The 115,343-nt window shown below is 38.0% G+C and carries 92 protein-coding genes, 1 tRNA gene, 2 pseudogenes and 1 riboswitch (1 of these 96 running past the window's edge); of the genes and pseudogenes, 50 read left to right on the top strand and 45 right to left on the bottom strand.

What is annotated here, in order from left to right:
* Together DSM02_RS07745 and DSM02_RS07750 are read left to right on the top strand one after the other, a co-directional pair.
* Positions 1 to 588 (top strand): DUF4861 family protein (locus tag DSM02_RS07745; protein ID WP_128765087.1); only part of this gene is annotated, 588 nt, incomplete at its 5' end.
* 284 nt (positions 589 to 872) lie between these two features.
* Positions 873 to 1,025 (top strand): annotated as a pseudogene (locus DSM02_RS07750) (2-deoxy-D-gluconate 3-dehydrogenase); the annotation flags it as partial.
* Between the two features lie 169 nt (positions 1,026 to 1,194).
* Here DSM02_RS07750 and DSM02_RS20780 read toward each other — a convergent pair.
* On the bottom strand, positions 1,195 to 1,317 hold the full coding sequence (locus DSM02_RS20780; RefSeq protein ID WP_164918270.1) for a hypothetical protein: 123 nt from the start codon (positions 1,315 to 1,317) through the stop codon (positions 1,195 to 1,197).
* Between the two features lie 358 nt (positions 1,318 to 1,675).
* Here DSM02_RS20780 and DSM02_RS07755 point away from each other — a divergent pair, with 358 nt between their 5' ends.
* Complete coding sequence (locus tag DSM02_RS07755; protein WP_128765088.1) at positions 1,676 to 1,900, top strand: hypothetical protein; 225 nt, start codon at positions 1,676 to 1,678, stop codon at positions 1,898 to 1,900.
* Here the strand turns inward: DSM02_RS07755 and DSM02_RS07760 are convergent.
* Entirely contained in the window at positions 1,887 to 2,471 is a 585-nt protein-coding gene (locus tag DSM02_RS07760) for a riboflavin synthase (RefSeq protein WP_128765089.1), read from the bottom strand. The genes DSM02_RS07755 and DSM02_RS07760 overlap by 14 nt on opposite strands.
* A 63-nt stretch (positions 2,472 to 2,534) precedes the next feature.
* Between DSM02_RS07760 and pdxA the strand changes: the two genes are divergently transcribed.
* From pdxA to accC, 6 genes are all read left to right on the top strand, one after another.
* Entirely contained in the window at positions 2,535 to 3,605 is a 1,071-nt protein-coding gene (pdxA, locus tag DSM02_RS07765) for a 4-hydroxythreonine-4-phosphate dehydrogenase PdxA (RefSeq protein WP_128765090.1), read from the top strand.
* Between the two features lie 104 nt (positions 3,606 to 3,709).
* On the top strand, positions 3,710 to 4,264 hold the full coding sequence (locus DSM02_RS07770; protein ID WP_128765091.1) for a YceD family protein: 555 nt from the start codon (positions 3,710 to 3,712) through the stop codon (positions 4,262 to 4,264).
* A 9-nt stretch (positions 4,265 to 4,273) separates the two neighbouring features.
* The gene (gene rpmF, locus DSM02_RS07775; RefSeq protein WP_073095856.1) at positions 4,274 to 4,474 is read left to right on the top strand and encodes a 50S ribosomal protein L32; all 201 of its coding nucleotides are present in this window, start codon (positions 4,274 to 4,276) and stop codon (positions 4,472 to 4,474) included.
* A 162-nt stretch (positions 4,475 to 4,636) separates the two neighbouring features.
* Positions 4,637 to 5,632, top strand: a complete 996-nt coding sequence (locus DSM02_RS07780) for a beta-ketoacyl-ACP synthase III (RefSeq protein ID WP_128765092.1) — start codon at positions 4,637 to 4,639, stop codon at positions 5,630 to 5,632.
* 27 nt (positions 5,633 to 5,659) lie between these two features.
* Positions 5,660 to 6,154, top strand: coding sequence for an acetyl-CoA carboxylase biotin carboxyl carrier protein (gene accB / locus DSM02_RS07785; protein WP_128765093.1), 495 nt, complete (start codon positions 5,660 to 5,662; stop codon positions 6,152 to 6,154).
* A 171-nt stretch (positions 6,155 to 6,325) separates the two neighbouring features.
* On the top strand, positions 6,326 to 7,681 hold the full coding sequence (gene accC / locus DSM02_RS07790; protein WP_128765094.1) for an acetyl-CoA carboxylase biotin carboxylase subunit: 1,356 nt from the start codon (positions 6,326 to 6,328) through the stop codon (positions 7,679 to 7,681).
* A gap of 123 nt (positions 7,682 to 7,804) precedes the next feature.
* On the opposite strand, the gene DSM02_RS07795 is transcribed toward accC, so the two are convergent.
* Positions 7,805 to 8,728, bottom strand: a complete 924-nt coding sequence (locus DSM02_RS07795) for an ABC transporter ATP-binding protein (protein WP_128765095.1) — start codon at positions 8,726 to 8,728, stop codon at positions 7,805 to 7,807.
* A gap of 90 nt (positions 8,729 to 8,818) precedes the next feature.
* Here DSM02_RS07795 and DSM02_RS20785 point away from each other — a divergent pair, with 90 nt between their 5' ends.
* Positions 8,819 to 9,025: a PLDc N-terminal domain-containing protein gene (locus DSM02_RS20785; protein ID WP_128765096.1), complete on the top strand. Its 207-nt coding sequence runs from the start codon at positions 8,819 to 8,821 to the stop codon at positions 9,023 to 9,025.
* 186 nt (positions 9,026 to 9,211) lie between these two features.
* On the opposite strand, the gene DSM02_RS07805 is transcribed toward DSM02_RS20785, so the two are convergent.
* The 5 genes from DSM02_RS07805 to DSM02_RS07825 form a co-directional block, all read right to left on the bottom strand.
* Entirely contained in the window at positions 9,212 to 11,377 is a 2,166-nt protein-coding gene (locus DSM02_RS07805; protein WP_128765097.1) for a prolyl oligopeptidase family serine peptidase, read from the bottom strand.
* 94 nt (positions 11,378 to 11,471) lie between these two features.
* Positions 11,472 to 12,461: an aspartate-semialdehyde dehydrogenase gene (locus DSM02_RS07810; RefSeq protein WP_128765098.1), complete on the bottom strand. Its 990-nt coding sequence runs from the start codon at positions 12,459 to 12,461 to the stop codon at positions 11,472 to 11,474.
* Between the two features lie 413 nt (positions 12,462 to 12,874).
* Positions 12,875 to 13,294 carry a large conductance mechanosensitive channel protein MscL gene (gene mscL, locus DSM02_RS07815; protein ID WP_128765099.1) on the bottom strand — a complete coding sequence of 140 codons (420 nt, stop codon included), beginning with the start codon at positions 13,292 to 13,294 and terminating at the stop codon, positions 12,875 to 12,877.
* A 77-nt stretch (positions 13,295 to 13,371) separates the two neighbouring features.
* Positions 13,372 to 14,469 carry an alanine racemase gene (gene alr, locus DSM02_RS07820; RefSeq protein ID WP_128765100.1) on the bottom strand — a complete coding sequence of 366 codons (1,098 nt, stop codon included), beginning with the start codon at positions 14,467 to 14,469 and terminating at the stop codon, positions 13,372 to 13,374.
* A complete protein-coding gene (locus DSM02_RS07825; protein ID WP_128765101.1) occupies positions 14,470 to 15,111 on the bottom strand; it encodes a thymidine kinase in 642 nt (213 codons plus the stop codon).
* 101 nt (positions 15,112 to 15,212) lie between these two features.
* Here DSM02_RS07825 and DSM02_RS07830 point away from each other — a divergent pair, with 101 nt between their 5' ends.
* Complete coding sequence (locus tag DSM02_RS07830) at positions 15,213 to 16,100, top strand: hypothetical protein (protein WP_128765102.1); 888 nt, start codon at positions 15,213 to 15,215, stop codon at positions 16,098 to 16,100.
* A gap of 54 nt (positions 16,101 to 16,154) precedes the next feature.
* Positions 16,155 to 16,832 (top strand): 16S rRNA (cytidine(1402)-2'-O)-methyltransferase, encoded by a 678-nt coding sequence (rsmI, locus tag DSM02_RS07835; protein WP_128765103.1) that lies wholly within the window; start codon positions 16,155 to 16,157, stop codon positions 16,830 to 16,832.
* On the opposite strand, the gene DSM02_RS07840 is transcribed toward rsmI, so the two are convergent.
* Positions 16,829 to 17,068 (bottom strand): hypothetical protein, encoded by a 240-nt coding sequence (locus DSM02_RS07840; protein ID WP_128765104.1) that lies wholly within the window; start codon positions 17,066 to 17,068, stop codon positions 16,829 to 16,831. The two genes, rsmI and DSM02_RS07840, sit on opposite strands and share 4 nt — an antisense overlap.
* Positions 17,069 to 17,328: 260 nt before the next feature.
* Here DSM02_RS07840 and DSM02_RS07845 point away from each other — a divergent pair, with 260 nt between their 5' ends.
* The 3 genes from DSM02_RS07845 to DSM02_RS07855 all read left to right on the top strand — a co-directional run bounded on the left by DSM02_RS07845 (position 17,329) and on the right by DSM02_RS07855 (position 20,976).
* On the top strand, positions 17,329 to 18,873 hold the full coding sequence (locus DSM02_RS07845) for a hypothetical protein (RefSeq protein WP_128765105.1): 1,545 nt from the start codon (positions 17,329 to 17,331) through the stop codon (positions 18,871 to 18,873).
* Positions 18,873 to 20,567, top strand: coding sequence for a single-stranded-DNA-specific exonuclease RecJ (gene recJ, locus DSM02_RS07850; RefSeq protein WP_128765106.1), 1,695 nt, complete (start codon positions 18,873 to 18,875; stop codon positions 20,565 to 20,567). The genes DSM02_RS07845 and recJ overlap by 1 nt, the downstream gene beginning before the upstream one ends.
* 61 nt (positions 20,568 to 20,628) lie before the next feature.
* Positions 20,629 to 20,976: a hypothetical protein gene (locus DSM02_RS07855; RefSeq protein ID WP_128759606.1), complete on the top strand. Its 348-nt coding sequence runs from the start codon at positions 20,629 to 20,631 to the stop codon at positions 20,974 to 20,976.
* On the opposite strand, the gene DSM02_RS07860 is transcribed toward DSM02_RS07855, so the two are convergent.
* Positions 20,973 to 21,752 (bottom strand): UDP-2,3-diacylglucosamine diphosphatase, encoded by a 780-nt coding sequence (locus DSM02_RS07860; RefSeq protein ID WP_128765107.1) that lies wholly within the window; start codon positions 21,750 to 21,752, stop codon positions 20,973 to 20,975. The two genes, DSM02_RS07855 and DSM02_RS07860, sit on opposite strands and share 4 nt — an antisense overlap.
* A gap of 9 nt (positions 21,753 to 21,761) precedes the next feature.
* On the bottom strand, positions 21,762 to 22,214 hold the full coding sequence (locus DSM02_RS07865; RefSeq protein ID WP_128765108.1) for a 6-pyruvoyl trahydropterin synthase family protein: 453 nt from the start codon (positions 22,212 to 22,214) through the stop codon (positions 21,762 to 21,764).
* Between the two features lie 215 nt (positions 22,215 to 22,429).
* On the opposite strand from DSM02_RS07865, the gene DSM02_RS07870 reads away from it, so the two are divergent.
* A complete protein-coding gene (locus DSM02_RS07870) occupies positions 22,430 to 23,077 on the top strand; it encodes a 2OG-Fe(II) oxygenase (RefSeq protein WP_128765109.1) in 648 nt (215 codons plus the stop codon).
* 41 nt (positions 23,078 to 23,118) lie between these two features.
* Here DSM02_RS07870 and DSM02_RS07875 read toward each other — a convergent pair whose 3' ends face one another.
* The gene (locus DSM02_RS07875; protein ID WP_128765110.1) at positions 23,119 to 24,459 is read right to left on the bottom strand and encodes an MATE family efflux transporter; all 1,341 of its coding nucleotides are present in this window, start codon (positions 24,457 to 24,459) and stop codon (positions 23,119 to 23,121) included.
* 42 nt (positions 24,460 to 24,501) lie between these two features.
* The gene (locus DSM02_RS07880; protein WP_128765111.1) at positions 24,502 to 25,005 is read right to left on the bottom strand and encodes a GNAT family N-acetyltransferase; all 504 of its coding nucleotides are present in this window, start codon (positions 25,003 to 25,005) and stop codon (positions 24,502 to 24,504) included.
* A gap of 45 nt (positions 25,006 to 25,050) precedes the next feature.
* Between DSM02_RS07880 and DSM02_RS07885 the strand changes: the two genes are divergently transcribed.
* The 5 genes and pseudogenes from DSM02_RS07885 (at position 25,051) to DSM02_RS07905 (ending at position 28,803) form a co-directional block, all read left to right on the top strand.
* Positions 25,051 to 25,851, top strand: a complete 801-nt coding sequence (locus tag DSM02_RS07885) for a universal stress protein (protein WP_164918260.1) — start codon at positions 25,051 to 25,053, stop codon at positions 25,849 to 25,851.
* Positions 25,852 to 25,970: 119 nt separating this feature from the next.
* The gene (locus DSM02_RS07890; RefSeq protein ID WP_128765113.1) at positions 25,971 to 26,210 is read left to right on the top strand and encodes a GIY-YIG nuclease family protein; all 240 of its coding nucleotides are present in this window, start codon (positions 25,971 to 25,973) and stop codon (positions 26,208 to 26,210) included.
* Positions 26,201 to 26,274: transfer RNA gene (locus DSM02_RS07895), tRNA-Ala, on the top strand. The genes DSM02_RS07890 and DSM02_RS07895 overlap by 10 nt, the downstream gene beginning before the upstream one ends.
* A 335-nt stretch (positions 26,275 to 26,609) precedes the next feature.
* Positions 26,610 to 27,464: pseudogene (locus DSM02_RS07900) on the top strand (DUF2254 family protein); the annotation flags it as partial.
* A gap of 679 nt (positions 27,465 to 28,143) precedes the next feature.
* Complete coding sequence (locus tag DSM02_RS07905) at positions 28,144 to 28,803, top strand: sugar-binding protein (RefSeq protein WP_164918261.1); 660 nt, start codon at positions 28,144 to 28,146, stop codon at positions 28,801 to 28,803.
* On the opposite strand, the gene DSM02_RS07910 is transcribed toward DSM02_RS07905, so the two are convergent.
* A complete protein-coding gene (locus tag DSM02_RS07910) occupies positions 28,800 to 29,849 on the bottom strand; it encodes a LacI family DNA-binding transcriptional regulator (RefSeq protein WP_128765116.1) in 1,050 nt (349 codons plus the stop codon). The two genes, DSM02_RS07905 and DSM02_RS07910, sit on opposite strands and share 4 nt — an antisense overlap.
* A 198-nt stretch (positions 29,850 to 30,047) precedes the next feature.
* Between DSM02_RS07910 and DSM02_RS07915 the strand changes: the two genes are divergently transcribed.
* From DSM02_RS07915 to DSM02_RS07960, 10 genes are all read left to right on the top strand, one after another.
* Positions 30,048 to 30,974, top strand: a complete 927-nt coding sequence (locus DSM02_RS07915) for a sugar phosphate nucleotidyltransferase (RefSeq protein WP_128765117.1) — start codon at positions 30,048 to 30,050, stop codon at positions 30,972 to 30,974.
* Positions 30,965 to 32,080 carry a phosphotransferase enzyme family protein gene (locus DSM02_RS07920; protein ID WP_128765118.1) on the top strand — a complete coding sequence of 372 codons (1,116 nt, stop codon included), beginning with the start codon at positions 30,965 to 30,967 and terminating at the stop codon, positions 32,078 to 32,080. Before DSM02_RS07915 ends, DSM02_RS07920 begins: the two co-directional genes overlap by 10 nt.
* A complete protein-coding gene (locus DSM02_RS07925; RefSeq protein WP_128765119.1) occupies positions 32,077 to 33,018 on the top strand; it encodes an SDR family NAD(P)-dependent oxidoreductase in 942 nt (313 codons plus the stop codon). Before DSM02_RS07920 ends, DSM02_RS07925 begins: the two co-directional genes overlap by 4 nt.
* Before the next feature lies 1 nt (position 33,019).
* A complete protein-coding gene (locus DSM02_RS07930; protein ID WP_128765120.1) occupies positions 33,020 to 34,348 on the top strand; it encodes a sugar MFS transporter in 1,329 nt (442 codons plus the stop codon).
* Positions 34,349 to 34,367: 19 nt separating this feature from the next.
* Positions 34,368 to 36,296 (top strand): glucosamine-6-phosphate deaminase, encoded by a 1,929-nt coding sequence (gene nagB / locus DSM02_RS07935; RefSeq protein WP_128765121.1) that lies wholly within the window; start codon positions 34,368 to 34,370, stop codon positions 36,294 to 36,296.
* 13 nt (positions 36,297 to 36,309) lie between these two features.
* A complete protein-coding gene (glmM, locus tag DSM02_RS07940; protein ID WP_128765122.1) occupies positions 36,310 to 37,701 on the top strand; it encodes a phosphoglucosamine mutase in 1,392 nt (463 codons plus the stop codon).
* 507 nt (positions 37,702 to 38,208) lie between these two features.
* Positions 38,209 to 41,136 (top strand): SusC/RagA family TonB-linked outer membrane protein, encoded by a 2,928-nt coding sequence (locus DSM02_RS07945; protein ID WP_128765123.1) that lies wholly within the window; start codon positions 38,209 to 38,211, stop codon positions 41,134 to 41,136.
* Positions 41,137 to 41,152: 16 nt separating this feature from the next.
* On the top strand, positions 41,153 to 42,802 hold the full coding sequence (locus tag DSM02_RS07950; protein WP_128765124.1) for a RagB/SusD family nutrient uptake outer membrane protein: 1,650 nt from the start codon (positions 41,153 to 41,155) through the stop codon (positions 42,800 to 42,802).
* Positions 42,803 to 42,822: 20 nt separating this feature from the next.
* Entirely contained in the window at positions 42,823 to 44,130 is a 1,308-nt protein-coding gene (locus DSM02_RS07955; RefSeq protein ID WP_240674006.1) for a DUF3472 domain-containing protein, read from the top strand.
* Positions 44,131 to 44,323: 193 nt separating this feature from the next.
* Positions 44,324 to 45,688: a Gfo/Idh/MocA family oxidoreductase gene (locus tag DSM02_RS07960; RefSeq protein ID WP_128765125.1), complete on the top strand. Its 1,365-nt coding sequence runs from the start codon at positions 44,324 to 44,326 to the stop codon at positions 45,686 to 45,688.
* A gap of 77 nt (positions 45,689 to 45,765) precedes the next feature.
* Here DSM02_RS07960 and DSM02_RS07965 read toward each other — a convergent pair whose 3' ends face one another.
* Positions 45,766 to 48,627, bottom strand: coding sequence for a helix-turn-helix and ligand-binding sensor domain-containing protein (locus DSM02_RS07965; protein WP_164918262.1), 2,862 nt, complete (start codon positions 48,625 to 48,627; stop codon positions 45,766 to 45,768).
* Positions 48,628 to 48,962: 335 nt separating this feature from the next.
* On the opposite strand from DSM02_RS07965, the gene DSM02_RS07970 reads away from it, so the two are divergent.
* The 7 genes from DSM02_RS07970 to DSM02_RS08000 are packed head-to-tail and all read left to right on the top strand — an operon-like array spanning position 48,963 to position 60,655.
* Positions 48,963 to 52,079: a SusC/RagA family TonB-linked outer membrane protein gene (locus DSM02_RS07970; RefSeq protein ID WP_128765127.1), complete on the top strand. Its 3,117-nt coding sequence runs from the start codon at positions 48,963 to 48,965 to the stop codon at positions 52,077 to 52,079.
* Positions 52,080 to 52,091: 12 nt separating this feature from the next.
* Positions 52,092 to 53,606: a RagB/SusD family nutrient uptake outer membrane protein gene (locus DSM02_RS07975; protein WP_128765128.1), complete on the top strand. Its 1,515-nt coding sequence runs from the start codon at positions 52,092 to 52,094 to the stop codon at positions 53,604 to 53,606.
* Positions 53,607 to 53,622: 16 nt separating this feature from the next.
* Positions 53,623 to 54,489 (top strand): hypothetical protein, encoded by an 867-nt coding sequence (locus tag DSM02_RS07980; protein WP_128765129.1) that lies wholly within the window; start codon positions 53,623 to 53,625, stop codon positions 54,487 to 54,489.
* Positions 54,490 to 54,549: 60 nt separating this feature from the next.
* The gene (locus tag DSM02_RS07985; protein ID WP_240674007.1) at positions 54,550 to 56,034 is read left to right on the top strand and encodes a glycoside hydrolase family 30 protein; all 1,485 of its coding nucleotides are present in this window, start codon (positions 54,550 to 54,552) and stop codon (positions 56,032 to 56,034) included.
* 9 nt (positions 56,035 to 56,043) lie between these two features.
* Positions 56,044 to 57,774, top strand: a complete 1,731-nt coding sequence (locus tag DSM02_RS07990; protein ID WP_128765130.1) for a cellulase family glycosylhydrolase — start codon at positions 56,044 to 56,046, stop codon at positions 57,772 to 57,774.
* Positions 57,775 to 57,791: 17 nt separating this feature from the next.
* Positions 57,792 to 59,195 (top strand): glycoside hydrolase family 30 protein, encoded by a 1,404-nt coding sequence (locus DSM02_RS07995; RefSeq protein WP_128765131.1) that lies wholly within the window; start codon positions 57,792 to 57,794, stop codon positions 59,193 to 59,195.
* A 14-nt stretch (positions 59,196 to 59,209) separates the two neighbouring features.
* Entirely contained in the window at positions 59,210 to 60,655 is a 1,446-nt protein-coding gene (locus DSM02_RS08000; RefSeq protein ID WP_128765132.1) for a glycoside hydrolase family 30 protein, read from the top strand.
* A gap of 72 nt (positions 60,656 to 60,727) precedes the next feature.
* Here the strand turns inward: DSM02_RS08000 and DSM02_RS08005 are convergent, their stop codons facing one another.
* From DSM02_RS08005 to DSM02_RS08055, 11 genes are all read right to left on the bottom strand, one after another.
* The gene (locus tag DSM02_RS08005; RefSeq protein WP_128765133.1) at positions 60,728 to 62,038 is read right to left on the bottom strand and encodes a voltage-gated chloride channel family protein; all 1,311 of its coding nucleotides are present in this window, start codon (positions 62,036 to 62,038) and stop codon (positions 60,728 to 60,730) included.
* Between the two features lie 45 nt (positions 62,039 to 62,083).
* A riboswitch (Fluoride riboswitch) is annotated at positions 62,084 to 62,148 on the bottom strand.
* A 140-nt stretch (positions 62,149 to 62,288) separates the two neighbouring features.
* The gene (locus DSM02_RS08010; RefSeq protein ID WP_128765134.1) at positions 62,289 to 62,678 is read right to left on the bottom strand and encodes a hypothetical protein; all 390 of its coding nucleotides are present in this window, start codon (positions 62,676 to 62,678) and stop codon (positions 62,289 to 62,291) included.
* 123 nt (positions 62,679 to 62,801) lie between these two features.
* Positions 62,802 to 64,745, bottom strand: coding sequence for a M1 family metallopeptidase (locus tag DSM02_RS08015; RefSeq protein WP_128765135.1), 1,944 nt, complete (start codon positions 64,743 to 64,745; stop codon positions 62,802 to 62,804).
* A 149-nt stretch (positions 64,746 to 64,894) separates the two neighbouring features.
* Positions 64,895 to 66,169, bottom strand: a complete 1,275-nt coding sequence (locus DSM02_RS08020) for a DUF3570 domain-containing protein (RefSeq protein WP_128765136.1) — start codon at positions 66,167 to 66,169, stop codon at positions 64,895 to 64,897.
* Positions 66,170 to 66,180: 11 nt separating this feature from the next.
* A complete protein-coding gene (locus DSM02_RS08025; protein WP_128759625.1) occupies positions 66,181 to 66,393 on the bottom strand; it encodes a DUF4266 domain-containing protein in 213 nt (70 codons plus the stop codon).
* Complete coding sequence (locus DSM02_RS08030; protein ID WP_128765137.1) at positions 66,390 to 67,373, bottom strand: FAD:protein FMN transferase; 984 nt, start codon at positions 67,371 to 67,373, stop codon at positions 66,390 to 66,392. Before DSM02_RS08030 ends, DSM02_RS08025 begins: the two co-directional genes overlap by 4 nt.
* A gap of 4 nt (positions 67,374 to 67,377) precedes the next feature.
* On the bottom strand, positions 67,378 to 67,815 hold the full coding sequence (locus DSM02_RS08035; RefSeq protein WP_128765138.1) for a thioredoxin family protein: 438 nt from the start codon (positions 67,813 to 67,815) through the stop codon (positions 67,378 to 67,380).
* Between the two features lie 131 nt (positions 67,816 to 67,946).
* Positions 67,947 to 70,646, bottom strand: a complete 2,700-nt coding sequence (locus tag DSM02_RS08040) for a PD-(D/E)XK nuclease family protein (protein WP_128765139.1) — start codon at positions 70,644 to 70,646, stop codon at positions 67,947 to 67,949.
* Positions 70,647 to 70,724: 78 nt separating this feature from the next.
* Entirely contained in the window at positions 70,725 to 72,110 is a 1,386-nt protein-coding gene (locus DSM02_RS08045) for an OmpA family protein (protein WP_128765140.1), read from the bottom strand.
* A gap of 149 nt (positions 72,111 to 72,259) precedes the next feature.
* Entirely contained in the window at positions 72,260 to 73,633 is a 1,374-nt protein-coding gene (locus DSM02_RS08050; RefSeq protein WP_449405354.1) for an OmpA family protein, read from the bottom strand.
* Positions 73,634 to 73,884: 251 nt separating this feature from the next.
* Complete coding sequence (locus DSM02_RS08055; protein ID WP_128765142.1) at positions 73,885 to 77,028, bottom strand: UvrD-helicase domain-containing protein; 3,144 nt, start codon at positions 77,026 to 77,028, stop codon at positions 73,885 to 73,887.
* A gap of 187 nt (positions 77,029 to 77,215) precedes the next feature.
* Between DSM02_RS08055 and DSM02_RS08060 the strand changes: the two genes are divergently transcribed.
* The gene (locus tag DSM02_RS08060) at positions 77,216 to 77,824 is read left to right on the top strand and encodes a superoxide dismutase (RefSeq protein WP_128765143.1); all 609 of its coding nucleotides are present in this window, start codon (positions 77,216 to 77,218) and stop codon (positions 77,822 to 77,824) included.
* Positions 77,825 to 78,744: 920 nt separating this feature from the next.
* On the opposite strand, the gene DSM02_RS08065 is transcribed toward DSM02_RS08060, so the two are convergent.
* From DSM02_RS08065 to purN, 4 genes are all read right to left on the bottom strand, one after another.
* The gene (locus DSM02_RS08065) at positions 78,745 to 80,643 is read right to left on the bottom strand and encodes an amidophosphoribosyltransferase (protein WP_128765144.1); all 1,899 of its coding nucleotides are present in this window, start codon (positions 80,641 to 80,643) and stop codon (positions 78,745 to 78,747) included.
* A gap of 53 nt (positions 80,644 to 80,696) precedes the next feature.
* Positions 80,697 to 81,620, bottom strand: a complete 924-nt coding sequence (locus tag DSM02_RS08070; RefSeq protein ID WP_128765145.1) for a PfkB family carbohydrate kinase — start codon at positions 81,618 to 81,620, stop codon at positions 80,697 to 80,699.
* Positions 81,621 to 81,791: 171 nt separating this feature from the next.
* The gene (locus DSM02_RS08075) at positions 81,792 to 82,427 is read right to left on the bottom strand and encodes a ribonuclease H1 domain-containing protein (protein WP_128765146.1); all 636 of its coding nucleotides are present in this window, start codon (positions 82,425 to 82,427) and stop codon (positions 81,792 to 81,794) included.
* A gap of 46 nt (positions 82,428 to 82,473) precedes the next feature.
* Entirely contained in the window at positions 82,474 to 83,043 is a 570-nt protein-coding gene (purN, locus tag DSM02_RS08080; RefSeq protein WP_128765147.1) for a phosphoribosylglycinamide formyltransferase, read from the bottom strand.
* 177 nt (positions 83,044 to 83,220) lie between these two features.
* Here purN and DSM02_RS08085 point away from each other — a divergent pair, with 177 nt between their 5' ends.
* The 5 genes from DSM02_RS08085 to pyk all read left to right on the top strand — a co-directional run bounded on the left by DSM02_RS08085 (position 83,221) and on the right by pyk (position 87,499).
* Complete coding sequence (locus DSM02_RS08085) at positions 83,221 to 83,454, top strand: acyl carrier protein (protein WP_009778413.1); 234 nt, start codon at positions 83,221 to 83,223, stop codon at positions 83,452 to 83,454.
* A gap of 19 nt (positions 83,455 to 83,473) precedes the next feature.
* On the top strand, positions 83,474 to 84,727 hold the full coding sequence (gene fabF / locus DSM02_RS08090) for a beta-ketoacyl-ACP synthase II (protein WP_128765148.1): 1,254 nt from the start codon (positions 83,474 to 83,476) through the stop codon (positions 84,725 to 84,727).
* Positions 84,728 to 84,733: 6 nt separating this feature from the next.
* Positions 84,734 to 85,480: a ribonuclease III gene (gene rnc / locus DSM02_RS08095; protein ID WP_128765149.1), complete on the top strand. Its 747-nt coding sequence runs from the start codon at positions 84,734 to 84,736 to the stop codon at positions 85,478 to 85,480.
* Positions 85,481 to 85,574: 94 nt separating this feature from the next.
* The gene (locus DSM02_RS08100) at positions 85,575 to 86,063 is read left to right on the top strand and encodes an IPExxxVDY family protein (protein WP_128765150.1); all 489 of its coding nucleotides are present in this window, start codon (positions 85,575 to 85,577) and stop codon (positions 86,061 to 86,063) included.
* Positions 86,063 to 87,499, top strand: a complete 1,437-nt coding sequence (gene pyk, locus DSM02_RS08105; protein WP_128765151.1) for a pyruvate kinase — start codon at positions 86,063 to 86,065, stop codon at positions 87,497 to 87,499. The genes DSM02_RS08100 and pyk overlap by 1 nt, the downstream gene beginning before the upstream one ends.
* A 156-nt stretch (positions 87,500 to 87,655) precedes the next feature.
* On the opposite strand, the gene dinB is transcribed toward pyk, so the two are convergent.
* Entirely contained in the window at positions 87,656 to 88,759 is a 1,104-nt protein-coding gene (dinB, locus tag DSM02_RS08110; RefSeq protein ID WP_128765152.1) for a DNA polymerase IV, read from the bottom strand.
* A gap of 127 nt (positions 88,760 to 88,886) precedes the next feature.
* On the opposite strand from dinB, the gene DSM02_RS08115 reads away from it, so the two are divergent.
* The 3 genes from DSM02_RS08115 to DSM02_RS08125 are packed head-to-tail and all read left to right on the top strand — an operon-like array spanning position 88,887 to position 90,506.
* The gene (locus tag DSM02_RS08115) at positions 88,887 to 89,552 is read left to right on the top strand and encodes an NAD(P)H-binding protein (RefSeq protein ID WP_128765153.1); all 666 of its coding nucleotides are present in this window, start codon (positions 88,887 to 88,889) and stop codon (positions 89,550 to 89,552) included.
* Positions 89,545 to 90,021 (top strand): CYTH domain-containing protein, encoded by a 477-nt coding sequence (locus DSM02_RS08120; RefSeq protein WP_128765154.1) that lies wholly within the window; start codon positions 89,545 to 89,547, stop codon positions 90,019 to 90,021. The genes DSM02_RS08115 and DSM02_RS08120 overlap by 8 nt, the downstream gene beginning before the upstream one ends.
* Positions 90,006 to 90,506, top strand: a complete 501-nt coding sequence (locus tag DSM02_RS08125) for a YciI family protein (protein ID WP_128765155.1) — start codon at positions 90,006 to 90,008, stop codon at positions 90,504 to 90,506. The genes DSM02_RS08120 and DSM02_RS08125 overlap by 16 nt, the downstream gene beginning before the upstream one ends.
* 84 nt (positions 90,507 to 90,590) lie before the next feature.
* Here DSM02_RS08125 and DSM02_RS08130 read toward each other — a convergent pair whose 3' ends face one another.
* The 6 genes from DSM02_RS08130 to DSM02_RS08155 all read right to left on the bottom strand — a co-directional run bounded on the left by DSM02_RS08130 (position 90,591) and on the right by DSM02_RS08155 (position 104,970).
* Positions 90,591 to 91,991, bottom strand: a complete 1,401-nt coding sequence (locus DSM02_RS08130) for an efflux transporter outer membrane subunit (RefSeq protein WP_128765156.1) — start codon at positions 91,989 to 91,991, stop codon at positions 90,591 to 90,593.
* A gap of 1 nt (position 91,992) precedes the next feature.
* Positions 91,993 to 95,133 (bottom strand): efflux RND transporter permease subunit, encoded by a 3,141-nt coding sequence (locus DSM02_RS08135; RefSeq protein ID WP_128765157.1) that lies wholly within the window; start codon positions 95,131 to 95,133, stop codon positions 91,993 to 91,995.
* A gap of 15 nt (positions 95,134 to 95,148) precedes the next feature.
* Entirely contained in the window at positions 95,149 to 96,282 is a 1,134-nt protein-coding gene (locus tag DSM02_RS08140) for an efflux RND transporter periplasmic adaptor subunit (RefSeq protein ID WP_128765158.1), read from the bottom strand.
* Between the two features lie 10 nt (positions 96,283 to 96,292).
* Positions 96,293 to 96,799 (bottom strand): GbsR/MarR family transcriptional regulator, encoded by a 507-nt coding sequence (locus tag DSM02_RS08145; protein ID WP_128765159.1) that lies wholly within the window; start codon positions 96,797 to 96,799, stop codon positions 96,293 to 96,295.
* Positions 96,800 to 96,927: 128 nt separating this feature from the next.
* Positions 96,928 to 99,294, bottom strand: a complete 2,367-nt coding sequence (pbpC, locus tag DSM02_RS08150; protein WP_240674008.1) for a penicillin-binding protein 1C — start codon at positions 99,292 to 99,294, stop codon at positions 96,928 to 96,930.
* A 99-nt stretch (positions 99,295 to 99,393) separates the two neighbouring features.
* Entirely contained in the window at positions 99,394 to 104,970 is a 5,577-nt protein-coding gene (locus DSM02_RS08155; protein ID WP_128765160.1) for an alpha-2-macroglobulin family protein, read from the bottom strand.
* A gap of 546 nt (positions 104,971 to 105,516) precedes the next feature.
* On the opposite strand from DSM02_RS08155, the gene DSM02_RS08160 reads away from it, so the two are divergent.
* Entirely contained in the window at positions 105,517 to 106,014 is a 498-nt protein-coding gene (locus DSM02_RS08160; protein WP_128759651.1) for a CAP domain-containing protein, read from the top strand.
* Between the two features lie 273 nt (positions 106,015 to 106,287).
* On the opposite strand, the gene DSM02_RS08165 is transcribed toward DSM02_RS08160, so the two are convergent.
* A complete protein-coding gene (locus DSM02_RS08165; protein ID WP_128765161.1) occupies positions 106,288 to 106,602 on the bottom strand; it encodes an antibiotic biosynthesis monooxygenase family protein in 315 nt (104 codons plus the stop codon).
* 6 nt (positions 106,603 to 106,608) lie between these two features.
* The gene (locus DSM02_RS08170) at positions 106,609 to 107,667 is read right to left on the bottom strand and encodes an isoaspartyl peptidase/L-asparaginase family protein (RefSeq protein WP_128765162.1); all 1,059 of its coding nucleotides are present in this window, start codon (positions 107,665 to 107,667) and stop codon (positions 106,609 to 106,611) included.
* Between the two features lie 143 nt (positions 107,668 to 107,810).
* Here DSM02_RS08170 and DSM02_RS08175 point away from each other — a divergent pair, with 143 nt between their 5' ends.
* A complete protein-coding gene (locus DSM02_RS08175) occupies positions 107,811 to 108,344 on the top strand; it encodes a 3-hydroxyanthranilate 3,4-dioxygenase (RefSeq protein WP_128759655.1) in 534 nt (177 codons plus the stop codon).
* A 233-nt stretch (positions 108,345 to 108,577) separates the two neighbouring features.
* Complete coding sequence (gene amaB / locus DSM02_RS08180) at positions 108,578 to 110,131, top strand: L-piperidine-6-carboxylate dehydrogenase (protein ID WP_128765163.1); 1,554 nt, start codon at positions 108,578 to 108,580, stop codon at positions 110,129 to 110,131.
* A gap of 48 nt (positions 110,132 to 110,179) precedes the next feature.
* On the opposite strand, the gene DSM02_RS08185 is transcribed toward amaB, so the two are convergent.
* The 6 genes from DSM02_RS08185 to DSM02_RS08210 form a co-directional block, all read right to left on the bottom strand.
* Complete coding sequence (locus DSM02_RS08185) at positions 110,180 to 111,271, bottom strand: DNA helicase PriA (RefSeq protein ID WP_128765164.1); 1,092 nt, start codon at positions 111,269 to 111,271, stop codon at positions 110,180 to 110,182.
* A 173-nt stretch (positions 111,272 to 111,444) separates the two neighbouring features.
* A complete protein-coding gene (locus DSM02_RS08190) occupies positions 111,445 to 112,575 on the bottom strand; it encodes an SPFH domain-containing protein (protein WP_128765165.1) in 1,131 nt (376 codons plus the stop codon).
* Between the two features lie 12 nt (positions 112,576 to 112,587).
* Positions 112,588 to 113,034, bottom strand: coding sequence for a DUF2059 domain-containing protein (locus tag DSM02_RS08195; protein ID WP_128765166.1), 447 nt, complete (start codon positions 113,032 to 113,034; stop codon positions 112,588 to 112,590).
* Between the two features lie 60 nt (positions 113,035 to 113,094).
* Positions 113,095 to 113,823 (bottom strand): metallophosphoesterase family protein, encoded by a 729-nt coding sequence (locus tag DSM02_RS08200; RefSeq protein ID WP_128765167.1) that lies wholly within the window; start codon positions 113,821 to 113,823, stop codon positions 113,095 to 113,097.
* Entirely contained in the window at positions 113,820 to 114,959 is a 1,140-nt protein-coding gene (locus tag DSM02_RS08205; protein WP_128765168.1) for an ATP-binding protein, read from the bottom strand. Before DSM02_RS08205 ends, DSM02_RS08200 begins: the two co-directional genes overlap by 4 nt.
* Before the next feature lie 36 nt (positions 114,960 to 114,995).
* Positions 114,996 to 115,343, bottom strand: partial view of a four helix bundle protein gene (locus DSM02_RS08210; protein WP_128765169.1) — the 3' portion only. It continues 42 nt past the right edge of the window; 348 of the gene's 390 nt are visible here — the last part of the coding sequence; its start codon lies beyond the right edge, outside the window — the gene reads right to left on this strand; it ends in the stop codon at positions 114,996 to 114,998.

Here is a 115,343-nt window from a genome sequence, read left to right on the forward strand (position 1 = left end):
ATTTTAAAGGCAGGTCAATCTATGGGTATAGGCGGCTATGGTCGCTTTACGGGAGATACCATCGCGCATTTTAATGAAGTCGAAAAAACACAGGTTAAGGTTGATAATTCTAACTCCAGTTCTAGTATAACAATAGATTATAAAGGTTGGAAGACCGGCGATGTAACAACAGATTTAGAATCTGTGATTCATATTTTTCCTGAAGATCGTTTCTTAAAAGCCGAATTGACACCGAGTGTTTCTTTTGACGGTCTGGCTACAGGGATTGTGAAATTTGATGATATTCCATTAATGCAAGAGACCAGCGAGACTGGAGAGTGGGCATATATCGCGACGTATGGAGTGCAAACTTTAGCAGGCGAAAATGATAAGCTGGGTATGGCTATTTTTTATAAAACAGATGAGGCTAAGGCAATTGAAGGGCCACACGATCATTTGGTGGTATTTAACCCTTCAACAGAAAAACAGACTTATTACATTCATAGCGCCTGGAACCAAGAAAAAGATGGTATTAAATCTGAAGAAGCTTTTAAGCAAGATTTACAGGCTAAGTTGTCAGAGTTAGATAACAACGGCAAATTAGAATAAACTCTACCATATAGTACAGGATAAGTTTGAGAAGTAACATTTTTAATTTTTATCCAAAAAACATATCAAAAATAACAAAGTCAGAATTTAGATATGCACATCATCCAGAAAATATAATTTCTCTGGAATGATCTATTCACGCAGGGGTAGGGACTTCAAATCACACATTTATTTGAGGTATGGCTGGTGAGAATCTAGATTATGGTGATATGGATAAAGTAACTCAGGCGAATTAAAATAAGAATAGTATGAGTCTATTTAGTTTATAAGGAAAAACAGTATTAGTTGCCGGTTGTAAGCGTGGTATTGGTTTCGCAATGGCAGAAGCTTTAGCAGAAGCCGAAGCTGATATTCTCGGGGTTTCAGCATCATTAGAAACTTCAGGATCAGCTATACAAAAAGCAGTTGAAGCAACTGGTAAATCTTTTAAAGGGTAATAATGTGATTTTTTCAGATCGTAAATTAATAAAAGGCATCCCCTAGAGCATATAAGATATGAGGAAGTAATTCCGGTGATGAAATAGCGGGTCATTTTCCTTTAATTTGAGATTCACGATTTTACGAATGGAATTAATGTCTAAAGCCTGTTGAGTTGTAAAATCAGTTCTAATCTGCTAATGAATAAGGGGGATAGGTTTCATGTTCAATAACACCTGTGTTAATAGTTCTATTGAATAAGGCACAAAAGTTTCGCATATAGTTGGTAAGCCTGTTTGTTACCCTTGTCATATAATATTTATGAAAGCGTTCTAATAAATCGATGTTTATGCCCTTATTGAATGCTAAGAACTCCCAAAGTGACGTAATAACACTTCACTACCAATACGATCTACTACTCTCAGCTTGGCTACAACCTGATCACCAAATTCAAAAACGAATCGTAAGTGGCTTTTTTTATTTTTATAGAATAATGAAATCTGTAGAGAGGTTTGTTACGTATATGGGTTAAATAACTATAATTTGAGGGTTAAGTAAGTAAAGAATTAGTTTTTCCAATCGCTTTATCGACAAAGAACATCGTTAAGCTGTTGAAAACCTGTATTTTTTCTTAATTTAGCATCCTCAATTAATTGAAGACCCTACTTCTATGAATTTTAGACTATATATTAAATATGTAGTTACCTTGGCTTTTGCCATAGGATTTGTATGTATGGGGTATTCTCAAGGACCACCACCGCCAGCTGGTCCACCACCGCCTGTAGGTGCACAAGTTCCAATAGATGATTATATCCCTTATTTACTTATAATAGCTTTTTCTGCGGGTGTATATTTTTACAGTAAGCATGATAAAAATCAAGCTACAAATTCATAAGACGTTTCACGTATTTGCCAATAACGTCAAATTCTAAGTTTACACTTGTTCCTATTTTAAATGTACTGAATGTAGTATGCTCGTAAGTATAGGGTATGATAGCAACGCTAAAACTGTTTTTCTGAGAATTTACAACAGTCAGACTCACTCCATTTATGGTTATTGATCCTTTTTCTATAGTTACGTTGTTCAACACGGAGTCGTATTCAAACGTAAAGATCCAGCTACCGTCTTTTTGTTCTATGTTGATGCATTTTGCGGTTTGATCCACATGACCTTGTACAATATGTCCATCAAGTCGGGTGCCCAATATCATTGCTCGTTCAAGATTTACAGAATGATTTACTTGTAATGTGTTTAGGTTTGTCTTTATAAGGGTTTCTTCTATCGCGGTTACAGTATATTCATCTCCATTTATAGAAACTACGGTAAGACAAACCCCATTATGCGCAACACTTTGGTCTATTTTCAATTCAGAGGTTAATCTGCTTGATACGGTTATGTGCAGGTTAGAGCCTTCTGTCTGTAAATTTTTAACGATACCTAAATCTTCAATAATACCTGTAAACATGTTTGCGTTTTAATTGAGTACTTTTACATTTCAATTTACAAAAGAAAGCTAAAGCAGTCTAGCATGAAAGGACAAAGCATAAAATTAGGAATTAGCGTAGGGGATTTAAACGGAATAGGGGGCGAGGTCATTTTAAAGACTCTTGAAGACTCAAGAATGCTCGATTTCTGTACCCCGGTAATTTTCGCATCTGCGAAAACTATAAGTTTTCTTTTAAAGCATTTTAACCTTGATATTAATTTTCAAGGGGTGAAGAGTGCAGACAAAGCCATTCACGGAAAGATAAATGTGGTGAATGTATGGAATGATAATCCGCATATAAAATTTGGAGAAGAAACACCTGAAGGAGGAAGTTACGCCATTCAATCTTTAAGTGCTGCAGTAGATGCTTTAAAGAAAGATCAAGTAGATGTACTGATCACGGCACCTATTAATAAGGCTAATATTCAAGCAGAAGATTTTAAATTCCCCGGACATACAGATTTTCTGAATCAAGAGTTAGCAGGAAATAGCCTGATGTTTATGGTTTCCGAAAAGTTAAAAGTTGGTCTTTTGACGGACCACGTACCCGTAAAAAATATTTCAGAGAAAATCACGGCGGAATTAATCACGCAAAAGTTTAAGACTATTCACCATTCATTAGTTCAGGATTTTGGGATACGTAAACCTAAAATTGCGTTCTTAGGTATAAATCCGCACGTTGGTGATCATGGAGTGATAGGGAAGGAAGATGATGAAGTTTTGATTCCTACATTAGAAAGTTTACGTGATAAAGGACACTTATGTTATGGGCCTTATGCTGCAGATAGTTTTTTTGGTAGTGGAAACTATAAAAACTTTGATGCGATTATTGCCGCTTATCATGATCAAGGCCTAATTCCATTTAAAACCTTGGCTTTTGGCAAGGGTGTAAATTATACAGCCGGACTTAATAAAGTACGAACATCGCCAGATCACGGTACTGCATTTGAGATAGCAGGTAAAGGGGAAGCAGATATAGGTTCATTTAAAGAAGCGGTTTTTGCTGCTCTTGATATTTACAAAAAGCGTTCTGAATATGAAGAATTAACCGAGAATGTGCTGCAAAAGCAGCCTAGAAAAAAGCAATTTTCGGGACGCTCCCGTGGAAAATAAAGATATTTAAAAAATTTATCCACACTTAATTAACAGCTTAATAAAAATTTATATCTTTGCACCCGCCTTTTGCGGAAGAGAGGATTATAGGAAAGAGAAAGGTAATGAAGCATTTGAAAACGTATACCATTCAATTTGTTGGTTTAAAACAAGGGGAACACGATTTTCAATTCAAGATTGATAATACGTTCTTTGAGCATTTTGAATATGATGATTTTAATTCTATAGATATAGATTTAAAAATCAAACTCATTAAAAAGTCCACCTTGTTGGAATTTTATTTTGATGCTAAGGGAAGTGTGAATGTTAATTGTGACATCACAAATGAGCCTTACGACCAACCTATTGAAGCTACTTATAAATTAGTAGTAAAATTTGGGCAGGACTATAACGATGAGATAGATGATATTTTGATTATTCCTCACGGGGAGTATGAAGTGAACATCGCTCAATATATATATGAGTTGATCGTATTAGCTATGCCGGCTAAGCGGATACACCCTGGTGTTGAAGACGGCACATTAGAATCAGATATACTTGATAAGCTCGAAGAGTTAAGTATAAAAGATAAAGAGGCAGATTCAGATGAAGAGCCTCAAGAAAAAGAGATTGACCCGCGTTGGGAAAAACTAAAAGATTTTTTAACAGATAATAAATAATAAACGGTAATGGCACATCCTAAAAGAAAAATCTCGAAAACTAGAAGAGATAAGAGAAGAACACATTACAAAGCTGCAATGCCAAAAATCGGTGTTGACGCCACTACTGGTGAAGCTCACCTTTACCACCGCGCTCACTGGCACGAAGGTAAACTCTATTACAGAGGCCAGATTGTAATTGATGCTACAGCAAACGAAGAGGTTGCTTAACAAAGACTTATAGATTAGTGAAACTCCCATTAAAATGGGAGTTTTTTTTATTTTTTGGAATGAGCAAAAAAAGTTAATTGTAGGCTTTGTTTGCGCTATTTTTAGTACTTTTCCTTCCATTTTTAAGCGAAAAACCTTGTTTTTCGCAGAAACCAGATTTATATGAGTAAAATCACTGCAGCCATAACTGCTGTTGGCGCTTACGTGCCAGAATATGTGCTTACCAATGAAATTTTGGAAACAATGGTTGAGACCAATGATGAATGGATCACAACCAGAACAGGAATTAAAGAACGCAGAATTCTAAAAGATCCTGATAAAGGGACTTCATATTTAGGAATTAAAGCTGCCGAAGATTTAATCAGCAAAAGCGGTATTGACCCTTCAGAAATTGATATGGTCATTATGGCTACTGCAACTCCAGACTTACCCGTAGCATCTACCGCGGCATATGTTGCGACTCAAATAGGAGCTACGAATGCATTTTCTTACGATTTACAAGCTGCTTGTTCAAGCTTTTTATATGGGATGTCTACTGCTTCAGCTTATGTAGCATCCGGAAAATATAAAAAAGTACTCCTTATAGGAGCAGATAAGATGTCTTCTATAATTGATTATACAGACCGTACTACGTGTATCATTTTTGGTGATGGAGGCGGAGCTGCACTTTTTGAGCCCAATGAAGAAGGTTTGGGACTGCAGGACGAGTATTTGCGATCAGATGGTATAGGACGTGATTTTTTAAGAATTGAAGCAGGGGGGTCGTTAATGCCACCTACAGCAGAGACTGTAGCTAATAACAGACACTTTGTATATCAGGACGGTAAGACCGTTTTTAAATTTGCCGTTTCTAATATGGCAGATGTAAGCGAGCGTATTATGCAGCGCAATAATTTATCGCATGATGACGTTAGCTGGCTTGTAGCACATCAAGCTAATAAACGTATTATAGATGCGACTGCAAGACGTATGCAACTTGACGACAGCAAGGTGCTTATGAATATTCAGCGGTACGGTAATACTACATCTGCGACATTACCCTTATTATTGAATGATTTTGAAAAGCAATTTAAAAAGGGAGATAATCTAATATTTGCCGCTTTTGGAGGCGGATTTACTTGGGGTTCCATATACCTAAAATGGGCCTACAATGCTTAATTTTTAATCTAACTAACGTTATTAATTATGGATTTAAAAGAAATTCAGAATCTTATCAAGTTTGTTGCTAAATCTGGCGCGAGCGAGGTAAAACTTGAGATGGATGATGTAAAAATCACTATTAAAACAGGAGAGGAAAGCAAAGGAGAGACTACAATTCTTCAGCAAGTTCCTATGATGGGTTCTGCAATGCAACAACCGGCTGTACCAGCAGCTCAACCTGCTGCACCTCAAGCACCTGCTCAAGAGACCGAAAAACCTAAAGCAGACGAAAGCGACAAATATATTACTGTAAAGTCGCCAATTATTGGTACATTCTACCGCAAGCCTGCTCCAGACAAACCTACATTTGTTGAGGTTGGTGCAAGTATTAAAGAAGGAGATGTATTGTGTGTGATTGAAGCGATGAAATTATTCAACGAGATAGAAAGTGAAGTTAGCGGTAAAATCGTTAAGGTTCTTGTTGATGATTCTTCTCCGGTTGAATTTGATCAGCCATTATTTTTAGTAGATCCTTCGTAACTTTAGGTAAAAGAAGTTCTTAAGACAATCGGGATATTTTATTGAATTACGCTAAAGACTTGCTTCCAATATTATTGAGTAAGATTTAGTAGATACAGTCTCGATATCGAATAAATCAGATCAAATTTAAAGGTTAAAGTCTGACGACTTCAACTTTAATGCACAATAGATATGTTTAAAAAGATACTTATAGCAAACCGAGGTGAGATTGCTCTTAGAGTTATTAGAACCTGTAAAGAAATGGGCATCAAAACAGTAGCGGTATACTCTACTGCAGATGCAGAAAGTCTGCACGTACGTTTTGCTGATGAAGCAGTTTGTATTGGTCCTGCTCCCAGTAGTGAGTCTTACCTGAAGATTGCAAATATCATGGCTGCTGCCGAAATTACAAATGCAGACGCTATTCATCCGGGTTATGGATTTCTTTCAGAAAATGCCCGTTTTTCAAAAATTTGTGAAGAGCACGGTGTGAAATTTATTGGAGCTTCTCCAGATATGATTTCAAAAATGGGAGACAAGGCTACAGCAAAAGCAACTATGAAAGCTGCAGGTGTACCTTGTGTACCGGGTAGTGATGGAATTCTTGAGAGTTTTGAAGATTGTGAGCGTGTAGCTCAAGAAACCGGATTTCCTGTAATGCTTAAAGCAACTGCAGGTGGTGGTGGTAAAGGTATGCGTGCTGTATGGAAAAAAGAAGAACTGCGTAAAGCATGGGATTCTGCTCGTCAGGAGGCTTCAGCTTCTTTTGGTAACGACGGGATGTATATGGAAAAGCTTATCGAAGAGCCGCGCCATATTGAAATTCAGGTTGTAGGAGACAGCAACGGTAAAGCCTGTCATCTTTCTGAGCGTGATTGTTCGGTACAAAGACGTCACCAGAAACTTACTGAAGAAACTCCATCTCCATTTATGACCGATGAACTTCGTGAGAAAATGGGAGCTGCAGCCGTTCGTGCCGCAGAATTTATTAAATATGAAGGAGCAGGTACGGTAGAATTTTTAGTAGATAAGCACCGTAATTTCTACTTTATGGAAATGAACACCCGTATTCAGGTAGAGCACCCTATTACCGAACAAGTAGTAGATTATGACTTGATTCGTGAGCAAATTTTGGTTGCTGCAGGTGTTGCGATTAGTGGTAAAAACTATTATCCGCAGCTGCACTCTATTGAATGTCGTATCAATGCAGAAGATCCTTATAACAACTTTAGACCGTCACCGGGTAAGATAACTAATTTACACGCACCCGGTGGCCACGGGGTGCGTATAGATACACACGTATATAGCGGGTATTCTATTGTGCCGAATTACGATTCTATGATTGCCAAATTGATTACGACGGCTCAAACCCGTGAAGAGGCGATCAATAAAATGAAGCGTGCGTTAGACGAGTTTGTTATTGAAGGCATAAAAACTACGATTCCGTTCCACAGACAGTTAATGGATGATCCTGCATACATTTCAGGAAATTACACCACTGCATTTATGGATACGTTTGTGATGAACCCTCCTGTAGAGGAAGATTAACACTTTGTTAAATATAGATTTAAAAAACTCTGAGTATACACTCAGAGTTTTTAGCTTAAAATAGGCTTGAAATCTCTTTTTATTCAGTAGTGCTATATGTATAAATGCATTTAGTCTGTTGTATTAGGTGTTTATTAAGTACATTCTTTGTCCTTTTTGAAAACTTTTATAAGCATTAAAATAAATTTTCTTGTTTTTGAAAAGAGCTTCAATCAAATAATGACTTCCTTTAAAATAGCTTTTTAAAACCTCAACCTGAATAGCGCTTTCATCTTTTGAAACTACAAGCTGATGCGGCATCAGAAGTCTGGTTTTGCCATCAATTTCTAAGGAGTTGACATCTCCAAAAAACGAAGCCACATACGCATCTTTTGGATTTTGAAATAAGGCTTCGGGGGTTTCTGTTTGTATAAATGTACCTTTGCGCATCATTTTAATTTCGTCAGAAAAAGAAAGTGCTTCTTCACTGTCGTGGGTAGCTGTGATGCAAGTAATGCCTTCTTTTTTTAGATAGGCATAGAGATTTCGCCGTAAGGCATTCCGCCTAAAATTATCGATATGGCTAAAGGGTTCATCCAGTAATAATAATTCGGGTTCTTTGGCAATAGCACGTGCCAAAGCAACGCGTTGCTTTTGACCACCACTCAGAAGCTTCACATGAATATCAGCAAAAGCAGTCATATCTACTACTTCCAATAATTCAGCAATACGTTCTTTGCGATGCTGCATAAAACGGCGAGAAAGGTGTTTCCCAATATTATCTGCAACTGAAATATAAGGCATTAAATCAAAATCCTGAGCGAGATACTTGATAAATGGTTCGCCGGGAACCAAGTTGAAATTAGGGCCTAATAGTTCGTTATCCTCCCAAACAATCGTTCCGTGTTCTACGTGAAGTAGACCGTAAATGATTTTAAGCAGCGTACTCTTACCGCAGCCACTTTCGCCCAAAATAGAAATGTGCTTTCCTTTTTCAACAGAAAAATTGAGGTTCTTTAAAACGGTTTCTTTGGTGTACCCAAAGCTTTCTATGTTAACGTTTAGCATTTATAAAAAATTAACTGCTGATACATTTGATAATCTGATGGTATCCTTTATATTAAACATACTCAATGCTTATTTAAAACAAAGCCTCTTATGGATAATTTTATCATATTATATCTGGTTCTTGGTTTAGCTCTGCTTTTTTGGGCTTTAATAGATCTGGTACAAAACGATAATTTAAAAAGAAATCAGAAAGCAGTGCTAGTGGTATTACAAATTGCTTTACCGGTGATCGGCTCAATAATTTATTTTCAATTCAAGAACAGGAATAGAAAAAGGAGTACTTATTTTTCAAGATAATTGGCACCGCCAAAGGGTTTAATATCGCGTCCCGGTATCGAGATGCCTCGAAATTGAATATTTGTTTCTAATGAATGCCTAGTGGACTTGCCCCGAGGTAGTTTACTTAAACAAAAAAAACCTCACAGTCTGTTAAAAGCTGTGAGGTCTTTTATTTAAGAGTTCCCCCTTTTGGGGATAGGGGGTCTAGCCTTTAATGCTTTCTTTTGTTTTTTCAGGAAGTACGTCAAATCCCATATTGTAGAGCGTAAAGGCAAAAATGTCTGCGGTTTGCTCTATTTGCTTGCTTACTGGAGTTCCGGCACCGTGACCGGCATCGGTTTCAATACGTATCAATACCGGAGCATCACCGGCTTGTTTTTCCTGTAGTTCTGCAGCAAACTTAAAACTATGTGCGGGGACTACACGATCGTCGTGATCACCTGTTGTTACAAGCGTTGCAGGATAATCTACACCTCCTTTTACATTGTGTACGGGTGAATAGTCTTTAATGTACTCAAACATCTCTTTACTATCTTCAGAAGTACCATAATCGTAAGACCAACCGGCCCCTGCGGTAAACGTATGATAGCGCAGCATATCCATCACGCCTACTGCGGGAAGAGCTACCTGCATCAAATCGGGTCTTTGAGTCATTGTGGCACCAACCAGCAAGCCACCGTTAGAACCACCACGAATGGCTAAATAATCACTCGAGGTATAGTTTTCGGCGATGAGATATTCTGCAGCAGCGATGAAGTCGTCAAATACATTTTGCTTTTGCATTTTAGTCCCCGCATCGTGCCACTCTTTCCCGTATTCGCCCCCACCACGTAGGTTAGGTACGGCATAAACTCCGCCCATTTCCATCCAGATCGCATTAGTGATACTGAAAGAGGGTGTAAGCGAAATATTAAATCCGCCATAACCGTAAAGTATGGTCGGGTTTTTTCCGTTGCGTTCAAGGCCTTTTTTAAAGGTGATAATCATTGGGACTTTGGTGCCATCTTTTGAAGTATAAAACACCTGTTTACTCTCGTAATCTTCCGGATTGAAATTAATCGCCGGCTTACGGAATAACTCAGATTTACCCGATTCAATATCGAATTTATAAATGCTTCCGGGAGTGGTATAATTGGTAAAACTGTAATACAGTTCTTTTTCATCCTTTTTGGCGCCAAAACCACCGGCACTTCCTATTCCGGGAAGTTCAACCTCACGTACTAAGTTGCCGTCGTAATCGTACTGCTTGACCTGGGAAACCGCATCAACCATATACTCGGTAAAGAAATAGCCACCACCGGTAGAAGGCGAAAGCACATTTTCGGTTTCCGGAATAAAATCTACCCAGTTTTCAGGCGTAGGATTAGACACATCAACAGTCACAATCTTTTTGTTAGGCGCATCTTTATCGGTAACCAAAAAGAGTTTTGACCCTATATTTTCAATTATTGAGGTATTGGTGTCATCAGTGTCCAGAATGGTAACGAAATCAGCATTGGGTTTTGTAAGATCTTTTATATACAGTTTATTTCCCGAGGTTGCGTTACTGGCACTCACGATAAGGTAGTTGTTATCCTCGGTAGTACCGGCACCAATATAGCGGTGTTTTTGTTCGGGCGTACCGCCAAAAATCAACGCGTCTTCCATTTGAGGCGTGTTCAGCTTGTGATAATACACTTTATGCTGATCTGTTTTTGCTGAAAGTTCGCTGCCTTCAGGCTTGTCGTAACTTGAGTAGTAAAAGCCGTCATTATCTTTCCAGGAAATACCACTGAATTTAATATCTACCAAAGTATCTTCGGTAATTTCTTTGGTTTCAGCGTCCATGACCAAAGCTTTACGCCAGTCGCTTCCGCCTTCTGAAATGCTGTAAGCAGCCAGTTTACCATTGTCTGAAAAGCTAAGTCCACCCAGGGAAATGGTTCCATCTTCAGAAAATGTATTGGGATCTAAAAACACTTCGGCAGTTGAAGGATCTGCATCGGTTTTATAGCGGTAGATAACGTATTGATTTTGGAGTCCGTCATTTTTATAGAAATAGGTGTAATCCCCTTCTTTAAACGGAGCGCCAATTTTCTCGTAATTCCAGATTTTTTCAAGCTTTTTCTTAATATCATCCTTAAATGGAATTTTTGATAAATAAGACTGCGTAACTTCATTTTCAGCCTTAACCCAGGCTTCAGTTTCTGCACTGCGGTCGTCTTCAAGCCAGCGATACGGATCGGGAACTTCAGTTCCAAAATAGGTGTCTATGGTATCTACTTTTTTGGTTTCAGGATAGGTCATTGCCATATCAGATTCTTTTTTTTCTTGATTTTCGCAGGCGCTGAAGAGTAGCGTGAAGGCGCCCAAATAAGCTATTTTTTTCATTTGAAGCAAATTGAATTCCTTCAAATATAGGCAATAAAAAAACCTCTGAAACGTCACGTCTCAGAGGTTCATATAATTATTTAGTTCTTTTGAATTAAACCAATTCTTTAGCTGCTAAATATTCAGCGATTTGTACCGCGTTTGTAGCAGCACCTTTACGCAGGTTATCTGCAACCACCCACATATTCAAGGTGTTTTCCTGAGAAAAATCACGACGTAAACGACCTACAAATACATCGTTTTTACCTTCTGCATAAATAGGCATCGGGTAGGTGTTGGTGTCCGGGTTATCCTGTACCGTAACACCATCCTGCGCCTGTAAAAGTTGACGCACTTCAGAAAGATCAAAATCGTTTTCAAACTGCACGTTGATCGCTTCAGAGTGACCACCCACAACCGGAATACGCACTGCAGTGGCAGTTACAGCAATAGTTTTATCCCCTAAAATTTTCTGAGTCTCGTTAACGAGTTTCATTTCTTCTTTGGTGTAACCATTTTCGGTAAATACATCACAAGCAGGGATTGCGTTACGGTGAATAGGGTAGTTGTAGGCCATCTCGCCTTTCTCACCCTTATATTCATTTTCTAACTGCTGTACCGCTTTAACACCGGTACCGGTAATAGATTGGTAAGTCGAAATTACCAGACGCTTGATTTTATATTTTTTGTGTAAGGGAGCCAATGCTAAGACCATTTGAATGGTAGAACAGTTGGGGTTCGCGATAATTTTATCAGTATCGGTTAACTCATCTGCATTGATTTCCGGAACAATTAATTTCTTTTCCGGATCCATCCTCCAGGCAGAAGAGTTGTCTACAACTGTTGTACCTACTGCTGCAAACTTAGGAGCAAATTCTAAAGAAGTATTACCACCGGCAGAAAAGATTGCAATATCAGGGCGTGCTGCGATAGCATCTTCCATAGAGCTAATTGTATAATCTTTACCTTTATAAGAAACCGTTTTACCTACAGAGCGCTCGCTGGCCACAGGTATTAATTCGGTTATTGGGAAGTTGCGTTCTGCTAATACTTGCAACATTACATGGCCTACCATCCCGGTAGCGCCTACAACAGCTACTTTCATAATCTATTATTTAGCGTATCTAAAATCTCAAAAAGTTGAGTGTACTAATTGGTTTAATTTTTTAAAGCTGAAAAATCAGTTAAACCCTGAATGTTGGTTTATTACAAGGTCAACTCCTCAGGGAGGCCAAAAGTAGCAACACTTTATAAAATAGCGGACTAAGTTCTTAAAAATATACAGATTTGTTTAAAAAGTGACATTTTGTGTGTTTCAAATACATTATGTTATTTATATAACAAAAAGAACCCCCGAATTTCTTCGAGGGTTTAATTAAAATTAAGTCTGCAGTGCAGCGGTTTGTGCTTGACGCACGAAAGTTTTTATTGGCACCGCCAAAGGGTATAATGTCCAAAGGCTTACCTCGAAATTGAAAATTTGTTTCTAACGAATGCCTCGGTTTGTCACGAGGTAGTTTACTTCTTTTTCAATTCGTCGCGAATCTCGATAAGCAATTCTTCCTGAGTAGGTCCTTTTGGAGCGGCAGGTTTTGCTTCTTCTTTCTTTTTGGTTTTTTCATAACCTTTCAGCAACCAGAAAATCACAAAACCAATGATGATAAAATCGATTACTGCTTGTAGAAAGTTACCGTAGGTCAGAATTGCACCTCCGGCTTCAACAGCTGCATCAACGGTCTCATACTCGCCACCGTCTAGTGAGAAAAAAAGGTTGTTAACGTTTTTACCACCCATTAATACCCCGATAACGGGCATAATGATGTCTTTTACTAACGAGCCTACAATTTTATTAAAGGCTCCACCTATTATCACCGCTGTAGCAAGAGCAATGATGTCGCCTTTCATTAAAAATGCTTTAAAATCTTTTAAAAACGCCATGAGTTTAGGTTGGTTTTAGTTAATGAGAGGACTAATATATTGAAATTAAAAAAGATTATAAAAGTTATAGTTGTTACTTATTCTATAATTTTTCGTTTTACACGTTGAGAAATCGCTGTAATCAACTCATAAGGAATGCTGTTAATACGTGCAGAGAGCGCTACTGCAGAAGCATCTTTTCCAAAAACAATAACCTCATCTCCTTCTTGGCAATCTATTTCGGTAACATTTACCATAATCATATCCATACAAACGTTACCTATAATTGGAGCTTTTTTACCGTGAATCATTACATAGCCACGACCTTTTCCATAAGTACGTGCGATACCGTCTGCATGACCTATGGGCAGTGTAGCACTGCGCTCTAATTTTGCAGCCGTGTGTGCCCTGTTGTAACCCACAGTTTCATTTACAGCCACATCGTGTATCTGTGAAATAACAGTTTTTAAAGTCGCAACCGGTTTTAGCTTAAGATCTTCTTCTTGCGTGTTTCCATAGCCGAAAAGACCAATACCACTGCGCACCATATCAAATTGTGCTTCAGGATAATTAATAATTGCCGAAGTGTTGCTCTGATGCATCATAGGTGCGTAGCCCAACCCCTCAATCATATGCTTTGCATTCTTCTCAAAGGTTTCGATCTGATACTGCGTAAAACTGCGTTCGTTCATATCTTCACTAGCTACCAGATGTGAGAATAGCGATATAACTTTTAAGGCTTTTGTAGCATTAAGTTGATCTAGAATATCTTTCTCATTTACGTCTTTGAAGCCCAGACGGTTCAACCCGGTATTGAATTTAATATGAATAGGATATTCCTTTATCCATTTAGCCTCAGCTATTTCAGTAAAAGCTTTTAGTACTCTGAAACTATAAATACTAGGCTCTAGGTTGTACTCAATTATTTCGGCAAAATTTTCAATTTGTGGATGCAGCACCAGAATAGGTGTTTTGACACCTGCTTCTCTTAGCGTGATTCCTTCTGCGGTATATGCAACAGCAAAATAATCAACTCCTTTTTCTTCTAGCTTTTTTGCGATGGCTACAGACTCACTTCCATATGCATAAGCCTTAACTACAGCTAGCATCTTTACCTCTGGTCTCAATTTAGACCTGAGATAATCGTAATTATGTTCTAATGCGCTGAGGTCTATTTCGAGAACGGTGTGTGGCATTTAATTTTTTGTTTTAGGGTTTTTGAGTTCTTCAGGGTCTTTAACCTCAATGGTTTTAAGGCGTTCGCGTAGCATCGCTTTATAGTAAGCACTGCGACTTAAAGGTTCGTATTCTTCTGTTTCTCCTAATAAAACTAGATCGTCACTGGTAGCTTTACGATAACTGAATTGTGCCAGATTCCCTGTACGGGTACAGACTGCGTGTACTTTAGTTACATATTCTGCTGTAGCCATAAGTGCCGGCATGGGGCCAAAGGGATTTCCTTTAAAATCCATATCCAGACCGGCAACAATAACGCGCACGCCGCGATTAGCCAGATCATTGCAGACTTTTACAATCTCGTCATCAAAAAACTGAGCTTCATCAATACCTACCACGTCACAACCATCTGCAAGAATGGGAATATTTGCAGCTGCAGGAACCGGAGTAGATCTAATTTCGTTAGCATCATGAGAGATAACTAATTCTTCATCATAGCGGGTATCTATAGAAGGTTTGAAGATTTCAACCTTCTGTTTTGCAAATTTGGCACGCTTTAACCTACGAATTAATTCTTCGGTTTTGCCAGAGAACATAGAGCCACATATGACTTCTATCCATCCAAATTGCTCTTTATGATTAACGGTATTTTCGAGAAACATTTCGTACTTTTCAACCTCTTAAAGGGCAAAGGTGCTATTCTTTGAGGGCTAAGCAAATTTATTAAAAACCCCAGCAAATAAACAGAGCAAACAAAAAACTTATGAAGAAGAAATTAAAATCTGACTTGGTTAGCCTGGCGCACAAGATTTTAAAACTTGACTCAGAGAGTGATTATAACAGCCTCAAGTTAGAAGCCCAGAAGATTTATGAAGCCTTATCTATAATGGCTTATGTAGAAGCAAATTTTGATGCTGCAAAGCCGACCATTGGTAAAGGCGAAATCATAACTGCACTTGAGCATGAAAACGCTGAGGTGATTGCTGAAAGTATTGAAGAAGTACAACAGCAACGAGAGGTTGTTGCACCTGCTGAAACACCAGAAAAAGAAGAAACCGATTTAGAGCGTATAGCCCGTATCGCTGCGGCTAACGAAGAACTTTTTGAACGTTTACGAGTGTCTCAGCCTCAAGAATCAAATAGCGAGCAAAAGGCTGAGGAAACTTCAGCTAATTCTAAACCAGAAGAGAAAATCAATCAGGCTTCTTTACACGAGCCGGTGATGGAAAAGATAAAGGATATCGTAGCGCAAATGCCACCAGAGGCAGACGCGATAGAAGCGATGTTTCAGCAAATTACGCAACAGCCGCAACCGGTAAAGAATGATAAAGACGAGATAGGAGAATACGGTCGCATTGCAGAATTTGAGGATACTAAAACCGATGAGCCGTCAAAACCTAGAAAATTAAACGATAGTGTATCGCGGGGACTTTCCTTTGGACTCAATGACCGCATTGCATTTATCAAGCATTTATTTAACGGTAGTAATTCTGATTACAATCGTGTATTGTCACAGCTCAATACGGTAAACAGTCAACAAGAAGCTTTTGATTTAATAGACCAGATGGTAAAGCCAGACTATAACAATTGGGAAGGTAAAGAGGTTTATGAAACGCGTTTTAAAGACTTAGTTGCTCGAAAATTAGCTTAGGCAATACGTAGAATTTTTTAATCTCGACTACCGAGTAAAATTGATTGAGGCACTATGGCCAAACTTTTTCTAGTTCCCACACCTATAGGTAATCTTGACGATATGACCTTTAGAGCGGTTAAGGTCTTGCAAGAAGCAGATCTTATACTTGCTGAAGATACCCGCACCAGTGGTAAGCTTTTAAAGCATTTTGAGATCACTACCCAGATGCATTCGCATCATATGCACAACGAGCATAAAACGGTAGAAGGTATCGTAGACCGTATTAAAAATGGTCAGACCATTGCTTTGATTAGTGATGCGGGTACTCCGGCAATATCTGACCCTGGATTTTTATTAACGCGTGCTTGTGTTGAAGCCGGACTCGAAGTAGATTGTTTGCCGGGTGCTACTGCTTTTGTACCCGCATTGGTTAACAGTGGTTTACCTAATGATAAATTTATTTTTGAAGGTTTTCTTCCGGTTAAGAAAGGGCGTCAAACCCGTTTTTTAAGTTTAGCCGAAGAAGAACGTACTATGATTTTTTATGAGAGTCCGCACAAGTTGTTGAAGACGCTAAAACATATGGCAGAATATTTTGGTGCAGACCGAAGAATTTCAGTTTCCAGAGAGATCTCAAAACTACACGAAGAGACTGTGCGCGGCACTGCAGAAGAAGTGCTACAGCATTTTGAAAGCAAACCCCCTAAAGGAGAACTTGTAATTGTAGTAGCCGGTAAATCTAAAAACTAGACAGCTTCGGTAATGGTATTCGTTTTGGATTGAAGCAGATCAATAAACCTGTTTACATCAGCTTTAGCATAACCTGAAGTATTTACCTTTTCAAATTTCTTTTTAGATCTATAAATAACGAGGTGATCATCATAAGCTTCTACGTATTGTATTTGAGAAAACCGGTACATATAGATACCTCCTTTATCTAATTTAAAAGAGATCGTTTTTTGAGTATACTTTACAAAATCACGCATTTTAAACGGAAAGATTAAAGGTAGAAACGTCAACAACATTCCTATAGGCTGTAAGATCTTGCCAAGTGAAAACGAATATAGCTGTAAAGAACACGATCAAACCAATAGCAGGTACAACAAGACGCCACGTTTTATTTTGATTAATAAATGTGATTTTCTTAGACATGGGCTATGATTTTTAAACAAATTACATAAAAGCTTTTAATTAAAAAACCGGGCTAATTTGTAACTTGGCTATTTTCAGGTTTAACTTCAATGGCATGAACATCAGATTATTAGCCTTCTCCTTTCTTATTTCTGCAAGTTGTTTTAGTCAGGGGGAACCTTTTAGACGCGTTAACGAATTTTACCTTAAAGGAGATACACGCGTTATAGGCAATACCATTTTAAGTGAACATGCGACTAAAGTATATGTGCGTCCAAAGGGATTGAATGATCGCACAGAAATGGTCTACATAGATATTGATGCTGATTCTGAAACCTTTAGTTCAAGTAATGCTAGTCTGGATATTCCGGAAGGTGCAAAAATTAAATATGCCGGCCTATACTGGGCTGCAACGTATCCTGGTGCTAAGGGGAAACAGAAAACCCGTGGCAATAGAATAGTGTACGATGTAAAAAATAAAAGAGACCGCCCTTTTGATTTAGTTAAACTTAGCTTTCCTGGGAGCAACGGGTATACTCAAGTTCAGGGAGAAGTCATTTACGATGGTATGCGAGATGAAATTATTGAACTTAAAAATGCGGCTCCTTATGTTTGCTACAGCGATATTACAGATTTATTAGTTAGTAAAAACGCAGCATCAGGCTCCTTTACATTAGCAAACGTCATAGCACTAGAAGGCTATATGTATGGGGGTAGTTCTGCCGGCTGGATGCTTTATCTAATTTATGAAGATGAGACAGAGCCCTTACAGTATTTTACAGGTTATCATGGTTTTAGTTTTATTAAACCAGAAAATACGCAAGAGCTAAGCTTTAAAAACTTTAGAGCAGTAGAGCGTGGTGATGTTAAAACTTCGGTTACACTGGCGGCTTTAGAAGGCGATTTAATTTTACATGGAGATGGGGTTTCGGTTTTTAAAGAAGATACCGAAGAATACATTCCTTTAAAAAGCAGGGTTCGCTATGCTAATAATTTTTTCAATAGCAGCATAACTATTAATGACCAAAAATATACCGATCGTATTCCTGCAAACTTGAATACATTAGGTTTTGATTTAGCTCAGGTGCAAATCCCTAATAAAAATAACGAAGTGATTTCTAATGATGCAAAACAGGTGAAGCTTCAATTTAAAACAGAATCAGATCGACTGTTTGTTTTTTTTAGTGCATTTCAGACCGAAATTAGTACTGATTATTATCAGCGCGTGGTTGTAGAAGGCAAGCCAGATACAATCATTAAACCAGCTCAAGAGAAAATAGCTGAAGAAATTCAGCAAAAAGAAACAACTTCGCAAGAAAATGTGCAGTTATATGGCAAAGATGGGGAAAGAATAGTAAACTCGAGAAATGCTGCCTTAGCAGAAATGCTAAAGGTTCCTGCCTTACGAGTGCCGGGTATGAACTCAGGATATTATGTGGTCAATCACGTTTTTTCTAAACGTAATTATGCTTTAAAGTGGAAAGAAAAGATGCAGTTAAAAGGTTTTTCACCTGTGCGTTTTGTGAATCCTGCTAACAACTATCACTATATCTATTTAGATTATAGCAAAGACCCCGATGCCTTGTACGAGCGGCTACTAGAATATAGAAAATTAAAAGACCTCAAAGAGGCCTGGATCCTTAAAGTAAATTTAGATTAATGCGCTGGACGCTAAAACCAACACCCGATACACAAACGGTACAATCATTTGCCGAATCTTTACAAATACCTTTAAAAATAGCAGCGCTCTTGCAACAGCGAGGTGTTGACACTTACGAGAAAGCAAAAAAATTCTTTAGACCTTCTTTAGATGATTTACACGATCCGTTTTTGATGAAAGACATGGATCTTGCTGTAGATCGTATTAATCTTGCGATAGCGCAGGGCGAAAACATTCTGGTTTATGGGGATTATGATGTAGACGGTACCACGAGTGTTGCGCTAATGAGTAGTTATTTGCGCAGTCACTACCCGCAGGTGGCAACCTACATTCCAGATCGCTATGCTGAAGGTTATGGCGTTTCATATACAGGGATAGACTATGCGCATGACAACGACGTGACCTTAATCATCGCATTAGATTGTGGGGTTAAGGCTATAGAGAAAGTTGACTATGCTAAAAAATTAGGTATTGATTTTATTATTTGTGATCACCACCGTCCGGGTGGTGAGATACCCGATGCAGTTGCCGTTTTAGACCCTAAACGAGAAGATTGTGACTATCCTTATAAAGAGTTGTGTGGTTGTGGTGTAGGCTTTAAGTTGATACAAGCGATTGAGCAACAAAAAGGCTTACCCGTTAAAACTTTGGTACCTTATCTTGATTTGGTAGCTACAGCAATAGGAGCAGATATTGTACCCATTACCGGAGAGAATCGGGTTTTGGCTTTTTATGGTCTTGACGTGATCAATACGTTACCGCGCATCGGTATACAGGCTTTAATAGAAAATGTAAAAAAAGAGGTACTTACGATCACAGATGTTGTTTTTATCATTGCACCGCGCATCAATGCAGCAGGACGCATTAAACATGGGCTGCACGCAGTAGAATTGCTTGCCGAACAAGATTATACAAGAGCTCAGGAAATGGCAGCGGGTATAGAAGGTTTTAATGCAGAGCGAAAAGATCTCGATAAAGCAATAACCGAAGAAGCACTTTTACAGATTGTAACCAACAAAGAAGAAGACCGAAAAACCACCGTTGTTTTTCAGGAAAATTGGCACAAAGGTGTGATAGGCATCGTGGCTTCGCGCCTTACTGAAACGTATTACAGACCAACTCTGGTGTTTACAAAAAGTGGTGAAAAACTTGCTGCCAGCGCACGCTCTGTAAAAGGTTTTGATGTTTATGAAGCACTGGATTCTTGCAAAGAACATATAGAGCAATTTGGTGGTCATAAATATGCAGCGGGTCTTACACTTGGTGAAGACCAATATGAAGATTTTAAAAATAAGTTTGAAGAAGTTGTGAGCAGTTCTATTGATGAGCGTTTACTCATACCAGAGATCTCAATAGATGCAGAATTGGATTTAGATGAAATTACGCCAAAATTCTACCGTATTCTTCGGCAGTTTGCGCCTTTTGGTCCCGGGAATATGACGCCTGTTTTTATGACTGATAATCTTAAAGATACCGGTTATGGCAAGTGTGTAGGTGCAGACGAAGCACATTTAAAATGCGCCGTTACACAAACCGGAAATAATACAACTGTAGGAGCAATCGGTTTTAATTTAGGAGATAAATGCGACTTGATTCAACATAAAAAAACTTTTAAAGCCGCGTATTCTCTTGATCTTAACGAATGGAATGGCAATGTGAGCATTCAACTCAAACTACGCGATATTCAGGAATAATTCATAATCTATTTAGATTTATTCTAAATTAGTTTTTTATATTTGTTATAAATCGGCAGCTATGAAAAACATTGATATCATCTACCGCAATGAGAGTGGGATCGCTTTTTACTGGAAAACTTCAAAACAAGGCACATTAAAAGCTCAGGTTATTTTTAGGGATATGGGTTTTTATTTTACCCTAGATCAGCTCAAAGAATTTGCATATTTAAGTGAAGCAAGCCTGGCACAACAACCTTGTAACGACTGTCCTGCGCCTCGTGATTGCAGGTCTTTGTTACTCAAAACACCGTTAAATGATGTAGATCTCGCGGTAAGTCGGCAAGAGGTTTATGAAATACAAGATCTTTTGGATCAGACTATTTTAAGAATGGAAATGCAGGCGTTTATGCAAACGGCGCTTAACTAATCTTCAAAGGTTTTCAGTTCAAATTCAGTTCCGTCAAAAATGCCGTAGGTGTAGAAATTAATCCAGTCGCCCAGATTGTAATAGGTCACATTTTTACCCACTTCAATAGTCATGGGTAGGTGTCTGTGGCCAAAAATAAAATAGTCATAGTGAGCGGTTTCTAATTTCCGCTTTGCGTACGTAGCAAGCCACTCGTTTTCTTCTCCCAAGAATTCCTGATCGTCATCACCACTAATTAACTTGTTTTTTACTGAGAGGTGCTGTGCCACGCGCACGCCAATGTCAGGATGCATCCATCTAAACAACCATTGAAAAAATGGAGAAGTAAATATTTTCTTCATGCGTTTATAACCTTTATCTCCGGGACCCAGACCGTCACCGTGACCTATAAAAAAACGCTTTGCATTCAATTCAAAAACCTGTGGACTATGATAAACCGGGATATCGAGTTCAGTTTTGAAGTAATCGTTCATCCATAGATCGTGGTTACCCACAAAGAAATAGATAGGAATACCAGCATCACGCAGTTGCGCTAATTTGCCTAAAACGCGTACAAAACCTTTAGGAACAACAGTTTTATATTCAAACCAAAAATCAAAAAGATCTCCCAGTAAAAAAATTGCAGCAGCATCTTTTTCTATGGTATTCAACCAGGAAACGAACTTTTTTTCACGGGGTTTACTCGCAGCAGTATCAGGAGCTCCCAGATGGTTGTCGCTAGAAAAATAGACCTTTTTACCTTCAGGAATCGTGAGTTGAACTACAGGTTGCTTCATGCTTTAAAGTTAGACGTTGTCTGAAGCATACCACTCAGCAAAACTGCTGTCAGTTTCCTGCAGTTTTAGAGAAAACAATTTAATATTTTGAGGTAAATGTTTTTGAATTTTTTCAGCAAAATCAATCACCATCATTTCGCTGGTAGGTTGGTAATCTACAAGAAGTACATTGTGACCGCGGTCAGATAGTTCTTTTGCCAGTTCAACGTGCGGTGTGTTTTTGTTGAAAACAGTCGCATGGTCAAAAACATCTACAATCTCACCTTTTACGATTTTCTTGAGGTCGCCAAAGTCTATCACCATTCCAAACTTTACGTTTTTAGTATCAGAAATAGGTGTCCCGATCACGGTGACAGAGAGTTTATAACTGTGGCCGTGCACGTTGCGACATTTACCGTCATAGCCGTAAAGCGCGTGACCGGTTTCAAAAGAAAACTGCTTGGTAATACGGATATTGCTCATAATTACTTTTTAAACTTTCTAACAAGTACAACTACAATAAGCGCAATCGCAAAAATCAGATAAATTCCTGTACCGCTTAAAAACTCTAAAACTTCCATACCGTAAATGTGGATTAATTAGGCAAAAGTAACAAAGTATATTCGGCGTACCTAGAAAATAATCAAAGGCTTAAAAATTGCGAAATCCGCAAGGTTTTTTGGACGTTATTTGCAGGCATGAGTACACAGCTTTTTGAACAGGTAGATTTTGTTGAAAATACGGTATATGAGCAGGTTATAACCTCTTTATTAGACCAGAAATATGCTATTGTTGATGATTTTTTTACTGCTGAAGAAATTGAAGAATTGCGACAATCCCTTAAGATGGTTTATGAGGCAGACTGTTTTAAGAAAGCAGCAATTGGTAACAAGTTTAATGAAGAGATAGATAAAAGCATCCGTGGAGATTTTATCAAATGGATCAATGAAGCCGAAGGTCGCGCCGAAGAACGCCTGTTTTTCAGTAAGATCAATGACCTGGTTGCTTATTTAAACCGTACTTGCTTTTTAGGAATTTTGCAGAAAGAATTTCATTATGCAATCTATCCTAAAGGCACTTTTTACAAGAGACATTTAGATACGTTTCAAAATGATTCTCGTCGTAAACTTTCTATGGTTTGTTATTTAAATGATGCAAGCTGGTTGGCTAGTAATGGTGGTGAACTCACGCTTTATTTGCCAGATGAGACTGGTGAACAGGCTTTAGACATCATCCCCAGACCGGGACGTGTAGTGATTTTTGAAAGTCAGATTTTGGAGCACGAAGTAAAACCGGTTTTAAATTCTGAACGTTTGAGTATTACCGGGTGGTTGAAGACGAGGTAATCGATTGAAAGTAGGCAGTTGCAGTTTGCAGTGAATAGACCTTAGCTACCTGCTACTTTAGGTCTGAAGCGTTTTCTGAAATTTAGAATTAATGCTCCACTACGAACCAGCATCCATACCGAAAAGGCGATCCAAACAGCGTAAAGCTTCAGGCCAAAATAGTCACCGATAAAAATAGCAGGAACAAAGCCAAAAAAGGTAGCGGCCATCAAAACATTACGCAGGTATTTCATCTCGCCCATTCCTTTAAAAATTCCATCAAAAATAAAAGCTAAAGCGTTGAGGGGTTGCATCAAAATCACTACAAAAAACAATGCTGTAAATCGTGCAATCACTTCAGGCTCTTTACTGAAAATAAGTCCTAACGGTTCATAAAATATCGCTGAGAGCAGCATAAGTCCGCCAGAGATAATCAAGCTGTATTTACTCAGTTTTTTGCTCAGTTCCCAGAGACTTTTATAATCCTTTGCACCCAGAAAACGACCGGCCAGAATGTTTCCTGCAGCTGCATATCCATCAATAAAAAATGCTGAAAACAACCAGATATTGATCAGAATGGTCTGCGCAGCGATATACGAGGCCCCATAATCGGTAGCAAAAGAATTGGCCAGATAGAGAGCCAGATTCAACGCTATAGTTCGTACAAAAAGATTAAGCGCCATACCCACGAGTCGCCACAATTCCGGATGAATAGGGAATTTCAGTTTCAGGCTTACATCGGTTTTAATCAGAACCAAAATCAGCGATAAAACAGCCATAAGACCCTGAGCGCCTAAGCTGGCATAAGCAGCACCTTCAATCTGCATTGCAGGGATGTAGCCGTCAATTCCGTAAACTAAAATAAAATCAAGCAGAATATTTACACCAGCCCCAATGATTGCAACAACCATAGGCCAGAAGGTATTTTGCAACCCTCTAAAAATTCCAAAAATAGCAAAAGTAAACAGCGTCAACGGAAACCCCCAAACCCGAATGGAATAGTACTGAACGCAATAATCTAGGATCAAACCCGAGGCGTTATAGAGCGAAAAAATAGCTTCAATAAACGGCAGCGTAGTCACCAAAATAATAACGCTCAGTAAAATATTGAAATAGATCGCTTGCGCTGGTAACGTGCTGATTTCATTTATTTTATCAGCACCATAATATTGCGCGATAATCGCCTGTAAGGCACTTCGCGTTTGTCCTAGAATCCAGATGAGTGCCGATAGAAATGAACCTACAATACCTACTGCTGCGAGTACTTCGGTAGCATGCTCGGGCACATTACCCACTACGGCTGCATCTGTTGCAGAAAGTATGGGTTCTGCGATACCCGCGAGTAATGCCGGAACCGCCAAGCGGTTGATGTTTTTAAAGGAAAGCGGATTGGTCTTCGACATAAATAGCAGGTTGCTGCGAAATTACTCTTTCTTAATTAGGTTTTACAAAACCAGCTCGTAGCAATAAAACGGAAACTCACTTTGTTTAGGGAAATAAACCGGATCGAGCTTCTCATAACCGCGTTTGGTATAAAAAGTATTGTTGCGGTTATTTTTACTGAATGTATCCAGACGCACCGAAAGAAAGTCGTTTTCACGAGCATAATCTTCTGCAAACTGCATCAGTTGTTGTGCAATACCTTGCCCTTGAAAATCAGGATGTACTGCCAGCCGATGTATATAGACGCTGTGAGCGTCTGCAGGAGTTAGCCAGGTAATCTCATTGTAAATCTTATCTTTTAAGGTTGAAATCACTATGGTGCCTATGATGCGATCGCCTTTTATGTAAACAAACAATTCGTCACGTCTAATATCTTTTTCAAAAGCAGCGCGAGAAGGGTAATGCTCGTTCCACTGAAAAATACCTTTTGCAATCATAGCCTTCGCACATGCGCGTGTAAGTTGAAGTATTTCATCTATTTGCGTGAGATTTGCTTTTCGTATCATTTAGAAGCTTTAATTTTGTCCAAAATTGAGATAAAGCTTCTAAAGATGAAAACTATTTTCCTTCCCCTTGGCGATCACAGTGTCGTTTCTAACACGAATGTCACTTATATTTTAGAACTGGCGCGTGTGCTTAAGGCGACACTCTATGTTTCTAAACTTTACAAAGAGCCCGGGCGTTCAGGAGGATTACCTGCTAAAAGTCTCAAAATGGCTCAAATAGCAGAACAAGAAATAAAAGAAGAATTAACCGCTTATAATACTGAAGGCGTAAAAATACGCGTAAAACCGCTTGAAGGAGATGACTGGGTAGAAGCTGTGGGTAAATTTCACCAAAAGACCAATCTTGATCTTATCGTTTTGACACCAAAACATCACAATATTAATCAAGCTAACTTTTTAGGAAAAACAGCCGGAGGTCTTCTTCGTGAAACAGAAACTGCTGTTTTAGTAGTACCGGTTGATTATACCTATAAACCAATCTCACGTATATTAATGGCGGTAAAATCTGGTATTGTAAATGATAAAATGACTCTAGATCCTTTGCGCTCAATTAAGAAGCGTTATAAAGCAGACTTACGCTTGCTGCAGATAAAAACCCCACAATATTTACCTGAGGATTCTGAGTTTGATGCTAATTTAGGAGAGCTTGTGGATATGTATAAATCATCAGAAAATGCAACAGTTTTTCAAGGTTTGTTAGAGCATTTAAATGCAAATAACCCTGATATGCTGTGTGTTTTTAAGCGTAAACGCGGCTTTTTTGAAAAGCTTTGGGATGATAATTCTGTAAAGAAATCTGTGTTTGAAAGTAGAATTCCACTATTGGTTTTAAAAGAAAAACAATAGCCTGTTATAAAAGCAATTTGATTTATATTTGCTCCGTAATAATGGGGATGTAGCTCAGTTTGCTACCCGCCCGAACGTACCTTTTCGGTACGGGCGGGGAGTGCAAAATTTGACTGGTAGTGTATTTTGTATATATTTTGAAAAGTTTGAGTACTGGAAGAAATTATGTAGGTTTTACAAAGGATTTAGATTCCAGACTTGCACAACACAATCGAGGAAGTGTGACTTCTACAAAGCCTTACAGGCCTTGGGAAATCATTTACTCTGAAGATAAAGAAACTCAGGTTGAAGCACGTAATCGTGAAAAATATCTGAAAAGTGCCGCAGGAAGACGCTGGCGTAAGAAAATGGGGATGTAGCTCAGTTGGCTAGAGTGCTTGACTGGCAGTCAAGAGGTCGTGGGTTCGAATCCCATCTTCTCCACTAGTGTTTACAAGGGTTTCCAGAGTTTTACTCTGGAAACCCTTTTTATTTGCACGCAGGTTGAAAATTTAATGTTTTTAACATATTTCGATTAAATAAGGAGAATTCTTATTTTACTGAAGGTATCTCATAGCAATCAGCGGCGATGGCTATTTCGGAGTAATGGTGCCACCTGCTTCGGTCAAACAGTGCCACTTTAAAAGATACTGCAATTATATATAAAATTAATGTTACTCGTTCTTTAAAGCCCTCTTTCTTAGAGTGGAATTATTACATTAGACTGGACATAGAGTTGAATGAATATTATTGCAAGTTGTTAACTTAGCAATTATTCCCCACGCCTTATTCCCCTGCTACTTGCTGAAAAGCACCATCAGCTGGTTCTGGGTTTCAGTTCGGGTACCATCATTTACGCCTTGATCCTGGCGATCCCCATCGCCAGTGCCCATACCGACAGCTTTCCCAAACTGGCAGCGAGTCTGGGTGTGTTTTTTGCCATTATTTGTGTTTTTTTGTTTATCTACTTTATACATACGGTTTCCCAAAGTATTCACATCAATTATGTACTAAGTCAGGTATTTATACGTACCGAAAAAAACATGTTGAAGCAGCACGAGATCCACCGGGATTTTCGCATTCCCGCAGGAGACGCTCCCTATAAAAACAGGTTTTCTTTAGGGAAGGCAGGCTATCTGCATCAGCCGGAATTTGATAAACTCCTCACTTTTTGTCAAAAGGAAAGCATTGAACTCTGCTTGCTCCCCTTCCCGGGTCAGTTTATAAACCGGGAGGAGGTGCTGTTTACCTATAAGGGCGATCTTTCCAGGGAAGTATTGCAGCAGCTTTCCGGATATTTTGCGGTAGATCACGAGGTGCCTTTAAGCGTTCCCGAAACCGGATTTAAACATCTGGTGGAAGTGGCGGTAAAAGCCATGTCCCCGGCCATTAACGATCCGGGAACTGCTAAATCGGCTCTGGATTACTTTGCGCAGCTTCTGGAGTTACGCAATGCCTATCCCTATTATGCTTACGATACCCTAAAAATATCTCAGGAGGTCACCCGTAGCCTGGTATCGCAACAGAAATTGCTGAAGTACTGCTTTACAGAACTGGAACCGTATTTAAAAGACGATCCTCTTCTGATGGATTATTTACAGCATATAAAACACCGCAACGACTTAGCGGATTGAAAACCGAAGGCCGATTTAAAACGATCTCTCCCTGAAATTCGGTGTACATGCATCGCTTCATATCCATCCAATTGCGGGAACAGAAACTATGTTAATGAATTCTTAAATTCAAGGATTTAAAATGCCGTTTTCATACACTCTTCATACACTATCCTAGGCTTTGCTATGCCTTTGCCTGGGAGTTGCCCTACTTTAGAGGTGAATTTGACCTGTCTTTTACGCTAACCTGTTCTCTCATACACCGGCTCTGCAACAACCATCTCGAAGCCAGAAAACCACTATATGCTTCAACATTTTTACCATTATGAACCCACATTCACCCACAAAAAGTGTGGTAAGCTGTGGTTGGAGTGTGGTTGCACTCGACCTTATCTAAGAAGTCTGGTATCTCTAATCAGCAATCAAATCATCACGATGCGTTCATTATAACCGTCTAAAACCGTACTGGGTATGGGTTAAATAAATTTGGTAGTCATTAAATTAGTCTGCCCTAGCATCTCCGATATTGCTTGCAACGGCACATCTTGAAGCATAGCCTCTGCGGCAAAGCTGTGTCTGGAGACCGTAAGACGTTAAACGGGTTTGAATCCCGCAGAGCTCACCTAATTCTTTTAGAACTTTGTTGTTTCCAAATTTTTTAATTTATAAATGGGTAATTTCACTATTTTAATTAATGGAAATGATGAATAATTCAGAATATAAAGTCAAGCATATTGCGTCTCAGCCGTTAGCAATTACCGGGAAATGTGATGCTACACAATGGTCTGTTGCAAACAAGCTAGAAGATTTTGTTTCACCTTGGGATACAGCGTCTATAAGACCTATTGTTTTCAGAGCCTTATACGATTCAGAATTCTTTTATTTTAGTTTTAAGGTGCGAGATGGTGCCGTATTCACTGAACTGAAAGATGACAGTAAAGCCAGCATTGCAGAATCTGATCGGGTGGAGCTTTTTATAAGAGCTGATTCAAAAATGAGTCCGTATTATTGTCTGGAAATGGATACAAAGCCTCGCATTATGGATTTTAAAGCGATGCCTAATCGCGATTTTGATCTAAGCTGGAATTGGCCAGAAGGGGAGCTTGAAGTGAGATCTGAAATTCTAAACGATAGCTTTTCAGTGGAAGGAAGAATTAGTCTTCAATCTTTAGAAGAACTCCAGTTACTCAAGAAAGATTCCGAAGGCACTTTTATGGAAATAGGTGTCTATCGCGCAAAATACAAGACAGACGATGCCGGTCATAACCATCCAACCTGGATAACCTGGGTAGACCCTAAAACCCCTGAGCCCGACTTTCATATTCCAGAATCTTTTGGAGTATTCAGATTTGAATTTTAGTCTAAATATTGTTGATAATTTTCTGTATTGATAATATCAATAGGAAGCGTTACCGATTCTTGAAAAGCTTTGTCGAATAAGAAAAATTCAATGAGCCTTGTTAAGCTTAAATATACTTGCTTCTTAGGATCTTGATGTATTAGAAATGCAATCTTATCTTCTTTTAAAAATTTGATGTTTTCTGCAACTAAATCATAACCTATTATAATACTATTGGGTAAATAAGATGAAATAGGATTCGCTAAAAGGTAGGACTTAGAAGTTGTGATAAATATACCATCAACCTCATGAACAGTTTTTAAAAAGCTCTCTATATTTTCTTCAAGTGAGATTTTAGAGTTTTTATTCAGATTATAAACTGTTATTGAATAGTCTAAATCCTCTTTTTGTGTATAATAATCTTTAAATCCGCGTTCTTTCTCCTGCATATGTGAAGCATTCTGGAAAGCTTCATCGATATGCAAAACTGCTAAGGAAGCTTTTTTACCAAACAACATATTAAAAAGCTTTGCCGCGACTCGACCACTTTGAAATAGATTCTGGCCAATCTCCAGATTAACTTTATGGTCTTTAATATAGTTATTGAAAGTAGCTATTTTAATACTTGCTTCTAAGCATTTTTCAGCAATGATTTCTGCTTCCTTGTTAAACAAGGGAACCATCAGTAGAGCATCAGGTTTTTTGGATATGACTAATTCTGCAGCTTTTTTAAAGGATTTTGTTGAATAAGGTTTAAATAAGCCTTTATTAATTTTTATACCGAAGTGGCTAAATTCATTTTCAATTTGATCTATCGCTTCATAGCAAGGTAACCAATAAGGGTCTTCATTAGCATCTGGTAATAAAATAGCAATGTTATAGACCTTATTGTTCTTAAGGCTCTTTGCTATGGGATTGGGCTTATATTCAATTTTATCAAGTACCTTATTTACTTTTTCTAAAGCTTTAGAAGAAACTTTTCCACGCTTATGCATTACGCGATCAACAGTGCCTTTAGAAACACCTGCTAACTCAGCAATATCTTTAATGGTGTAGTTTTTTTTCATCTGGACAAAGATAGTAATCTTCAGTAATTAAAATTTACAATTGTGTTCGATAACATAATTTAGTGTGTTCGAGCACATTTTCTACTAAAATGCTTTTTTATCCTATTATTTTTAGATAAATTGTACCATAATTAAGAATTAAAATAAGTATCAAAACAAATTAAACAATATATAAATACTTGATTTTTAAATATTTAAATGAAAACAGATAAAAAAAATGCACACGGCCCTGCACTTGTTATACTTGCTGCAGGAATAGGGAGTCGTTATGGAGGTTTAAAGCAACTAGATACATTTTCACCTCAGGGGGATACAATTATCGATTTTTCTATTTATGATGCAATTCAAGCAGGTTTTAAAAAAATTGTATTCATTATTAGAGAGAATTTATTACAAGAGTTTCAAGAAGTTTTTGAGCCTAAGTTAAAAGGAAAAGCAGCGGTAGATTATGTGTTTCAGGAATTAGACCGGGTGCCGGATGCTTACGTAGACCCCAACCGTACTAAACCTTGGGGTACCGGGCATGCACTTTTATTAACAAAAGACGTGGTTGAAGACAATTTTGCGATCATCAACGCAGATGACTTTTATGGGCGGGAGTCTTTTATCACGATGGCTAATGCATTGAATAAAATCGATCCTACATCATACCATTTTAACATGGTTGCTTTTCAGCTTAAAAATACAGTTTCAGATCATGGATATGTTTCTCGTGGCGAATGTAAAGTTTCTAAAGAAGGCTATCTAGAGGATGTAACCGAACGTACACACATCGAGAAACAAGACGATAAAATTCTTGTAGAAAAAGAAAATGGTACGTTAGAGCCTATAGATCCAAATACGTTTGTGTCTATGAATTTTTGGGGTTTTACACCAAAATGTTTTGAATTTGGATGGGAACTATTTACTGATTTTCTCGAGCAAAGTAAAGGCAATATTAAAGCAGAATTTTTTATTCCTACTGTGGTCAATGACATGTTACACGCTGATAAAGTATGTGTCGAAGTGTTGAGTACTCCAGAGAAATGGTTTGGCGTAACGTATAAAGAAGATAAAGCTATCGCGCAGCAGGAAATTAAAAAGTTAAAAGATAATGCGGTATACCCTGTACAATTATGGGATTAAACACAAATGAGTTAATAACTTCAGTTTTTAATGCTTTCAATCACAACTGCACGATTACTGAAATTCAGGAATTTTCTAGTGGTCATATTAATGACACCTATTTAATACGCACAGCTGAACAGCAGCATTTTGTATTACAACGTATTAATGATGAAGTTTTTGATAATGTACAGGCACTAGTTAATAATAAGGTAAAAGTAAGTAAGCATCTGGCTTCAAAACTATTCCGGTTAACTGCGGAAGAAAAATACAGACGCGTACTTACTTTTCTACCCACTAAGATGGGCGCGTATTATTATCAAGACTCAGAGAGTAAATTTTGGAACTTAACCTATTATATCTCAAAGAGTATTTCTTATGATACAGTCTCTAATAAGGAGATCGCTTATGAAGGCGGAAAATTATTTGGAAAGTTTATAAGTCAGACCAGTGATTTTGATGCTTCTGAATTGGTAGAAATCATACCGGGTTTTCATGACGTTAAGAGAAGGCTGTTGCAATTTGAGCAAGCAAAAAGAAAGGCTTCTGCAGATCGATTAAAAAAAGCTAATACTCAAATCTTAAGAGTAGAAGCATTGCAGGAAGAAATGGTGATTCTACAGTGCCTTAAAGATGAAGGTAAAATACCTAACCGCGTAACACACAACGATACTAAAATTTCGAATGCTCTTTTTGATTCTAACAATAAAGGTTTGTGCGTGATTGATACCGATACGGTAATGCCGGGTATCGTGCATAACGATTTTGGAGATGCTATTAGAACCATTTGCAATACTGCAGAAGAAGACCAAAAAGATTTAAGTCTGGTAAACTTTAATGTGAAGTACTACGAAGCCTATCTAAAAGGGTTTTTAGAAGAATTGCAAGATTCTTTGTCAGCCTTAGAGATCGAATTTTTGCCACTAGGTGCTAAAACTATAATCTACATAATGGGCTTACGATTTTTAACCGATTATTTGACCGGCGATGTGTATTACAAGACTACGTATGATGAACACAATCTAGACCGCGCAAAAAACCAATTTAAACTTATAGAAAGTTTTGAAGAGCAATACGAAGAAATCTTAAAACTGAGTAAATCAATCTCAAAAGTAAAACAGCTATGAAAAAATATGTAATCACCGGAGGTGCCGGATTCATTGGAAGTCATATTGCTGAATATCTTGTAAGCGAAGGCCATAAAGTTGTTGTTTTAGACAGTTTACGTACCGGATTTAAGAAAAATATTGATTCGTTTAATCTAGAATTTGTGCAAGGTGATATAAGAGATGCCGATAAAGTTAACCAACTGGTTACTGATGCATCTGCGATTTTTCACTTGGCTGCATTAGTAAGTGTTCCTGAATCTATTGATAAAATTTCAGAGTGTAATGCAATTAATACACAGGGAACAATTAATGTTTTAGAAGCAGCGCGAAACGCAGGAAACTGTAAAGTGATTCTTTCATCCTCTGCGGCTAATTATGGGGACAATCCCGTTTCTCCAAAGGTGGAAACTATGAAACCCGAGCCGTTAACGCCCTATTCAATCACAAAACTTGATGGAGAATTTTATCTGGACATGTATCGCAATCAGTTTAATATACCTACAACTTCCTTGCGTTATTTTAACGTATTTGGTCCTCGCCAAAACCCGAAATCAGCTTATGCTGCAGTAGTTCCCATTTTTATAATCAATGCTTTGCAAAACAAACCCTTAACGATTTATGGTGACGGAAAGCAAACACGGGATTTTATTTACGTAAAAGATGTTGTTGCTGCAAATTTAAAAGCTTCACAAACAGGAAAAGGGGTTTATAATGTGGCCTTGGGTAATAGTACTTCAGTGATAGCACTTGCAGAGTTTATTATAAAAATCACCAATTCTAAATCTGAAATTCAGTTTAAAGAATCAAGAGCCGGTGATATCAAGCATTCACAAGCAAACCCTGCAAAATTTCTGAAAGAAGGTTTTAAACCTAAATATTCTATAGAAGAAGGTTTAAAAGAAACAATAGCATTTTATGAAAGTGAACTGCTGGCACAAGTAAAACAACAACATTAAAATGGCGAAATCTTCATCAGAAACTGAGCAACCTCAGGGATCAAAAAATGTATCAATAGCAATTATAGCAGGAATGTTTTTCATTTTAGGTTTTATAACCTGGATAAATGGAGCGCTTATTCCATTTATGAAAGCCATTAATGAACTCACTGATCAGCAATCGTATTGGGTTGCATCTGCATCTTACATCTCATTTGTTGTAATGGCATTACCAGCATCTGCTATTTTAAAGCGCATAGGTTATTGCAAGGGGATGTCGTTAGGGTTGTTTATTATGGGATTAGGAGCATTGGTTTTTATTCCAGCAGCAGAAGCGCGCACCTACTCCTATTTTCTTATAGGAATATTTATTCAGGGAGCAGGAATGACCGTATTACAAACGGCTGTAAACCCATACATCACCATTTTAGGACCTATTAAAAGTGCTGCTAAACGTATCGCTATTATGGGGATTTCTAACAAAGTAGCTGGTGCTCTAGGATCTTTAATATTTGGGGCTTTATTGCTTTCGGGGATAGCAGCGACAAAAGATAAAATTAAGCTTGTAGAAGCAAGTGAGAAAGCCATTTTACTTGATCAAATGGCAGACAGTGTGGTATGGCCTTATATAATTATGGCGATTTGCTTATTTATTTTCGCATTCCTTATACGTAAAGCACCTTTACCAGAACTGGAAGCAACAGAATCTGATGTGCCGGGAGCAGAAGTTTCAAAAAAATCGGTGCTTCATTATCCACACTTGATTTTTGGGGTTTTAGCACTTTTTGTATACGTAGGTGTTGAGGTTATTGCTGGTGATAGTATCATTTCATACGGCTTAGCGTTAGGTTTTCCGGCGGAACAATCTAAGTTTTTTACCTCGTACACTTTACTTGCGATGGTATGTTCATACGCTTTAGGAATCTATTTAATTCCCAAATATATAGAGCAGCGTAATGCATTAATTATAAGTGCTTTGCTTGGTATTGTATTGAGTGTTTTAATCATCAATACCACAGGGTTTACCTCAGTATTATTAATTGCTGCACTAGGAATCTCAAATGCAATGGTATGGCCGGCAATATGGCCGTTATCGCTAAATAATTTAGGAAAGCATACTAAAACAGGCTCTGCCTTACTAATTATGGGAATATCTGGTGGTGCACTTATTCCACCCCTATATGGCAGATTAGTAGATATCAATAAAACGGATTTGATACAAGATGGAGTTGCAACTGCAGCCGCTGCAGGAGAAGCTGCAAATTCTGGATACATCATCTTAACCCCGTGTTATCTCATCATCTTGCTATTTGCGCTTTGGGGATGTCGCATAAAAAGTTGGTCAAAATAAAAATCATAAAATAATAATAATGTTTACGAGTATAATAGATACCGCTACAGAGTTTGAGAAGCGTTTTGAAAAGATCAATACACATGTTTTTGACAATTCTGCAAATGCATCAAAGGCTGTAGCTCAAAAAATGGCTACTCTTATTAGAGAAAAGCAAAGCCAAAATAAAACGTGTGTATTAGGTTTAGCGACGGGTTCATCACCAAAGAGCCTATATGCAGAATTGGTGCGGCTACATAAAGAAGAGCATTTAAGTTTTAAAAATGTAATCACTTTTAACCTTGATGAGTATTACCCGATGAAGGCTGAATCGATACATAGTTATGTGCGGTTTATGAATGAGCAGCTTTTTGATCATGTTGATATTTTAAAAGAAAATATTTATATACCGGATGGCACGCTTAAAAAAAATGAGATTGCCGCTTTTTGTAAACAGTATGAGATTGCCATTGAAAAAGCAGGAGGTATTGATTTACAAATCCTAGGAATAGGAGGTAACGGACATATTGGCTTTAACGAATCAGGTTCTTTACAAAATTCAAAAACACGACTTGTAGCTTTAGATCACAGTACCCGTATCGCTGCCAGCAAAGAATTTAAAGGATTAAAGAATACCCCTCGTACTGCGATTACATTAGGCGTTCATAAAATTATGGAAGCTAAGCGTGTTATTCTTATGGCCTGGGGAGAAAGTAAATCTGCAATTATTGCAAAAGCAGTTGAAGGAAGTCTTACGAATCTGGTACCTGCATCTTTTTTACAGGAGCATCAGCAGGTAGATATTGTTTTAGACAAAGAAGCCGCTTCAAAACTTACCCGTATTAATCAGCCTTGGCTGGTGGAAGAAGTAAACTGGACCGATGAACTTGTAAGTAAAGCAGTTTTAGGTTTAGCACTAAACTTAGAAAAACCCGTTTTAATGCTCACTGATGCAGACTATATTGAAAATGGGATGAGTGATTTACTGGCAAAAATGGGACCGGCTTACGATATTAACATACGTATATTTAATAAACTCCAAAATACCATTACCGGCTGGCCAGGAGGTAAACCGGGTGCAGATGATAGTAAGCGTCCAGAACGTGCACTACCGGCAAAAAAACGTGTTTTGATATTTAGTCCGCATCCAGACGACGACATCATCAGTATGGGAGGTACATTTAAGCGTTTGCATGAGCAAGGACATGAAGTTCATGTGGCTTACCAGACTTCAGGTAATATAGCTGTCGCAGACGATGAAGCGATTCGGTTTGCAAAATTTATAACAGATTACAACGAAGCCTTTGATATCTCTTGCGAAGAAGCTCAAAATATTTACGACAAGAGTTTTGATTTTTTAAAGACCAAAGAAATAGGTGGAATAGATATCCCCGAGCTTCGAAAAATTAAGGGAATTATACGTCGTGGTGAAGCTCGTGCAACGAGTCATTTTGTGGGCTTACCCGATAGTCAGATTCATTTTATGAACTTGCCGTTTTATGAAACCGGAGCTATTGAAAAGAAACCGATTGGAAATGAGGATGTTGCGATGACGATAGATTTGATAGAGCAGATAAAACCACATCAGATTTATGCAGCAGGAGATCTTGCCGATCCGCACGGTACGCACAAAGTGTGTCTGGATGCAATTTTTGAAACGTTGAAACAAATTAAGCATAAAGATTTCATGAAAGATTGTTGGCTGTGGCTATACCGCGGTGCCTGGCAAGAATGGGGAATAGATGAGATTGATATGGCAGTACCTATGGGACCTGATCAGGTTATTGAAAAGCGATTGGGAATTTTTAAGCATCAGTCTCAAAAAGACGGCGTTGTATTTCAGGGCTCAGACAGTCGTGAATTTTGGCAGCGTGCAGAAGATCGAAATCGGGAGACAGCCGAGTTGTATGACAAGCTTGGGCTGGCGCATTATGCAGCGATGGAAGCATTTGTAAAATGGGAATATTAAAAGCGCCAGTATTATGACATTAATAAAATCAATATCAGGAATACGCGGAACAATAGGCGGTATCACGGGTATTAATCTAACGCCTTTAGACATTGTGAAGTTTGCAGCAGCTTATGGTACCTGGTTAAAAGCTAAAAACCAAAATGAAAAAATTAAAATAATTATCGGTCGTGACGCACGATTATCTGGCTCTATGGTGAGTGGATTAATTAGTAATACATTACTTGGTCTAGGGATAGATGTGATAGACTTAGGATTATCAACCACTCCTACCGTAGAACTTGCTGTTGTACGAGAAGCTGTGCACGGTGGGGTTATTGTTACTGCTAGTCATAACCCTAAAGAATGGAATGCTTTAAAATTACTAAACCATACAGGCGAATTTTTAAATGCTGAAGCAGGAAGTAAAATAATAGCTCTAGCAGAAAGGAATGCTTTTGAGTTTGCTGAGATTGAAAATCTTGGCTCGTATACTGTAAATACAACAGCTATTGAAGCACATATTGATGAAGTCTTGGCTTTAGAGCATGTCTCGGTAGAGGTTATAAAGGCCAGAGGTTTTAAAGTTGTGCTTGATGCCGTGAATTCTACAGGAGGTATTGCAATTCCAGCTTTATTAGAACGGTTGGGTGTAACATGCATACCCATGTATTATGAGCCTACAGGAGACTTCCCGCATAATCCCGAGCCACTTGCAGAACATTTGACAGAAATTTCTAAGCGTGTGGTTGAAGAACAAGCAGATTTGGGTTTTGTTGTAGATCCAGATGTAGATAGATTAGCTATTGTAAATGAAGACGGGACCATGTTTGGTGAAGAATATACACTAGTCGCTTGTGCCGATTACATCTTAAACAAAACTCCGGGAACTACAGTATCTAATTTGTCTTCTACACGTGTGCTAAATGATGTGACTGCAGGATATAATCAGAGTTATTATCCCAGTGCAGTTGGGGAAGTAAATGTGGTGTCAAAAATGAAAGAAGTAGGAGCAGTGATAGGAGGAGAAGGTAATGGAGGTATCATTTACCCAGAGTCACACTACGGGCGTGATGCGCTTGTAGGCATTGCGTTATTCTTATCGCATCTCGCAGAAACTGGAAAAAGTTGTAAAGAATTGCGGGAATCGTACCCGGCGTATTTTATAGCCAAAGAGAAATTGGAGCTTCCTGCGCATACAAACATTGATGAGTTGCTTAGTCAGATTCAACAGATTTATGCTAATGAAGAAGTAAATACAATAGACGGTACTAAAATTATTTTCGAGAATAAAGAATGGGTGCATATACGCAAATCAAATACAGAGCCTATTGTACGAATTTATGCAGAAAGTATTTCATCAAAACAGGCAGAAGAACTTGCTCAATTGATGATGAAAATAATATCAAAGTTAACTTTAACATAAATTAATTGTGTGCTCGAACACATAATTAATATAATTTTATTAGATTAGTAAAATATTAACAAAGTAACTTTTTAAAGGCTTCAATGTTCTAAGCCTTTAAAAGGCCATAAGCATTAGTAATAATAGAATGTTGTAGTATGTTTAATTCTAAAACTAGGCTACTTTTTAAAATTTCATGATTAAACGTTTTCAATAGTTCTCTAAGGAGATAATTATTCATATAGATTGACTGTAGAAACAATTTTTTTAATTAAAAGTGTGCTCGAGAACACTTTTGACGAAACGATTTCATAGCGTGAGTTTTGAACTTTATGTCATCGATATTTTACAAACAGATATTCAGAGAATATCAATTTTTTGAATGTATCTGGAATTAGAGGACTACTTATAATTTGACGTCCTGTGTCGAAACTTCTAAAACTGAAGATTGAAGTATAAAAGACACTAACAATAAGTAGCGCGCTAGATAACAAGACTATTAAAATCAATCAATTAAATAGATAAATTATGAGTAAAATTCTAATTCACTTATTTTTTATTTTGTGCTTTGTCGGAGTTTCAAATGCACAAAATTATGTATCGGGATCGGTTATAGATTCTGAGTCAGGATCACCAATTCCCGGAGTAAATGTTCAGATCAAAGGAACTTCTATCGGTGTGGTTACTAATTTTGATGGAGATTATTCTATTTCTGCAGATTCAGGTCAAATACTTGTATTCAGTTATCTTGGGTTTGTATCAAAAGAGGTTAGTGTTGCTAATGAAAGCACCATTAATGTGAGTCTTGATTCTTCTACATCAGAGTTGGATGAAATCGTAGTAGTCGGGTATACTGAGCAGAAAAAATCAAGTGTCACCTCTGCAGTTTCTGAAGTGAAAGCTAAAGAATTAACAGACGTGACATCTCCAGATGTTTCAACCATGTTACAAGGTAAAGCAGCCGGTGTTCAGGTTGTTCAGGGGTCTGGTCAGCCGGGTTCACTGCCATCCATCCGTATAAGGGGATTAACTTCAATAAATGGAGGTACTAATCCATTATGGGTAGTAGACGGTGTTATTGTTCATGGTACACCTAATTTAAATCCAAATGAAATAGAAAGTATTTCGGTATTGAAAGATGCATCTGCTACTGCGCTCTACGGCTCGCGTGGAGCTAACGGTGTTGTTGTTGTTACTACAAAACAGGCTAAGCTTGATCAAAACACACTTAGCATTTCATCGCGAGTGGGGTATAGCTATTTTAATAACGGGAATTTTGAAATAATGAATTCTCAGCAACTTTACGACTATTATCAATCGTTTGGCAATCCTGATAATATCCCAGAAGAAATTAACGAAAACGTATTAGCTAATAATTTTGATTGGTTTAAAAACGGAACACAAACAGGGGTTATACAGGATCATAACCTTTCCTTTACCGGAGGAACTGAGAAATCTAAAACCTTTTTAGCGCTTGGGTATTATAATGAGACCGGTACTCTTAAAGGGTATAAATACGATCGGGTAAGTGTGCGTCTTAATCACGATTATAAAGTAGGTGATAAGTTGACATTGAAGCCTAAGGTTGCGGTTAACTATAACAAGCGGAATAATCGTCAGCATTCCCTTTACGCACTATACACCTATATGCCTTGGGATAGACCAACAAATGATGAGGGTTCTGTAATAAATCCTCAGAATTTAGAAAATGGCCAAGTTTGGTATGGAAGAGACAATTCTAACTATCTATATGATTTACAATACAATTATAGTAAAAGCAGAGAATTTAATGTTTTTTCTAACTTAGATTTTGAATACAAAATACTACCAGATTTAAAATTCATTTCAACCAATAGTGTAAATTTTTACTATGCTGATGGCACGAGCTATACAGATCCAAAATCTATTAGTGGTCTTGCAAATAATGGACAACTTTATAAATCAAATACAAAACGCATAACAAACTTTACCAATCAGATGCTGAAGTATTCTAAAGGTTTTGGGGTACACCGTTTGAATGCCCTTTTAGCTTATGAATATCAAGACTATAAGTATGAGTCTAATAATGCAACAGGATATGGTATCGTTTCAGGAACCACCATATTAGACAATGCAGCAACGCCGGGAGCTGTTGGAGGAACCACCAACGATTCTGCATTACAGTCTGTGTTGTTCAATACAGATTATTCTTTTGATTCTAAATATTTAGCCCAAATCTCCTTGCGTAGAGACGGTGCTTCTAATTTTGGAGCAAATAGTCAATACGGTACTTTTTACTCGGGAAGTTTAGGGTGGAATATACATAATGAAGATTTTTTTAAGATAAAAGATATTAATCAATTAAAATTGCGTGCCAGTTATGGTGCAGTAGGTAATAGACCTGGGGCTTTATATCCTCAATATGACTTGTATAGCTTACAAAGTACTTATAACGGCTTGCCGGCACCCACTCCTTATCAATATGGTAATGAAGATCTAGCCTGGGAAATTTCTTACCAAACTAATATAGGTGTCGATACCCGTTTGTATGACCGAGTTTCACTCTCTTTAGAATATTATAATAAAGATACTTCAGACCTTTTATACTATGTGAATTTACCATCTACAAGTGGCTATAATGGATATTATGAAAATATAGGAGGTGTTGTCAACAGAGGGTTTGAAGCTAATTTTTCTGTAGATATTTTTCAGGGAAAACAAAATGGATTTGTCTGGACTCTTACGGGTAATATAGGTACTAATAGTAATGAAGTAACTGAACTTTTTGAAGGAGAAGATATTGATAGAGGTACTAAATTGTCGAGAGTAGGTGAAGATTATAACACCTGGTTTATGCGTAAGTGGCTTGGTGTAAATCCCGAAAATGGAAACCCACTCTGGGAAATTGTTGATCCTGCAACCGGGACAAGAACTGAAACATCAAATTATAATGAGGCAACAAAACAAATAGTAGGTACATCAACCCCTGATTTTTATGGAGGCTTTAGTTCTACTATGCGTTATAAGGGATTCTCTTTATCAGCTAATTTTAACTTTTCTAAAGGAGGTTCAATTTATCATTCCAGTCGAGAACTTTATGATGCAGATGGTGCATACCCTACTTATAATCAACAGGTCTTGCAAGACGGTTGGAGCAGATGGGAAAACCCGGGAGATACTACTACTCATCCATTAGCCTTATACGGGGGTAATAATCTTTCTAATAAAACTTCGTCAAGATACTTAGAAGACGCGAGTTATTTAAGAATGCGTAATGTGAGATTAGGATATAATTTTTCTAACACCCTGTTAGAAATTTTTAGACTAAGCAATTTTGAAGTTTATGTTACAGGAGATAATTTATTAACCATTACTGATTTTTCAGGAACAGACCCTGAAGTAGGGATTGATGGTTTTGCAAGTTCACAATACCCCATTTCTAAGCGTTTAGCTTTTGGGTTAAATGTATCATTCTAATTTAAAAAATCAGAAAATGAAAAACTTTATAAAACTTTTGATTATTTCTTTATCACTATACAGTTGTGATGTAGATCGATTTCCTTATGACTCAATAGCGTCAGAAGAATTGCTTTCTGGTGAAGGTGGGATTGAGGCTGCTACACTGGGTAATTATGCAATTTTAAAAGGCGATGCCGATGGTAATGGTTTCGCATCGCAATTTCACCGTATAGCAGAATATCCTGGCGATAACGTAGCTCTAAGTGGTACAACTACAGACGCTTTATTTTTCACCTACAATTATAATAATTTAACAACCAGTGGCCGGGTAAATGATTTTTGGACATCAGGTTATCAGGCAATAGTAGGCTGTAATAAGATGATAGAGCTAACCACAGAAGGGGAGTCTGAAGAAACAGACCAGCTTATAGGGGAAAACTACTATTTAAGAGCATATGCTTATTTTGAGATGGTAAATGTTTTGGGCAGACCTTATTATCAAGGAAGAGATAATTTGGGAATACCGTTAAAATTAAGTTCGTTGATTGACGACCTTCCAGACCGCAATACTGTAGGAGAAGTTTATGATCAGGTTGTTTCAGACCTTATAAAAGCAGAGTCTTTAATGACTGTTAATAAATCTAACAGTTATGCAACTAAAGAGGCTGCTCAAGCCTTACTCTCTAGGGTATACCTTTATATGGGGGATAATGAGCAAGCTATTAATTACGCAAATAAAGTAATAGATTGTGGTAGATTTAGTTTGGTTTCTTCCGAGAACCTACCTAATTATACAAAGTTAAATCCAGATGATAATAGCGAGACTATTTTTTGTTTTAAATTCTTAGAAGAATCAGATTATAATCATGGCTATTATACCGTAGGTTCATTATATGCAAATATTTTAGGTAGTGGTTGGGGAGAAATGTATGCATCAAGCGATTACCTTGATTTATTGAGAAAAAACCCTTCAGATCAGCGATTAAAGTTTATAGACCCACAATATCTATTGGATGATGCTGGTGAAAAAATACCGGCAGTATACTGGATAAATGATAACTATCAGTATGTGTTTAAAAGAACCTTTGAAAACGGAAGTGAAACGTACTTTACTAACGAGGGTACAGATTTTTTGTTACAATCAGAAGTTAACGGTCCACAAACACGCTATTATTATCTAAACACTTCTGGTGATAAGAAATACGTTATCAAAGATTTTGATATGGTTAAGCGTAATGGGTATCCAAAGTTTTTTATACTTAAATGCTCATTACAAGAAGATGTGCCACAATTATGGTCTCCTGTAGTATCCCGCTTAGCAGAAGTTTACTTAAACAGGGCAGAAGCCTATGCTAAATTAAACCAAACAGAAAATGCGCTGGCAGATGTAAATAGAATTCGATCTCGTGCATCAATTGCAACATACATTGATCCTTCAGATTTTCCGGAAGGAATAGATATTCTTGATGTAGTGCTACAAGAACGCAGAATGGAGCTTGCTTATGAAGGGCATCGTAAGTTTGATGTTTTTCGTAATGGTAGAACGATGAATAGAAAATATCCCGGCACTCACCTTAACGGAAATTCTCCTCGTTTTGAAATACCTGCGACAGATAACCGCGTAATAGAATATATCCCTGAAGCACAGATCAATGTTCAGCCCAGCCTGATTCAAAATGACTAGTAATAACAAATAGAGACAAGATGGTAAAGATGTGTTTTAGCTTTTTGGTATTCTTCATCATAACAATTGCTTGTGATACAGTTTCCAAAGAGAATAGCGAAAATGTCGTATATGATTTCACTACACGTATTCCTGCAGGAGGTAATTCTTGGATAAAGAATAATCCCGGTAAAACCGAAGCATTAGTACTTGACACCGGTATACACAATTGGACTTCAACAGATGATGTGGTACAGATTTACTTCGCAACTTCTGAGGCAGGGAATTTGCAACTTGGTATCAAAAGTAAAGTGCCTGAGGGAACCACAGAGTTAAAAGTCATTTTAGATGGAGATTCGCGTGAGATAAGTTTGTCAAATTTAGAATATCAGGATATTACAATAGGTAATTTTGAAAATGTTACTCCGGGATATCATACTTTAGAATTGATAGCAACTCAAAAGTCTGGTGCGTACGTGGCAGATGTGACTGAAGTCTTGTTAGGAGGTAGCATAGCCGAATCTCAAATCACATTTATTAAAGAACCTGAGAATTTCTATTTTGGAAGAAGAGGACCTTCTGATCATTTAAACTTTACAATTCCTGAGGACAAGGATTTACTCTATTTTTATAGTGAGATAGAAGTTCCAGAAGCTGAAGATAAAATAGGTTCTTACTTTATGGCAGATGGTTTTAACTATGGATATTTTGGTATTCAGGTAAATTCTGAAACAGAACGTCGGGTGATATTCTCTGTATGGAGTCCCTATACAACAGATGATCCCTCTGAGATCCCAGAAGACGAACGCATTATACTTCTGGACAAAGGAGCAAATGTATATGCGAGTGAATTTGGCAATGAGGGTTCTGGAGGTCATAGTCACCTTAAGTATAACTGGAGTGCAGAAACAACATATAAATTTTTACTTAAAGGAGAACCTTCTGAGAATAATTCAACAGATTATACTGCTTATTTTTACGCTCCAGAATTAGAATGGCAGCTAATAGCTTCTTTTAGAAGGCCTAAAACAGCCAGCTATTTAAAAGGATTTTATTCTTTTTTAGAAAATTTTAGTCCGCTTACCGGTAATAAAGAGCGTAAAGCATTGTATAAGAACCAGTGGGTTTATGATACATCAGGGTCTTGGACAGAAATTACTGAAGCAAAGTTTACGGTAGATTCAACAGCAAGAGCTGGCCGTAGATTGGATTATTCAGGAGGAGTAGAGCAAAATTCTTTCTATTTAAGAAATTGTGGGTTCTTTTCAGACAATACAGAACCTGACATATTTTTTAACAGAACGTCTTTAAATACTAGTCCGCAAATTGATTTTGATGACCTTGATTAGTTTGAAGTAATAATACATTTATTTGAGTTAGTCCTTCCAGTAAACTTCACTAAAAGCTTAATAGAATCATATCAGTAATGACTATATCTGATAAGCTTTTAAATTGAAGTCTGCTTGGTTTTATGAAGAGCAACTTGATCTAAACTTAAACTGAAATGTAAGATAATAGAATATAAAATTTAAAATAACTATAATGAACTCAAGAAGAAATTTTATAAAAGGATCGGCAGTAGTAGGCGCAGGGATTACACTTGCTCCTAATCTGGTGTTTCCATTTAATCGTAAACCCGCAACAGACCGCTTAAAAATAGCTTTTATAGGAGTAGGACTTAGAGGAACTAATCACCTTAATAACGCAATTCACCGTAAGGATACAGAGATCACTGCAATTTGTGATATTGATCCTAAGCGTATCGAAATAGCACTTGAACTTATAGATAAAGCTGGTAGAAAGAAACCTCAGGTTTTTGGTAAGGATGAAGATGATTATTTAAATCTTCTGGATTCGCCAGAAGTTGATGCTGTTGTGATTGCGACACCTTGGTTGTGGCATACTAAAATGGCTGTAGCGGCAATGAAATCAGGGGTTTATGCAGGTCTTGAGGTTTCTGCCTCACAAACTATTGAAGAATGCTGGGACTTGGTAAACACCCACGAGGCAACCGGTACGCATATGATGTTCTTGGAGAACGTAAACTTCAGAAGAGATGTAATGGCAGTACTCAATATGGTTAGACAAAACGTTTTTGGCGAAATGTTACATTACCGCTGTGGGTATCAACACGATTTACGTGAAGTAAAATTTAATGATGGCAAACAACCTTATGGAGGGGGTGTTGAATTTGGTGAAAAAGGTCTTTCCGAAGCGCGTTGGAGAACGAAGCACTCTGTTTTACGCAATGGTGATACCTATCCCACACATGGAGTAGGTCCCATTGCAGCAATGGCCGATATTAATCGAGGAAATCGCTTTACCAGTATGACTGCAAATGCTACTAAAGCTGTAGGCCTACATAAATATGTAGTAGACCATGGTGGTGCAGATCATCCCAATGCAAAAGTAAAATTCAAGCAGGGAGATGTAATCACTTCAATGATAGAATGTGCAAATGGGGAGACTATTATAGTTACACACGATACCAATTTGCCAAGGCCTTACTCGCTTGGTTTTAGAGTACAGGGAGCAAACGGACTCTGGGAAAAAGACGGAGATCGTATGTATATTGAAGGTCAGTCAGAACCACACCGTTGGGATGATTCAGAAGAATGGCTTAAAAAATACGATAACCCGGTATGGCAGAAGTATGGAGAAGAAGCTACAGGAGCCGGTCACGGCGGTATGGATTATTTTGTAATGAAATCATTCGTTGAATCTGCTATATCAAACATAGCCCCTCCTATAGATGCTTACGATGCTGCAGCATGGAGTGCCATCACCCCGCTATCAGAAGCTTCCATTGAAAACAATGGCGAACCCCAAGAATTCCCAGATTTTACTAGAGGACAGTGGGTTGGTAGAAAGCCTTATGATTGGATGAAAGCAGAATACGGCAAATAATTTTAAGAACTCTGTAATTTGTCTGAAACTCCTTTGAATACTATAAAAACCTGATGCTTTAAAGGTATCGGGTTTTTTTAATTAATACTTGGTGTTTCTGCGAGGTTCTCTAAATACGCGTTGAAACTTTCATCATTGATATTGAGTTTTTTGCGTATTCTATATCGGGCAGTTTCAACTCCTCGAGTAGAAATATTCAGTAGCGGCGCAATTTCTTTGTTAGTAAGGTTCATTTTAACAAACGCACACAAGCGCAATTCTCTTTTTGTAATACTAGGGTCAATTTCTTTAAGTTGATTGAAGAAGTTTTGATGTACTTTCTCGAAGTGAACATCAAATACATTTAAGTATTCTTCACCCATTCTATGTTGATTAAGATTGAAGAGAACCTCTTGCAGTCTTTTACGTGCAGCTTGTGTTTTTAATGAGTTTCTAAAGTCTTTTAATGCATTAAATGTGTCGGTAAAAATCTCTTTCTTTTTAACGAGAAGCATCGTATAATTTGCAAGTTCTTTACTCTTAATGAGATTATCCTCTTCCAGCTGTTCTTTATCTTTTTTAATTCGAGCTTTGTCCTTTTCGAGTTTAAGCTGTTCAATCTCTAATTCGAGTAATTTTTTTGATTTATGGGCGGCTAATTTTTCTTTTTGACGTTCTTTTTCGATTTTTTTATTGACCAGTTTTATGATTATAAATGTAATCACAAACAAAATCAAGATATATACTAAATAAGCGAGGTTGGTTTGATACCATGGGTGTGGTATGGTAAAACTTAACGAAGTCTCTTCTGCTGCTTGCCCCATATAATTACGCGCACGCACTTTAAAAGTATAATCACCTCCATTGGGATGTGTATACTCTTTAAAAGGGTTTGTAGACCACGCAGACCAGTCTGTATCTATGCCTTCTAATTTATACTGAAATTCTTTTTGAGAAGAGGGGGGGAGACCCGGCGCAGCAAATTCAAATCTCAAGACATCTACAGCATTAGACAATTGCTCATTATTTTCTAAATTTAAAGAAGTTGTCGTTTGATTTTTACCCTGCAGGTAAACCCGTGTAATTTTAGTTTTTGCAGCTTCAGCAGCTTTTTCTTCAAGGTCGTATAAAAACACACCATTGGTCGCTCCTATCAAAACCTGTTGATCTGTAAGAGGCAGAATGCTTTCCATACCTCGGTTTAAATTTCCTTTTAGGTTTAGAAAAAGATTTTTTTGAAGTTCTTTATTTTGATTATCAGTATCAAAGTATCCCACCTCATCATCCTGTACAAACCACACTCGTGAGTCTTGTTGTAGCAGTTTACGTGTATTCAATTTAGGGTTTAGCAGTTCGTTTAAAGGTTTGTAAAGTGTGAATTTTGAAGTCTCTTCGTTAAAAGTATAAATACCCGTATTTGTAGTAAATACAATAACATCATTATACAAAGCTACATTTACATTGAATGATGATTGAAGCCCGTTTTGATCTGTATAATGTTCTAAGGCATATACACGGTCTAAACGATCATCTAGCTTGAGTTTATACACACCTTTGTAGCCGTGACAGATCCACAAATTGTTTGTAGAACCTATTTGTAAAATGTCGCGACTCGATTCATCAAAACCTTTAATCTTTTCATCAAGTTGCCACTTGCCATTATATTTTAAAGGATACAAGCCAGAATATCCTGCAGCTAAATATTGATCTGTATAGCCTTTTAACGGAATTATTTTCCAAATCCCATTAGTGCTTCCTATGCGCTCCGGTTGAAAATTATTCAATCTAAAAAGACCTTTGTCGTGACCTACAAGCACATCCCCATTTTCCTCTGTAATAGACCACGCTTGCCCTTCTAGATCTGGAATTTTTTTGAACCTTAAATCTTTAATAGTAAAATTTTCCGTTTTAAAAGGTGTGTAATAAACACCCGTATTTGTAGCCAGATATAAGATGTTCTTATAAATATGCATATCTGCAATAGAAGAGTTGTCAAAGAGTTGCGATACCGGTGAATCAAATTCTACCAGGTCTATTCCATTATTCATTAGCACCCAAAGACGATTGTTTTTTTCTTGAGGATAAATAGCTAAAACTGTAGAATTACTCAGTTTATCAAAGGTGGCATGATTAGGTTCTATCTCAAAGGCTCTATTTAGCTTTAAAATTTTACTAGATAAGGTGCCTAAAAGATAATCTCCTTTAAAATAGGTTGCTGTTATAATCTGTTCCTGTTCATCTCTGTTGAAAAGACTTTTTAAAAATTGAAGTTGGTGGGTAGATCGGTTTGCTAAAAAGAGTTCGCCAGATTTAGTAACAATCAATACCTCATCTATTGTTTTAGAAGGTAGAAAAGCAACAATACTGCTATTGATGATAGAAGTATCAAATTGCTTTTGAAGGCTGAAACTTCCAGGGTCAAATTCAAAGATTCCTGTATTTTGATCCTGCACATAATAGTGATTATTCACTATACCAGAATGCAAAAAGTTTCCATTTGCTTTTATATGCGAGGTATTCTTATTAGAAAGGACAGTGAGCTCACTAAATGATCTATAAATAATCGTGTTTTTAAATTCATGCACCTGCCAAAAATTCTCAAGATTCTCAGATTCTATTTCTAAATCGTCATTTTGAGAAAGGTAATAGTAAGTTCCATTTGATTTTTTCTTTACAATACCTATTTCGTTATATCCACCTGCGTGAATCACATTGTTTTTATCTTTAATAAGGCTTCGTACAGTAGAGTGATTGGGTAAAGCAACCTTTTGCCAACGTTCACCATCATAAATTAAAATACCATCGTTATTTCCAAAATATAAAATACCATCTTCATCTTCCGTCATAGTCCAGAACTGTCCGTCTGCCTCAAAATCAGTACGGGTATAGTGGGTGATTTTTGGAATTATCTTTTCAAACGAATCGTTTTTCTGCGCAAAACCTCTAAAAGGGATTATCAAAATGATACAGATAATCTTTAGATAAATTGAATTTTTTGAGACCAAATAGTTCTGCATGATGATCATTATTAGTTTTGTTAACAAATTTAATGTTTTTTTAATATAGTAAATTATTGATTTTCAGTGTTCATTTTGATTTTGAAGTATGCGTGACGTATTTCGTTAACATTGTGACGTAATGCAAGTGTAGTGTTTTTTCTTAGTACAGTATTATTAGATCATAGTTTTGAGCTACATAATTTTGACAAGAAAACGTTTTCGTGATCCATATTATTAAGAATATGATAATGAAAAATTCTTGTCTTAGTTGTTTAACAAACAAATCTTTTAATCGAATGAGAATTAAAAACTACTTTTTGGTACTGTTTTTATTTGCAGTTTGCTCTCTGAGTGCGCAAGTAAATACAATTACCGGTACTGTACTAGATGCTAATGCAATGCCGTTACCCGGGGCAACTATTCTAGTAAAAGGAACAAACGAGGGAACACAAACAGATTTTGACGGGAATTTTACTGTTGAAGCTACAGCTCAAGACATCTTGATGGTATCCTATATAGGATTTAAATCTGTAGAAATACCTGTAGGACAACAAACTAGTATTCAAATTACCTTAGAAGAAGATTCTGCTGCTCTTGATGAGGTGGTTGTTGTGGGATATGGTACACAAAAGAAAAGTGTTGTTACCGGAGCTATTTCTAGCATCAAGGCTAGTGAATTAGAGAGCTTACCCGTCACCCGTATTGAGCAATCGTTACAAGGTAGAACATCAGGAATTACAATCGCGGCAAACTCAGGTCAACCGGGTTCATCATCAACTATACGGGTGCGTGGTATAACCAGTTTTGGTAATAATGAGCCGCTATGGGTAGTAGACGGTGTGATTGTAGATGCCGGAGGAATAGGATATCTAAATCAATCTGATATCGAATCTATTGAGGTGCTTAAAGATGCGGCTTCGCAGGCAATTTATGGTGCGCGAGCTGCTGCAGGTGTAATTTTAGTTACGACTAAAAAGGGTAAGATGGGCAAACTAACCGTTAGTTATAACGGGTATACGGGCTTGTCTGGTCCTGCTCGCAAACTCGACCTGCTTAATGCTACAGAGTATGCGACTTTATTTAATGAAAAGTACGCTAATGATTACAACGGATCGCCTCAGGATTTTTCACTTCCTTTTCCTAATGCACAAAGCCTGGGTGAAGGTACAGACTGGCAAGATGTTATCTTTAATAACAGTGCTAAAAAGGAAAATCACGAGTTTAGTTTAAGTGGTGGAAATGAAGTGTCTACATTCTATCTTTCTTTTGGATATCTTGATCAGGAAGGGATAGTTGCTAAAGAAATTTCTAAGTATAAACGACAGAATATTCGTTTAAACTCTACGCATCATATCAATGATATAATTACTGTTGGAGAAACCATTGGGTATTCTAATGAAAAAAGTACCGGTATAGGTAATACAAATAGTGAATTTGGTGGTCCTTTGAGTTCTTCTATAAACCTTGACCCTACAACACCTTTGATAATTACAGATCCTGCGGTTGCAAATTCTGGCTTATATACAAATCCGGGTGTTGTAAGAGACCCTAACGGAAACCCCTACGGAATTTCAAATCTTGTGATTCAAGAAATGGCAAACCCGCTGGCTTATATTCAGACGAGATTGGGTAACTACAACTGGGCAGATAATTTTGTAGGTAATGTTTATGTAAATCTAGAATTGCTAGAGGGCTTAAACCTGAGAAGTACATTAGGAGGAAAATTAGCCTACTATGGTTCTGAGAGTTTTACGCCGGTATCATTTTTAAATACCTCTTCTGTAGTATCACAAAACAATATTTCGAGATCAACAAACAGAGGTTTTGGTTGGAATATTGAAAACACGTTATCCTATACTAAACAGTTAGGTGATCACGACTTTACCATTTTATTAGGCCAAGGTTCTTATTCAGAAAATGATACCAAAGGAGAAACGGTAACTTATAATGATATACCTGTAAATAGCAGAGAAGATGCTGCTTTTATTCAGGTTCCTGATGATCAGATTATAGCAAGTGCTTATATAGGTACAGAGCATAGAGTAACGTCTCTTTTTTCACGCCTTACTTATAATTATAAAGAGAAGTACTTGGTAACCGGTATCGTTCGCCGAGATGGTTCTTCGCGTTTTGGATCAAATAATAAGTATGGTTTTTTCCCATCTTTCTCTTTAGGATGGAATCCTTTAAAAGAAGATTTCTGGAAAGAAAATGATGTTGTAAATCAGTTTAAACTACGTGGAGGTTATGGTGTTGTTGGTAGCGATGCTATAGGCGACTTTAGATATCTTTCTACAATAGGTGCAGGTCGAAATTACACCTTTGGTAACGTTTCTGCAGTGGTGATAGGTAACAGTCCTAATGCACCGGCAAACCCAGATCTTAAGTGGGAAGAAACCAGACAAAGCAACATAGGTTTTGATGCGCGTTTCTTCAACAACCTTACGATGACTGTTGATTTTTACAACAAAAAAACAGTAGGTATTTTACAAGATGTACGTCTACCGGGATATGTAGGTGCAACCGGCAGTCCTTCTGCAAATGTTGCAGATATGGTAAATAAAGGTTTTGATATAGAATTAGGATATTCTAAAACTTTTGGGGAACTCAATGTTTCTCTTAATGGAAACCTTTCTTATCTACAAAACGAAGTAGTTTATTTAGGTAACGGTATTGACTTTTTATCTGGTGGAGCCGGGTTTCAGTCTAGCACCTATCCTATAACAAGAACGGCTTTAGGTCAGCCTTACAATTCATTTTTTGGCTTTCAAACGCGCGGAATTTTTCAAAATCAGCAGGAAATAGATTCTTATGTAAACTCTGAAGGAGTCGTTATTCAGCCTAATGCTGTTCCTGGAGATTTTAGATATGAAGATGTTGATGACAACGGTTCTATAACATCAGATGACCGAAAGTTTTTAGGTAGTTCAATTCCTAAATATACCTTTGGTCTGACCTTAAACCTTGACTATAAAAACTTTGATTTACTGGTATTTTCTCAAGGAGCTGCAGGTAATAAGATCTTTCAGGGTTTAAGACGTCTTGATATTAGCAATGCTAACTATCAGACAGAAGCTCTCAACCGCTGGACGGGTGAAGGAACTTCTAATACATTCCCGCGCCTGAGTAACGTAGATAGCAATAACAACTTTACGAACCCATCTGACTTTTACCTAGAAAAAGGAGATTATTTGAGAATCAAAACGGTTCAGTTAGGGTATTCACTTAAACGGGAGGTCATAGAAGATATAGGGTTAACCCGCTTAAGAGTTTACCTAACGGGAGAAAACCTATTTACATTCACAAAGTATACCGGTTTTGATCCTGAAATAGGGGGCGGCATTTTTGGTATAGACAGAGGGTTTTATCCACAGGCGAGAACAGGACTTGTAGGTCTTAACATTCAATTTTAAAAAACTAGAGTTATGAAACTAAAAACAATTTTATATCCGGCTGTCGGACTTTTAATGACAGCTTCTTTGCTTTCATGTTCTAAAGAATATATAGAGCTTGATCCATTAGGGCAGCCATTAGTTGACAACTATTATTCAAATGAGAGTGAGGCATACTCAGGGCTTGTAGCAACCTATGACATTATGGGTAAGCAGTCAAAAAGTTTTGAAAATATGATCACTATGATGAATGCAGGATCTGACGATTTTTTTGCCGGTGGCGGTGGACCCTCAGATGGTATTGGCATTCAGTCATTTTCTAATTACAGTATAGATGCTTCCACAATTCCAGGGAGTTTCTGGAACGATTATTTTCAAGGTGTTTTCAGAACAAATATTTTACTGCAAAAATTACCAGATGTACCTATGGATGAAGCCTTGCGTACTCGGTTTACAGCAGAGGCAAAGGCACTAAGAGCATACTACTATTTTGAATTGGTTAGATTGTTCAGAAATGTGCCTTTGTTTACGGAACCTATTTTGACCAGTGAGATTTACAATATTGAACAGGCAGATCCGGAAGCGGTATATGCACAAATTGAAACAGATTTAACTGAAGCTTTACCTGACCTACCGTCACGTATCACAGATTTAGAGAATGAAGCCGGGCGTCTAACACAAGGGAGTGTGCAGGCTTTATTAGGAAAAGTTTACTTGTATGAAGACAAAAACCAGATGGCCGCTCAACAATTTGCAGAGGTAAATGGTACTCCCGGCGGAACGAGTAAATATGGCTATAAATTGGTAGATAATTTTGCAGATCTATTCAGTCTAGACAACGAGTTTAATTCAGAATCAATTCTTGAAGTTGCTGCAACCAGTCTTGCCAACGTTAATTATGACATTTGGGGTGGTGGTCAAAATGAAGGAAATACTGTAAATCAAATGGTAGGTCCGCGTGGTTACTCTAGAACTGCTGGTTCTTCTGCGCCTGATTACGCAGGGGGATGGAGTTTTAATACCGTAACTCAAGGTTTATATGATGTTTTAAATGGTGACCCCAGGTTTGACGCTACAATTGCAGATCTAAAAGCATTAGAAGCTGCAGGAGAAGCTACTTATACGCCGGGTAATAAAGACACTGGTTATTTTCTCAAAAAATTTATGCCTCTTAATTCTGAAAAATCAACAGGTGGTGGAAATGTTGAATTAAACTACAGACAAAACGTATATATCATAAGGCTTGCAGATACCTATCTGATGGAAGCCGAAGCTCTGGGTGCTTCAGGTGCTAGAGCACAGGCATTACTTGATGCTGTACGTGCCCGTGTAGGTCTTGCACCGGTACCTGTTAGTATGGATAATATAATGTTAGAACGCCGCCGTGAACTTGCAGGAGAAGGACATCGCTGGTTTGACCTGGTTCGTACAGATAGAGCAGCATCTGTTCTGGCAGACCGTGGGTTTACAGCAAGTAAAAATGAAATATTACCTATTCCACTTAACGAATTAGAAAATACACTAATCGTTCAGAATCCTAATTATTAATCCAAGTGTTTTAGATATGACATCACAAATTATAAAATCAAAATCCATTGGCTTCGCAAGTCTTTTTGTTGCCTTATTGGGCTTAACAGCTTGCCAGCCAGATGAAGTTACAAATGGTAATGGCCTTAGCGATCCTAATGTAGATGCTTCTTTTACTGTAGAAGCTGTAAGTGGCGAGCCTAACCGTTTTGTATTAGATGCAAACCGGGATAATGTTTTAAAATCTCTTTGGAATACCGGAGATGGTTTTTATGCAGGTTCATTTACAGAAGAGATTTTTCTACCAGATGCAGGTGAATATACCATAACACATCAGGCTTATGGCCGTGGCGGAATTATAAACGAATCTTCTCAAGATGTTACGGTTGCAACTTCTGATCCTGTTGCAGGAAATCTAATTAAAGGTGGAACTTTTGAAAATCAGGCAGATCATGATGAATGGAGCATCTTACAAATTAGTGATTCAGGCACGTATTGGACCTTTAATGAAGGTAGTGCAACTATTGTAGGTGGAGATAACAATCAGCAAGGTTTGTTTCAGTCTGTAGTGGTAGAGGCAAATAAAACCTATACAATTGACATGAAAGTTTTCGGAAGCGGTGCTACAGAAACTTGGTTTGAAGTATATGTTTCACCAACACCTCCGGTTCAAAATCAGGATTACTCGGCAGATGGTACTAGAATAGCTTTAAATACCTGGGCTGGTTGCGGAAATAATGCTTTTGATGGAAAACTTTCTAAAATTAGCTGTGCAGGATCTGGAAACTCAATGAGTTTTGAGCAGTCTGGTACTGTATATGTAGTTATAAAAAGCGGTGGAAAAAATTTAGGCTCTACCGGTATCTCGGTAAGCAATGTTGAGTTTAGAGGAAGTGCGAATTAGTCAAACTACGCAGTATTGGGTAATTATCCAATACTGCATTTTATTAAAAAATTATTGAAAATGAAAATACCTAAAAGACTTTTTCGCGCACTTATTTATGTAATGCTAATTCCTGCATTTCTGTATAGTTGTTCCTCTTCTTCAACCGATGATGAGGTGACAGAAATTCCTGAAAATCCGGAGAGCCCCACCACACCTACAGAACCTTCAGGATCTGCAAATGACATGGATTTTTGGTTGACCAAAGGCGATCGTAGCGCAGCATTGGCTAAACAGTCTGGTAATTTAAGTTTTAGTTCTAGCCCTAATGGTTACACAAACATAGAGGTAGATGAGTCAATGACCTTTCAGACGGTTGATGGTTTTGGGTTTTCATTAACCGGTGGTAGTGCTCAAGTGATTAATGCATTACCAGCTGCTAAAAAGCAAGATTTACTTCAGGAACTTTTCGGTACAAGTACCAATGATATTGGAATTAGTTACTTGAGAATAAGTGTAGGTGCTTCAGACCTTAATGAAGCTCCCTTTACTTATAATGATATGCCTGCGGGTGAGACCGATGAAGATCTTTCAGAATTCAGTATAGAAAAAGATCGAGGTGTTATTGACTTACTAAAGGAAATAGTAGCCATTAATCCGGAAATTAAAATTATGGCTTCCCCATGGACTGCACCGGTTTGGATGAAAGATAAGAACAGCTTTTTAGGTGGGAGTTTAAAGCCGGAATATTATGAGGTATATGCAAATTACTGGGTAAAATACTTAAATGCTATGCAAGCAGAAGGAATAACTATAGATGCGCTTACCCCTCAAAATGAACCTTTGCATGGTGGTAATAATCCGAGTATGGAAATGTCTGCAGTTGAGCAAGCAAATTTTATAAAAAACAATTTAGGGCCATCGTTGTCTGCGGCTTCAATACATACAAAAATAGTGGTATATGATCACAATTGCGATAATCCCCAGTATCCCATTTCAATCTTAAATGATGCTAGTGCAAATACATTTGTAGATGGATCTGCTTTTCACCTCTATGCTGGGGATATCGCAGCTTTGAGTACTGTGCACAATGCTTTTCCTGATAAAAATGTGTATTTCACAGAGCAATACAATTCCTCTCAGGATGATTTTGGCGGAACGCTTAAGTGGCATTTAAAAAATGTAATCATAGGCTCTATGCGTAACTGGAGTAAAAATGCTCTGGAGTGGAATTTAGCCAACGACTCTGGATTTGGTCCACATACAGATGGTGGGTGCACAGTTTGTAAAGGAGCATTAACCCTCAATGGATCTAGCGTTACCAGAAATGTAGGGTATTATATTGTAGCACAGGCATCAAAGTTTGTACCTGCAGGATCCGTACGTATTGATAGTGCTATAAAAGGTGATTTACACAATGTCGCTTTTCTAACTCCCGAAGGTAAAAAAGTACTTATTGTTGAAAATGATGGGTCTACAAACCTTCCATTTAATATAAAATATAAGGGTAAATGGGTAGTCACTTCATTAGATGCAGGAGCGGTAGGAACATTCATCTGGGAGTAAAATAAAACTATGAGAAAATTAAAGTTTGCCCTGTTTGTAATTTTATTATGCGGTATAAGTGGTCATAGTCAGGGCTTTTTAAAAGCTGAAAATGCCAAAATCGTTGATGAGCAGGGGAATAATATATTGCTTCGTGGCATTGGTCTAGGCGGTTTTATGCTTCAGGAAGGCTATATGCTTAAGGTTCCATTTTCAGGACAGCAGTATATTTTTAAAGAACATGTGGAGCAATTGGTAGGTAAAGAGAAGACCACAACTTTTTACAATGCCTGGCGTAAAAAGCATATGCAAAAGCGTGATGTTGATTCTCTTAAAAAATGGGGATTCAATTCTATACGTTTACCCTTGCATTATAATCTGTTTACCCTTCCGGTAAACGAGGAACCTGTTAAAGGCGAAAATACTTGGCTTGAAGAAGGTTTCCGTCTTACAGATTCCTTGCTTTCATGGTGTAAGGCAAATAAAATGTATTTAATCTTAGATATGCACGCTGCTCCAGGGGGGCAAGGTCATGATTTGAATATTTCAGATAGAGATCCTTCACAACCGGCTTTATGGGAAAGTCAAGAAAATCAGAATAAACTCACTGCCTTGTGGCAAAAAATAGCCCAGCGTTATAAAGATGAAACCTGGGTAGCTGCCTATGATTTGATCAATGAACCAAACTGGACTTTTGAAGAAGGAAAAAATAAAAATGGTATTGAAGATGTTGACAATAAAGCATTGCGTCAACTTCTTGTAAAGCTAACAAAGGCAGTGCGGGAGGTCGATGAAAATCATATTATAATTATTGAAGGTAACGGCTGGGGTAATAATTACAAGGGTATGTTACCACCTTGGGATGATAATATGGTACTGAGTTTTCATAAATATTGGAATTACAACAATCTTGAATCCATTCAGCAGTTTTTAGATTACCGTAAACAATACAACATACCTATTTGGTTGGGAGAATCAGGTGAAAATTCAAATGTGTGGTTTAAAGATGCCATTGCTCTCATGGAAAAAAATAACATTGGTTGGTGCTGGTGGCCTCTTAAAAAGTTAGGATTCAATAATCCATTAGAAATTCAGGTAAATCCCGGTTATCAGCTTCTTTTAGATTATTGGAGCGGGAGTGGAGACAAACCAGGTCAGGCAGAAGCTTTTCAGGCTTTGATGCAATTAGCAGAAAATACTAAAATAGAAAACTGTATCGTGCATTATGATGTAATTGATGCTATGATTAGACAGCCCCAGAGCCAGCAAGCTATCCCTTTTAAAATTAATCGTCTCGAGAATGAACTGATGATTCAAGCCGCTGATTACGATTTGGGCACAGACGGTATTGCTTACCATGACACTGTATCTGCAAATTACCATATTTCGACAGGCAAGGAGCGTCAGAGCTGGAATTTGGGAAGAACATATCGCAACGATGGAGTGGATATTTTCAGAGATAACGATGGGCTTATTTATGTAGGCGATTTGCAAGCTGAGGAGTGGCTTAAGTATACGATAAACGTCAAAGAAGCAGGTGATTATAAGCTTTCTTTAAAAGTCAGTTCAGAAAGTGATTCGGGCTTGATTTCTGTTAACGTCAATCAGCTTGAAACAAGCAGTTTTAAAATCTTGGAGAATTCACAAGGATGGAATTGGACTCCACCGCAACAGGTAAAACTGAATAGTGGAATAAACACGATAAAACTTCAAATTGAACAAGGAGGCTTCAATCTAGAAAGCCTTAAAATCAGCAAATAAATTAAGTACTTCCTTAAATGAAATTGAATCATTACCCCTACCTGCTTATCTGTCTTTTCAGCTTGATCCAGAGTTGCTCTGTTTCAGAAAAAAAATCTGATGAGGCTTTGATTTACATAACTTCTCTTGATGAGAAATCCCTGATTGAAGAACGAAAAATCCTTTCAAAAACTATAGACAGCGCGCTAATTGATGAGGTCATTAGTGTGACAGATTCAATCACCTACCAAACGATGGACGGCTTTGGTTATACCCTTACCGGCGGTAGTGCAATGCATATTCACAAAATGAGTGATACGGCACGAGCAGAGTTGCTTAACGAACTTTTTGCTACTTCAGAATTAGGAGTGAGCTATTTAAGATTGAGTATTGGTGCTTCTGATCTGGATGCTGCTCCATTTTCCTATAATGATTTACCAAAAGGAGAAACAGATGAAACGCTTGAGCATTTTTCTTTAGCTCAGGATACCGTGCATTTGGTGCCGGTTTTAAAAGAGATTTTGAGTATAAATCCAGATATTAAGATTCTGGGTTCGCCGTGGTCACCTCCGGTTTGGATGAAAGATAACGGAGATACCCGTGGTGGAAGTTTATTGCCGGAATACTACCATGCTTATGCAGCTTATTTTGTGAAATACATAAAAGCAATGCAAGCTTATGGCATCACTATAGATGCGGTAACGATACAAAATGAGCCCTTACATCCGGGTAATAATCCAAGTCTTTTGATGAAGGCTTCAGAACAGGCTGAGTTCATTAAAAATCATTTAGGGCCCCTATTTAAAAGCGAAGGTGTTGAGACTAAGATTATTATTTATGATCACAATGCAGACCGTCCTGATTATCCTATTGAAATATTAAACGATCCGGAAGCGGCTCCATATATTGATGGTTCGGCTTTTCACTTATATGGAGGGAATATCAATGCACTTGAAAAAGTGCACGATGAACACCCTGATAAAAACTTATATTTTACTGAACAGTGGGTAGGAGCACCGGGTGATTTTGCTAAAGAACTTTCCTGGCATACAAAAAACCTGATTATAGGAGCACCGCGCAATTGGTCTAAAACTGTTTTAGAATGGAACCTGGCAGCTGATAAAAATCAGGATCCGCATACAGATCGTGGTGGCTGTGACCGATGTCTGGGTGCCGTAACCATTAGTGGTGATACCGTGCAGCGTGAGCCAGCGTATTATATAATAGGGCAGGCTTCAAAATTTGTTAAACCGGGCTCGGTGCGTATCGCGTCTACAATGACTGACGAGATTCCTAATGTAGCCTATAAAACGCCTGATGGAGAAATAGTTGTTATTCTTCAGAACACTACAGAAAAAGATAAAGAAATTCAGGTAGAGATCAACGAGGCTAACCTTTTGGTAAAACTTGATTCCGGGGACATAGGTACTCTGGTATTTTAACTAAAAAACTAAAGATGAAAAATTTTATATACTATTTCAGTTGTTTTGTGCTTTGTATAAACTCAAGCCTGATTTCAGCACAGAAAGTAGATTTTCTGAATAAAAAGATTCAAGTTTATACTACTTCAAAAGATTCAGGTTTAAGACTTGCTGAAACCGAAACCCTAAGCTTTAAACCAGCCGTACAACCTTTAGAAACAGAAATCTCGATTTTTATTAATCCTAATAAAAAGCATCAAAGCCTGTTAGGAATTGGCGGAGCTATTACAGATGCAAGTGCTGTAATTTTTGATGGATTGAGTGCAGCTAAGAAACAAGAGTTGCTCAATGCTTACTATGATGTTGAAAAAGGAATAGGTTATTCGTTGTTGCGCACAACCATTCACAGTTCAGACTTCAGTCCAGAGAGTTATACCTATGTAGAAGAAGGGGATGCAGACTTAAAAACATTTTCTATAGCGCATGATAAGGAGTATCGCATCCCTATGATCAAGAAAGCTACGGAAACTGCCGGTGGAGCAATTACTCTGTATGTTAGTCCCTGGAGTCCACCTGCATTTATGAAAACAAACGGTTCTATGCTGAAAGGTGGAAAGTTGAAGCCGGAATTTCGTCAGAACTGGGCAAATTATTATGCCAAATTTATCAAGGCGTATGAAGCTGAAGGAATGCCAATATGGGGGCTTACCATTCAGAACGAACCTATGGCTACACAGACCTGGGAGTCATGTATTTACACTGCTGAAGATGAGCGGGATTTTTTGAAAGATTATTTGGGGCCTACCTTAGAAAGGGAAGGATTAGGAGCTAAAAATATCGTGGTTTGGGATCATAACCGGGATCTAATGGTTAACCGTTCTAATGTCATTTTTGAAGATCCTGAAGCAGCTAAATATACCTGGGGAACTGGTTTTCACTGGTATGAGACGTGGACCGGCGCAGAGCCCCTTTACGAAAATGTCAATCGTGTTAACGAGGCTTTTCCTGATAAAAAATTAATGTTTACCGAAGGATGTATCGAAAAATTTGATGCTTCCCGATATCAATATTGGCCTAATGGTGAGCGCTACGGTGAGCAAATGATACATGATTTTAATAATGGTACGGTAGCCTGGACAGATTGGAATATCCTTCTGGATCAAAATGGAGGTCCTAACCATGTAGGCAATTTTTGTTTTGCGCCTATTCACGCCGACACGACAACTGGTGAATTGATTTACACGCCTTCTTATTACTACATAGGACATTTTTCAAAATTCATAAAGCCAGAGGCCAAACGTTTAAGTTCTGCGGTAAGCAGGAGTGTTTTATTGAGTACAACTTTTAAAAATAATGATGATTCACTGGTTACAGTAGTCATGAATAAAACCAATGAAAATATTTCCTATTCAGTATATATTAATGGGGCTGAAACTACTGTAGAAATATCAGCCCATAGTATCCAGACCTTGGTTTATTAAGCGTTTTCCAAAGACGTGTTTTTTGTAGAAACCTCGTAGATTTGAATCTATGGGGTTTTGTTTTAAATGAACTTAAGATTCGTTCTTTTCCCTACTCTTGCTTATTTCAGACAGGCTGATGCCTTTTTCACTGTTGTAATGCGTGTTTTTAGGGCTTCCTATAATTTGTGAAGTATAAACACCGGAGTGACCCGAGAAAAGGTAAGCAGTGCTGCATGCGATGGCGATAAACACGCCAGATTCAATACCAAAAAGTTCAATACCCATAATTGTACAGGCAATAGGTGTGTTAGTCGCACCGGCAAAAACCGCAACAAAACCCATCCCGGCTAGCAAATCCATAGGTAATGGAATAAACCAGATCAGTGCATTACCAAGGGTTGCACCAATGTAAAATAACGGAGTTACTTCGCCACCTTTAAAACCAGCACCCAGCGTGAATGAGGTAAATAAAACTTTTACTAGGAAGTCATATTTGTTCATCCCTTCACTAAACGAGTCTACAATGATAGGTATGCCAAGTCCAATGTATTTTGTGGTGCCAATACAATATACTGCAACGGCGATCACTGCACCGCCAATAAATGGCCGTAAGGGCGGATACTTTATGTATTTTTTAAATTGTGATCCCCAGAAATGTGTGCTTTTTGAGAAAAGCATACTAACCAAGCCAAAAATAACTCCTGCGAGTAGCGCCCATAAGAGATTTACCGGACTCATTTCGGCAATAGAATGGATGTGATAATGCGTATGACCCACATCCCAGGCCTGACAAAAATAATCAGCCAGTACAGCAGCTAGAAAACTTGGCACAATAGCATCCAGACGAATTCTGCCTAAAATAAGTACTTCTAGAGCAAAAATACCTCCGGCGAGTGGCGTACCAAAAACCGAAGCAAAACCGGCACTAATACCGGCAATCAGGAGAATTTTTCGATCTTGATCATTCAGTTTTAAAAGTTTGGTAAACTGATCTGCAACTGCACCACCTATCTGTACAGCAGTGCCTTCACGACCGGCAGAACCTCCAAAAAGATGTGTGGCAATCGTACCAAAAAGCACTAGCGGTGCCATTTTAAAAGGTATCACTTTTTTGGGTGAGTGAAATTCTTCTAGCAGGAGGTTATTACCTTTTACAACACTGTTTCCATATAAATGATAAGAAAGACCTACGATAAAACCACCTATAGGAAGTAAGGCGATAATCCATAAATGAGATTCGCGATAGTTAGTCGCCCACTCTAGACTGAGTAGAAAAAATGCCGAAATACTACCAGCAATTGCTCCAATCAAGGTGCAAATGATAATCCATTTAAAAAGGTAAATCAGAGTAGGAATTTGCTCAATGGAAGATATTGAGCGCTTTAATTTGTCTATGTTCATACTGCCGTATATAAATGATTCTACTGCGACTCACGTCTGTGGCCGTTTTTAGTAGAAGTCATCAGCTTCATTTGAAGCGGTTTGAGGCAGACCTCATTGCCTTTAATTTAAAGAGCAAAGATAACAGAAATCTTGAAAGGATTTTGATGAAATACAATTTTCATATTCAAGTAGGTTATTCTACTCTAAAATCAATTGAGATTAAGTTGATTCTTAAACTAATATTGAATTGTAGTCAATAGAAAATACTCTATTGATTCTGATCAAATAGTACTTTAACATGCGGTTTGTTGATCTCTAAAATAGCAAAAACACCCAGAAGAATACCTAAAATCCCCGTAAGACAGTTCATTATTGAAGCTATAAGAACAAAAGTATAATTACGTGCTTCGCCAATATATTTAGCCGCTATGAGTGTCACAATCCCAAAAATAAGACAGACAACAAAACCTAAACCGCTTATGATACCAAAGAATGTAGACATTTCAAAAGGTGCCGAAGCATCGTGTCCTACTTCACTAAAAAGCATATTCATAAAAAAGCCGTAACCCACAAAGAATAAAGCACCGAGAAGATTGAAGATTCCTTTTATGATAAAAAGAACTCTAAAGGTACTGAGGTTGTTAGGTTGAATTTCCATAATTAATTGATGATTTGTTTAACTATAAGTAGTGCAAAACAAAAGTTTGTTACACTCCGCATACGAGCATAAAAAACCCCCGAATGATAATCATTCGGGGGTTGTAGTTATAAAACAGAATTCTTAATTCTGGTATTGAGATACCGGCCAGCTGTCGTTAGAGAAGTTTACATCTGGTAAGATCTTGTTAGGATCAAGCTCCACTTTGCTCACTTTCTTATCTGTGTTCAGCATATAATTCCAGCTGTTTTCACGTTGCCAGATTTCTACTGGTAATTCGACCAATTGCGTGGTTTTATCATCAAAAGTTACCAGCATTTTAACCGGCATTGGGATATCACCTTCATTAGAAATACTAATTACATAATTACCTTGATAGGGTCTTACACTGTTTACAGCCAGATCAATATTTCCGGTACCGTAGAACCATCCTTTAAAGAACCAGGCTAAGTTTTCACCGGCTACATTTTCCATATGATTGAAAAAATCTCGCGGTTGTGGATGTTTGTACGCCCAGGTTTTGATGTAAGACTTAAATGCGTTGTCAAAACGTTCTGGTCCTAAAATATACTCACGCAACATAAGCAGACCTTGTGCTGGTTTTGCATAAGCGATCATACCTAAGTTTCTCAAATTAACGGCATCTGGATAGGTGTCTATTCCCTCACGCGATGGACTTGTGTACCAGCTTACAGAATTACGAGTTTGATTCAATCGTGCAGGATATTCACCATTGTTGAATTTCATTGTACTGTAATAGTTGATAAAGGTGTTGAAGCCTTCATCCATCCACGCATAGCGGCGTTCGTTTGTGCCCACAATCATTGGGAACCAGTTGTGGCCAAACTCGTGATCTGTAACGCCCCAAAGTCCGGCACTTGTAGATTTCCAGCTGCAAAAGCTCAGTCCCGGATATTCCATTCCGCCTATATCTGCAGCTACATTTACTGCAACAGGATATGGGTATTCATACCACATTTCAGAATTATTTTCAATTGAATGCTTGGTGTATTCAGTAGAACGCGTCCAGGCTTCCTGACCATCACTTTCAATAGGATAAACCGATTGTGCTACTGCTTTTTTTCCGCTAGGTAAATTGATTTTTGCGGCATCCCAGATAAAAGCTTTAGAAGAAGCAAAAGCTACATCACGGGTGTTTTCCATTTTAAAATTCCACGTTAATGTACCGCTTTGTTTTGCGCGTAAAGACATATTATCTAATTCTTCAGGTTTAACAATATAAACCGTCTCGTCGCTATTTTCTGCTTTTTCCATACGATCACGCATTGTAGCAGAAAGCACATCTTTTTCATTTTGTAATGCTCCAGAAGCCACTACAATGTGGTTATACGGTGCAGTAATTTTGAATTCATAATCACCATAATCTAAATAGAATTCACCAGCGCCTAGATAAGGCTCAATATTCCATCCTTCAATATCATCAAGAACAGCTGCACGAGGATACCACTGAGCTAACGCGTAGATGGTGCCATTTTTGGTTTCTAAACGTCCCATACGATCCATTCCTTTCACCGGAATTTTATAGGTAAAGTCCATAGAAATGGTTGCTTTACCGCCATCAGCGGGAATCGGTTCATCAAAAAACACTTGCATACGCGTATCTGTAATGATGTGTTTTGATGAAGTGCTGCGTTTTACTTTTGCCTTAAGATTTGTAATGGTGTAACCGCCGTCTACATCGCCGTTATAGCGATTACCGCCTATAGGAGTTGTTAGATTTCCACGTGAATTTTCTGTAAAGCGATTTTGCTCCAGATGCATCCAGATAAAATCAAGTGTTTGTGGACTGTTGTTAGTATATTCTAAAGTAAGTTTACCGGTTATGGTATGTGCTTTATCATCTAGTGTGGCTTCAATTTTATAATCGGTTTCGTTTTGCCAGTAGTGCTCACCCGGTTTGCCGGTTGCGGTGCGAAACTCATTACCGCTATGTTCTAAGAACTCACTAAAAAGTTGTTGATTGCCTTGCGCTTCTTGCGCGATACCTATTGCAACCCCTCCTAAAACAAGAGTTGCTAAGGTCAATTTTCGATTGAAAAAATTCATTGACTAAAAGGTTTTACTCGGGCCCCGAGATTTAAAAATTATATTGTTTCTGTAAATAAATAGAGAAGGGTAAACCCCAATAAATTTACATTGGCTTAAAAGTATAAGTTCTCTTTCGTTTATCGAAAAATTAAAGCGACAATAATGCTTTAGTCTTGAACAAATTTAAATCCGGCAGTGATGATGTTTGAACTGAGTCCGGTATTTCGTTTATAATTGTAGTATTTAAGATCAATGCTTTTAAGACCAAATTGTAGTAGATGGAAATTAGCAAAAATATCAGTATAGTTTATACCGAAACCAAACTGATTGGCATTATACTTAGACAGGTCATAATCTGATGTATAGAACGTATCAGTAGAAAGGTGCGTTTCATAAGCCCCAAATTGATCTGCGGCTGTTTGCGTATAATAGCGGTAAGACGGATAAACAGTAAACTTATCGCCTAGTTTTACAGGAATCTCAAGACTGGCGGTATGTGAGTTTATGCCCCAATCGTCTGTATAATACCGGTAATAGGAACGCAAAACTAGTGCAGCATTTATGTAATAATTTAACCTACCGCCTGCAGCAATTTTAAAGCGATTATTGGGTAAGCGTTCTACGTCATCAGCCAGTTGAAAATTATCAAAGAAGACATCTGGGCTGTCGCTAAAATAAACCCGTTGAAAAGGTGTAGATAATAAACCACTTTGCTGAACCAGATCTAGCGCTAGCGAACCTTGCACATTTTTAGATAGTATTTGAGAGAAACCAAAACCTAACGAATACGAGTTTCTGCCTTTATCATTAAATGGTGTAAAAGTGGGATTGTAGTTAGAATCGCCATAGGCAGCACCGGGTCTCAATTCGATAGGATAAATAGTAGTCCAGGTATCTAAATAAACATTAGCTCTTATGCTCAATTCGGTATTTTTTTCATTGAAGAGACGGGTATAGCTTCCACCAAAACCAATAGAAAAATAGTCGTATTCTGAAGATACCGAAGCTTTTGCAGACCATATTTTGTTACGGTCATCTGAGTTGTGGGTGTAAGAACCCGTAAGATTAGCCCAGGTATCGCTGCGTGATGCTCCCGAAGATGCCTGATAAATATCAGCGCCATTACTTCCGTCAAAAGGATTGATGTTTGAAGAAGATGCAGATGTATATGCCGAAACCCCTGCATCTATGGTTAAAATAGCATCAGCATTTATAGGGATTGAGACCACAATAGTTCCTGTCGCATCAGTTAATTCTTCGGTTCCCAAACCACCGCTAACCGCAGCATTATTACCTTGCTGCCCATAATAGCTACTCAATAGGTCAATTTCGGTAGTTTCTAAAACCCGTTTTTTATATGTGTTTTCAGATTGATCTTGCTGTGCGAATGCTAATGTATTAATACAAAAGAATAGGGCTAAAATAGAGTAGTTTTTAAGCATAGTTTTTTGAATTAATTACAACCGCAACCTCCGCCGGTCTTACCTCCGTTAGCTCCTGCTGCCGCCTCACGATAAGAATGAAAAGTAGAAACATTGCGGTCTGCAGGTTTATCTGCTAGTGCCATATCAGGATCATTAATGTTTACCTTCTCATATTCTTTAACAGCAACGCAACTGGTAAACATAAATGCCAAAACAACTACAAGACTTAGTTTTTTTATCATGGTTTCTGAATTTCTATATGATCTGATTTATGAACGGTGCCATTCTCATCAATAATTATACATTCAATGTTAGGCAGTTGATTGATGCGATTGAGCCCAACTTCAATCCCCATCACAAATACAGATGTCGCCAGAGCATCTGCCAGTTCTGCTTTTGAAGCAAAAACTGTTGCGCTAATGATTCCGGTAGCGGGGTATCCACTACGCGGATCTATAATGTGTGAATAACGGATGTTATTGAAAGTTACGTATTTTTCATAGTCTCCGGATGTTACAACGGCACTATTTATTACGGGCAATAATGCAAACACCTTATTTTTATCTAGCGGGTTTGTAATGGCTACCTTCCACGGTTCGCCAGAAGTTTGCTTTCCCCAGGTATTCATATCACCAGATGCGTTTATAATTCCTGAAGTGACACCATTTTGAATCAGTAATTCTTTAGCGCGATCAGCAGCATAACCTTTACCAATTGCACCAAAACCAATTTTCATTCCTTCTTTTTTAAGAAAGACAGTTTGTTCAACAGGATCTATAACTATATTTTCATAGCCTACTTTCGCTACAGATTGGGCAATTTTTTGCTCTGAAGGCATCATGGTCATACTACCGTCAAACTTCCAGATTTTATCCATCGACGCGTAACTGATATCAAAAGCCCCATCAGTGAGTTTTGAAATCCCGAGTGACCGTTGTATGAGTTGTATCAATTCTGGATCAACCTTAACCGGAATTTTTCCGGCATCGGCATTAATTTGAGAAGTTTGAGAATTGGGATCCCAGGATGAAATCAATTTTTCAATTCGTGTGATTTCGGCAACAGCCAAGTCTATATATGCGTCACCTTGAGTTTTATTTGCTGCAACTACCGTTATATCAAAACGACTACCCATCAGTTTGAGCGTGCGTTTATAAGTCTCTTGTGCACTTAAGATTTGACTGCATAAAAACAGTAAAATGGAAACCGTTGCAAATCGCATAAACTTATAAAAAGGCGTTGAGGTTTTTTATATAAGCTTCAGGCGCGGTTTTCTCGTAGCCCGTTTTTCCTAAAACATTACCTTTTTCATCTAAAACGACAACGAATGGAAAATAACCATTGGGATTGTATTTTTCGGCAAGTTTATTATTAGCGGCCTGTAAATCTGCAGGAAGCGCATTTTTCTTTTTCCGTGGAAAATCTGCTTGTAGCATTATATAATGAGTCTTAGCATAGGTTTTAAAAGAATCTGCTTGCCAGATTTCTTTATCTAGTTTGATGCACGGTGCACACCAATCTGAGCCCTGAAAAACCAAAATAATAGGTTTATGTTCTTTTGCAGCCAATTGTTTTGCTTTGTTTATATCTGTTGTCCACTCTTGTGCGCTTGCTAGTTGAAAAGATGCTAGCATTAAAATAAAACTTAAAATTAGTTTTCTCATAATTTATTATTTAAAGGGTGTAAGTGTTAGATACGCTTACAGCTCTATATTGCAAAAGAGGAACCAAAAGTATGCTAAAAATCTCTGTAATTTTTAGTATACTATATAACGAAAAAAATATGGAATTAGTTTTAAACTTCTTTTTCAATAAACGGAACAGAACTATTTACTATTTCATCAATAAGCTTGAGCAAATAGCTTTCAAAGGTTTCCAGAAGTTCTTGTGTAATGTTTGAGTTTTTATTTTCAGTGAGTTTTAAAAATCCTTTGTTCAGATTTTTAAAGGAAATAATACCGGCTTCAACTTGTTCAGGTAGCGTTTCTTTTTTAGAAATCATCAAAGCATAACACAAGACCTGAAAGGCTTTAGACTGCTTTTTATAATCTGTGATTAATTCGTCCCAATCTTTAATTACTAATTGTGGGGTATCTACTTTTCCTGTTTTATAATCTAAAATACGGGTTACTCCATTTATTTGATCTACGCGGTCAACGGTTCCTTTAATACAAATTTCAGGAGAAAGCTGAGCCACATATTTTGTCTCAAGATCTTTAATAATAATCTCGCTACCAGAGGTTATGGTTTGCAATTCCTGATTTAAAAAATTAGTCACAAATTGTTTTGCAACATTAAAAATAATGAGATTTTTCCCGGTTTTGATATTGATCGCATTGTAGTTGAGTTCAAACTGGCGCTTAACTTCCGCATCAATTGTGCTCAGCATTTTCTCTACAATTTCTTTAGAAAGTATGGTGTTTAGGTAAGGCTTGTATAGAGTATCTAGCGTTTCGTGAACAACGGTCCCTAATGTATTGTGTGCGATTACATCTTCAACTTCATCGAGCTCTTTAATACCTAAAACATATTTATAATAAAAATCAACAGGATTGCGTATATAGGTCGTTAATGCTGAAGGCGAAAACCCTGAAGCCGCATGCTTTTTTATAGCTTCGATTATAGTGGGTGTTTTTTCTATTTCTTTGAGCGTTTGGGGTTCAAGCCTTACTGAAGCAGAAGCACTTTGTTCAATGTATGTATAATTTGCGTCAGGATCTGTTGCTAACTGTAATAAAAATCTGCTTTTCTCACCGCTGTTTAAGCCACCAGCTTCATTGTTGTAAATGAGATTTATATGTTCGGCGCGTTGTAACAGTCTAAAAAAGTGATACGCATAAATCGCGTCTTTCTCGCGGTAGGTGGGCAGTTTATATTCAATCTTTAAATCAAAAGGGATGAAACTATTTTGACTTTTTCCTGACGGAAATGTGCCTTCATTTAAAGAAGTGATGATTATATTTTTAAAATCAAGAACCCGAGATTCTAGAACCCCCATAATCTGAAGTCCTTGATAAGGGTCACCTCTAAAATCTAAAGTCTCCTGACTCAGTAAATCTTTATAAAACTGTTTGAGGGTTTTAATATCGTTGAGGTATGGATAGGCTTCATTTAAGTTTGTTAATCGCGTAAATAGCTCTAAAAATGCGTGCAGAAATTCAAGCTGAAGCCAATTTTGCTCCGGAAACAGAATCTCTTTCAAACATTGAATACCTTTTAAAATTTGCTCTAAAGCTTTTGAGGTGTTTTCATTCCAAGAATTAAAAAGTAGCTTATAATTTTCTGAAGCTTCTTTATTAAGATCATTTGGCTTGACAAAAACCAAATTCTTTTGGGTGATTTCCTTTTTTAGATTTTTTCGCTCATCTCCTAGAAGATATATCGTATACTGCTGATCTAAAATGGAAAGTACATCTTTATAATAATATCCTTGTTCTTTATGATTGATTTGAAGTTGAAACCAACTTTCAAAAAAAGCAGCTTGTGCTACCTGCCCTAACGGAAGCCCCATCGTTACATTAAGATTCTTAACGGAAGCGGGCAAAGAGTTGAGTAACGGTAGAAGTAAAGCTTCGTCACCCAGAATAACGGCAGTATCTTCTAATTCTTCTTTTGAGAAGTCAGAAAGTAATTGACCGGTGTATTTAACCTGACCAATATTTTGAGAGATACCGGTAGCGGTAATATTTTTTGGAGTATTGAAGCTTGAATTTTGCTTGGGAAGCAAGAGACTCTTTTCTTTAAGGCCAGGCCATTCTTTTAAATACGATTTTATAAACGTTGCTGTAACGTGATTGTTGTCATTTAAAAAATAAGGGTCAATATCCCAGTAAATTTTTGTTGTAGGTCGCTGTAAAAAGTTTTTTATGAGTTCTTGTTCTGCAGTATTTAGAGCGTTGAAACCACAAAAAATATAGTGTTGCTTGTCTTCACCTAAAAAAGAAGTGACATTGTCAACTGCTTTGCGATAAAGCATACCTTGATAACCTAAGCCTAAATCCTCTAAATGTTTTTTATAGCTGGTATAATAGGTGTTGATAGACTTCCAGAATATTAGGTAGTTTGTGACAAGTTGTGAACTGGTATCAGTTGACCAATGGTTGAGTTCTTTTACGGCAGATAAATAATCAAAGAATTTGTCAGTTGGGATCAGATGGCGATCAATTTCATTAAAATCACCTAGTAAGGTTTGCCCCCAGCCTAAAAAGTTCAAAAAAGCTTCTGGAGTTTCTCCATCAAATTGACTTTGATATACATGATACAATTCAACCTGAAGCTGTGTTTGAGAAGCAGCTGTTAATCCAGATATTTCCTCTATAAGTTCTTCAATACTTAGCGTCTGAGGAAGAAAGCAAACGTCATCTTTAAGATGCTCTTTCAATTTCTTTAAAAAGAAGCTTCCTGCTCTTTTAGAAGGTAAGATCACCACAGTTTCAGCTAGTGGTAATTTAGAATTTAAGATGTCTTCTATTACTTCGTCAATGAATGTAGTCATAAGTTAAAAATAAAAAACGCCCTGATTTCTCAGGGCGTTTTCCAAATATATTATTTCAGATTTAAACTGAATCAAGTCTTACTTTAAAGTAAGCTTTACACGTCTGTTAAGTTGCATACCTGCAGCTGTAGTGTTAGGAGCGATAGGCTGCTCTTCACCGTAAGCTTTGATAGATAATTGGCTACCATTTACACCTTCTTTACTAGTTAAGTAATCAACAACAGATTGAGCTCTTCTTTCAGAAAGATCCATGTTGTATGCGTTACTCGCGCGGCTATCAGCGTGACCTTCAACTTCAAAAGAAGCAGTAGGGTATTCTTTTACGATATTAGCGATTGTAGTAAGAGTTGCATAAGAGCTTTTTCTAATTGTAGCTTTGTCAGTATCAAATAAGATACGACCAGCTTCACCATTTAAAGTCTCTAGTACACTAGCGTCAACTTCAGGACAACCATTGTTAGAAGCAGGACCAGCTACGTTAGGACAGTCATCATCTTTATCAGCAACACCGTCACCATCAGCATCAGCAAATGGGCAACCGTTGTTAGATGCAGGACCAGCTTCGTTAGGGCACTCATCTTCTGAATCAATTACACCGTCACCATCAGCATCAGGACAACCATTAGTTGAAGCAGGACCAGCAACGTCAGGACAAGCATCTTCATTATCTGGGATACCATCACCATCAGAGTCAGGACATCCATTAAATTCTGGTAAACCAGCTACTTCTGGACAAGCATCTTCAGAATCTTTAATACCGTCACCATCAGTATCAGGACATCCGTTGAATTCTTTTAAACCTGGAGTTTCAGGGCACTCATCTTCATCATCATAAATACCATCACCATCAGTATCTGTTCCACCGAAAGTGAAACCTACACCCACTACGTGCTGCATATGTCTTGTATAATAAGTACCAGGCATCATTGCATGCTTATAAGTAGAAGATAAGTCAAGGTTAATGTTATCGCTTAACCAAATTTTTAAACCTACAGTACCGTTAAGGGTTCCGTGACTTGGCATATCGCCAATGAACACGTAACCACCACCACCACCTAGGTAAGGGTCAAACCAACCGCCTTCTCCAAAAAGAGCATCACGGAAGCTATAAGAAAACATACCATCTACAGCGTAGTAAGCTAAATCATCAACAGGAAGATCTCCCATTTTGTCAATTTTGTTGATAGATCCTCTCACACCTAGAGCAAATCCTGCACCTATGTAACGACCTACATAAAGTGTAGAAACTGAAGGAAGAATATTCCAGTGATCAGAAACATTATAAAATTCATCAGGAAAACCTCCGGTTAAAGGTCTGTTGTCTGGTGGATATACAGGATAAGTATCAACTGCATTCACACCAATACTAACAGCCCAAGGGTTGTTTTTGTCTTGTGCGTTTGCAGTGTTAAGACCTGCGAAGATCAAAACTGCAAACAGAAATAATTTAGTAAGATTTTTCATGTTAAGTAAGTAAAATTTAAGTGTTAATTGAAGCAAATGTAATTTGTTAAAATCTAGCAACAAAGTCAAATTTAATAAAAATCACATTTTTATAATTAAAATGGAATGATTCTCGACTTGATTCTGTTGCCAGATCTTTTATAATTACATTATTCTATAAGTGATATTTCTACACGTCTGTTTTGTTGTCTTCCAGCTGCAGTTGCATTTGTAGCTACTGGCTTAGACTCTCCAAATCCTTCTGAAGAAAGTCTCGTTGCTGGTAAACCTTGTTTAATTAAATAGTCTTTTACTGATGCTGCTCTTTCATCTGATAATTTTAAATTATAAGCATCAGAACCCTGACTGTCAGTATGGCCTTCAATTAAGAATCTTGTGTTAGGATATTCTTTCATTGTTTCAGCAACTGTATTCAGAGTCTCGTAAGATTCAGCACGAATAGAAGCTTTATTCAAATCAAATAATACAGTTCTAACCTGTACGTTGATTTCTTCAAGAATTTCAACAGTTACTTCAGGACAACCATTATTAGCAACAGTTCCCGGTACAGTAGGACAATCATCATCTTTATCTAAAACACCATCGTTATCCTGGTCTTCGTAAGGGCATCCATCATTTTCAGCAGGGCCAGCCTCGTTAGGACAGTTATCTTCTGAGTCAATTACTCCATCACCGTCAGCATCAGGACAGCCATTAGTTTCTGCAGGTCCGGCAACATCAGGGCAAGCATCTTCTGGGTCAGCGATGCCATCACCGTCAGAGTCAGGACATCCATTAAATTCTGGTAAACCAGCAACTTCAGGACAAGCATCTTCAGAATCTTTGATACCATCACCATCTGTGTCTGGACAACCATTAAATTCTTCTAAACCTGGAGTATCAGGACATTCATCTTTATCATCATAAATACCATCGCCGTCAGTATCAGTTCCGCCAAAATTGAAACCTATACCAGCAGTATGTTGAAAATGTCTTGTATAATAGCCTTCCATCGCATGCTTATACGTTGATGACAGGTTTAAATTAAGATTGTCTGATAACCAGATTTTTAAACCTACTGTACCGTTTAGAGTACCGTGGCTAGGAAGATCTCCTATAAAAACATAACCACCACCTGCACCTAAATACGGATCAAACCAGCCACCCTCTCCAAAAAGAGCATCGCGGAAACTGTAAGTGAACATACCATCAACAGCGTAATATGCTAAGTCATTTGCTGGGGCATCACCTAATTTTTCAATTTTATTTAGTGAACCTCTAACACCAAAACTAAAACCACTACCTATATAGCGACCTACATAGATTGTTGATATTGATGGAAGAATATTCCAGTGATCATCTACATTATAAAATTCATTTGGAAAACCACCAGTAGTTGGTCTCTCACCTGGCCATACAGGATATGTGTCAACTGCGTTTACACCAATGCTTATATACCAAGGATTGTTTTCGTCTTGCGCACTTACACTTAATGAGCCTGCTAAGAAAGCAAACAACACCAGTAATAAACTAGTACTTCTAATCATAATTAAATGGTTTGTTAAATTATTGAGGTAAAAGTAGTTTGTTAAAATATACCTGCAAAACCACAAGTGATAAAGTTTTATTAAACCTTTACTAAGAATTATAATTACTGTAAGTCTCTGTTAGACAGTATAAATATGCTTTGAGTTAATAAAAAATGTACTTTACCTCCTTATAATTAGCATTTTAAATAGAGTCGTGAATATGACTGATTATGAATATTTTAAGATTTAAGATTGTATATAAAATGTTAAAGAACCTGTATTGGTTTTTTAGCATTCAGGTAGATTATGACTTTTTTCACTACTTGATAATTCATTTTTAGTAATACATTTTCATATTTTGTTATCTGGTTTTTGTGGTTTTGATGAGGCTCTCCGGTCTTATAATCTAAAAGCCATAGTTTATTTGTGGGATCAATTTCCACTCGATCTGGTCTGAGCATCTTCCCGGAAGTAAGAATTGCTCGTTCATTAAGAATTTGATGTTGAGGATTAAAAAAACCGTGTTCCTGCAATGCAACAATTAATTCTCTGAGTTTGGTCTCTAACGGTTCTAATTGCTTTGTTGTAATCATTCCTTTAGTTATAGCCTTTTTTAGCGCAGAATCTATATGCTTTTCGGTTTTGATTTCAGCCATCAATTCGTGGACGATATTTCCAAAACTTATGGCTTCTAGTCGTGCGGTATCCCATAGTGCTTCTGCCTGTGTGACTAATATTAAATCATGAGATTCTTTAGCGGTGCTTATAAGTTTCAATTCATTTGAATTGTTTGCTAACGCTTTAGTGTGAGAGATACGCTGTTGATTGCCAAAGTAATACTTGTTTTGATCAGTATTGAATAAATTTTGATTTTCTAAATAAAGTCTCAATAGGTCAGAAAAATTTTTCGGTTCACCTCTGAGTTTGCTGCTTTTACTAATTATGTACAATTGCTCAACACTTCTCGTGAGTGCTACATATAATACATTTATATTATCGAGTTGTTGTTGAATTCTTTTTTGGTGATACAGAACAGAGGTCTGCTCATTGTAATCTAGTAGTTCACTTTTTTGTCCCAACAACAATGCTTCAAATCCTAAGAATTCATTTTCTTCCGGTAAATACCAATTATAAGAATCAGATTTAGTAGGATGGAGGTCAGTATGTGCAAAAGGGTAAATAACCACCCGAAACTCCAGTCCTTTGGCTTTGTGAATAGTCATGATCTGTATAGCTTCTGAAGCAGGTGGTGTGCTGATGCTCAATTTATCTTTTTTGCGATCCCACCATATTATGAATTCGGGAATACCACCGTAATTTTTTTGAGAGAAATCATAAATAGCATCTAAGAAAAACTGTAGATAAGACCCGCCTTCCAGATTCAGGTTAAAGCTTCTTATTATATATTCTACAGCTTCATAAATGGGTAAGGAAGAGCATAAATTAAAATCAAAATCATCAGAATCTTCAAAAATAGTGTTGAATAAAGTTTCTCCGGAATACGATAAGTAATATTTATAAAACTCATGCTTGTCTTCAATTTTTAAATGGAATTTCGCCAAATATTCAAGCAACTTGATGTTGATGGCATTAGAATCTGGTTCTAATGTAAAGTGCAATAAATTGATTATAAATTGAACTTGAGGAGACTGTTTAAGAAGCAAACTTTCACTAGATATAACTGGTATTTTCTCTTCCTGAAGACGTTGCGCGATAGCAACTCCTTCGGCATTTCTTCTCACGAGAATGCAGAGCTCGTGAAGTTTAAAACCATTTTCTTGGCAAGATTTAATGGACTTTACAACTTCATCTAGGTATAGCGGTTCAGCATCTGTATTTGTATCGGCGTCTACAAATGAAATGGAAACATAACCTCCTGTTCTGGAGTTTTCCTTTTGAGCATTTCCAGAAGTATAGATATTTTTATACTCGTCGTAGGCAAAAACAGATGCTATTTCAGTAAAAAAGGAATTATTAAAATGTATGATTTGATCATAACTTCTGTAATTAAAAGGAAGATCAATGGTTTTTTTATCTCTGTTTTGAAACGGATTAACTTCATCTTTTGATAAGCTAATGAACTGACCTGCTTCTCCGCCGCGCCATCTGTATATGGCTTGTTTGGGGTCGCCTACAAGCATTAAGCTGTTTGCCAGACTTTCAGGCTGATTGGTGCTTACGGCGTTATCTATTAGTGGTACTAGATTATTCCATTGCAAGACAGAAGTATCCTGAAACTCATCAATAAAGTAGTTTTCATAGCGCTCGCCTAAACGTTCATATATAAATGGTGTTGGCTGGTTAGCAATGTTTTTATGAATAAGTTCATTAAAGTCTGAAATTAAAACTAAGTTATTTTCAGATTTAAGCGCATCAACTTCTTTTTGTATAGCTTGTAAAACAGAAAGGGGTGTCAGTTTTTTGTAAAGTTCCTCCTGAAATTTCAACTGAAAAATGTCAGATCTTATAGTGTTGAATTTGGTTGTAATTTCTGGAGCGATCTGATCTAAAGTTTGCTTAATGATATCTTTCTGGGTTTTGGTGTACATAGGTTCTTCACCCAATTTAATCACCCAAGCAGAAGAAGTATTTAATGCAAAATTTCCTTCTGAAAATTTGAAGACTGTCTTTGGAAGATATTTTCCTTTAAAGTGCGCTTCTTCAAGACCATTTGTACTGAAAAATTCTAATAAGGATTTTGCTGATTCTTTAATCTGAACTTCAAGTTTTTTATTAGAAGCTTTTAAATACTTTTTAAGTTCTGCAAATTCTTTTAAAGACTTGTTGTTTATTCTCTTTAAAAATTTGCGATCATTTTCACTAAGTAGCAGTCTGCTTATCTCATAGAAATCAAGTGAAATATCCCAGCTTTTATCGTCATCAATTTTTTCAAATGCATAATCTAGTAGAACTTGTGTGATAAGCGGATCTCTCCCCGCCTTATCAATCAAGTTGTCTACGGCTTGCTCTAAAACATCCTGAGTGTTGAGCTCAACTTCAAAGTTTTGAGGAATTTTAAGGTCATAAGCAAAGGTGCGAATGATGCGATGTGTAAAATTATCTATGGTAACCACATCAAAAGAGGCAAAATCCTGAACAATATTTTTCAGTAGGCGTTTTGATTTTTCATGAATTTCTTCTCGGCTCAGTTCAGTTTCTTCCTCGATTGTGAGAAGCATTGGACTTGGATTTTCAAAAATAGCTTCATTTGAAAATTCCTGAAGGTTTTTTACAATGCGCATTTTCATCTCTGCCACAGCTTTGTTTGTAAAAGTTATGGCGAGAATACGACGGTATTTGAATTCGTTGTTACTTTTAAATAAGATGCTGAGATAATTCTTTACAAGAGCGAAGGTTTTACCCGCACCTGCAGAAGCGTTATAAATAGAAATTGAAGGATGATTTTGCATGGGTTCAAGATAATAAATTACCGTGTGGAAGCTCGCAAGCCAATTGTAGAGATATGCTTTTATTTTAGAATTAATTGCTAAGAGGTTAAACCTTAAGAGTATTATAACACAGCATCTTTTAAATAAGGCTTATGAATCACTATCTTTGACTATCAACTATTCTATTAACGAAAAAAATTAAATAAAAATGTCATTTCAACTCCCGAAATTAAAATACGCGAAAGACGCACTAGAACCAAATATTGATGCTCAAACCATGGAAATTCACCATGATAAGCATCACGCAGGTTATACCAGTAAATTAAATGCTGCTATTGAAGGAACAGATTTAGAAGGAAAGACTATTGAGAATATATTGATTAATCTTGATATGTCTAACAAAGCTGTTCGTAACAATGGTGGAGGTTTTTACAATCACAGTTTGTTCTGGGAGGTCATGTCTCCTGACGGTGGTGGTGAGCCAACTGGTGAATTAGCAGAAGCTATTAACGCTGCGTTTGGATCTTTTGACGCGTTTAAAGATAAATTTAGTAGTGCTGCAGGAACTCAGTTTGGTTCTGGATGGGCATGGTTATGTGTTCACGAAGGTGGAAAAGTAGAAGTTTGTTCTACTCCTAACCAAGATAATCCACTTATGCCGGAAGTAGGCTGTGGTGGAACTCCAATTTTAGGTATTGATGTATGGGAACATGCTTATTACTTAAAGTATCAGAACAAGCGTCCGGAATATATTGATGCATTTTTTAATGTAATCAACTGGCAAGAAGTTTCTAGCAGATATGCTCAGAACAAATAATAAAAACTTTTTTATAGTAATTAAAGCCCGGTTTTACCGGGCTTTTTTATGCCCTTTTTTTAAAAAAGCATATTTTTTAAATGAAAATTTATTGAATAGGTGTTTTGAAATCTAGGGATACTAGTTGATTTGAAGTTCTCAGAGAATTCATAACATTTAGATTATGGGAATTATTAGAAAAGGTAACTTCATTCCATATAAGGAAGGGTTGGAGAAGAATGTTTATTAGGATGCTTTTGATAGAACTGAAATAGTTTCTTGCCCAATAAAATACCGTGTTCTCTATAGTAACGTCCTCTTAAAGATTCTGAGCGAGCGTATTCAACAGTAATTAGCTTTTAAGTTCGAATTTATGCAAATAAAAAAAAGTGGAAAAAAGCGGAAGGCTGAAACGGCTCGCAGCAGCAGATATGTTTTTAATAGAAAATGAGTTTGTAATTGAGTCTATTTTGATATCAAGCACCGTGCATACTCGCCACCCCTTAAATTTTGGGCAATAAAAAAGGTGGAATAAGTAGAAGGCTGAAACGGCTCGCGCTAATTTTTGTGGATTTGATTTAGCGTTGCTCTTAGATCGTAATTGCAGTTGATAGAAAAACGCAAAATAAGCTCGCCACCCCAATTTGGTTCAAATAAAAAAGGTGGAAAAAAGCGGAAGACTGAAACGGCTCGCAGCAGCAGATATGTTTTTAATAGAAAATGAGTTTGTAATTAAGTCTATTTTGATATCAAGCACCGGGCATACTCGCCACCCCTTAAATTTTGGGCAATAAAAAAGGTGGAATAAATCCACCTTTTTTGCCCCAAATCTACCATGAACTTAACCTACTTATGTTATGGCAGTCACTAAAGTATTATATGTTGTAGGATAGAACCAAATCTTTTAGATTAAGTGCTTAATTATTAGTTAAACAGTTGTTTTAATACGCTCTTTTCAAATTTCCCTCTACATAATTGATAAAAGCACGGTTTACGACGCGATTTCCACCTGCGGTAGGGTAGTCACCTGTAAAGTACCAGTCCCCTAAGTTTTTAGGACATGCTTTGTGTAGATCAGCCACTTTTTGATAAATAACACTTACTTCTGGTTTAGTGGTTTCATCTTTAAGAAGTTCTGCAATTTTATCTGAAACTTCTTCGTCGGTAAATGGTTCGTAGATTTCTTTTACATAATTAACAACTTCTGTATCTTCAAAATCTACCTGACTTAAACACTTTTGATAAACCTGATCTATGATGTCTTCTTTATTTTGCTCTTTTAAGAGGTCTATAGCCGCTCTAAATGCAATGAAGTCCTGAAGTTTAGCCATATCTATTCCGTAGCAGTCAGGATAGCGAATTTGCGGTGCAGAAGAAACAACAACAATCTTCTTAGGATTTAATCGAGATAACATTTTTATGATACTTTTCTTAAGTGTTGTACCCCGTACGATACTATCATCTATTATCACCAAATTGTCAGATTCTTTTACAACACCATAGGTAACGTCATAAACGTGAGCTACAAGATCATCTCTACTGCTGTCTTCGGTAATAAAGGTGCGTAGTTTTACATCTTTAATAGCTATCTTTTCAGTGCGTAATTTTTTTGAAAGAATCTCTTTAAGGCCTTCTTTGTCAAGTTCGTTTCTACGTTCTAAAATTTCATCTGCTTTTTGCTTATCTAGTTCTGCCTGTGCAGCTTCAACCATACCGTAAAAAGAAGTTTCGGCCGTATTAGGAATGTAACTGAAAACAGTGTTCTGCGTATCATGCTGAATATGCTTTAAAACTTCAGGCATTAATAAGCGCCCCAGTTCTTTACGCTCCTGATAAATTTCGGCATCGCTTCCTCTTGAGAAATAAATGCGCTCAAAAGAACATGCTTTGCGCTCTAAAGGTTCCTGAATTTTTTCGATTGAAGTTGCACCACTTTTTTTAATGATCATTGCGTGACCCGGGTCTAGCTCATGAACATCTTCAAAATTTGCATTAAAAACGGTTTGAATAACAGGGCGTTCGCTCGCAATAACTACAACCTCATCATCTTTATAATAATAAGCGGGTCTTATCCCTGAAGGGTCACGTAAAACAAAAGAATCTCCGTGACCTAATAAGCCGGCCATAGCATAACCGCCGTCCCAGTCTCTAGAAGCTTTCTTTAGGATTTTTGCAATGTTAAGACGTTCTGCAATTTGTGGAGAAGCTTCAAATTTAGAAAAGCCTTCCTTTTTTAATTTCTTATAAACCTTAGCAACTGCATCATCTAAAAAGTGACCTATTTTTTCCATCACCGTGATGGTATCTGCTTTTTCCTTGGGGTGCTGACCAAGCTCTACAAGCTTATCAAAAAGCTTAAACACGTTGGTCATGTTGAAGTTACCTGCAACAATAAGGTTACGGTGCATCCAGTTGTTTTGTCTTAAAAACGGGTGAACACTCTCAACACTATTTTTTCCAAATGTACCATAGCGCACGTGACCTAAGAGCAACTCACCTATATAAGGCACGTATTTTTTTTGTAAAGCCACATCATCTGCATATTCCGGGTGCTCCAGTAAGGTCTGGTTGATACGAGAATTTATTTGTGCAAAAATGTCTTGTATAGGTTGCTGCGCAATAGACCGTTGCCTACTTATGTAGCGCTCACCCGGAGCCATATCTAATTTAATACTGGCAAAACCTGCACCATCCTGACCACGATTATGCTGCTTTTCCATCATTAAATACATTTTGTTTACACCATAAAATGCACTGCCGTATTTTTCTTTATAATACTCCAGAGGTTTCAAAAGGCGTATTACTGAAATTCCACATTCATGCTTAATTGCATCACTCATAGCTTGTTCTAATGTTTGCGCCCCCTTCGGTTAAGAAGAGGGCGCGCGTTGTTTTATAGGTCTAAATTAAATTGCGTTAAGGCTTTAAATTTCAGCAAACGCTTTTCTATTTCGTCGGGTTTTAAATTATGCATACGCTCGGTTCCAAATTTTTCTACGCAAAAGGAAGCTAGATTAGAGCCATATATGATTGCCCTTTTCATATTTTCAAAGGAAATATCACCACTGCTTGCCAAATAGCCTGCAAAACCACCGGCAAATGTATCACCGGCTCCAGTAGGGTCAAAAACTTCTTCAAGCGGAAGCGCAGGAGCAAAGAAGATATCATTATCTTCAAATAATAATGCGCCGTGCTCTCCTTTTTTGATAACCACAAAGCGTGGTCCCATCTCAGAAATTTTCTTTGCGGCAACTACTAGAGAGTACTCTCCACTCAACTGGCGTGCTTCTTCGTCATTTATAGTAATAACATCTACTCGCGCTATAACTTTTTTAAGATCTTCAAGAGCACTGTCCATCCAGAAATTCATGGTGTCCAGAATAGCAAGCTTCGGCTTTTTATTCATCTGGTCTAGCACAGAAAGTTGTACCAGCGGATGCAAATTGCCCAGCATCACAATTTCTGCACCCTTATAATCTTCAGGAACTACAGGGTTAAAGTCTGCTAATGTATTTAACTCTGTGATTAAAGTATCTCGTGAATTAAGGTCGTTGTGATAACGTCCTTTCCAGAAAAAAGTTTTACCATCTTCAACTACCTCAAGGCCTTGCATGTTTATGCCTTTATTTTTGAGTAAGTCTATGTATTCTTGCGGAAAATCTGATCCTACAACAGATACTATTGCCTGATCGACGTCAAAATTTGAAGCGGCAAGACCTATAAAGGTACCGGCGCCACCTAAAATTTTTCCTGTTTTACCAAAAGGAGATTCAATTTCATCAAAGGCACAAGTGCCTACAATTACCAGTTTTTGCATTCAAAAATTTTAAGCAAATATACAGTTTTGATAACGCAATTTTAAACAATGGTCGTAAGACTGTTTCTAAACTTACTTGTACAGCGCATTTTGAAAATTGAGTAGAAAATCCGTTAGTTATAATTCTATTAATAGATAAGCTAAAAACATTAGATTTCTTTTAGAAACGAATTATTTTCTACCGAAATCTGCAGGAATCTCGCCCCAAGCTTTAGTTTCCCATTTTACAATTACCGTTTTATACGTATTGGTTTTTAACCAATTTTCTGCGCGCCTTACTAATTCATAGACGTCTTTATTCTTAGAATTCTCTTTAAGTTTAGTGTTGCACTTCTTTTTTTTGACCCAACCAATAGCAATACGAGAGTCAGAATAAATGATGCGATCACTATTATTCTTCTTAAGAAAAGCCAAGCCGTGTACAAGCGCTAAGAACTCTCCTATATTATTGGTGCCTTGTTTAAAAGGACCTTGATGAAAAAGCTGTTTAGTAGTTTGAGTATCAACGCCACGATATTCCATAATGCCAGGATTGCCAGAACTTGCGGCATCAACCGCTATAGAATAAAGATTAGGTTCTCCATATTTACGTTTTTCTTCAGGAGAAAGGACTTTCTTTTTTTTAGAATTTCCTTTTACGTCTTTAAAGTCTTTATTATAGGCTGTTTTGGCTTCAGCAAATGAAAGAAACGATTTATATTGTGCTCCTGCAAAACCGTCAATCATCGCTTTGCAGTCTTTCCACGAAGTATAAATGCCGGGTTTTTTACCCTGCCAGACTACATAGAATTTTTCCTTTTTAGCCATGAAAAACTTTTTTTAGTTCCGCGCAGGCGGAAATCATCTATATGGGTTATTGTTTCTTTAAAAATTCAGCAATTACACTTGGAAAATGCTCGTATTCTAATTCATGAATTTTTGCAGCAAGACTTTCTGCAGTTTCTCCTTCTTCAAGTTGAGTCTTGGCCTGAAAGAGGATAGCGCCTTTATCATACTCGGCTGTAACTTGATGTATGGTGATGCCAGATTCTTTTTCCCCTGCCTCAACAACCGCTTTGTGTACACGCTCGCCATACATACCCTTGCCGCCATAATCCGGGAGTAAAGCCGGGTGAATATTAATTATTTTGCCAGAATAAGCTTCTATTATATTTTGAGGAAACAACCACAAAAAGCCGGCTAACACTATAAGATCTGGTTGTGTTTGTTTAATTAGATCTAAAACTTGTGTCGTGTCGTAAAATGCTGTGCGATTAAAACTAAAGGCACTTATTTTAAGTTTATTTGCACGATCTAAAACTTTTGCGGTGTTTTTATTGCTCAAAATCTGAACAACTTGCGCGTCATCTCTATTTTTAAAAAATTCTGTGATACGTTGTGCATTGGTACCGCTTCCTGAAGCAAAAATTACGATTTTTTTCATATATAGTATGTGTTGCGAGGGTGCAAAACAACGGATTATTATTCGTTTAAATAAGCACTTTACATTGAATCTTAGAAAGGAAATGTTTAAATTAACGATACATTTTAGACAGGTAATGTGGTAAAACGGTAAAGTTTGCTATTTTTGCCTCCTAATTAAAATTTAAAATTAAATATTATGTCAGACATTGCATCAAGAGTAAAAGCCATCATCGTAGATAAACTTGGCGTTGATGAGAACGAGGTTGTTGCAGAAGCTAGCTTCACAAACGACCTAGGAGCAGACTCGTTAGATACAGTTGAGCTTATTATGGAGTTTGAAAAAGAATTTGATATTCAGATTCCAGACGACCAGGCAGAAAATATAGCTACTGTAGGTCAAGCTATTTCCTATATAGAAGAAGCAAAGTAAGAAGAAAGCAAATTACCTTATGGAGTTAAAGCGAGTCGTTGTAACAGGTCTTGGTGCGCTTACGCCAATCGGGAACAATATTGAAGAATATTGGGAAGGATTGAGTACAGGTAAGAGTGGCTGTGCCCCTATTACGTATTTTGACGCAGAAAAGTTTAAAACCAAATTCGCTTGTGAGCTCAAGAATTTCAATGCATTAGATCATTTTGACCGTAAAGAAGCCCGTAAATTAGACCGTTTTGCGCAGTATGCGCTAGTGTCTTCTGATCAGGCTATTAAAGATGCGGGCATAGATCTCGATGTTGTTGATAAATTTAGAGTAGGTGTTATTTGGGGAGCTGGTATAGGTGGTTTAGAAACCTTTCAGGACGAGGTTATTAATTTCGCTGAAGGTGATGGAACCCCAAGGTTCAACCCATTTTTTATTCCAAAGATGATTGCAGATATCGCCCCGGGTAATATCTCGATCAAACATGGTTTTATGGGACCTAATTATACAACGGTTTCTGCTTGTGCATCATCTGCTAACGCAATGATAGATGCCTTAAATTATATACGTTTAGGACATTGTGATATTATTGTAACAGGCGGTAGTGAAGCTGCTGTGACTAAAGCGGGTATGGGAGGTTTTAATGCAATGCATGCCTTGTCTACACGTAATGAAAGTCCAGAAACAGCTTCAAGACCCTTTGATTCTACACGAGATGGTTTTGTTTTAGGTGAAGGTGCAGGAGCTCTTATTCTTGAAGAGTATGAGCATGCTAAATCACGTGGAGCAAAAATATATGCTGAAGTTGTAGGAGGAGGAATGTCTAGTGATGCTTATCATATGACAGCACCACACCCTGATGGTATAGGTGTAGAGCGCGTTATGCTTAATTGCTTAAGAGACGCTAACATTAAGCCAGAAGAGGTGGATGCTATAAACACCCATGGTACTTCAACTCCACTAGGAGATGTGGCCGAACTTAAAGCAATTACCAAAGTTTTTGGTGACCATGCGAAGGATATCAATATCAATTCAACAAAATCAATGACGGGACATTTACTAGGTGCTGCCGGAGCTATTGAGGCAATCGCTTCAATATTAGCTATGGAAAACAGTCTGGTACCTCCTACTATAAATCATACAACTGTTGATGAGAATATAGACAGTTCTTTAAACCTTACTTTGAACAAAGCACAAAAACGTGAGGTTAACGTTGCAATGAGCAATACTTTCGGTTTTGGAGGTCACAATGCTTGCGTCTTATTTAAAAAGTATAGCGAATAATCACAGATGAGTGTGATTCGCAACATATTTACTTCCCGTTCTGACAAGGACGGGAATTTTTTTGTCACCATTCAGAAAATAATAGGATTTAAGCCTAAAACTATTCAGCATTATGAGGAGGCTTTTACACATAGGTCAATGGCAATCCAAAATAAAAGAGGACATGCTTTTAATTACGAGCGTCTGGAGTTTTTAGGAGATGCTATGCTGGGTGCTGTAATCGCAGCACATTTATTTGATGAAGTAGGTAAGGGTGATGAAGGTTACCTGACAAAAATGCGTTCTAAAGTAGTTAGTCGTGAACATCTTAATGAACTGGGAAGAGATTTGGGTTTACTAAATTTAGTAAAGTCGGCTATTCCTAAAGAGAATTTTGGAGTGAACATACACGGGAATCTCTTTGAAGCTTTAGTAGGAGCTATTTATCAAGACAGAGGCTATAAATACACTAAAAAGTTTATCAATAAACGCGTGATAGATCCTTATGTAGACATCGAAAAGCTCGAAGGACGTGTAATAAGCTATAAAAGTCTTTTGATAGAATGGTGTCAAAAAGAAAAAAGGACCTTTGATTTCAACACCTATGAAGATTCTGGTCAGGATGTAATTCGTCATTTTTCGGTGCGTTTATCTATTGATGATAAGCAAGTAGCAAAAGCACGATCAACTTCTAAGAAAAAGGCAGAAGAAAAAGCTGCTAAGCGGGCGTACTATGTATTTCAAAATAAAATAGATGTACACCGCTTTAACTAAATTGATTTAAGTGTAGTCGTATTTACATTTAGATAAAGCTAAATGCTGAGAATATCTCTTGAAGTTTGATTATATTTAACGCTTATTTAAGATTATGCCTGCTCTGAAGCTTTTACTAGATGATGTGTTTGATTTTGACTTTACTGTCATTGCAATACACTGTTCTTTAGAAGAGTATCGGATGGCATTTTTAATTAACAAGTATGCCGGTCTGAGGTTGAAAAGTTCTGATGACGTTGATTTTTTTGTAAAAAACGACAAGTATAGCTTTACAGTAATGCGTTTTGATGATCAGAAAAACTACCAGAGCTATACATTGATAGCTAATAAGTACAAGTTGAAGTATGATAAGCGGGCAATTAACAGTGACCTGTTTACAGAATCTGAGTCAGAACATTACAAAACTCTTAACTTAGTTCCCGAAGTTAAAAACGCAGATTATTTGCTTAAAATAGAAAGTGACAATGGTAAAATACCCACCTTAGCACTTTTAGCACAACTAAACCAAATACCACAAATAATTACAGCTTACAATGTAGAGGTAAGCTCCCTAAAGTCTAAACAAAATTTAATTTTTGAATAATGTCAAACACAAAGAAAACTAAGATTGTTGCTACACTAGGACCTGCAACCAGCAAGAAGGAAGTACTTCATGATATGATCAAGGCCGGTGTAGATGTATTCCGAATCAATTTTTCGCATGCAGATTATGATGCAGTAAAAGAGCGTATCCAAATGATACGAAGCCTTAGCGAAGAATTTGGATACAACACAGCAATACTAGCAGATTTACAAGGTCCTAAATTGCGAGTAGGGATCATGAAAGATGAAGTAGTTGTTAATCCCGGAGATAAAATTATATTTTCAACTCAAGAAGAATTTGAAGGCACAAAAGAGCGTGTCTATATGAATTATCAGCATTTTCCTCGTGATGTAAATAAAGGGGAGCGTATTCTTCTTGATGATGGTAAATTGATCTTTGAAGTTTTAAAGACCGATAATGAAAACGAAGTTGAAACTGTAGTAATTCAAGGAGGACCTTTAAAGTCTAGAAAAGGAGTTAACCTACCTAACACAAATATTTCACTTCCGGCACTTACAGAAAAGGATATTGAAGATGCGATTTTTGCAATAAGCCAAAAAGTAGATTGGATGGCACTTTCTTTTGTACGTCACGAAGGAGATTTAATTCAACTTCAAGACTTAATAAAAGAACATTCTGAGTATAAGATTCCTATTATTTCTAAAATAGAGAAGCCAGAAGCAGTAAAAAATATCGATAAGATTGTTGCGTATAGTGACGGTCTGATGGTAGCTCGCGGAGATCTTGGTGTTGAGATCCCAGCAGAAGAAGTACCGCTTATTCAAAAGCAATTAGTACTTGCTGCTAAAAAAGCGCGTATTCCGGTAATTATCGCTACACAGATGATGGAGACAATGATAGACAGTCTTACTCCAACTCGAGCTGAAGTTAATGATGTTGCAAACTCTGTTATGGATGGTGCAGATGCGGTTATGTTAAGCGGTGAAACTTCAGTAGGTAAATATCCGGTTCAGGTGATTGAGCGTATGGCGTCGATCCTTTCTAAAGTTGAAGATTCAGAATTGATCAAAGTACCGCACACGCCTCCGCATATTCGCACCAAGCGCTACATTACAAAAGCAATTTGTTATCACGCTGCGCTTATGGCTAATGAGATTGATGCAAAAGCGATTACAACACTTACCAATAGTGGATATACAGCTTTTCAAATTTCAGCTTGGAGGCCTAATTCTCATATTTTAGTGTTTACCTCAAACCGAATTATTTTGAGTCAGCTTAACTTACTTTGGGGTGTTAAAGCATTCTATTACGATAAGTTTGTTTCTACAGATGAAACGGTACGAGATATTAACCGAATTGCTCGTGATAGCGGATACTTAAATATTGGTGATATGGTGATTAGCCTTGCAGCTATGCCAATTACTGAAAAAGGTATGGTAAATACGCTTCGCGTTCGCGAAATACAAGGGAATTAATTCTAAGATTTCTTCCTTATAAATTATAAAGCTCTTTCACTTGAAAGGGCTTTTTTTATTGGCACCACCAAAGGATATAATACTCCAAGGCTTACTTTATAATTAATATTAGGTTTACTTATAAATACCTCTTGAGCTTGCCGTTAGGTAGTTTAATTAAAACTCAAATTTTAGCTGAACAACAATTTCTTTCTTGTCAGAGAGTTGTTCCTTTTTATCTTCTGTGTTGAGGTTTGCTAAAGTAATACCCAAAAGGCGCACACTATTTTTCATTTTTTCTTGGTAAAGCAGCTCTTTTGCAGTTTCAAGAATAACGTCTTTAGACCTGATATAATAGGAAAGTGTTTTGCTTCGGGTTTTTAATGTGAAGTCGCTATACTTAATTTTTAAAGTAACTGTTTTACCGGCAACATTAGACTTCTTTAAGCGGCGTTCAATCTCTTCGGCAATGTTCTCGAGACGCTCTAGCATAAAGATTTCAGAAGAAATATTTTCACTAAATGTTCGCTCTGCACCTAATGATTTTCTAATTCGGTCTGGCTTTACAGGACTGTTGTGAATACCGCGCACCACATTATAATAATGCTTCCCGCTTTTACCGAATTTTTCCTCTAAAAACTCCAGTGTTTTAGTTTTAAGTTCATTGCCTGTGAATATGCCGAGTTGGTACATTTTTTCGGCAGTGACTTTACCCACACCATAAAATTTTCTGATATCTAGAGCTTCGAGAAATGGGATTACTTCTTCTGGGCCAATGGTTTTTTGACCGTTAGGCTTATTGACATCGCTAGCAACTTTTGCAATAAATTTATTTACAGAAATCCCTGCAGAAGCATTTAGGCCTGTTTTTTCTTTGATCTTAGCGCGTATTTCTTTTGCAATGAGCGACGCGCTGGGATTTCCCTTTTTATTGTCACTGACGTCCAGATAGGCTTCATCAAGAGACAGCGGTTCTACCAGATCTGTATATTCATAAAATATTTGTCTGATTTGAGCACTTATCTCCCGATACCTGTCAAAACGAGTCTTTACAAAAATGAGTTCTGGGCAGAGTCTGCGTGCTAAACCTCCTGCCATCGCGCTACGCACACCAAATTTACGGGCTTCATAACTCGCTGCGCTCACCACACCACGTTCAGAACCACCACCCACGGCTACAGGTTTTCCTCTCAGTTCAGGATTGTCCAGCTGTTCTACAGACGCATAAAATGCATCCATATCGACATGAATAATCTTTCTGGATTTAGGTTCTTCTTCCATAGTATTTGCAAAAATACATCAAAGGGCTTTGCGCTCGGCTCTATTTTTAAACGCACAAAATTGTAAATTGGCTTTATAATTAATTCTTGTAGCATTTCAGTTTTAATTATCTAGCAAATCAAATAAAATGGGAAAAACAGCAATTATATTAGGTATTACAGGACTAACTGGTAATCTTCTTGCTGAATCAGTTTTAGCTGATTCCAGATATGATAAACTCATCAGTTTTCATCGTAGAAAATCTAATATAACGCATCCTAAACTAGAAGAGCACGTAGTAGATGTTCTTGATTTAGAGAAATATGAATCTTTATTTAAAGGTGATATTGTTTTCTGCTGTATTGGTACGACTCAGTCTAAAACGAGTGATAAAGAAACCTATAGACAGATAGATTATGGCATTCCTGTAAGTGCTGCCCGGTTATGCAAACAAAATAATATTCCCCAATTTATTGCTATTTCTGCGCTGGGTGCAAATGCAGAAAGCAGTGTTTTTTACAATAAAGTGAAAGGGGAGATGGAGCGTGATGTACTTAAACAAAATCTACAGGAAACTTATTTATTGCAGCCGGCATTATTAGCAGGAGATCGGGAAGAAAAGCGAATGACAGAAAAGCTGGCCATACAGGTTTTTAAGGTTTTCAACTTTTTTTTGATAGGACCTTTAAAGAAATTTCAAAGCATAAAACCAGAAGCTTTAGTAGCAGCAATGCAGTATCTTTCCTTTAACACATATGCAGATAACAGAATAGAATCTGATGTAATCAAAAAAATCGCAGGAAAACATGCTTGAAATAGAACGTAAATTTTTAGTGAAAACAAAAGCTTTTAAATCAGAAGCTTTTTCGCAAAGCGAAATAAAGCAAGGCTATCTCAATAGCAGTCCTGAGCGCGCTGTGCGTATACGCATTAAAAAAAAAATAGGCTATTTGACCATAAAAGGTAAGTCTGACGAGTCTGGAACAACGCGTTTTGAGTGGGAAAAAGAAATTGATAAAGAGGAGGCCGAAGCTTTATTGAAACTGTGTGAACCCGGTGTGATTTCAAAAATAAGGTATGAGGTTGAAGCTGGTGAACATGTTTATGAAGTAGATGAATTTTTTGATGAAAATGATGGACTTGTTTTAGCCGAAATAGAATTGAACACCTCAGATGAAAAGTTTATAAAACCAGATTGGCTGGGAGAAGAAGTTACCGGGGACGTGCGGTACTACAACTCACAGCTGAGTAAAAACCCATTTACGTTATGGAAAGAAAATTAATTTTTAAACTGTTTACTCTATTGGTTTTTTTAGTGTCTTGTAAAGAACAACCGGCAAAAGAAGTGCCTCGTCGTAAGGATGAACCACAACATAAAAGACTTGTTTCTGATATAGAAGCTGAACTCAAAGAAGCAGGTTATCTCACAATGAATTACGTAGATGAGAAAACAAAAGATACAGTGATTATGCAACAGTATTTTATGGCTTTTCTCAAAAGGGGTACTAATCGCAACCAGACTAAAGCTGAGGCAGACAGTCTTCAGAAGCTACACTTAGAACATTTAGGTAAAATGTATGAGTTAGGCTATGCAGATATTTCAGGACCTTTTGGAGATGATAGCACTATACGCGGTATTACTATTTACAATACGCCAACACTGAAGATGGCAGATAGTCTGGCAAATCTAGACCCTATGGTTCAAGCAGGTAGATTAGAGATTGAGTTACACCCGTGGTGGGCCGCAAAGGGATTCCCATTGCGCTAAAAACAAAAAGCCGAAACATCAAGTGTTCCGGCTTTAAGCTGTTCCTTTAGGGATAAAAGGCTCGATTAATTTTAAAAATTTTGGCTATTGCCATCCACCTCCTAGAGCTTCGTAGAGGTCTACGATTGCTTGCAGTTGGTTAAAACGGGTGTCTATAAGGTCTAAGCTAGAACTAAGAGCATTTTGACGCGCGGTTAGTACTTCTAAGTAGTTTACGAGACCGTTATCTAAAAGCTCTTCAGAATAGTTTGTTGCCAGATCATAGGCTTCAAATTCATTTTTCTTCACTTCCAGTTTTTCAGTGGCAATTTCATATGAATATAAAGCATCAGAGACTTCCTGAGTTGCAGTTAGCAAGGCGCTTCTAAACTGAAGTTTAGCTTGTTCTTGCGTTGCTTGGGCTACTTCATATTTTGTTCGTATTTGTCTTCCGTTAAAAATAGGCTGAGTCAGACCAGCAACAATAGTTGAAAATAAAGAACTCGAATCAAAAAGCTTGTCAAATTCTAAACTCTGAAAACCACCAGTTGCTGTTAAGGTAAGCGAAGGGTAAAAGTTGCTTCGGGCTACATTCGTGAGTTCAAACGCATTCAGTAAATTAAATTCTGAAGCCATAACGTCTGGTCTGTTGCTCAACAATTCAGCAGGAACACCGGTTTTTAGCGGTGTTGTGATTTTCTGATCAACAAGATTACCGCGTTCAATCGCACCCGCCTCTTTGCCTAAAAGTATAGAAAGACTGTTTTCTAAAAGGCGTATTTGTTTAAGGATGTCTAATCGTAAGGCTTTTGCCGTATACAGTTGCGCTTCTGTTTGCTTTACGCCTACTTCAGTAACATTACCGGCTTCTTTTAAAGCTTTTGTAGTTTCGAGGCTACTGCTTCTGGTTTCGATGGTTTCTTCGGTAACCCGAAGTTGTTCATCTAAAGCTAAAAGCTGAAAGTAAGAGGACGCGATATTAGCAATCAAAGCAGTCTTTACAGCTTTATGAGCTTCTACAGTTTGTAAATAAGAAGCGGCATAAGCGCGTTTATTACTTCTTATTTTTCCCCAGATATCAGCCTCCCACGAAAGACTTCCGCTAAGCTGAAAAACATCTAAACTAGAGAATTGACTTCCAAACTGACTGTTTGACGATAAATCCTGATGTGTGTATTGCCCGGTTCCGCTAAGGGTTGGGAAATAGCCCTGCTTGCCTTGCTTAAAGTAAGCCTGAGCAGCTCTGATCTGTTCTAAAGCAACACGAATGTCTATATTTTCCTGAAGTCCCTCTTGAATCAATTCCTGAAGAGCAGGATCTGTAAAAAGTTCGTTCCAAGAAATCAGCGTCACATTTGTACTGTCTTGCGGCAGCATATCTGTGCGGTAGTTGAGATCGTTAATCACTTCTTCCGGGCGCTCATATTCTTTAGCAGCAAAGCACGAAGCCAGCAATAAGGGAACAGCAATCAGTGTGAAAAATCTAAATATTGTTTGCTTTTTCATATTAATGAGTTTCTTCGGTTTGAGTAGTTGGTTTTCCAGAAATTTTCTCTTGTAACCATTGAAACATGATATAGAGAATAGGGATTACAAACACACCGAGTACGGTCCCTATTAATAATCCACCAACAGCTCCGGTACCTATTGAGCGGTTTCCAGCAGCACCTACACCTGTAGCAAGTACAAGAGGCATAAGCCCCAGGATAAAGGCAAACGAGGTCATTAAGATTGGGCGTAGACGCGCTTTTGCTCCATCTATAGCAGCGTCTACAATAGATTCCCCATTTTTACGCCGCTGTATGGCAAATTCTACAATAAGAATCGCATTTTTTGCTAATAGACCTACCAGCATTATGAGTGCGATCTGGAAGTAAATATTATTCTCAAGCCCCATTAATTTGGTTGAGATAAAAGCTCCAAAAATACCCAGTGGTAAAGAAAGGATTACTGCCAGTGGTAGTAAGTAACTTTCGTATTGTGCAGATAGTAAAAAGTATACAAACAATACACACAACATAAATATCATTAGGGTTTGATTACCAGAACTTACTTCTTCACGAGTCAGACCGGAGTAGGCTACATCATAATTATTTGCAAGTTTAGAGGCTTCTTGCTCAACGATTTTAATACCATCACCGGAACTGTATCCCGGGTTCATAGATACGTTTACTTTAGTCGAATTAAAAAGGTTGAATCTGGTTACAGCCTGCGGACCGTAAACACGCTCAAAACTTACATATTCACTAAGTGGTGTCATATCTCCATTTTTAGTTCTGATAAACATGGAGTTTATATCATCTTTATCTGCGCGGAAATCTGGATATGCCTGTATGTAAACACGGTATTGTTTACCAAAACGTGAAAAATCTGCAGCATAAATCCCACCTATATAGCCCTGCATTGCAGAGAATATATCACTAACGGTCACTCCTGTACGTTTAGCAAGGGGAATGTCAATATCCAATTGATATTGGGGATATTTTGTGTTGAAAGATGATTGTGCGTATTGCACTTCAGGATGAGACATAATGTTACCCATAAATTCCTGATTGGCTTGATCCAGATCTGTTAATGTACCACTAGCTCGGTCTAATAAGTTTACCTCTACTCCAGATGAAATACTAAACCCAGGGATACTAGGAGGAGCAAAGAAAATAATATTCGCTTCAGGGTATTGAGCAGCCACTCCAAAGAGCTTTGCGGTTATAGCATCTACAGATAAAGAATCTGCATCACGCTTAGAGAAGTCATCAAGCTTCATAAAACCTAAAGCGTTGTTACTACCCTGACCACTTATTAAACCACGACCAGAAACGGTGCTGATACCTTCAATGCCTGGTATGTCTTTAATGTCATTATAAAGTTCGGTAAGTACTTCGTTAGTTTTATCTAAAGAAGAACCCGGTGCAAGTGACATATCAATAAATAATACTCCACGGTCTTCATTAGGTACAAAACCGGTTCGTGTCGTACTTGAAGCCCAAAATATTCCCATACCTGCAAGTATGATCATCGCAAAGGTGATCCATTTGTTTTTGTATAAGAAACCTAAAGACTTTCCGTAGTGATTAATAGTGGCATTAAAACCCCTGTTGAATCTGTCATAAAAACGCTGTAAAAAGCTTTTCTTCTTATGCTCGTCTTCTTCATTATGCGGCTTTAAGAATAAGGCACACAATGCCGGACTCAAAGTCAATGCGTTAACTGCTGAAATTATAATCGCAACAATAAGTGTGATACCAAACTGTTCATAGAAAACCCCTGTAGGACCTTGTACAAAGGTTACTGGTATAAATACCGCAGCCATAACTAAGGTGATCGAGATGATCGCTCCAGATATTTCGTGCATTGCATCTAGAGTAGCACCAGATGCACTTTTAGCGCCTTCATCTAATTTGGCGTGAACGGCCTCAACAACTACAATTGCATCATCTACCACGATACCAATTGCCAATACGAGTGCAAATAGCGTAAGCAGGTTTATAGAGTACCCAAATAAGTTTAAGAAGAAAAATGTACCTATAATCGAAACCGGAACCGCAATCGCCGGGATTAATGTGGATCTAAAATCTTGCAAGAAAATAAACACAACGATAAATACCAAAATAAAGGCTTCTATAAGGGTGTGAACCACTTTTTCTATGGAAGCTTCCAGAAATTCATTGGTGTTATACGGCACAAAGATCTCTACACCTTCTGGCAGATCTTTTCTAATCGTTTCCAGTTCACCCTGAATGGTTTCAATAATATCTTGCGCATTAGAACCTTTAGTTTGATAGATAGCAAAACTCACACTAGGGTACCCTTTAGTTTGTGAGCTTGCCGCATAAGATTGCGCATCAAGCTGAATATCTGCAACATCTTTCAGTCTTAAAAACTGTCCGTTTTCGAGAGCTTTGATGATGATATCTTCATATTGTCCTTCTTCTTTATAACGCCCACTGTATTTAATAGTGTAAGAAAAAGTTTCTCCGTTATTCTGTCCCAAAGTTCCCGCAGCAGCTTCTAAACTTTGCTCGTTTAATGCCGCTGTAATATCTGCAGGTACTAGGTTATACGCTTTTAAACGGTCTGGTTTTAACCAGATACGCATTGCATAATCCTGTTGTGAGAATACGTTTGCATCGCCCACACCATTTACACGCTTAAATGCCGGAATGATATTAATATTCAGGTAATTGTTTAAGAACGTCGCATCATAGTCTGGATTCTTAGAATACATAGACATAAACATCAACGCTCCTGTTTGTCTTTTTTGGGTTACCACACCAGACTGTGTAACTTCTTGCGGGAGTAATGGGCTCGCAAGAGCTACCCGGTTTTGTACGTTTACCGCATCAATATCAGGGTCTGTATCCTGATCAAAATATACCGTGATCTCAGCAGTACCATTATTGGTTGCTGTAGAGGTGATATAGCTCATCCCTTCAACACCGTTAATTTGTTCCTCAATAGGAATGATTACACTTTCCAGAATGGTCTCAGCACTGGCACCGGTGTAACTTGCAGTTACCTGAACTGTTGGCGGTGCAATATCAGGATATTGCTCAACAGATAAGGTTGTAAGTCCAAGTACTCCAAGAATAACTATGATAATAGATATTACAGTAGAAAGTACCGGTCTTTCTATAAATGTTTTTAACATGATTTGCTGCTTAGATTATTGGAATAGTTGTTTAACAGGTTTTGCAATACTGTCAAAAGGAACTTCTTGAGGCTGTATAGTCATCCCGGCACGTACCTTATTGGCTCCTTTTGCAATGATTTTATCACCGGCTTGTAAACCAGAATCTACGATGTATAAGTTGCCTACAGTCGCTTTTGTGGTGATCTCAGAAGTCACTGTTTTGTTCTCGCTGCTTACTTTGTAGGTAATGATCTTTCCCTGTTGTTCAAAAGTTGAATTTTGAGGCACTACGGCAACATCACTATAAACAATAGGAATTTTAAGAGTGCCACTATTACCATTTGTGATCAGCTGATTTGGGTTGTCAAAAATTGCTCTGAAACTTACCGTACCGGTAGTAGGATCTACCTGGCCGGTTACCGTTTGTATCTTCCCTTTTTGATCATATTCTTTTCCGTTTGCCAGTTCAAGAGTTACTTGGGGGAAGTTATTTACCTTTTCCTGAAGCGATGCTCCTTCAGTATTCTGAATAAAGTCAAGATATTCAGATTCGTTCATAGAGAAAAATGCATACACTTTTTCTATGTCTGAAACCGTTGTTAACGGGGTAGAATCACTAGGGCCTACAAGAGTTCCTTCTCGGTATGGTATAGCACCTACATAACCATCTACAGGACTTCTTACAGTGCCGTAACCTATATTTGCTGCAATACTTTCATAAGCACTTTGTGCCTGTTGTAATTGGGCTTTTGCCGTTTCTAACTGTACGTTACTAATGATTTTTTTCTCAACCAGGGGTCTTAGTTTATTAACTTCAACCTGTGCAGCATTTACATTAGCTTTTGCAGCATTGGCATCTTGAGAAAGAGACTGAGTTTCTAGTTTAAAAAGAACCTGACCTTTTCTTACTTTTTCACCCTCATCTACCAGTACATTAGAGATGTAGCCTTGTATTTTAGCGCGTACGCCACTGTTTACAATACCCTCTATGCTCGCAGGATAAGAACTATAACCGGTCACAGTTTGTTGAGGTATAGTAATTACCGGCAGCGCTTGAGGCTGTTGTTCCTCTCCTTTCTGAGCCTGTTTAGAATCACCGCAAGATGTTGTGGTTATAAAAACTCCTACCAGAGCAGGAATTAAATAAGATAAAACTCTTTTTTTCATTATTGAGGGTTTATTCATTGTTATTTTTTGCTGAAAGTTTTTCTCGAATCTTTCTTAGTGATTCACTGGCTTGCTCTAGATATTGTAGGTATTCTAAATGAAATTCCAGATCAAAGTGCAGCTCTTCGTTTTCGGGGTTATTGTGATTTATTTGCTCCTTATATTTCATAACAGCAACATGCAGTTGCTTTTCTTTTTCCCAGGTATCAAGGGTTTCACCCATATGAATAAGGATGTGATTTGGATTCATCACAAAGTATTTTTTGCGATCCCCACAAACGGTATAATAGGTTATGGTCTTCTGATGCTGAAGATTATTTAAATGGGTAGAAATGGTACTTTTACTGGCTTGTAAATTGGCTACAAACTCATCAAATGTGCACCCCTTTTTACCCGTTAAAATTAAGGTTGAGACAATGCGCGCTGCAAGAGGAGGAATATTGTCTTTCTTCTCAATATGCACTCCTAAGCGTTCAATTAATTGTTGCTTTTCGGCATTTAGCTCTTCCAACTTCATTTTTATTGTATTTGAAAGCGCAAAATTACGAGCGGTTCGGTTTTTACCGAACCAATAAGACTTAAAAATTTGTTAAATGTAAGTTATCGTTATCTTAGGCCTAGTAAGGGCTCACAAGGAGAAGGTTTTTAAGAAGCTTTATCTATAACTACTTGTTGTTCAATACTGTTTCCGCCACTGTCTGTAACAAGGAGTTTATAAATTCCAGAAGAAAGCTCTAAAGAGAGTTCATGAAAGTTGGTCGTGGTGCTTATGTATACTTCGTCAAGATACCAGTAAAGTTTAGTATCGGGGTTTCGGTGTGCAACTCTTAAAACCACTTCTTGTTCGCCATCAAAATCTTTAGGTAATAGAATTGTTTCACCACGTTTAGGATAAATAAACTCCATTAACTTTTCGCTTTCGCGGAAACAACCCGGAGCAAACTCTGGTAGCGGTTTGTATTCAGGATGCAAAGGTGCATAATAATATTCCCATACCGGGGGAAGACTAAACCAGTATCTTGAAAGCATTTTTCCTAGCGGATAGCAAGAAGCCGTTACACGCTGGTTACCTTCTTGATTAAGAAATACCTGCTGATGAAATTTACATGCTTCAGTACGTGTACCTTTTTTGGGGATCCATTCCTTTTTTGAAATAGGACAAAACAATCCAGCAAGTTTTCCGCTCTGCGGACAAACTTCAGCTTCTACGAGTTCGTCATAGGGCATCTCAAACCAGTTTGAATCCGGAAGCACATCAAGCACTTCAAAAAGTATGGGCGCAGCAGCTTGAATCCCTGTAATACCCGGGCGACCTTCACCGTCTGCATTTCCTACCCAAATACCTATTGCATAGTCGCCGGTAACTCCTACTGCCCAAGCGTCTTTAAAGCCATAACTGGTTCCGGTTTTCCAGGCGAGGGGCTGCGCATCGCTAAAAAATTCCCAGTTTTCTGAACCTTCCGGCCGGTTTACCTCGCGCAAGGTTTGTAAGGTTTGATAAATGGCTCCTGCATCAAAAAGCTCTGGATTCTGATTTTTTGAAGCTACACGATTTGTTTCCGTTTTTAAATAAACCGGTTCATCAAAAGCGTGATAAGGATATTCACTAGAAGTATTGTTAAAAAAATTGAGCGTAGCAGCCATACCTGCATAGGCATTGGTCAATTGCCACAGATTGCTTTCTGCCCCTCCTAAAATGAGGGACAAGCCGTAGTAATCTGCAGCTTTATCAATGCTTTTAAAGTTGAGTTGGTGCAGATTATTATAAAAACGTTTCAGACCATATTCGCGCAAGAGGTTTACAGCCGGTACATTTAAAGATCGGGCCAAAGCTTCAGAAGCAGGGACTGCACCGTGATAACTTCGGTCAAAATTTTGTGGACTGTAGCCATTAATACTGGTAGGAACATCAGCGACCAGGCTGTTGGGTAATAACTCGCCTGCGCTCAACAGCGAAGCAAAAAGAAACGGTTTTAAGGTACTACCGGTACTGCGTTCTCGGGTGACGATATCTACATAATTGGCGTGTTCTGCGGTTGTGGGAGCATTGCCTACGTAGCTCAAAACTTTACGGGAATTTACATCCAGAACCAAAACAGCAAGGTTGTGTATTTGATTCTGATCCAACCGGTAATAGGCTTCAGCAGTGATCTGATTGATGCGCTTTTGTAAATTGAACTGAATCGTGCTGTTTACATAGTTGCCAGATTGTTCCCGCACCATCCTTTCAGTAAAATGAGGAGCTTCATCTGGTAACTCTCTGGGTTTCCCCGGAAGATCTTCAGCAACAGCGAGCTCATAAGTCGTCTTGTCTATATAATTCTCGTTTTTTAATTTTTGAAGTAAGCGATCTCGTTTTGCTTTAAAAAGACTTTCATTTTTCCCCGGAAAAACAAGTGAAGGTGCATTGGGCAAAACAGCTAAAGCTGCAGCTTGTCCCCAACTCAATTCACTGGAAGGAATACCAAAATACCGCCAGCAGGCACTCTCCAGCCCAACTACATTGCCGCCAAAGGGCACATTAGAAGCATACAGGTTTAAAATTTCTTCTTTGGAGTAACCAGCTTCAACCCGGGTCGCCATAAAGGTTTCTATAATTTTTTCGAAGTATGTGCGCTTTTGATTTTTGCGTGAAAGTCGCACTACTTGTTGGGTTAATGTGCTTCCGCCGCGGCGGTTATTTGTTGTAAGGTTGCTCCATAAAGCTTTACTCATCGCCACAAGATTAAACCCCGGATGCTTATAGAAATAAGCATCTTCAAACTCCAGAATACAGTTTTTAAAACGACTTGGGACGCTATCAACTGCAGGAAATCGCCACTGGCCATCACTTGCAATGCGAGCCCCAAGAAGTTTACCTTCTTGGCTTACAACCACAGTAGCTGTAGGATCTTTAAAAAGTGGTTTAGGCAAACACAGTAACCAAAACAAAACCAGTATCAAGAATCCGCTTACTACAAATTTATAGCGCTTTATAATGTGAAATATGCGATTGCTGAGTGTTGTTTTCAAAGTTTACTCGATAATCGAGGTTTAAATACATCAAGACTATCCCCGAAGTCAAAACTGTTTCATTTTAAAGCTTTCTAAGCTTTTCTCAAGAGCATTTGTTTACTGCTGCACTTCGATCCATTTTCCTTTTGTACGCGCAAAATAATCATGATCATACATTGCCTCGACTTGCGTTCCCGGTAAATAATAGGTGCCTAGATACGATGCGTTGAGGTCAACTTCAAAGGTTCGGGTTGTTTTGGGTTTCAAATCAAAGTAAAAATATACGCGGTCATCTCTAATATCTTTGTATCGTGCTTTCCCTGATGCACCGCCTCCCAGACTCGTAAAGCTCGTATTTACAATCTCCCATCCACTTGGGAATATTTGAGATAAGGCTACATTTTCTACAGCATTTGAGGTAGGATTTGTAACCGTAATACGCGCTTTTATTGTCGTTGCTTGACGGAGTTGATCAACCGCTATCTTTTTGTTGTTTCCGTCTAAAAATTCAGTAGCAAGCGTAAGATTATTTTGCTCGGTTAACTCTTCTCCTAAAGGCAATTTACCTTGCTGAATGATGCTCACATAAACAGTATTGTCATTCATGTTTTTAAGTTCAATTATATTCTTATTTTCAGAAACTTTTAAAGGCATTTTTATGAAGCCTTTTTCGGTTTTTAAAGAAGTGGTATTTGCTGTAACAGCAATTGCTTTTCCGCCATTGGCGATAAGCATTTTTGCCAGACTTAATAATGCATAAGATGTAGTTTGTGTACTGTACCAGCTTGATGCTGTTAGATCTTTGGCAATTGATTTGGCTAAGTCTTGCTGGCGTTTGTCTTCTAATAAAACCAGTGTTTCTAACACCATTGCTTTGTTGCGCAGTACAGAGCCATAAGTATATTGTAACTCACGATCTGTATCAAAATTAAAGTTAGCCTTTGCAGCAAGGTCTGTTGCTACTTGCTTTTTACCGGCAAGTGCATAAGCCGCTGCCAGACGCCACCTAGAATCGTTATTAAGATATCCAGATTCGCGCAGGCGATTCATCGCTGCAAGTTCAGGCTGACCGGCCAGAGCCAGTGTGTATAAGCGGTAAGCTTGAGTGAGACTGCTGTTGTATGAGGTCGCACCATTACGCCACTGTTTTGCCGCATTTTTTTGATAAGTAAGCCAGTTAGATAAAAAGGTTAGCGGCGGCGTGTAGCCCTGTTTCTGAGCATCGAGCATAAAGTGCCCCGCATATGATGTCGACCATGCATCAGAATCCCGTTCTCCCGGCCAGTAGCTTATACCGCCCGATGGATTTTGCAACATTCCCAGACGCGCTATAGTTGCTTTGATATTCTCTTGTGCTTCTTTTTGCTGATTGTTATCCAGATCAAAAAGAGAATCTAAAAACAATTGAGGGAAACCACTAGATGTGGTTTGTTCTGCGCATCCGTAGGGATAACTGATAAGGTATTGCAAGCGATTTGTAAAATCAATTTGTGGTAAGGTAGATAGTTCTAGCGTTGCAGAATTGCTTCCGGAGATGCCAAAATTTTCATAGTCAATGGTGAGAGACTCATTAGGTTCAAGGGTATAATAGGTTGCTTTCTGTGAAATTGGATTCGGATTTTCAACATCAATTTCTACGGAATAAGATGCAGTCTCGCCACCTCCTGAAGCTGTGATCTTAAACTTTTGTGGTACTTCAGCAGCTGTTACGGCAAATTCAAAATTTACAATTTGTTCGCCTGGCTCGTTGAAGTTTATAGTTTTAGAACTTCCGTTTAGGGCTTTTAGTGAATTGCTTGTTTTTACTCGAACAGAAACTTGTTTCACTTTTTTATCCATCGCAAATACCGTTACCGGAAGCGTTAATTTTTCCTGAGGAGCTAATTTTCGCGGAAGCGATGCCAATACCATTAATGGTTTTTCTACAGCTGTGGTTTGGTCTACACTGCCGTATGCACCCGTTTCATTATTGCCAGCCACGATCATCGTCTTCACTGAACCGATATAATTAGGCATATGCAATTTATGAGTAGCGGTTTTACCTGCTTCTAAATGAAATGGTCCTAGAAACTTGACCACTGGTTTAAAGCGATCGGCTTTTCGGTTTTTTGCACCAGCGGCGATATCACCACCACCTATGGCATAGATATTATCTACACTGCCAGAATAGGCACCTATTACATAATCATAGATATCAAAAGTTTTGACACCTAGCGCCTGTGGTACGTAAAAAGATTTATGAATTTCCGGAGTGTTGAAACGGGTCAGATCTAATAAGCCTTCATCTACAACAGCCACAGTATAGGTCATTGCTTTTTGAGAAGCTTCACTAACTTTTATGGTAAAATCCTGTTCGGGTTTGAGTGCTTCAGGCATTTTGAGTTGTGGTTCTAACAGGGTCGAAGGATCTTCAACAAGCAACGGAATTACTCCGTATAATCGGATAGGTCTGTCGTTTAAGGTTTGGGCGTGGGGTTGCAATAAAGTGATATGCGCATAAACATTAGGCGCCATTTCCTTAGTAATAGGAATACGCACAGTTGTCTCTTTAGCTTTAGTTTTTACCCATTGTTTAGAAAGCACTTGGGTGCCGTTTTCAATACTCAAGAGAGCATTGCCTGAAGCTTCAGATGGAAAAGTGATTGTTGCTTCATCACCAACTTTATAATGCTCTTTGTCTGCTTTAAATATCAGCATTTTTGCACTCTCAGAACTTCCTGCCGGTGCATTGCCCCAGTTTCGGTAAAAATAAGTAGTGAGTCCGGTTGCGTGACCAGAGGCTTTGTCTATGATGCGCACGAGATAACGACCACCTTCTTTCTCCGGAATATTTACAGTTGCCTGAGCTTTACCGTTATTATTGGTTTTTACTTCAAAATCCTGCACGGGCTTATAAACCGAACTGTTCTCGTAACGCGATAAATTATCACCGCCACGGCTGTACCACCAGCGCCATTCAATTTTAAAGATCTCAACGTTGAGTGTTCTGTTTGCACTGGGTTTGCCTTCTGCATTTACGCTAACCAGATCAAAGGTCACATCCTCATCTGTATAATACGAGTCATATTCGTGAGCTTCTGGAGCCTTAATACCCGTAAAATAGGTAAAAGGGGCAAGATTTTTAGAAAATACATCAACCGAAAAATCACCGCCGCCTTCAAATACTTTTGTGAGAAAAGTAGCTTTTAACATTCCCGGTGCTTTTTTACTCAGGTCTATTTTCTCCGAAAACTTTATAAGTCCGGAGTTATCTAATGTTTTTTGATTGAGAATGGGTATTTCTACTTCATTAAAGCGTCTAACCGGATCTGTAAATTGATAATTTTTAAAGTCTATGAATGATGCCGTTGTGCTGCTCAACGTAGCAGTCATATCAATTTTGAGATTACGAGCAGGTGCGCCATGAAGCCAAGTCGCTTGTGCTGTGCCATTTATAGGAGTGGTAGCGCTTAAAAGATCCTGATTAAAATCAAGTTTTATCTTAAGTCGGTTAGGTTTAACCGTTGCAACCCGCAGCGTCTTACTAAATTTTACACCGCCTACAGTAATGGTCGCATTCCAGTTTCCGGTAGGATCTGTAGTGTTTGTAGAAATTGGAAAATAGTAAAATCCGTTACTGCTCCCGCCGGTAACATTTTGATTGGTGAGTGTAGAGCTTAATAGACTGCGTTGTACGAGCTTTCCGCGGGCATCTGTAACTTCAAGTTTTACAGGATGTTCTTTAGGTAGAGGATTTGCTAAGTCATTAAGAACAAAACTGAGGTGTATAGTATCGCCTGGGCGATGGACGCCTCGCTCTGTATAAATAAATCCTTTTAATCCTTTTTGCAGTTTGGCTCCGCTGATATCAAAGTTACTTAACGATAATGCGTTACCGTCATCAAGCTTAGCATATGCAAAATCGTTGCGTTGCTGGGCAATTGCAAAAGCTATGTTTTTAGAGCTTTTACAAGATGCAAGACCGTTAAGGTCTGTTTTGATGCTTTTAATGAGTTGTTGCTGGTAATTGTAGAGTTTGATGTCTACACCCATTTCGGGCTTTGCGTTTAATAAGTTTGTAGTGACAAAATCATAGGTGCCATTTTCACTTTTTTTAACGATGAGTCCCAGATCAGATCCTATAAGATTAGTCTGGGCAAAACGATCTTCGTTGTAATAAGCCGGATGGCACGGGTTGTCTTCTTCTTCCCAGTTGTAAACTCTATTTCTCCAAGAATACAATTCGTTATCCCAATAGCGTTCTTCACGCTGGTCTTGATCACTATCTGTACCAGTGTGGTAATACTCTTCATAAGATTCTTCAAGATAAGCCTCTTCTTTTGAGAGAGAAGTCTCTTCATTTTCATTAATGCAGGGGTAAAGACTGTAGTTTTGATCAAAGCTGAACTCAACACGGTACAAAGCTCCCGGATCAGCCTTAAACAATTCTGATAGATCAACGGCGTACGCTTTCCACAAGCCAGATTGCCCAACACTATTTTTGATAAGTGGTATGGTTTTTTTAGCAACTCTTCTTCCTACCCGTTTTAAATCATAGGTATCTGTACTGTTGAGATTGGCACTTTGCAGGTATTGAAGTATATTGTTTTGATACACTTTAATAACACGCACATCTACCGCAGAAAGGTTTACCGCTTCAAAGTAAATAGGTGTTTTCATAGAAGCCGGTAGGATATTTCCTTTAGAAATAAGGCGTACTTGGGGTTTAAGTTGTTGAAAAGATATGCTTTGTGTATAGGTTTGTCGTAAGCTGTATCCCGAAGCGTTCTTGATTCCTTTATTTATGGTTAAATCAAGTTCGCCAGAAAGCGGCTGTCTTGGGTAAACGTTTAAGACATTCCCCTGCACTTCATAGCGTAAACCCGTTAAGCTATCCAGCTGTACCAGTCCATCAAAATTTTGAGACATTTCTAAAGGATCAGAAAAATTGATACTAATGGCAGTTTCGGGGCTCAAAGCACTTACGACATCAACTACAGTAAAATTAGATTGGCCGGGTATATTGAGTGTGCTTTGACCTTGTGTTCTACTTGCAATAGGTTCTCCATCCCACGATATGCGTATCTGAGAATTTTCTTCTTTACGGTGAATACTGTCAATGGTAAAATTGAAGTAAGTTCCTTTTAATTCTTCTGTAGGCCAGTCTATATGAAGTTTATTGCCTTCCTGTTCTGCTTCTACCAACTGTTTTACCTGCTGTGCGGGAACCCAATCTGCTGTTTCTATTGAGCCGGTGAGATATTGCCATTCTTTATTATAAGACTGCAGATTACCCAGAGTAATTTTGAAATTAGGCGTAATGGTCTTAAACACGAAGGTGTAATTTTTATAATCGGGATCAACGTCTTCAAAAAATCTACTCAACTTCAGCGTTACGCTGTATTCAGTATCCGGGCGTAAATTCTTTTCAGGTCTAAAGGTCAGCGTGGTACCATTTTCGATAAGAAGCGTTCCTTCGGTTTTTGGATTAATAATTAAATACTCTGAAGGAATTTCTTGTGACAATTCAAACTGTGTGGTTTGTTGTGCAAGTTCCACACGTATAGGTTCTGTGATTGAAATATTACCAAAAGTGTTGAAAGAAATATACTCTTTAAACTTAAAAATATTGTCAGCATCAGGGTGTTTCCTGGTATTACAAGATTGAATAACCAGCAAAAAACACAGACTAAGAAGTACTTCAAATCTTCTCATAAACCCTAAAATTTTATGAATCACTATTAAAACGGCATGATGTCGTAAAATACTTTTTTTATCATTCCTGAACTAGAAGAGAAAGCAACATTTTAAGAACAGCATCGATCTAACGGTTTTAAAGATTAAATAGGTATTAAAACTACCAAGATAATTTTGTTTTAAATCCTTAGAGGTAAACAAGGATTAATTGATGAAAATTGGGAAGACCAAGCGCTTTCAATTTTTATAAAAGTACTAGTAAAATCATTTAATTTTCTTTTGTCAATTTTTTAGTCTTACAAATCGTCTTAAAATGCCGTTAAGCGTCATTAAAACTTCAAAATAATCGATGAAATACACAATTTGCTAAATTTTAAATAATTCGTCTAAATGTATTTAAACGACAAAATGCATTTTATGTTCGTTGAAATATGTTAAAATTCAATGTAATTATGTTAAAAAACTCTTTAAAATCGATGAAATACACAAAATAACAGTTTAAGTGTTGTAGGAATGAAATATCCTACCTATGTTTGTATCAACATAACTCATAAACCCCAAATCATGAGAACTTTTACTACCACTTTGATGGCGTTAACTTTCGCCGTATTCTTAACCAGCTGCTCACAAGATGAGGAGCTAATGCAAACTGAAGAAGCAACCTTAGAATTATCTGCAGACCTTACTGTTGAAGAGACTTTTGCAAAAGAAATTCTTGCAGAAGTTAATGTGTATCGTGCCAGCATAGGCCTTACAGAGCTTCGGGCGAATTCAGATTCTAAAGTTAAAGCTACTGAGCATACCAAGTATATGGCTACTAAGGGTAAAATTAGTCATGATTATTTTCTAGAAAGATCAGACTATCTTAAAGCAAAAGGCGCAGGTCGCGTTAGCGAGAATGTAGCATATGGCTATCGTAGCGCTGCAGAAGTAGTTTCTGCCTGGTTAAAGAGCGAAGGACATAAAGAAGCTATTGAAGGAAATTTCACACATAGTGGTATTTCAGTGGTAAAAGATGAACGTGGAATTGCATTCTTTACGCAGATCTTTATTACAAAGTAAAAACCCCAAATCCTTTCTGATTTACCCCTAAAATCATAATTGATTACAAGTTCATTTACAATTTTTTAAAATCCCTCATAACCCAGCAAGGTTACAAGCCAATTACAATATTCAACATATCACAAAATAGACAGCTTTAAGTTGGTTTTGTTATGTTAGATGCAGCAGGCGGGGGCCTGCTGTTTCGCTTTTACCCACAGTTTGTGGGGATCAATTTTATGAAAGTCCCTTTAAGGTCTCATGTCTTTAAGGGACTTTTCTTTTTTATGCTGATCAGGATTTAGTGAAATGGTATTCACGTTCTACTTTGCAAACCCTAACGCTGTATTCAGCATACCATTGATGTTTACCCTTGTTTTGAGCTGCTAGATGGTCTGTTTGGGATTTCCAATTGAGAATAGCTGCTTCATTTTTCCAATAAGAAATCGTGATTCCTAGTTCACTGCGTGCGTGATCCATGCCTAGATAACCGGGCTGAAGTTTAGCGAGTTCTTCCATGTGTTCGGCCATTTCGGCGTAGCCATGACGCTCCGTTTGTTTTGAAGTAAAGATTACCGCATAATAACTTTCTTCTTCAGATAACTGCATACTTGCTTAATTCTCGTTTTCCTTATAAATACCTAACGTGAGCTCACCTTCATCATTCATATACGCACGATACATTCCTTCAGTATTAAACTCCATAGATGGGTTGCCGTAGTGATCTAAAGCAACAATACCACCGGTTCCGCCCAGTTTGGTCAGTTTTTCCTGAATGACATTATGCGTTGCGTCTTTCAGGCTTTTTCCGGCATATTCCATCTGAGCACTGATGTCGTAAGCAACCTGCCCGCGGATGAAATACTCCCCCCAACCGGTTGATGAAACGCCGCAAGTGGCGTTGTTGGCATAGGTTCCTGATCCTATAATGGGTGAATCACCAATACGGTTATAGCGCTTGTTAGTCATTCCGCCTGTAGAAGTACCGGCAGCGAGGTTTCCATTTTTGTCCAGAGCAACACAACCTACCGTACCAAACTTTTCATCTTTGATAAAGGGATCAATAAAAGCCGAAGCTGCAGTTACGGAGTCATTTTTCTCACGCTCCAGAATGCGTTGTAAGGCATCATAGCGGTTTTGAGTAAAGAAATAGGAAGGATCTACCAGCTCGATGCCCTTTTCGGCAGCAAACGTTTCGGCTCCCTTCCCGCTTAATAAGACATGTTTTGAGTTGGTCATTACCTCGTAAGCCAGATTAATAGGGTTTTTTATATTTGTGACTCCTGCAATGGCTCCGGCATTAAGTGTAGCGCCATCCATAATAGAAGCGTCGAGTTCGTTTACGCCCTCGTGATTAAAAACTGCTCCTTTTGCAGAATTGAACAATGGAGAATCTTCCATAATATTTATAGTGCGCTGTACCGCCTCCAGACTGGTCCCTCCATTTTTTAGAATCTCATATCCTGTTTTAATGGCTTCACTAAGCTTTGCTTTGTAAGCAGCTTCTAGCGAATCAGTCATATTTTCTTTTAGGATGGTTCCTGCACCGCCGTGAATAATTATAGCAAAATTCTGTTGTTGAGGTGTGTTTTGTGCTGTTTTGGTCTCTGTGTTTTCCTGCTTGCAGGCTACAATAAAAACGAGGATTAGAAAAAGGAGTAAATGATTCTTCATAGTTTGATTTTTATAGCTTCTAAAATACGGAAAAAGCAGGGTTAATGCTTCTAATCGTTTTATTTCTAAAACAGCATTGCACGAGAAGCCTTTATTTTTTAACCGTAATTAATATTGTAATTTTAGCTGTAAACAAAAGAAGTATGTCAATTGCAAAACCCTTTAATCTAACCCAATGGGTGGAAGAAAACCGGGAATTACTCAAGCCGCCGGTAGGAAATAAAAACCTGTACAAAGATGCCGATGATTATATCGTGATGGCTGTTGCCGGACCCAACGCCCGTAAAGATTATCATTATAATGAGACCGAAGAATTGTTTTACCAGCTCGAAGGTGAGATTGAAGTACACATACAGGAAGATGGCAAAAAACGCACGATGAAATTAGGCCCGGGCGATATGTACCTGCATCCTGCAAAAGTGCCGCATTCTCCGGTGCGTAAGCCGGGCTCGATAGGTCTGGTAGTTGAGCGAAAACGCGCTGACCTGGAGGGTAAAGATGGTTTGTTATGGTTTTGCGACAACTGCAATCATAAATTATATGAAGTTTATTTTCCTCTAAACGATATCGAAAAAGACTTCTTAAAGCATTTTAAAGAATTTTACGGAAGCAAAGAGTTGCGTACCTGCGACAATTGCGGGACGGTGATGGAAGCCGATCCGCGTTTTACGGAATAAGCTTTTAATTCTGAAAAGAAAAAGTGCGCTACACGGCGCACTTTTTTTGGCACCGCCAAACGGATTTAATACTCCCGAGGCTTGCATCGAAATTAAAATTGTTTCTAACGAATGCCTTGTGTGCTTACCTCAAGGTATTTTATTGCGAATATGCTAAATAACGCTTTAAAACCCTTTTTGAATTTATTAACTTCGGAAGGTTTAAAATATAATTCTAAGAAAACTATAAAATAATGGCAGATACCCTCACCAATGTTGCAATAGCCGAAGCGTTGAAAGCTTTGGAACTCGAACCCCAAAATTCAGGTACTTCTACCGGTTCTAAGTGGATGCATGGCGGCTCAACTTTTGAGTCGGTTTCTCCTGTTGACGGAGCGACCATTGCAAGCGTTACGCAAACAACGCCAGAAGAGTATGAGCAGGTGGTGCAAACTGCACAGGAAGCGTTTAAAACCTGGCGGGTTATGCCGGCTCCCCAACGTGGTGAGGTTGTGCGCCAGTTTAATGCAGAACTGCGTCGCTTAAAGGAACCTTTGGGCAAGTTGGTTTCGTATGAAATGGGAAAAAGCTATCAGGAAGGTCTGGGTGAAGTACAGGAAATGATCGATATCTGTGACTTTGCGGTTGGACTTTCGCGTCAATTGCACGGTTTAACTATGCACAGTGAGCGTCCCGGGCATCGCATGTATGAGCAATACCATCCGCTTGGGATTGTAGGGATTATTTCGGCATTTAATTTTCCGGTTGCTGTGTGGTCATGGAATACGGTATTGGCCTGGGTTTGTGGTGATGTGTGTATCTGGAAACCTTCAGAAAAAACACCTTTAACCGGTGTTGCCTGCCAGAAAATAGCTGCGCGTGTGTTTGCAAAAAATAACCTACCGGAAGGTATTTCGTGCCTTATTAATGGCGATTATAAAGTAGGCGAACTGATGACTCAAGACGAGCGCGTGCCGCTTATCTCGGCCACAGGCTCTACCCGAATGGGAAAACAGGTTGCACAGGCTGTAGGTTCAAGATTGGGTAAGTCGCTTTTAGAATTAGGCGGAAACAATGCGATTATTGTGACACCGGATTTGGATTTAAAAATGACGGTAATCGGGGCGGTATTTGGTGCGGTAGGAACTGCCGGGCAACGCTGTACCTCTACCCGCAGGTTGATTATTCACGAAAGCATTTACGATAAAGTAAAAAATGCGATTGTAGATGCCTATGGTCAATTGCGTATCGGGAATCCGCTGGATGAAAACAACCACGTGGGTCCGTTAATTGATACCGATGCGGTAAAGAACTATCAAAATGCTTTGAAAAAAGTAGTTGAAGAAGGCGGAAAAATTATTGTTGAAGGTGGAGTACTCGAAGGCGAAGGCTATGAAAGCGGTTGTTATGTAAAACCGGCCATCGCCGAAGCTCAAAATAATTTTGAGATTGTACAACACGAGACCTTTGCACCTGTTTTGTATTTAATGAAATACAGTGGAAGCGTAGAAAATGCCATCGAACTGCAAAACGGTGTACGACAAGGACTATCGTCTGCGATTATGACCAACAATCTACGTGAAGCTGAGCGCTTTTTAAGTGTTGCCGGTAGCGATTGTGGAATTGCAAACGTGAACATTGGTACCAGTGGTGCTGAAATAGGTGGTGCTTTTGGAGGGGAAAAAGAAACCGGTGGCGGTCGCGAGAGCGGCTCTGATGCCTGGAAAGTCTACATGCGTCGCCAGACCAATACCATTAATTATACAACAGAGCTTCCGCTAGCGCAAGGGATTAAGTTTGATCTGTAATCAATCAAAATAATATGAAATACAAGAGCCGCTTTTGGGCGGCTTGGTTTATTTATTAAATAAATAAACCAAGCCAAAAACAAATAAGCCGGCAAGTACTGCTAGGAAAATCTTCCAGAAGGAATACGGTCGTTTACCGGAGATGCTTCCGTTTTCTCCGTTTACAAAAAAACTATAGTCTTTGTTTTTATAACGGTAGGCGCTTATGTAAACCGGAAGCAAAATGTGTTTAAAAGTTTCTTCTTCCAGCTGCATATTGAGGTGCGATACGCGTTGTTCATCACCGCCAATATCCCGGCGGGCCCAGGTGTCTGCAATGCGTCGCATTTCATCCTGAGATTCCAAATGACCATCCTTTAAGGGAATGGTATATTTTTCAGTCACAAAACCAGCGAGAAAACTGCTTTCAAAAGGTTGTAGTTTTTTGAGATTCCATAGTGCGACACCACGCGGAACTTTACCCGTATGTTGTTTAGACGCATTTATCAATGTGTCATCTACAAAGCCTGAGATGTTGCCCGAAACCGGTGTCCAACGGGTTTTGCGCACGCGCCTCGTGCGCCTTTTGCCATTACTGTCGCGGTAGCTTTGCGTTTCATAGTAATAATCCCCTCTAGAGCCAGTATACCGGCCGTAAAGTTGAGCGTCAAACGTCCAATAAGGCAAGTATAATCCCTTTGTAAATTGCGGGTCTAGTGTAGCTTTCTGCAAATCGTTAGGCGCCCACCAAAGTCCTTTGACCCATTTTTTGAAGCGTAATATAGCTTCGTCTTGTGTTAGCTGAAAGGGCAAAACTCCTCCAGGCAAGATCCACTGCTCTGTTTTAGCATCTTCGCGAATAAGCGGTGTGCCGCAATATACACAATGCAGGGATTTGTAATTTTCTTCTACGTGCTGATTAGCCCCACAGTTTTTGCAATGCAGAATGCTTATTTCTTCACTGTTTGCCTGGCTTCCCTGACTTTCGAGATATACACGTAGTGGTAATTCTTTGATAGGATCGGTATCCAGATTGATGTGCTCTTCGTGACCACAGTACTCGCAAGTAATGCTCGTAGTGCCGGGCTTGTATTTTAGCTCAGCACCACAGTTTTTACAGGCTTTTTTAAGTTCCGATTTTTGAATTACAGGTTCAGGCACTGATTTGGAGGTTTGGTTTGATGCTTTTAAAAAGATTAATACGTATCAACGAAACATTGAAAATCGTCATTCAAAACCCCTGATTCTTCAGTAATTTTGAAGATTACTAAGCTTTTGATTAAATACTAGTGAGAACCTGAAACAAGTTCAGGTTGACGAAAATGACTAGCTATCTATTGTCCTGGTAAAGGTGGTGGTGTGTTTCCGCCTAAAAAGGGCTTAAGCTCTTCGATTTCCTGCAGCGCTTTCCATTCAGTCATTCCTTGTTTCCAGATCAAAGAATTCCTATTAATGGTGCGTGAAGCAAAAAGTGCCTGTAATTGTTCAAAACTTACCGGTCCCTGTTGTTGACTGTTATGTGCGTAAAAATACTGGGTTTCTGCTGGCATAGGCGGTGGAGTTGCCGCGGGCTGTGCAGGTCGTGGTGCTTGTGTACCGCCGCCTAGCATTGCGCCGCCCATTTGTTGTGCGAGGGCAAAGCCCATTCCCATTCCCATTCCGGCGCCGGCAGTGCCACCTTCATTATTGGCAGCCGCTTCAATAGCTTTTGCGGTTTTAAACTTGGTCAATTTATCAAGATCTAGCTTGTCGATACGGCTGTACTCAAAGATTTCTTTTTTGAGTTCTTCAGGCATGGAGACATTTTCGATATAGAATTTTTCTAACGAAATCCCAACGCTTAAAAACTCGGGCTGCATCACGTCCTTGCAAGTCTCAGAAAGTTCAGAAGTATTTGCTGCGTATAATTCTATAGGAAGATTGGCTTCACCAACGGTATCTGTAAAACGAGTAGCAATTAGGCTTTTTAAATGCTCGTTGATCTCAAAGTTGGTGAAGTTAGCATCGGTACCCACGATGTCTTTGATGAATTTTCCGGCATCACTGATGCGAAAGGCATAGGTCCCAAAAGCTCTGATCTCTACCAGGCCAAAACGCTCATCGCTTAGCGTGATCGGATTTTTAGTACCCCACTTTTCATCGGTAAATAAATGCGTGTTTACAAAATAAACTTCGGCTTTAAACGGACTGTCAAAACCGTATTTCCAGCCTTTGAGTGTAGTGAGTATGGGTAGATTTTGCGTGTCTAAGGTGTAGGTTCCCGGAGTAAAAAGATCTGCCAGCTGCCCTTCATTAACAAAAACTGCCGTTTGTCCTTCACGTACGATGAGTTTTGCGTTGTTTTTAATTTCGTTTTGATAGCGCTCAAAGCGGTGCGCGATGGTGTCATCTGTATAATCGAGCCATTCGATGATATCGATAAATTCGTGGCTGAGTTTTTCTTTTATTGTGTCAAAAATTCCCATAATCTATACTTTTTAATATCCTTTCTCTTTTAATTTACCCATTACTTCCTTACCAAGTTTCATCCCCCATTCTTGCCCTACCTGCATGGATTCTTGAGTAATGTCTGGAGTTTTTTCAGCAAACTTTTTTCCTGCCGGAGTTTGGTAAAAATCTATTATAGCTTGCAGATCAGATTGCGTTAGACTTTTCTTGTAAACAGGGGTTAGCATTTCGGCTAAGTCATTAATAGAAGTTTTACTAAATGAACTCTCAAGTTCTCCCCAAACTTCATCAGGTACACCCGGTTTTTGCTGCTTATACATATTAAAAACTTGTTTGATCGCTACTTGAAAAGTACCCATGCTTCCAGATGCAACAAGCATTTCTTTGAGTGTATCTTTATAAGGGTCTGCATCCTGAGCTTGAGTGTTTAATGCAAAACTTGTAATTAATAGGGCAGTAAAAATCAGTTTTTTCATGATATGTTTTTAGGTTATAAATTGTTAGTAGCCAAAATGCTTCAATTGTTTCAAATTATTTTAATTACGTCCGTCTTCATCATGATATAAAGTGTAAACTGGATCGCTTTGCCAAAACTCTTTAGTATCAACATCTATTATTGAAAGTGTTCCTTTAAATGCAGCACCGGTATCCACATTCCAAACGTTTGCCATCTGTGTGGGTTTGTCTTTTGCGATGCGGGTGACGGGCGTATGGCCAATGTAAATCTCTTTGTGATGCTTAAGCCGTTTGGGGTATGCGACATCTTCCGGTTTTATGGTTTTGTCTAATGCGACTGCCATTTCCCAGAAGGTACGATCCCAATAAAAAGCAGTACTGTGGTGCTCATGTTCCGGTCCGTTATGATTCTGAAAACCGGCATGAACAAACATTCTGTTTTGATCATCAATGTGATAATTTAGTAAATCTTCATAAAATGTTACGTGTGCTTTGCGATCTTCTTCAGTAAGCTTATTGTAAGATTCAATAGTGCTTCTACCGCCATGATTGAGCCAAACTTCATTGAGGTCGTTCTCTTTAAGCCAATTGTATGTAAGCTCATCGTGATTACCTTTTATAAAAATGCAGTTTTGTTTTTGAGCCAGATTTATTAAATAAGAGACTGTTTCTGCGCTTTCACTCCACCCGTCAACATAATCTCCTAAAAATATAAGGGTGTCTTCAGCTGTGACATTTGCACGCTTTAGAACCTGTTTTAAGCTTTTTAATCCTCCGTGAATATCACCTATTGCTAATGTGCGTGTCATGAATTGTATTTTACTTTTCGCAGTATGCGAATGTTTTCTTTGTATGCGTTATAAAGTTTAGTACCGTATTTGCGTAAATAAGGTCTTATGCTTTCAAGCTTGTCTAGGGCCGGCTCCAGACCGTTTAAATAGCAAATAAGATAGGTGGCCGGCAGATTGTATAAATCTTCAAGTTCACCTTTGTTAAGTGCTTTATTTGTCAATATTTTTTTTAAAATCGAATTGTTATTGTTGTAGATGTGGTGAAGCAGTTTTTTATCAAATTGAGGCGGTTCAAAAACCAGATTACTATCTATGTTGTAAGAGCCGTTTTCCTTAAAATTAATAGTAAGTTCTTCTAACGGATAATATTTGTAATCATTCTGTATACCAAGCAATACATATTCTAAAATGGTAAAATGATCATCGGTCATCGAGATGGAGACTTCGTCTAAAGCAGAATAAAACAGGCGTACCTGCTCATTTATAAGTTCAATATCTACCCGACTGAAATACGTATTGCCTTTTACCTCTTTTTTATTTCCAGCCCAGCAAACCACAAATTGCTCTTTAAAAACTTTGTATTGCGTGAAAAGGTCTGCGTGGCGCACATTTATAAAGTCGATCACTCCGTCAAGAGTGAGTTCTATGCTATTGTGTGCGTGTTTCTCAATAGTTGCTACGATCTCGCTATTAACATCTTTGATCTCACTTTCAAAAACTTTAGGCATCGAGATGCTTCCGTCTCTAAAAAAAGCTGTTCCGCCCCAGTATTTCCAAATGTTTTTCCGTAGTGCAGTGAGTTTATTAATGGGTCTGATGGTAACTAAACCCACAACCTGATCTGATGGTAAATGCGGAAAAGGAATATTTTCATAAGAGATCAACGGTGGATTTGTCAAATACGCATTAACCAGATTTTGAATCTTACTATCATCAAAAAACGGGACACCTTGAATCTCGTTGGTTTCATCTTCAACACCAATTACAATATAACTGTTGTTCTTGGGGTTTGAATTTGAAAGTGCACAGACGTGCTTTAAAAATTTGGCTTTTCCTTCTTTGTTGCTGATATCAACTTTACGCTTTTTATCATAAAAACTGTTCTCGTCATTATGAGCGAGCAGGTTTTTAATGAGAAGGCGTTTGTTGATCATTATGTTATTGCAATTATTATTTTTATTGCTATTCTGTTAATCAAATTTACTTCCTCGTTTTTCTGATTTTTTCAAATAGTTTGAGAATTTACCGATTTGATCTATCAATTCTTGAGCTTCAGTATTAAGTTTTTGAAATGAACCTTTATCTAAGTAGTTTCGATCTAAACATCTTATTAATTGCGATTTTGTTTCACAGCACGAACCTTTCGCAAAACCTAAAAAGTTGATAAACTCCTTGTTACCTCCTCTTCCAAATCCCTCTGCAATATTATCCATAATAGATCCAGAGGAAGTATTTATTTGATTCCTTAATTCAAAATCCTGTTTCAACTCTATAGTTTGAATAATTTTCCAAACATTTTGAGAGAGCAAACGAGCTTT

The organism is Leeuwenhoekiella polynyae (genome assembly GCF_004104075.1).
In the GTDB taxonomy this organism is placed as follows: Bacteria; Bacteroidota; Bacteroidia; order Flavobacteriales; family Flavobacteriaceae; genus Leeuwenhoekiella; species Leeuwenhoekiella polynyae.

Excerpts from the sequence above, each read along its gene's own strand:
- DSM02_RS20780 (WP_164918270.1), bottom strand. The coding sequence starts at position 1,317 with ATGACAAGGGTAACAAACAGGCTTACCAACTATATGCGAAACTTTTGT.
- DSM02_RS07755 (WP_128765088.1), top strand. The coding sequence starts at position 1,676 with ATGAATTTTAGACTATATATTAAATATGTAGTTACCTTGGCTTTTGCC.
- DSM02_RS07760 (WP_128765089.1), bottom strand. The coding sequence starts at position 2,471 with ATGTTTACAGGTATTATTGAAGATTTAGGTATCGTTAAAAATTTACAG.
- pdxA (WP_128765090.1), top strand. The coding sequence starts at position 2,535 with ATGAAAGGACAAAGCATAAAATTAGGAATTAGCGTAGGGGATTTAAAC.
- DSM02_RS07770 (WP_128765091.1), top strand. The coding sequence starts at position 3,710 with ATGAAGCATTTGAAAACGTATACCATTCAATTTGTTGGTTTAAAACAA.
- rpmF (WP_073095856.1), top strand. The coding sequence starts at position 4,274 with ATGGCACATCCTAAAAGAAAAATCTCGAAAACTAGAAGAGATAAGAGA.
- DSM02_RS07780 (WP_128765092.1), top strand. The coding sequence starts at position 4,637 with ATGAGTAAAATCACTGCAGCCATAACTGCTGTTGGCGCTTACGTGCCA.
- accB (WP_128765093.1), top strand. The coding sequence starts at position 5,660 with ATGGATTTAAAAGAAATTCAGAATCTTATCAAGTTTGTTGCTAAATCT.
- accC (WP_128765094.1), top strand. The coding sequence starts at position 6,326 with ATGTTTAAAAAGATACTTATAGCAAACCGAGGTGAGATTGCTCTTAGA.
- DSM02_RS07795 (WP_128765095.1), bottom strand. The coding sequence starts at position 8,728 with ATGCTAAACGTTAACATAGAAAGCTTTGGGTACACCAAAGAAACCGTT.
- DSM02_RS20785 (WP_128765096.1), top strand. The coding sequence starts at position 8,819 with ATGGATAATTTTATCATATTATATCTGGTTCTTGGTTTAGCTCTGCTT.
- DSM02_RS07805 (WP_128765097.1), bottom strand. The coding sequence starts at position 11,377 with ATGAAAAAAATAGCTTATTTGGGCGCCTTCACGCTACTCTTCAGCGCC.
- DSM02_RS07810 (WP_128765098.1), bottom strand. The coding sequence starts at position 12,461 with ATGAAAGTAGCTGTTGTAGGCGCTACCGGGATGGTAGGCCATGTAATG.
- mscL (WP_128765099.1), bottom strand. The coding sequence starts at position 13,294 with ATGGCGTTTTTAAAAGATTTTAAAGCATTTTTAATGAAAGGCGACATC.
- alr (WP_128765100.1), bottom strand. The coding sequence starts at position 14,469 with ATGCCACACACCGTTCTCGAAATAGACCTCAGCGCATTAGAACATAAT.
- DSM02_RS07825 (WP_128765101.1), bottom strand. The coding sequence starts at position 15,111 with ATGTTTCTCGAAAATACCGTTAATCATAAAGAGCAATTTGGATGGATA.
- DSM02_RS07830 (WP_128765102.1), top strand. The coding sequence starts at position 15,213 with ATGAAGAAGAAATTAAAATCTGACTTGGTTAGCCTGGCGCACAAGATT.
- rsmI (WP_128765103.1), top strand. The coding sequence starts at position 16,155 with ATGGCCAAACTTTTTCTAGTTCCCACACCTATAGGTAATCTTGACGAT.
- DSM02_RS07840 (WP_128765104.1), bottom strand. The coding sequence starts at position 17,068 with ATGCGTGATTTTGTAAAGTATACTCAAAAAACGATCTCTTTTAAATTA.
- DSM02_RS07845 (WP_128765105.1), top strand. The coding sequence starts at position 17,329 with ATGAACATCAGATTATTAGCCTTCTCCTTTCTTATTTCTGCAAGTTGT.
- recJ (WP_128765106.1), top strand. The coding sequence starts at position 18,873 with ATGCGCTGGACGCTAAAACCAACACCCGATACACAAACGGTACAATCA.
- DSM02_RS07855 (WP_128759606.1), top strand. The coding sequence starts at position 20,629 with ATGAAAAACATTGATATCATCTACCGCAATGAGAGTGGGATCGCTTTT.
- DSM02_RS07860 (WP_128765107.1), bottom strand. The coding sequence starts at position 21,752 with ATGAAGCAACCTGTAGTTCAACTCACGATTCCTGAAGGTAAAAAGGTC.
- DSM02_RS07865 (WP_128765108.1), bottom strand. The coding sequence starts at position 22,214 with ATGAGCAATATCCGTATTACCAAGCAGTTTTCTTTTGAAACCGGTCAC.
- DSM02_RS07870 (WP_128765109.1), top strand. The coding sequence starts at position 22,430 with ATGAGTACACAGCTTTTTGAACAGGTAGATTTTGTTGAAAATACGGTA.
- DSM02_RS07875 (WP_128765110.1), bottom strand. The coding sequence starts at position 24,459 with ATGTCGAAGACCAATCCGCTTTCCTTTAAAAACATCAACCGCTTGGCG.
- DSM02_RS07880 (WP_128765111.1), bottom strand. The coding sequence starts at position 25,005 with ATGATACGAAAAGCAAATCTCACGCAAATAGATGAAATACTTCAACTT.
- DSM02_RS07885 (WP_164918260.1), top strand. The coding sequence starts at position 25,051 with ATGAAAACTATTTTCCTTCCCCTTGGCGATCACAGTGTCGTTTCTAAC.
- DSM02_RS07905 (WP_164918261.1), top strand. The coding sequence starts at position 28,144 with ATGATGAATAATTCAGAATATAAAGTCAAGCATATTGCGTCTCAGCCG.
- DSM02_RS07910 (WP_128765116.1), bottom strand. The coding sequence starts at position 29,849 with ATGAAAAAAAACTACACCATTAAAGATATTGCTGAGTTAGCAGGTGTT.
- DSM02_RS07915 (WP_128765117.1), top strand. The coding sequence starts at position 30,048 with ATGAAAACAGATAAAAAAAATGCACACGGCCCTGCACTTGTTATACTT.
- DSM02_RS07920 (WP_128765118.1), top strand. The coding sequence starts at position 30,965 with ATGGGATTAAACACAAATGAGTTAATAACTTCAGTTTTTAATGCTTTC.
- DSM02_RS07925 (WP_128765119.1), top strand. The coding sequence starts at position 32,077 with ATGAAAAAATATGTAATCACCGGAGGTGCCGGATTCATTGGAAGTCAT.
- DSM02_RS07930 (WP_128765120.1), top strand. The coding sequence starts at position 33,020 with ATGGCGAAATCTTCATCAGAAACTGAGCAACCTCAGGGATCAAAAAAT.
- nagB (WP_128765121.1), top strand. The coding sequence starts at position 34,368 with ATGTTTACGAGTATAATAGATACCGCTACAGAGTTTGAGAAGCGTTTT.
- glmM (WP_128765122.1), top strand. The coding sequence starts at position 36,310 with ATGACATTAATAAAATCAATATCAGGAATACGCGGAACAATAGGCGGT.
- DSM02_RS07945 (WP_128765123.1), top strand. The coding sequence starts at position 38,209 with ATGAGTAAAATTCTAATTCACTTATTTTTTATTTTGTGCTTTGTCGGA.
- DSM02_RS07950 (WP_128765124.1), top strand. The coding sequence starts at position 41,153 with ATGAAAAACTTTATAAAACTTTTGATTATTTCTTTATCACTATACAGT.
- DSM02_RS07955 (WP_240674006.1), top strand. The coding sequence starts at position 42,823 with ATGGTAAAGATGTGTTTTAGCTTTTTGGTATTCTTCATCATAACAATT.
- DSM02_RS07960 (WP_128765125.1), top strand. The coding sequence starts at position 44,324 with ATGAACTCAAGAAGAAATTTTATAAAAGGATCGGCAGTAGTAGGCGCA.
- DSM02_RS07970 (WP_128765127.1), top strand. The coding sequence starts at position 48,963 with ATGAGAATTAAAAACTACTTTTTGGTACTGTTTTTATTTGCAGTTTGC.
- DSM02_RS07975 (WP_128765128.1), top strand. The coding sequence starts at position 52,092 with ATGAAACTAAAAACAATTTTATATCCGGCTGTCGGACTTTTAATGACA.
- DSM02_RS07980 (WP_128765129.1), top strand. The coding sequence starts at position 53,623 with ATGACATCACAAATTATAAAATCAAAATCCATTGGCTTCGCAAGTCTT.
- DSM02_RS07985 (WP_240674007.1), top strand. The coding sequence starts at position 54,550 with ATGAAAATACCTAAAAGACTTTTTCGCGCACTTATTTATGTAATGCTA.
- DSM02_RS07990 (WP_128765130.1), top strand. The coding sequence starts at position 56,044 with ATGAGAAAATTAAAGTTTGCCCTGTTTGTAATTTTATTATGCGGTATA.
- DSM02_RS07995 (WP_128765131.1), top strand. The coding sequence starts at position 57,792 with ATGAAATTGAATCATTACCCCTACCTGCTTATCTGTCTTTTCAGCTTG.
- DSM02_RS08000 (WP_128765132.1), top strand. The coding sequence starts at position 59,210 with ATGAAAAATTTTATATACTATTTCAGTTGTTTTGTGCTTTGTATAAAC.
- DSM02_RS08005 (WP_128765133.1), bottom strand. The coding sequence starts at position 62,038 with ATGAACATAGACAAATTAAAGCGCTCAATATCTTCCATTGAGCAAATT.
- DSM02_RS08010 (WP_128765134.1), bottom strand. The coding sequence starts at position 62,678 with ATGGAAATTCAACCTAACAACCTCAGTACCTTTAGAGTTCTTTTTATC.
- DSM02_RS08015 (WP_128765135.1), bottom strand. The coding sequence starts at position 64,745 with ATGAATTTTTTCAATCGAAAATTGACCTTAGCAACTCTTGTTTTAGGA.
- DSM02_RS08020 (WP_128765136.1), bottom strand. The coding sequence starts at position 66,169 with ATGCTTAAAAACTACTCTATTTTAGCCCTATTCTTTTGTATTAATACA.
- DSM02_RS08025 (WP_128759625.1), bottom strand. The coding sequence starts at position 66,393 with ATGATAAAAAAACTAAGTCTTGTAGTTGTTTTGGCATTTATGTTTACC.
- DSM02_RS08030 (WP_128765137.1), bottom strand. The coding sequence starts at position 67,373 with ATGCGATTTGCAACGGTTTCCATTTTACTGTTTTTATGCAGTCAAATC.
- DSM02_RS08035 (WP_128765138.1), bottom strand. The coding sequence starts at position 67,815 with ATGAGAAAACTAATTTTAAGTTTTATTTTAATGCTAGCATCTTTTCAA.
- DSM02_RS08040 (WP_128765139.1), bottom strand. The coding sequence starts at position 70,646 with ATGACTACATTCATTGACGAAGTAATAGAAGACATCTTAAATTCTAAA.
- DSM02_RS08045 (WP_128765140.1), bottom strand. The coding sequence starts at position 72,110 with ATGAAAAATCTTACTAAATTATTTCTGTTTGCAGTTTTGATCTTCGCA.
- DSM02_RS08055 (WP_128765142.1), bottom strand. The coding sequence starts at position 77,028 with ATGCAAAATCATCCTTCAATTTCTATTTATAACGCTTCTGCAGGTGCG.
- DSM02_RS08060 (WP_128765143.1), top strand. The coding sequence starts at position 77,216 with ATGTCATTTCAACTCCCGAAATTAAAATACGCGAAAGACGCACTAGAA.
- DSM02_RS08065 (WP_128765144.1), bottom strand. The coding sequence starts at position 80,643 with ATGAGTGATGCAATTAAGCATGAATGTGGAATTTCAGTAATACGCCTT.
- DSM02_RS08070 (WP_128765145.1), bottom strand. The coding sequence starts at position 81,620 with ATGCAAAAACTGGTAATTGTAGGCACTTGTGCCTTTGATGAAATTGAA.
- DSM02_RS08075 (WP_128765146.1), bottom strand. The coding sequence starts at position 82,427 with ATGGCTAAAAAGGAAAAATTCTATGTAGTCTGGCAGGGTAAAAAACCC.
- purN (WP_128765147.1), bottom strand. The coding sequence starts at position 83,043 with ATGAAAAAAATCGTAATTTTTGCTTCAGGAAGCGGTACCAATGCACAA.
- DSM02_RS08085 (WP_009778413.1), top strand. The coding sequence starts at position 83,221 with ATGTCAGACATTGCATCAAGAGTAAAAGCCATCATCGTAGATAAACTT.
- fabF (WP_128765148.1), top strand. The coding sequence starts at position 83,474 with ATGGAGTTAAAGCGAGTCGTTGTAACAGGTCTTGGTGCGCTTACGCCA.
- rnc (WP_128765149.1), top strand. The coding sequence starts at position 84,734 with ATGAGTGTGATTCGCAACATATTTACTTCCCGTTCTGACAAGGACGGG.
- DSM02_RS08100 (WP_128765150.1), top strand. The coding sequence starts at position 85,575 with ATGCCTGCTCTGAAGCTTTTACTAGATGATGTGTTTGATTTTGACTTT.
- pyk (WP_128765151.1), top strand. The coding sequence starts at position 86,063 with ATGTCAAACACAAAGAAAACTAAGATTGTTGCTACACTAGGACCTGCA.
- dinB (WP_128765152.1), bottom strand. The coding sequence starts at position 88,759 with ATGGAAGAAGAACCTAAATCCAGAAAGATTATTCATGTCGATATGGAT.
- DSM02_RS08115 (WP_128765153.1), top strand. The coding sequence starts at position 88,887 with ATGGGAAAAACAGCAATTATATTAGGTATTACAGGACTAACTGGTAAT.
- DSM02_RS08120 (WP_128765154.1), top strand. The coding sequence starts at position 89,545 with ATGCTTGAAATAGAACGTAAATTTTTAGTGAAAACAAAAGCTTTTAAA.
- DSM02_RS08125 (WP_128765155.1), top strand. The coding sequence starts at position 90,006 with ATGGAAAGAAAATTAATTTTTAAACTGTTTACTCTATTGGTTTTTTTA.
- DSM02_RS08130 (WP_128765156.1), bottom strand. The coding sequence starts at position 91,991 with ATGAAAAAGCAAACAATATTTAGATTTTTCACACTGATTGCTGTTCCC.
- DSM02_RS08135 (WP_128765157.1), bottom strand. The coding sequence starts at position 95,133 with ATGTTAAAAACATTTATAGAAAGACCGGTACTTTCTACTGTAATATCT.
- DSM02_RS08140 (WP_128765158.1), bottom strand. The coding sequence starts at position 96,282 with ATGAAAAAAAGAGTTTTATCTTATTTAATTCCTGCTCTGGTAGGAGTT.
- DSM02_RS08145 (WP_128765159.1), bottom strand. The coding sequence starts at position 96,799 with ATGAAGTTGGAAGAGCTAAATGCCGAAAAGCAACAATTAATTGAACGC.
- DSM02_RS08155 (WP_128765160.1), bottom strand. The coding sequence starts at position 104,970 with ATGAGAAGATTTGAAGTACTTCTTAGTCTGTGTTTTTTGCTGGTTATT.
- DSM02_RS08160 (WP_128759651.1), top strand. The coding sequence starts at position 105,517 with ATGAGAACTTTTACTACCACTTTGATGGCGTTAACTTTCGCCGTATTC.
- DSM02_RS08165 (WP_128765161.1), bottom strand. The coding sequence starts at position 106,602 with ATGCAGTTATCTGAAGAAGAAAGTTATTATGCGGTAATCTTTACTTCA.
- DSM02_RS08170 (WP_128765162.1), bottom strand. The coding sequence starts at position 107,667 with ATGAAGAATCATTTACTCCTTTTTCTAATCCTCGTTTTTATTGTAGCC.
- DSM02_RS08175 (WP_128759655.1), top strand. The coding sequence starts at position 107,811 with ATGTCAATTGCAAAACCCTTTAATCTAACCCAATGGGTGGAAGAAAAC.
- amaB (WP_128765163.1), top strand. The coding sequence starts at position 108,578 with ATGGCAGATACCCTCACCAATGTTGCAATAGCCGAAGCGTTGAAAGCT.
- DSM02_RS08190 (WP_128765165.1), bottom strand. The coding sequence starts at position 112,575 with ATGGGAATTTTTGACACAATAAAAGAAAAACTCAGCCACGAATTTATC.
- DSM02_RS08195 (WP_128765166.1), bottom strand. The coding sequence starts at position 113,034 with ATGAAAAAACTGATTTTTACTGCCCTATTAATTACAAGTTTTGCATTA.
- DSM02_RS08200 (WP_128765167.1), bottom strand. The coding sequence starts at position 113,823 with ATGACACGCACATTAGCAATAGGTGATATTCACGGAGGATTAAAAAGC.
- DSM02_RS08205 (WP_128765168.1), bottom strand. The coding sequence starts at position 114,959 with ATGATCAACAAACGCCTTCTCATTAAAAACCTGCTCGCTCATAATGAC.